The sequence below is a fragment of the Roseovarius sp. MMSF_3281 genome (genome assembly GCF_030733685.1).
In the GTDB taxonomy this organism is placed as follows: domain Bacteria; phylum Pseudomonadota; class Alphaproteobacteria; order Rhodobacterales; family Rhodobacteraceae; genus Roseovarius.
This window is the reverse complement of sequence record NZ_JASHIM010000002.1, coordinates 342,772-454,948: the sequence shown is the minus strand read 5'-3', so window position 1 is coordinate 454,948 and position 112,177 is coordinate 342,772. Positions and strand designations below refer to the sequence as shown.

General features: G+C 61.1%; 110 protein-coding genes, 1 tRNA gene, 1 pseudogene and 2 riboswitches (2 of these 114 running past the window's edge). Of the genes and pseudogenes, 56 read left to right on the top strand and 56 right to left on the bottom strand.

What is annotated here, in order from left to right:
* The 3 genes from RBB32_RS04880 to RBB32_RS04870 all read left to right on the top strand — a co-directional run.
* A protein-coding gene (locus RBB32_RS04880; RefSeq protein ID WP_306151557.1) for a molybdopterin oxidoreductase family protein crosses the window boundary here: on the top strand, positions 1–2,280 show its 3' portion. Its footprint begins 549 nt before the window's first position; only the last 2,280 of its 2,829 coding nucleotides appear in the window; the start codon falls outside the window, past its left edge; the stop codon is at positions 2,278–2,280.
* A 61-nt stretch (positions 2,281–2,341) separates the two neighbouring features.
* Positions 2,342–3,112 (top strand): 4Fe-4S dicluster domain-containing protein, encoded by a 771-nt coding sequence (locus RBB32_RS04875; RefSeq protein ID WP_306151556.1) that lies wholly within the window; start codon positions 2,342–2,344, stop codon positions 3,110–3,112.
* Complete coding sequence (locus tag RBB32_RS04870) at positions 3,112–3,984, top strand: DmsC/YnfH family molybdoenzyme membrane anchor subunit (RefSeq protein ID WP_306151555.1); 873 nt, start codon at positions 3,112–3,114, stop codon at positions 3,982–3,984. The genes RBB32_RS04875 and RBB32_RS04870 overlap by 1 nt, the downstream gene beginning before the upstream one ends.
* Before the next feature lie 224 nt (positions 3,985–4,208).
* Here RBB32_RS04870 and RBB32_RS04865 read toward each other — a convergent pair whose 3' ends face one another.
* The 3 genes from RBB32_RS04865 to RBB32_RS04855 all read right to left on the bottom strand — a co-directional run bounded on the left by RBB32_RS04865 (position 4,209) and on the right by RBB32_RS04855 (position 6,392).
* On the bottom strand, positions 4,209–4,784 hold the full coding sequence (locus RBB32_RS04865) for a DUF1523 family protein (protein ID WP_306151554.1): 576 nt from the start codon (positions 4,782–4,784) through the stop codon (positions 4,209–4,211).
* A gap of 11 nt (positions 4,785–4,795) precedes the next feature.
* Positions 4,796–5,062, bottom strand: a complete 267-nt coding sequence (locus RBB32_RS04860) for a hypothetical protein (RefSeq protein ID WP_306151553.1) — start codon at positions 5,060–5,062, stop codon at positions 4,796–4,798.
* 121 nt (positions 5,063–5,183) lie between these two features.
* Entirely contained in the window at positions 5,184–6,392 is a 1,209-nt protein-coding gene (locus tag RBB32_RS04855) for an aminopeptidase P family protein (protein ID WP_306151552.1), read from the bottom strand.
* Positions 6,393–6,546: 154 nt separating this feature from the next.
* Here RBB32_RS04855 and RBB32_RS04850 point away from each other — a divergent pair, with 154 nt between their 5' ends.
* On the top strand, positions 6,547–7,542 hold the full coding sequence (locus tag RBB32_RS04850; protein WP_306151551.1) for a P1 family peptidase: 996 nt from the start codon (positions 6,547–6,549) through the stop codon (positions 7,540–7,542).
* A gap of 3 nt (positions 7,543–7,545) precedes the next feature.
* On the opposite strand, the gene RBB32_RS04845 is transcribed toward RBB32_RS04850, so the two are convergent.
* Together RBB32_RS04845 and RBB32_RS04840 are read right to left on the bottom strand one after the other, a co-directional pair.
* Entirely contained in the window at positions 7,546–8,268 is a 723-nt protein-coding gene (locus RBB32_RS04845) for a 2-dehydro-3-deoxygalactonokinase (protein WP_306151550.1), read from the bottom strand.
* Positions 8,269–8,274: 6 nt separating this feature from the next.
* Positions 8,275–8,691, bottom strand: coding sequence for a TIGR01244 family sulfur transferase (locus RBB32_RS04840; RefSeq protein WP_306151549.1), 417 nt, complete (start codon positions 8,689–8,691; stop codon positions 8,275–8,277).
* A 208-nt stretch (positions 8,692–8,899) separates the two neighbouring features.
* Here RBB32_RS04840 and RBB32_RS04835 point away from each other — a divergent pair.
* A pseudogene (locus RBB32_RS04835) lies at positions 8,900–9,335 on the top strand (alanine:cation symporter family protein); the annotation flags it as partial.
* Between the two features lie 221 nt (positions 9,336–9,556).
* Positions 9,557–9,844 carry a hypothetical protein gene (locus tag RBB32_RS04830; protein ID WP_306151548.1) on the top strand — a complete coding sequence of 96 codons (288 nt, stop codon included), beginning with the start codon at positions 9,557–9,559 and terminating at the stop codon, positions 9,842–9,844.
* 41 nt (positions 9,845–9,885) lie between these two features.
* Here the strand turns inward: RBB32_RS04830 and RBB32_RS04825 are convergent, their stop codons facing one another.
* From RBB32_RS04825 to RBB32_RS04815, 3 genes are all read right to left on the bottom strand, one after another.
* On the bottom strand, positions 9,886–11,235 hold the full coding sequence (locus RBB32_RS04825; RefSeq protein WP_306151547.1) for an aminotransferase class III-fold pyridoxal phosphate-dependent enzyme: 1,350 nt from the start codon (positions 11,233–11,235) through the stop codon (positions 9,886–9,888).
* Positions 11,236–11,307: 72 nt separating this feature from the next.
* Complete coding sequence (gene zapE, locus RBB32_RS04820; RefSeq protein ID WP_306151546.1) at positions 11,308–12,378, bottom strand: cell division protein ZapE; 1,071 nt, start codon at positions 12,376–12,378, stop codon at positions 11,308–11,310.
* A 45-nt stretch (positions 12,379–12,423) separates the two neighbouring features.
* Positions 12,424–13,152, bottom strand: a complete 729-nt coding sequence (locus RBB32_RS04815; protein ID WP_306151545.1) for a hypothetical protein — start codon at positions 13,150–13,152, stop codon at positions 12,424–12,426.
* A 138-nt stretch (positions 13,153–13,290) separates the two neighbouring features.
* Between RBB32_RS04815 and RBB32_RS04810 the strand changes: the two genes are divergently transcribed.
* A complete protein-coding gene (locus RBB32_RS04810) occupies positions 13,291–14,529 on the top strand; it encodes an MFS transporter (RefSeq protein WP_306151544.1) in 1,239 nt (412 codons plus the stop codon).
* A 48-nt stretch (positions 14,530–14,577) separates the two neighbouring features.
* Positions 14,578–15,681, top strand: coding sequence for a chorismate synthase (gene aroC / locus RBB32_RS04805; RefSeq protein WP_306151543.1), 1,104 nt, complete (start codon positions 14,578–14,580; stop codon positions 15,679–15,681).
* 138 nt (positions 15,682–15,819) lie between these two features.
* Here the strand turns inward: aroC and RBB32_RS04800 are convergent, their stop codons facing one another.
* Together RBB32_RS04800 and dapB are read right to left on the bottom strand one after the other, a co-directional pair.
* Positions 15,820–16,173, bottom strand: coding sequence for a dihydrodipicolinate reductase (locus tag RBB32_RS04800; RefSeq protein ID WP_306151542.1), 354 nt, complete (start codon positions 16,171–16,173; stop codon positions 15,820–15,822).
* A gap of 54 nt (positions 16,174–16,227) precedes the next feature.
* A complete protein-coding gene (gene dapB / locus RBB32_RS04795; protein WP_306151541.1) occupies positions 16,228–17,046 on the bottom strand; it encodes a 4-hydroxy-tetrahydrodipicolinate reductase in 819 nt (272 codons plus the stop codon).
* Between the two features lie 129 nt (positions 17,047–17,175).
* Between dapB and rbfA the strand changes: the two genes are divergently transcribed.
* From rbfA to RBB32_RS04775, 4 genes are all read left to right on the top strand, one after another.
* Positions 17,176–17,571: a 30S ribosome-binding factor RbfA gene (gene rbfA, locus RBB32_RS04790; protein ID WP_306151540.1), complete on the top strand. Its 396-nt coding sequence runs from the start codon at positions 17,176–17,178 to the stop codon at positions 17,569–17,571.
* Positions 17,558–18,310, top strand: a complete 753-nt coding sequence (locus RBB32_RS04785; protein ID WP_306151539.1) for a phosphodiester glycosidase family protein — start codon at positions 17,558–17,560, stop codon at positions 18,308–18,310. Before rbfA ends, RBB32_RS04785 begins: the two co-directional genes overlap by 14 nt.
* 76 nt (positions 18,311–18,386) lie before the next feature.
* Positions 18,387–19,292: a tRNA pseudouridine(55) synthase TruB gene (gene truB / locus RBB32_RS04780; RefSeq protein WP_306151538.1), complete on the top strand. Its 906-nt coding sequence runs from the start codon at positions 18,387–18,389 to the stop codon at positions 19,290–19,292.
* Positions 19,289–19,843 carry a DUF1643 domain-containing protein gene (locus tag RBB32_RS04775; RefSeq protein WP_306151537.1) on the top strand — a complete coding sequence of 185 codons (555 nt, stop codon included), beginning with the start codon at positions 19,289–19,291 and terminating at the stop codon, positions 19,841–19,843. Before truB ends, RBB32_RS04775 begins: the two co-directional genes overlap by 4 nt.
* A 167-nt stretch (positions 19,844–20,010) precedes the next feature.
* Here RBB32_RS04775 and RBB32_RS04770 read toward each other — a convergent pair whose 3' ends face one another.
* Positions 20,011–21,042 (bottom strand): YeiH family protein, encoded by a 1,032-nt coding sequence (locus tag RBB32_RS04770; RefSeq protein ID WP_306151536.1) that lies wholly within the window; start codon positions 21,040–21,042, stop codon positions 20,011–20,013.
* A 95-nt stretch (positions 21,043–21,137) separates the two neighbouring features.
* On the opposite strand from RBB32_RS04770, the gene RBB32_RS04765 reads away from it, so the two are divergent.
* Complete coding sequence (locus RBB32_RS04765; protein WP_306151535.1) at positions 21,138–22,025, top strand: LysR family transcriptional regulator; 888 nt, start codon at positions 21,138–21,140, stop codon at positions 22,023–22,025.
* Positions 22,026–22,063: 38 nt separating this feature from the next.
* Here the strand turns inward: RBB32_RS04765 and RBB32_RS04760 are convergent, their stop codons facing one another.
* The 8 genes from RBB32_RS04760 to RBB32_RS04725 all read right to left on the bottom strand — a co-directional run bounded on the left by RBB32_RS04760 (position 22,064) and on the right by RBB32_RS04725 (position 31,189).
* Positions 22,064–23,548, bottom strand: coding sequence for a class I adenylate-forming enzyme family protein (locus RBB32_RS04760; protein ID WP_306151534.1), 1,485 nt, complete (start codon positions 23,546–23,548; stop codon positions 22,064–22,066).
* The gene (locus tag RBB32_RS04755; protein ID WP_306151533.1) at positions 23,545–24,291 is read right to left on the bottom strand and encodes a CoA-transferase subunit beta; all 747 of its coding nucleotides are present in this window, start codon (positions 24,289–24,291) and stop codon (positions 23,545–23,547) included. The genes RBB32_RS04760 and RBB32_RS04755 overlap by 4 nt, the downstream gene beginning before the upstream one ends.
* Positions 24,288–25,115 carry a CoA transferase subunit A gene (locus tag RBB32_RS04750; RefSeq protein WP_306151532.1) on the bottom strand — a complete coding sequence of 276 codons (828 nt, stop codon included), beginning with the start codon at positions 25,113–25,115 and terminating at the stop codon, positions 24,288–24,290. The genes RBB32_RS04755 and RBB32_RS04750 overlap by 4 nt, the downstream gene beginning before the upstream one ends.
* On the bottom strand, positions 25,112–25,888 hold the full coding sequence (locus tag RBB32_RS04745) for an enoyl-CoA hydratase/isomerase family protein (RefSeq protein ID WP_306151531.1): 777 nt from the start codon (positions 25,886–25,888) through the stop codon (positions 25,112–25,114). Before RBB32_RS04745 ends, RBB32_RS04750 begins: the two co-directional genes overlap by 4 nt.
* Entirely contained in the window at positions 25,885–27,048 is a 1,164-nt protein-coding gene (locus tag RBB32_RS04740; protein ID WP_306151530.1) for a CaiB/BaiF CoA-transferase family protein, read from the bottom strand. Before RBB32_RS04740 ends, RBB32_RS04745 begins: the two co-directional genes overlap by 4 nt.
* A complete protein-coding gene (locus tag RBB32_RS04735; RefSeq protein ID WP_306151529.1) occupies positions 27,045–27,860 on the bottom strand; it encodes an IclR family transcriptional regulator in 816 nt (271 codons plus the stop codon). The genes RBB32_RS04740 and RBB32_RS04735 overlap by 4 nt, the downstream gene beginning before the upstream one ends.
* Positions 27,857–30,070 (bottom strand): TRAP transporter fused permease subunit, encoded by a 2,214-nt coding sequence (locus tag RBB32_RS04730; RefSeq protein WP_306151528.1) that lies wholly within the window; start codon positions 30,068–30,070, stop codon positions 27,857–27,859. The genes RBB32_RS04735 and RBB32_RS04730 overlap by 4 nt, the downstream gene beginning before the upstream one ends.
* A 117-nt stretch (positions 30,071–30,187) precedes the next feature.
* A complete protein-coding gene (locus tag RBB32_RS04725; RefSeq protein WP_306151527.1) occupies positions 30,188–31,189 on the bottom strand; it encodes a TAXI family TRAP transporter solute-binding subunit in 1,002 nt (333 codons plus the stop codon).
* Positions 31,190–31,498: 309 nt separating this feature from the next.
* On the opposite strand from RBB32_RS04725, the gene RBB32_RS04720 reads away from it, so the two are divergent.
* From RBB32_RS04720 to RBB32_RS04710, 3 genes are all read left to right on the top strand, one after another.
* Entirely contained in the window at positions 31,499–31,684 is a 186-nt protein-coding gene (locus RBB32_RS04720) for an NUDIX hydrolase (protein WP_306151526.1), read from the top strand.
* A gap of 273 nt (positions 31,685–31,957) precedes the next feature.
* Complete coding sequence (locus tag RBB32_RS04715) at positions 31,958–34,090, top strand: TonB-dependent receptor domain-containing protein (RefSeq protein ID WP_306151525.1); 2,133 nt, start codon at positions 31,958–31,960, stop codon at positions 34,088–34,090.
* Positions 34,091–34,277: 187 nt separating this feature from the next.
* Positions 34,278–35,015: a HugZ family protein gene (locus tag RBB32_RS04710; protein WP_306151524.1), complete on the top strand. Its 738-nt coding sequence runs from the start codon at positions 34,278–34,280 to the stop codon at positions 35,013–35,015.
* Between the two features lie 121 nt (positions 35,016–35,136).
* Here RBB32_RS04710 and RBB32_RS04705 read toward each other — a convergent pair whose 3' ends face one another.
* Genes RBB32_RS04705 through RBB32_RS04685 form a run of 5 tightly spaced genes read right to left on the bottom strand, consistent with a single transcriptional unit; the run spans position 35,137 to position 40,434 of the window.
* Positions 35,137–36,147 carry a TRAP transporter substrate-binding protein gene (locus RBB32_RS04705; RefSeq protein ID WP_306151523.1) on the bottom strand — a complete coding sequence of 337 codons (1,011 nt, stop codon included), beginning with the start codon at positions 36,145–36,147 and terminating at the stop codon, positions 35,137–35,139.
* Between the two features lie 25 nt (positions 36,148–36,172).
* Positions 36,173–37,465 carry a TRAP transporter large permease gene (locus tag RBB32_RS04700; protein ID WP_306151522.1) on the bottom strand — a complete coding sequence of 431 codons (1,293 nt, stop codon included), beginning with the start codon at positions 37,463–37,465 and terminating at the stop codon, positions 36,173–36,175.
* A 2-nt stretch (positions 37,466–37,467) separates the two neighbouring features.
* Positions 37,468–37,965 carry a TRAP transporter small permease gene (locus RBB32_RS04695; RefSeq protein WP_306151521.1) on the bottom strand — a complete coding sequence of 166 codons (498 nt, stop codon included), beginning with the start codon at positions 37,963–37,965 and terminating at the stop codon, positions 37,468–37,470.
* Positions 37,958–39,406, bottom strand: a complete 1,449-nt coding sequence (locus RBB32_RS04690) for a mannitol dehydrogenase family protein (RefSeq protein WP_306151520.1) — start codon at positions 39,404–39,406, stop codon at positions 37,958–37,960. The genes RBB32_RS04695 and RBB32_RS04690 overlap by 8 nt, the downstream gene beginning before the upstream one ends.
* Positions 39,403–40,434 (bottom strand): L-idonate 5-dehydrogenase, encoded by a 1,032-nt coding sequence (locus tag RBB32_RS04685; RefSeq protein ID WP_306151519.1) that lies wholly within the window; start codon positions 40,432–40,434, stop codon positions 39,403–39,405. The genes RBB32_RS04690 and RBB32_RS04685 overlap by 4 nt, the downstream gene beginning before the upstream one ends.
* A 122-nt stretch (positions 40,435–40,556) precedes the next feature.
* Between RBB32_RS04685 and RBB32_RS04680 the strand changes: the two genes are divergently transcribed.
* A complete protein-coding gene (locus tag RBB32_RS04680; protein WP_306151518.1) occupies positions 40,557–41,384 on the top strand; it encodes a MurR/RpiR family transcriptional regulator in 828 nt (275 codons plus the stop codon).
* A gap of 16 nt (positions 41,385–41,400) precedes the next feature.
* Positions 41,401–43,344: a 5-dehydro-2-deoxygluconokinase gene (gene iolC / locus RBB32_RS04675; RefSeq protein ID WP_306151517.1), complete on the top strand. Its 1,944-nt coding sequence runs from the start codon at positions 41,401–41,403 to the stop codon at positions 43,342–43,344.
* Between the two features lie 620 nt (positions 43,345–43,964).
* Here iolC and RBB32_RS04670 read toward each other — a convergent pair.
* On the bottom strand, positions 43,965–44,327 hold the full coding sequence (locus tag RBB32_RS04670) for a hypothetical protein (RefSeq protein WP_306151516.1): 363 nt from the start codon (positions 44,325–44,327) through the stop codon (positions 43,965–43,967).
* A 251-nt stretch (positions 44,328–44,578) separates the two neighbouring features.
* Positions 44,579–45,607, bottom strand: coding sequence for a hypothetical protein (locus RBB32_RS04665; RefSeq protein WP_306151515.1), 1,029 nt, complete (start codon positions 45,605–45,607; stop codon positions 44,579–44,581).
* A gap of 265 nt (positions 45,608–45,872) precedes the next feature.
* On the opposite strand from RBB32_RS04665, the gene RBB32_RS04660 reads away from it, so the two are divergent.
* The 9 genes from RBB32_RS04660 (at position 45,873) to RBB32_RS04620 (ending at position 54,025) form a co-directional block, all read left to right on the top strand.
* Positions 45,873–46,778, top strand: coding sequence for an ankyrin repeat domain-containing protein (locus RBB32_RS04660; protein ID WP_306151514.1), 906 nt, complete (start codon positions 45,873–45,875; stop codon positions 46,776–46,778).
* 187 nt (positions 46,779–46,965) lie between these two features.
* Positions 46,966–47,460, top strand: a complete 495-nt coding sequence (locus RBB32_RS04655) for a hypothetical protein (protein ID WP_306151513.1) — start codon at positions 46,966–46,968, stop codon at positions 47,458–47,460.
* 132 nt (positions 47,461–47,592) lie between these two features.
* The gene (locus RBB32_RS04650) at positions 47,593–48,045 is read left to right on the top strand and encodes a hypothetical protein (protein ID WP_306151512.1); all 453 of its coding nucleotides are present in this window, start codon (positions 47,593–47,595) and stop codon (positions 48,043–48,045) included.
* A gap of 51 nt (positions 48,046–48,096) precedes the next feature.
* Entirely contained in the window at positions 48,097–48,447 is a 351-nt protein-coding gene (locus RBB32_RS04645; protein WP_306151511.1) for a hypothetical protein, read from the top strand.
* A complete protein-coding gene (locus RBB32_RS04640) occupies positions 48,444–49,283 on the top strand; it encodes a tetratricopeptide repeat protein (RefSeq protein WP_306151510.1) in 840 nt (279 codons plus the stop codon). The genes RBB32_RS04645 and RBB32_RS04640 overlap by 4 nt, the downstream gene beginning before the upstream one ends.
* Positions 49,284–49,583: 300 nt before the next feature.
* Positions 49,584–51,941 (top strand): FHA domain-containing protein, encoded by a 2,358-nt coding sequence (locus RBB32_RS04635; protein ID WP_306151509.1) that lies wholly within the window; start codon positions 49,584–49,586, stop codon positions 51,939–51,941.
* 7 nt (positions 51,942–51,948) lie between these two features.
* Positions 51,949–52,788, top strand: a complete 840-nt coding sequence (locus RBB32_RS04630; RefSeq protein WP_306151508.1) for a MotA/TolQ/ExbB proton channel family protein — start codon at positions 51,949–51,951, stop codon at positions 52,786–52,788.
* Between the two features lie 39 nt (positions 52,789–52,827).
* The gene (locus tag RBB32_RS04625; protein ID WP_306151507.1) at positions 52,828–53,547 is read left to right on the top strand and encodes a hypothetical protein; all 720 of its coding nucleotides are present in this window, start codon (positions 52,828–52,830) and stop codon (positions 53,545–53,547) included.
* 91 nt (positions 53,548–53,638) lie between these two features.
* Positions 53,639–54,025 (top strand): hypothetical protein, encoded by a 387-nt coding sequence (locus tag RBB32_RS04620; protein WP_306151506.1) that lies wholly within the window; start codon positions 53,639–53,641, stop codon positions 54,023–54,025.
* A gap of 206 nt (positions 54,026–54,231) precedes the next feature.
* On the opposite strand, the gene RBB32_RS04615 is transcribed toward RBB32_RS04620, so the two are convergent.
* Both RBB32_RS04615 and RBB32_RS04610 read right to left on the bottom strand, forming a co-directional pair.
* Positions 54,232–55,593 (bottom strand): MFS transporter, encoded by a 1,362-nt coding sequence (locus tag RBB32_RS04615; protein WP_306151505.1) that lies wholly within the window; start codon positions 55,591–55,593, stop codon positions 54,232–54,234.
* Between the two features lie 16 nt (positions 55,594–55,609).
* Positions 55,610–57,235 (bottom strand): alpha/beta fold hydrolase, encoded by a 1,626-nt coding sequence (locus RBB32_RS04610; RefSeq protein ID WP_306151504.1) that lies wholly within the window; start codon positions 57,233–57,235, stop codon positions 55,610–55,612.
* A 482-nt stretch (positions 57,236–57,717) separates the two neighbouring features.
* On the opposite strand from RBB32_RS04610, the gene RBB32_RS04605 reads away from it, so the two are divergent.
* Together RBB32_RS04605 and RBB32_RS04600 are read left to right on the top strand one after the other, a co-directional pair.
* Positions 57,718–58,179 (top strand): nuclear transport factor 2 family protein, encoded by a 462-nt coding sequence (locus tag RBB32_RS04605; RefSeq protein WP_306151503.1) that lies wholly within the window; start codon positions 57,718–57,720, stop codon positions 58,177–58,179.
* Positions 58,180–58,274: 95 nt separating this feature from the next.
* Positions 58,275–58,418 (top strand): hypothetical protein, encoded by a 144-nt coding sequence (locus tag RBB32_RS04600; RefSeq protein WP_306151502.1) that lies wholly within the window; start codon positions 58,275–58,277, stop codon positions 58,416–58,418.
* 122 nt (positions 58,419–58,540) lie between these two features.
* Here RBB32_RS04600 and RBB32_RS04595 read toward each other — a convergent pair whose 3' ends face one another.
* On the bottom strand, positions 58,541–59,491 hold the full coding sequence (locus RBB32_RS04595; RefSeq protein WP_306151501.1) for a GlxA family transcriptional regulator: 951 nt from the start codon (positions 59,489–59,491) through the stop codon (positions 58,541–58,543).
* Positions 59,492–59,593: 102 nt separating this feature from the next.
* Here RBB32_RS04595 and RBB32_RS04590 point away from each other — a divergent pair, with 102 nt between their 5' ends.
* Positions 59,594–60,136, top strand: coding sequence for a cysteine hydrolase family protein (locus RBB32_RS04590; RefSeq protein ID WP_306151500.1), 543 nt, complete (start codon positions 59,594–59,596; stop codon positions 60,134–60,136).
* Between the two features lie 22 nt (positions 60,137–60,158).
* Positions 60,159–60,929 carry an MBL fold metallo-hydrolase gene (locus tag RBB32_RS04585; RefSeq protein ID WP_306151499.1) on the top strand — a complete coding sequence of 257 codons (771 nt, stop codon included), beginning with the start codon at positions 60,159–60,161 and terminating at the stop codon, positions 60,927–60,929.
* A gap of 86 nt (positions 60,930–61,015) precedes the next feature.
* Here the strand turns inward: RBB32_RS04585 and RBB32_RS04580 are convergent, their stop codons facing one another.
* Positions 61,016–62,017 carry a LysR substrate-binding domain-containing protein gene (locus RBB32_RS04580; RefSeq protein ID WP_306151498.1) on the bottom strand — a complete coding sequence of 334 codons (1,002 nt, stop codon included), beginning with the start codon at positions 62,015–62,017 and terminating at the stop codon, positions 61,016–61,018.
* A gap of 34 nt (positions 62,018–62,051) precedes the next feature.
* Here RBB32_RS04580 and RBB32_RS04575 point away from each other — a divergent pair, with 34 nt between their 5' ends.
* Together RBB32_RS04575 and RBB32_RS04570 are read left to right on the top strand one after the other, a co-directional pair.
* Positions 62,052–62,180, top strand: a complete 129-nt coding sequence (locus RBB32_RS04575; protein ID WP_306151497.1) for a hypothetical protein — start codon at positions 62,052–62,054, stop codon at positions 62,178–62,180.
* Positions 62,177–63,724, top strand: a complete 1,548-nt coding sequence (locus RBB32_RS04570; RefSeq protein WP_306151496.1) for a BCCT family transporter — start codon at positions 62,177–62,179, stop codon at positions 63,722–63,724. The genes RBB32_RS04575 and RBB32_RS04570 overlap by 4 nt, the downstream gene beginning before the upstream one ends.
* Positions 63,725–64,267: 543 nt before the next feature.
* On the opposite strand, the gene RBB32_RS04565 is transcribed toward RBB32_RS04570, so the two are convergent.
* The 5 genes from RBB32_RS04565 to RBB32_RS04545 form a co-directional block, all read right to left on the bottom strand.
* Positions 64,268–64,921 carry a potassium channel family protein gene (locus RBB32_RS04565; RefSeq protein ID WP_306151495.1) on the bottom strand — a complete coding sequence of 218 codons (654 nt, stop codon included), beginning with the start codon at positions 64,919–64,921 and terminating at the stop codon, positions 64,268–64,270.
* A gap of 1 nt (position 64,922) precedes the next feature.
* The gene (locus RBB32_RS04560; protein ID WP_306151493.1) at positions 64,923–66,095 is read right to left on the bottom strand and encodes a low temperature requirement protein A; all 1,173 of its coding nucleotides are present in this window, start codon (positions 66,093–66,095) and stop codon (positions 64,923–64,925) included.
* A 49-nt stretch (positions 66,096–66,144) separates the two neighbouring features.
* Positions 66,145–66,420 (bottom strand): DUF924 family protein, encoded by a 276-nt coding sequence (locus RBB32_RS04555; protein WP_306151492.1) that lies wholly within the window; start codon positions 66,418–66,420, stop codon positions 66,145–66,147.
* Entirely contained in the window at positions 66,420–66,674 is a 255-nt protein-coding gene (locus RBB32_RS04550) for a hypothetical protein (protein ID WP_306151491.1), read from the bottom strand. Before RBB32_RS04550 ends, RBB32_RS04555 begins: the two co-directional genes overlap by 1 nt.
* 111 nt (positions 66,675–66,785) lie before the next feature.
* Positions 66,786–67,559 (bottom strand): SDR family oxidoreductase, encoded by a 774-nt coding sequence (locus RBB32_RS04545; protein ID WP_306151490.1) that lies wholly within the window; start codon positions 67,557–67,559, stop codon positions 66,786–66,788.
* Positions 67,560–67,683: 124 nt separating this feature from the next.
* Between RBB32_RS04545 and RBB32_RS04540 the strand changes: the two genes are divergently transcribed.
* Positions 67,684–68,616 (top strand): LysR family transcriptional regulator, encoded by a 933-nt coding sequence (locus RBB32_RS04540; RefSeq protein ID WP_306151489.1) that lies wholly within the window; start codon positions 67,684–67,686, stop codon positions 68,614–68,616.
* Between the two features lie 87 nt (positions 68,617–68,703).
* Here RBB32_RS04540 and RBB32_RS04535 read toward each other — a convergent pair whose 3' ends face one another.
* Positions 68,704–69,189 (bottom strand): Lrp/AsnC family transcriptional regulator, encoded by a 486-nt coding sequence (locus RBB32_RS04535; RefSeq protein ID WP_306151488.1) that lies wholly within the window; start codon positions 69,187–69,189, stop codon positions 68,704–68,706.
* 101 nt (positions 69,190–69,290) lie between these two features.
* Between RBB32_RS04535 and RBB32_RS04530 the strand changes: the two genes are divergently transcribed.
* Entirely contained in the window at positions 69,291–70,229 is a 939-nt protein-coding gene (locus tag RBB32_RS04530) for a DMT family transporter (RefSeq protein ID WP_306151487.1), read from the top strand.
* A 202-nt stretch (positions 70,230–70,431) separates the two neighbouring features.
* Here RBB32_RS04530 and RBB32_RS04525 read toward each other — a convergent pair whose 3' ends face one another.
* Positions 70,432–71,040 carry a helix-turn-helix domain-containing protein gene (locus RBB32_RS04525; protein ID WP_306151486.1) on the bottom strand — a complete coding sequence of 203 codons (609 nt, stop codon included), beginning with the start codon at positions 71,038–71,040 and terminating at the stop codon, positions 70,432–70,434.
* A 52-nt stretch (positions 71,041–71,092) separates the two neighbouring features.
* On the opposite strand from RBB32_RS04525, the gene RBB32_RS04520 reads away from it, so the two are divergent.
* The 8 genes from RBB32_RS04520 (at position 71,093) to RBB32_RS04485 (ending at position 77,497) form a co-directional block, all read left to right on the top strand.
* The gene (locus RBB32_RS04520) at positions 71,093–72,028 is read left to right on the top strand and encodes a DMT family transporter (protein WP_306151485.1); all 936 of its coding nucleotides are present in this window, start codon (positions 71,093–71,095) and stop codon (positions 72,026–72,028) included.
* A 200-nt stretch (positions 72,029–72,228) separates the two neighbouring features.
* Positions 72,229–72,840: a LysE family translocator gene (locus tag RBB32_RS04515; protein ID WP_306151484.1), complete on the top strand. Its 612-nt coding sequence runs from the start codon at positions 72,229–72,231 to the stop codon at positions 72,838–72,840.
* 235 nt (positions 72,841–73,075) lie between these two features.
* Positions 73,076–73,234: a hypothetical protein gene (locus RBB32_RS04510; protein ID WP_306151483.1), complete on the top strand. Its 159-nt coding sequence runs from the start codon at positions 73,076–73,078 to the stop codon at positions 73,232–73,234.
* Between the two features lie 188 nt (positions 73,235–73,422).
* Entirely contained in the window at positions 73,423–74,652 is a 1,230-nt protein-coding gene (locus tag RBB32_RS04505; protein WP_371931015.1) for a tyrosine-type recombinase/integrase, read from the top strand.
* A gap of 104 nt (positions 74,653–74,756) precedes the next feature.
* Positions 74,757–75,245, top strand: coding sequence for a hypothetical protein (locus RBB32_RS04500; RefSeq protein WP_306151481.1), 489 nt, complete (start codon positions 74,757–74,759; stop codon positions 75,243–75,245).
* A gap of 323 nt (positions 75,246–75,568) precedes the next feature.
* Complete coding sequence (locus RBB32_RS04495) at positions 75,569–75,796, top strand: AlpA family transcriptional regulator (protein WP_306151480.1); 228 nt, start codon at positions 75,569–75,571, stop codon at positions 75,794–75,796.
* Positions 75,797–75,930: 134 nt separating this feature from the next.
* Positions 75,931–76,149 (top strand): hypothetical protein, encoded by a 219-nt coding sequence (locus RBB32_RS04490; RefSeq protein WP_306151479.1) that lies wholly within the window; start codon positions 75,931–75,933, stop codon positions 76,147–76,149.
* Positions 76,150–76,324: 175 nt separating this feature from the next.
* Positions 76,325–77,497: a hypothetical protein gene (locus RBB32_RS04485; protein WP_306151478.1), complete on the top strand. Its 1,173-nt coding sequence runs from the start codon at positions 76,325–76,327 to the stop codon at positions 77,495–77,497.
* Between the two features lie 6 nt (positions 77,498–77,503).
* On the opposite strand, the gene RBB32_RS04480 is transcribed toward RBB32_RS04485, so the two are convergent.
* Positions 77,504–80,968: a class I SAM-dependent DNA methyltransferase gene (locus RBB32_RS04480; protein WP_371931014.1), complete on the bottom strand. Its 3,465-nt coding sequence runs from the start codon at positions 80,966–80,968 to the stop codon at positions 77,504–77,506.
* Between the two features lie 255 nt (positions 80,969–81,223).
* Positions 81,224–81,299, bottom strand: a tRNA-Lys gene (locus RBB32_RS04470).
* Positions 81,300–81,405: 106 nt separating this feature from the next.
* On the opposite strand from RBB32_RS04470, the gene dapF reads away from it, so the two are divergent.
* The 3 genes from dapF to RBB32_RS04455 all read left to right on the top strand — a co-directional run bounded on the left by dapF (position 81,406) and on the right by RBB32_RS04455 (position 85,429).
* On the top strand, positions 81,406–82,239 hold the full coding sequence (dapF, locus tag RBB32_RS04465) for a diaminopimelate epimerase (RefSeq protein WP_371931013.1): 834 nt from the start codon (positions 81,406–81,408) through the stop codon (positions 82,237–82,239).
* Positions 82,236–83,498 (top strand): tRNA (N(6)-L-threonylcarbamoyladenosine(37)-C(2))-methylthiotransferase MtaB, encoded by a 1,263-nt coding sequence (gene mtaB / locus RBB32_RS04460; protein WP_306151474.1) that lies wholly within the window; start codon positions 82,236–82,238, stop codon positions 83,496–83,498. The genes dapF and mtaB overlap by 4 nt, the downstream gene beginning before the upstream one ends.
* A gap of 155 nt (positions 83,499–83,653) precedes the next feature.
* Positions 83,654–85,429: an ABC transporter ATP-binding protein gene (locus RBB32_RS04455; RefSeq protein WP_306151473.1), complete on the top strand. Its 1,776-nt coding sequence runs from the start codon at positions 83,654–83,656 to the stop codon at positions 85,427–85,429.
* Between the two features lie 465 nt (positions 85,430–85,894).
* Here RBB32_RS04455 and glp read toward each other — a convergent pair whose 3' ends face one another.
* Genes glp through fdhD form a run of 4 tightly spaced genes read right to left on the bottom strand, consistent with a single transcriptional unit; the run spans position 85,895 to position 89,305 of the window.
* The gene (glp, locus tag RBB32_RS04450; RefSeq protein ID WP_371931012.1) at positions 85,895–87,244 is read right to left on the bottom strand and encodes a gephyrin-like molybdotransferase Glp; all 1,350 of its coding nucleotides are present in this window, start codon (positions 87,242–87,244) and stop codon (positions 85,895–85,897) included.
* Positions 87,245–87,285: 41 nt separating this feature from the next.
* The gene (gene mobB, locus RBB32_RS04445; protein WP_306151472.1) at positions 87,286–87,777 is read right to left on the bottom strand and encodes a molybdopterin-guanine dinucleotide biosynthesis protein B; all 492 of its coding nucleotides are present in this window, start codon (positions 87,775–87,777) and stop codon (positions 87,286–87,288) included.
* Entirely contained in the window at positions 87,774–88,418 is a 645-nt protein-coding gene (gene mobA / locus RBB32_RS04440) for a molybdenum cofactor guanylyltransferase MobA (protein WP_306151471.1), read from the bottom strand. Before mobA ends, mobB begins: the two co-directional genes overlap by 4 nt.
* Entirely contained in the window at positions 88,415–89,305 is an 891-nt protein-coding gene (gene fdhD / locus RBB32_RS04435) for a formate dehydrogenase accessory sulfurtransferase FdhD (protein WP_306151470.1), read from the bottom strand. Before fdhD ends, mobA begins: the two co-directional genes overlap by 4 nt.
* Before the next feature lie 55 nt (positions 89,306–89,360).
* On the opposite strand from fdhD, the gene RBB32_RS04430 reads away from it, so the two are divergent.
* Positions 89,361–90,086, top strand: coding sequence for an AzlC family ABC transporter permease (locus RBB32_RS04430; protein ID WP_306151468.1), 726 nt, complete (start codon positions 89,361–89,363; stop codon positions 90,084–90,086).
* Entirely contained in the window at positions 90,083–90,409 is a 327-nt protein-coding gene (locus tag RBB32_RS04425; protein ID WP_306151467.1) for an AzlD domain-containing protein, read from the top strand. Before RBB32_RS04430 ends, RBB32_RS04425 begins: the two co-directional genes overlap by 4 nt.
* A 98-nt stretch (positions 90,410–90,507) precedes the next feature.
* Here RBB32_RS04425 and RBB32_RS04420 read toward each other — a convergent pair whose 3' ends face one another.
* From RBB32_RS04420 to RBB32_RS04400, 5 genes are all read right to left on the bottom strand, one after another.
* Positions 90,508–91,095 (bottom strand): hypothetical protein, encoded by a 588-nt coding sequence (locus RBB32_RS04420; RefSeq protein ID WP_371931018.1) that lies wholly within the window; start codon positions 91,093–91,095, stop codon positions 90,508–90,510.
* A gap of 63 nt (positions 91,096–91,158) precedes the next feature.
* The gene (locus RBB32_RS04415; protein ID WP_306151465.1) at positions 91,159–91,293 is read right to left on the bottom strand and encodes an aa3-type cytochrome c oxidase subunit IV; all 135 of its coding nucleotides are present in this window, start codon (positions 91,291–91,293) and stop codon (positions 91,159–91,161) included.
* A gap of 94 nt (positions 91,294–91,387) precedes the next feature.
* Positions 91,388–91,840 carry a DUF6173 family protein gene (locus tag RBB32_RS04410; protein ID WP_306151464.1) on the bottom strand — a complete coding sequence of 151 codons (453 nt, stop codon included), beginning with the start codon at positions 91,838–91,840 and terminating at the stop codon, positions 91,388–91,390.
* A gap of 6 nt (positions 91,841–91,846) precedes the next feature.
* Positions 91,847–92,890 carry an MBL fold metallo-hydrolase gene (locus tag RBB32_RS04405; RefSeq protein ID WP_306151603.1) on the bottom strand — a complete coding sequence of 348 codons (1,044 nt, stop codon included), beginning with the start codon at positions 92,888–92,890 and terminating at the stop codon, positions 91,847–91,849.
* Entirely contained in the window at positions 92,890–94,608 is a 1,719-nt protein-coding gene (locus RBB32_RS04400; RefSeq protein WP_306151463.1) for an acyl-CoA dehydrogenase, read from the bottom strand. Before RBB32_RS04400 ends, RBB32_RS04405 begins: the two co-directional genes overlap by 1 nt.
* A gap of 132 nt (positions 94,609–94,740) precedes the next feature.
* Here RBB32_RS04400 and RBB32_RS04395 point away from each other — a divergent pair, with 132 nt between their 5' ends.
* On the top strand, positions 94,741–95,691 hold the full coding sequence (locus RBB32_RS04395; RefSeq protein WP_306151462.1) for an L-threonylcarbamoyladenylate synthase: 951 nt from the start codon (positions 94,741–94,743) through the stop codon (positions 95,689–95,691).
* Positions 95,692–95,745: 54 nt separating this feature from the next.
* Here the strand turns inward: RBB32_RS04395 and RBB32_RS04390 are convergent, their stop codons facing one another.
* Entirely contained in the window at positions 95,746–96,273 is a 528-nt protein-coding gene (locus RBB32_RS04390; protein WP_306151461.1) for an invasion associated locus B family protein, read from the bottom strand.
* A gap of 179 nt (positions 96,274–96,452) precedes the next feature.
* Between RBB32_RS04390 and RBB32_RS04385 the strand changes: the two genes are divergently transcribed.
* From RBB32_RS04385 to RBB32_RS04370, 4 genes are all read left to right on the top strand, one after another.
* Positions 96,453–97,448 carry an asparaginase gene (locus tag RBB32_RS04385; protein ID WP_306151460.1) on the top strand — a complete coding sequence of 332 codons (996 nt, stop codon included), beginning with the start codon at positions 96,453–96,455 and terminating at the stop codon, positions 97,446–97,448.
* 290 nt (positions 97,449–97,738) lie between these two features.
* Entirely contained in the window at positions 97,739–97,981 is a 243-nt protein-coding gene (locus RBB32_RS04380; RefSeq protein WP_306151459.1) for an EF-hand domain-containing protein, read from the top strand.
* A 97-nt stretch (positions 97,982–98,078) separates the two neighbouring features.
* Positions 98,079–98,232, top strand: a riboswitch (FMN riboswitch).
* A gap of 80 nt (positions 98,233–98,312) precedes the next feature.
* Complete coding sequence (locus RBB32_RS04375) at positions 98,313–98,747, top strand: 6,7-dimethyl-8-ribityllumazine synthase (RefSeq protein WP_306151458.1); 435 nt, start codon at positions 98,313–98,315, stop codon at positions 98,745–98,747.
* 30 nt (positions 98,748–98,777) lie between these two features.
* Complete coding sequence (locus RBB32_RS04370; protein ID WP_306151457.1) at positions 98,778–99,185, top strand: hypothetical protein; 408 nt, start codon at positions 98,778–98,780, stop codon at positions 99,183–99,185.
* On the opposite strand, the gene cobN is transcribed toward RBB32_RS04370, so the two are convergent.
* The 3 genes from cobN to cobW form a co-directional block, all read right to left on the bottom strand.
* Positions 99,186–102,902: a cobaltochelatase subunit CobN gene (gene cobN, locus RBB32_RS04365; protein WP_306151602.1), complete on the bottom strand. Its 3,717-nt coding sequence runs from the start codon at positions 102,900–102,902 to the stop codon at positions 99,186–99,188.
* Positions 102,903–102,978: 76 nt separating this feature from the next.
* Positions 102,979–103,431 carry a GNAT family N-acetyltransferase gene (locus RBB32_RS04360; protein ID WP_306151456.1) on the bottom strand — a complete coding sequence of 151 codons (453 nt, stop codon included), beginning with the start codon at positions 103,429–103,431 and terminating at the stop codon, positions 102,979–102,981.
* On the bottom strand, positions 103,431–104,489 hold the full coding sequence (gene cobW / locus RBB32_RS04355; protein ID WP_306151455.1) for a cobalamin biosynthesis protein CobW: 1,059 nt from the start codon (positions 104,487–104,489) through the stop codon (positions 103,431–103,433). The genes RBB32_RS04360 and cobW overlap by 1 nt, the downstream gene beginning before the upstream one ends.
* 70 nt (positions 104,490–104,559) lie before the next feature.
* Here cobW and RBB32_RS04350 point away from each other — a divergent pair, with 70 nt between their 5' ends.
* Positions 104,560–104,886: a DUF1636 domain-containing protein gene (locus RBB32_RS04350; protein ID WP_306151454.1), complete on the top strand. Its 327-nt coding sequence runs from the start codon at positions 104,560–104,562 to the stop codon at positions 104,884–104,886.
* Positions 104,887–104,890: 4 nt separating this feature from the next.
* Here the strand turns inward: RBB32_RS04350 and RBB32_RS04345 are convergent, their stop codons facing one another.
* From RBB32_RS04345 to RBB32_RS04335, 3 genes are all read right to left on the bottom strand, one after another.
* Positions 104,891–105,391 (bottom strand): hypothetical protein, encoded by a 501-nt coding sequence (locus tag RBB32_RS04345; protein WP_306151453.1) that lies wholly within the window; start codon positions 105,389–105,391, stop codon positions 104,891–104,893.
* Positions 105,392–105,452: 61 nt separating this feature from the next.
* Positions 105,453–106,133 carry a CbtA family protein gene (locus RBB32_RS04340; RefSeq protein ID WP_306151452.1) on the bottom strand — a complete coding sequence of 227 codons (681 nt, stop codon included), beginning with the start codon at positions 106,131–106,133 and terminating at the stop codon, positions 105,453–105,455.
* A 3-nt stretch (positions 106,134–106,136) separates the two neighbouring features.
* Complete coding sequence (locus tag RBB32_RS04335) at positions 106,137–106,301, bottom strand: CbtB domain-containing protein (RefSeq protein ID WP_306151451.1); 165 nt, start codon at positions 106,299–106,301, stop codon at positions 106,137–106,139.
* A gap of 33 nt (positions 106,302–106,334) precedes the next feature.
* Positions 106,335–106,560: riboswitch (cobalamin riboswitch) on the bottom strand.
* A 295-nt stretch (positions 106,561–106,855) separates the two neighbouring features.
* On the opposite strand from RBB32_RS04335, the gene smc reads away from it, so the two are divergent.
* Together smc and RBB32_RS04325 are read left to right on the top strand one after the other, a co-directional pair.
* Positions 106,856–110,311 carry a chromosome segregation protein SMC gene (gene smc / locus RBB32_RS04330; protein WP_306151450.1) on the top strand — a complete coding sequence of 1,152 codons (3,456 nt, stop codon included), beginning with the start codon at positions 106,856–106,858 and terminating at the stop codon, positions 110,309–110,311.
* A gap of 665 nt (positions 110,312–110,976) precedes the next feature.
* Complete coding sequence (locus tag RBB32_RS04325; protein WP_306151449.1) at positions 110,977–111,588, top strand: hypothetical protein; 612 nt, start codon at positions 110,977–110,979, stop codon at positions 111,586–111,588.
* Here RBB32_RS04325 and RBB32_RS04320 read toward each other — a convergent pair.
* Positions 111,571–112,177 carry the 3' portion of a lytic murein transglycosylase gene (locus RBB32_RS04320; RefSeq protein WP_306151448.1) on the bottom strand. The gene runs 563 nt beyond the window's last position, so the window shows 607 of its 1,170 coding nt (coding positions 564–1,170); its start codon lies beyond the right edge, outside the window — the gene reads right to left on this strand; it ends in the stop codon at positions 111,571–111,573. The two genes, RBB32_RS04325 and RBB32_RS04320, sit on opposite strands and share 18 nt — an antisense overlap.

Genomic DNA, 112,177 nt, shown 5'->3' with positions numbered 1-112,177 from the left:
GCCGAGGATCACGATTCCAACCCCATCAAGATGGGCATCGGCAAGATCAAGGAACGCGGCGCGCGTGTGATCGGGGTGAACCCCATTCGTTCGGGCTATAACGCCGTGGCCGACGATTGGGTCGGCATCACGCCGGGCACCGATGGGTTGTTCATTCTGTCGCTGATCCACGAATTGCTCAAGGCGGGCCGGATTGATCTGGACTACCTCGCGCGTTTCACCAATGCGCCCTGCCTTGTGAACATGGACCCGGATTCGCCCGAACACGGGCTGTTGCTGCGCGATGACGACGGCAAGACGCTGGTCATCGACCGCAAGACAGGCAAGCTGACGCCCTTTGATCAACCCGGCGTGCAGCCCGACCTGTCGGCCAGTCACCGCAAGGCGGGCATTACCCATAAACCCGTGATGCACCTGATCGCCGAGCGCTACCTTGACGATCAATACGCCCCCGAGGCCGTGGCCGAGAAATGCGGCATAAAACCTGCGAAAATTCGCGCCATCGCCGCCGAACTGGCCCGCGTCGCCTTTGACGAGGCCTTCGAGCTGGATCACGAATGGACGGATTTCCGCGGCGAGACCCACAAGACCATGACGGGCCGCCCGGTCAGCTTCCATTCGATGCGCGGGATTTCCGCCCACTCCAACGGCTTTCAAACCTGCCGGTCGCTGCACCTGCTGCAAATCCTGCTGGGCACGGTCGAGGTTCCGGGCGGTTTCCGCTTCAAACCGCCCTACCCCAAACCCGTCAGCGCCCACCCCAAACCGCATTGCGGCGTGACACCGGGCAAGCCACTGGACGGCCCGCACCTCGGTTTTGTCCAAGGCCCCGACGATCTGGCGTTGAAAGACGATGGCAGCGCCGCCCGCATCGACAAGGCCTTCACATGGGAAAACCCCATGTCGGCCCACGGCTTGATGCACATGGTGATCTCCAACGCCCACGCGGGCGACCCTTACAAGATCGACACGCTCTTCATGTACATGGCGAATATGTCGTGGAACTCGTCGATGAACACGCGCGGCGTGATCGACATGCTGACCGACACCGACGAAAACGGCGATTACGTCATCCCGCATATCATCTATTCCGATGCCTATAGCTCGGAAATGGTTGCCTATGCCGACCTGATTTTCCCCGATACCACCTACCTGGAACGGCACGATTGCATCTCGCTGCTCGACCGCCCGATTTGCGAGGCGGATGCCGCCGCCGACGCCATCCGCTGGCCGGTGGTTGAGCCGGACCGCGACGTGCGCGGCTTCCAATCGGTGCTGTGCGAGTTGGGCGCGCGCCTCAACCTGCCCGGTTTCGTCAACGAAGACGGCAGCCAGAAATACGCCGATTACGGCGATTACATCACCAACCACGAACGCAAGCCGGGCATCGGCCCGCTGGCCGGATGGCGCATGGGCGAAGATGGCCTGACCCATGGGCGCGGCGGCCCGAACGAGGCGCAGCTCGACCATTACATCGAGAACGGCGGTTTCATGGTCAAGCACATCCCCGAGGATGCCAGCTATTACAAACCGTGGAACAAGGCCTATCAGGACTGGGCGGTAGAGCTTGGACTCTTCGACAGCCCGCAACACTATATCTTCGACCTTTACGCCGAACCCCTGCGCCGCTTCCAACTGGCCGCCGAAGGGCATGGTGACCGGCAACCGCCCGACCACCTGCGCGAACGGATCAAGGAAACGCTCGATCCGCTGCCGATCTGGTACGCGCCCTTTGAGGACACCGGCGTCGACACCGAGGAATTCGATGTTCACGCCCTCACCCAACGGCCCATGGCCATGTACCATTCATGGGGCACGCAAAACGCATGGCTGCGGCAAATCCACGGGCACAACCCGCTCTACCTGCCGACCAATATCTGGCAAAAGCATGGCTTTGCCGAAGGCGATTGGGCGCGCGTGACCTCGGCCCATGGTGAGATCACCGTGCCGGTGGCCCACATGGCCGCGCTCAATGAAAACACCGTCTGGACATGGAACGCCATCGGCAAGCGCAAGGGCGCCTGGGCGCTCGACAAGGACGCGCCCGAGGCGACCAAGGGCTTCCTGCTCAACCACCTCATTCACGAACTTCTGCCGCCCAAGGGGGATGGCCTGCGCTGGGCCAATTCCGACCCGGTGACCGGGCAGGCCGCATGGTTCGACCTGCGGGTCAAAATCGAAAAGGCAGAAGCCCCCGCCGAGGCGCAACCAGGGTTCGATCCGATCAAGTCACCCGTGGGCCAAGGCCCCGATCACCTTGAATGGAAGGTGGGCAAATGAGCGACACCATCCAAACACTCTCCGCCGCAACCGGGCCGCAATTCACTGAGGAGTGCTGCGCATGACAACGCTTCCCGAAAAAACCGACCGCAAACTGGGGCTGGTGATCGACCTTGATACCTGTGTCGGCTGTCACGCCTGCGTGGTCTCCTGCAAAGGCTGGAACACCGAAAACTACGGTGCGCCCCTCTCGGATCAAGACCCCTATGGCGCCGATCCGACGGGCACCTTCCTCAACCGCGTGCATTCCTACGAAGTGCAACCCGAGGAAGGCGCCGCGCAACTCATCCACTTCCCCAAATCCTGCCTGCATTGCGAAGACGCCCCCTGCGTCACCGTCTGCCCCACCGGGGCCAGCTACAAGCGCACCGAGGACGGTATCGTTCTGGTGAACGAGACCGATTGCATCGGCTGTGGGCTTTGCGCCTGGGCCTGCCCCTATGGCGCGCGGGAAATGGACGCCGCCGAAGGCGTGATGAAGAAATGCACCCTCTGCGTCGACCGCATCTATAACGACAACCTGCCCGAGGTGGACCAGGTGCCCGCCTGCGTGCGCACCTGCCCCGCAGGGGCCCGGCATTTCGGCGATCTGGGCGACCCCGACAGCGAGGTCAGCCAACTTGTGGCCGAACGCGGCGGCATGGACCTGATGCCGGAACAGGGCACCAAGCCGGTGAACCAATACCTGCCGCCCCGGCCCAAGGATGAACTGGATCGTACTGCGGCCCCCGAGGACAGCGAGATCGACGTTCTGGCCCCCTACCTCAATCCCGTCGCCGACAGCCCCAAGGGCTTCCTCGGCTGGCTCGACAAGACATTGGAGAAGCTCTGATGCATCCCGCACCCTCCGTCATCATCTTCACGACGCTGTCCGGTCTGGGCTTTGGCCTGCTGTTCTGGCTCGGGCTTGGCTTTCCCGCCGTCACCGGCTGGACCGCCTTCGCCTTCTTTGCCATCGCCTATGCACTGGCCGTCGGCGGGCTTCTGGCCTCCACCTTTCACCTCGGCCACCCCGAACGCGCGATCAAGGCCTTCACGCAGTGGCGCTCAAGCTGGCTCAGCCGCGAAGCTTGCACCAGTGTCGCCGCGCTCGTCGTTATGGGCCTCTACGGCGCAGGGTTGGTGTTCTTTGGGGAACGCTGGGCGCTGCTGGGCTGGATCGGCGCGGCGCTCTCGCTACTGACCGTCTACACCACCTCGATGATCTACGCCCAAATGAAAACCGTGCCGCGCTGGCAGACGCCACTGACCCCGGTGCTGTTCCTGACCCTCGCCATAACCGGCGGCGCGATTCTGTCCGGTGAAGTCACTGCCGCACTGGTGCTTTTGCTATTGGCTGCGGTGGTGCAGGTCATCTGGTGGCAACGCGGCGATGGCGCGCTTGCGGGCAGCGGCACGAACCTCGCCACAGCCACCGGCCTCGGCAAACCCGGTCAAGTCCGCGCCTTCGAGCCGCCCCATACCGGCACAAACTACCTCCTGCGCGAATTCGTCCACGTGGTGGGCCGCAAACACGCGATGAAACTGCGCCTCATTGCGCTCGTGCTGGGCTATGCCCTGCCCTTCGCCCTGCTGGCGCTGCCCTTCAACCACGTCTTTGCCCTGCTGGCCGTGCTCAGCCACCTGACAGGGATCGCCGCCTCGCGCTGGCTGTTCTTCGCCGAGGCCGAACACGTGGTAGGCCTCTACTACGGCAAACGGTAACAATATCCCGGACACGGGCTTCTTCTGGCCCGAAATATCCTGGGGAAGTTTGAAAATCCTCTGATTTTCAAACTGGGGCAAAGCCCCTAACGGCGCGCGACAGCGCGCTTATCCGGCGCGCCGCAGGCGCGCAGTTTGGAATGCGTTCGGGCCACGCAGGCCTTGGGGGCGCTGCCCCCAAACCCCCGGGATATTTAGCGCCAGAAGAAGACGGATCGAGCGCGTCACTCCCAGCCGTCGGTCCATTCGTCGACCTTGGGTTCGATCTTGTTCCTTTTGAACCGCCTCCAGCGCGCCCAGATGCCCCAGGCGAAGGCCGCAAGGATCGTCAGAACGATAATGTTGAACCACGGGATAAGCCGCGCATCGGGGCCGGTGACCTGCTTGATGCCAACCGCATTGGGAAAGATCGACAGGAACTCGTTGCGCCAACCATAGTGGGTGACGGCATACCACTCGGGTTCAGCCTTGCTTGAGACCGCATCGCTGGCATCGGTATAAAGGTTCGCCGTGTCGAACTTGAAATAGGGCGGCCAGCCCCAGCCGGTGTCCTCGTTGCGATAGACCATCGGGTCGCCATCCGGGTCGATCGCCTGAATGAACTGCACGTCCCAGCTTTGCAGGCGTTCTTGTGACTGGTCCGACGCCGCCCAGAACACCTTGGTCCAGCCGGTCACGTCCTGGCGTTCTTCGTAGGTGTTCACGATCCGCACGATATCGCGCTGCGGCAAGGTGTAGTGCAAGAACCCCACCACGACCGCCCAGAACAGCCCCCAGAACGCCCATTTGACATAAACCATCACAAGCCCCTTCACATGAAATTCGTCACATAGATAATCATGCCGATCACCACAACCGGCACCACGTAGATGAGCGCGATCAGCTTGCGGCGCAAGGATCGCTCATATTGCGCCATGCCTCGGGTGATATAGGTTTCCTTGTCACCGGGGCGCCCCGTATCGTTCCATTCCTGCTCCAGTTTGCGCCGCCGCACCGCGCGCGACCAGAACGAAACGATGACATAGATCACCGACAGGATCAGGAAACCGAAAACCACCAATCGCAGGAATGCCAGCATGGCCTGTCCTTTTCATCTGCGCTTCCCTCTGCATAAGCGGCAGGCGTTCGCAGGGCAATGACGATCCATGCAAAAAGGGCGCCCCGGTGGCCGCCCTTCCGCTGCGTTCTGCGGATCTGGCTTAGCCCACCACGTTGAACTCCGGCCCATAGGGATAGCCGGTGATGTTCTCGTTGCCATCCTCGGTGATGATCAGGATATCGTGTTCGCGGTAGCCGCCCGCACCCGGCTGCCCCTCGCCAATGGTCAGCATCGGCTCCATCGAGATCACCATGCCCGGCTCAAGCACCGTGTCGATATCCTCGCGCAGTTCCAGCCCCGCCTCGCGGCCATAATAATGCGACAGCACCCCGAAGGAGTGCCCATAACCAAAGGTCCGGTATTGCAGCAGGTCCCGCTCAGCGAAGAAATCGTTGATCTTGTGGGTCACCTCAGCACAGCCTGCCCCGGGTTTCAGAAGGCTCATCCCATATTCATGTGCGGCCACGTTGGCCTCCCAGATTTTCAGGCTGGCCTCGTCCACCTCGCCCATAAACATCGTGCGCTCAAGCGCCGTGTAATAGCCCGAGATCATCGGGAAGGTGTTGAGGCTCAGGATATCACCGCGTTGCAATTGCCGCGCCGTCACGGGGTTATGCGCGCCATCGGTGTTCAGCCCCGATTGGACCCAGACCCAAGTATCGCGGTATTCGGCATCGGGGAAGGATTTGGCGATCTCCCACTCCATTGCATCGCGCCCGGCCATGGCCACGTCGATCTCGCGCGCGCCTTCCTTGACGGCCTCGCGGATGGCATAACCGCCCACATCGGCCACCCGCGCCGCTTCGCGGATCAACACAAGTTCGGCGGGGGATTTATGCATCCGCTGGCGCATCGTGGTGGGGGCGATGTCCACCATTGTCAGGGGCTGCAGGAAATCCTCAAGCTTGTCGCGCTGTTGCAGGGTCAGGTGATCGCCCTCATACCCCACGACGCGCCCCTCGCCCGTCACCGACAGGATCGCGCGCCAGAAATTATCGCGCTGCCAGTCGGTATAGGTGATGTTGTCGCCATGGCAGCGCCGCCAAGGTTGGCCCGCGTCGATGCCCGCGCTGATCGTCACGCTTTCGCTTTCGGTCACCACAAGCCCATAGGGCCGCCCGAAAGAGCAATAGAGGAACCCGCTGTAATAGGCGATATTGTGCATCGAGGTGAAAACCGCCGCTTGCACACCGGCCTCATCCATTCGCGCGCGCAGCCCCTTCAGCCGCGCCTCGTACTCGACCTCGGCAAAGGGCAGCGGGGCCTTTTCGCCGTTGTGGAAACGATACATCTCAGGACGTGCAGTCATACGACCCTCCTTCAACAGAAAGGTCCCGGCGTTCAGGACTGTTTGGGTGAAGGCCCCAAGCGGGCGACGCCATCGCCCCGGCCATAGGCTTTCCTTGCTGATCGCGCGCAATCTGGCAAGATGAATTTGACCTAGGAAAGGGAATTTTATCGCCATGACAGCCAAACCCGGCCCCCGCAACCTGATCACCGATGTGCCCGGCCTTCGCGTGGGTCAAGCACAGGATGACACCGTCAAAACCGGGGTCAGCGTGTTGTTGGGCGACGCGCCTTTCACCTGCGGGGTGCATGTGATGGGCGGCGCGCCGGGGACGCGGGAAACCGATCTTCTGGCCCCCGACAAGACCGTGGAACAGGTGGATGCCCTTGTGCTTTCCGGCGGCTCGGCCTTTGGGCTTGATGCCGCCTCGGGCGTGGCCGATGGCTTGCGCGCCATGGGGCGCGGCTTTGCCGTGGGGGATCAGCGCGTGCCCATTGTGCCCGGGGCGATCATTTTTGACCTGCTCAATGGCGGCGATAAGGATTGGCCCGACAACCCCTATAAACGCTTGGGGCAAGAAGCCTTGGCCGCCGCCTCTGACAACATCGCGCTTGGCAGTCACGGCGCGGGCACCGGCGCCACCACCGCCACCCTCAAAGGCGGCATCGGCTCTGCCTCAATCATGCTGCCCTCGGGCCATACGGTAGGAGCGCTTGTCATCGTCAATGCCCTTGGCTCGGCCACCGTAGGTGAAAGCCCCCACTTCTGGGCCGCGCCCTTCGAGCAGAGCGACGAGTTCGGCGGCCTCGGCCCTGCCAGAACCTATCCCGATCTCACGACGCCGCCAACCAAGCTCGGCCAACACGCCAATACCACCATCGGCATCGTCGCCACCGACGCGGCGCTTACCAAACCGCAATGCACGCGGCTGGCCACCGCCGCGCATGATGGCTATGCTCGCGCCTTGGTGCCATCGCATACGCCGATGGATGGCGATTTGATATTTGCCGCGGCCACCGGCGCACGCGCCCTCACCGAGCCACTGTCCGAAACCCTCATGCTGGGCCACGCGGCGGCCACCTGCATGGCGCGGGCCATCGCGCGCGGGGTCCATGCCGCCACGGCCGCCGAAGGCGACACGCTTCCCACTTGGAAGGATAAATTCGGCTAGGGCCTACCCGGCAAGGCCCAATTGCTGCCCCAAGGCCTGCAACCCCAAAGGCTCCAGCGCCTCGCTCTCGGCCTCTTCAACCGGCACGCCCTGCGCCCGCAAAGCCCCGGCAAAGCCCAGCCTGTCGCCGATCACCGCCACCTGCTGACCCAGCCAATAGGCCCGCGCGGCGGCCAGTTCCGCGCCGATCAAATGCCCGGTCAGCGCCCCCGCCTTTCCGGCCACTTCCGCCGCGCGCAGATGTGCGGCCAACCGCTCGGGCCGGCTCAGGCTATCGGCAACGGCGCTCTCTTCGGGGTGATCCGCCCCGCCTAGGGCCGCGTTCAAACGTGGGGTCAGGAAGCTTTGACAACTCACCACCTCATCGGCGCTGATATGCATCCAATGACTGATCCCGCCCTCGTGGGCGCAAAGGATTCCATCCCAATTCTCACGGCTGACCAGAAACCCGGCAATCCAGATACGCACCCATGCGCCGATCACATCCGGCGGCCTGTCTTGGGTCAGCGCCGGGCATCCGGCGCCGGTTTTCGGCAGAACCGGGGCTGGAACGGCCTGCGGCGCACCATCGCCAATCCGAATGAGCTTGGCCTCACCATGGCCCAAGGCCGCAAGCGCCCCGGCCTCGTCCGCACCCCGTGCCGACGATACCCACGTCGCGCCCCGCATCGCATGGGCCGCAACCCCCGTTCCACCGTGACGGCCAATGGCAATCCAATCACTCATGACCGATCAACGCGCCTGCAACTGGCGTACAAGTCCGCCCATGTCATAGCCCGCCGCCCGCGTGGCGTTCAGGATCTCGTCAGCCCCCAAGTCGTCGTACTTCACAAGGCTCCACAGCATCGTGCAACGCGTCCCGGTCCGGCAATAGGCCAGGATCGGCTTGGGCATCTCCTCAAGCGCTTGGGCGAAATCCTGCGCCGCCTGCGGCGTCACCATGCCCGACACGATCGGCACGCTGCGCACCTCAAGCCCCGCCGCCTCGGCGGCCTTGGCCACATCGTCATAGTGGGGCTGGCCATATTCCTCGCCATCCGGGCGATTGCACAGGATGGATTTGAACCCGGCCTGCACCACCGCCTCCACTTCGCTCACATCAATCTGTGGCGAAACCGAAAAATCATCCGAAAGCTTGCGGGCATCCATGGGCACTCTCCTTTGGCATCCCCTGACATATGCCCCCAAGAGCGACCAAATTTCAATGCGACCGCAAGTCGTCCCGTCCAAGACACCCTGCAAACTTGTGCGCAACAGCAACCATAAGGCGTCTGACCCGCCGATACCGGCACGAAAACCGCGGCGAAAGATGTGCAAAGGCCACTTTCAGGCCCTTGCCACCGCCCTGTCCAACACCATGTCGGGCGGCCCGATGTATTACCTGACCAAGGGCTTTGCCGAACGCGGGTTGCCGGGCGGTAAAATCCTTGCCGTGATGTTCTCGATCTTCTGTATCCTCGGTGCACTGGGGGGCGGCAACATGTTCCAAGCCAACCAGGCCCACCAGCAGATCAGCGGCATCGTCGGCGCCTACCCCGGCTGGATCACCGGCGTGATCTTCGCCCTTGTCGTCTTTGCCGTGATCATCGGCAGCCTGAAGTCCATCGCCCGCGTCACCGAGAAAGTCGTGCCGTTCATGGGCGTGATGTACGTGCTGGCCGCCCTGATCATCATCCTCGCCAATGCCGATATGATCGGCTGGGCCTTCGGGCAAATCTTCGCCGGTGCCTTCACCGGGCTTGGCGTGGCGGGCGGGCGGCATGGTCGGCGCGCTGATCCAGGGCTTCAAACGCGAATTTCAAAGCTATTCCGAGCGCCTGCGCTCGGGCGAGATCAAGAATTTCAAATAGACAACGTTTTCCAATATCCTGAACAGGGCCGGCCATACGCCGGCCCTTTTTCGTGCTATGATGCCTTGGCCGCAGCCGGTTGATGAACGCGATCCGCGCTCTTACCTCTGCGAGTGATATAAGACGCAACACGGCCGACTTGCAATTGAAAGAAAGGATTACCCATGGCTGATAAAGACGCATACGAAAAGAAACTAAAGGCGCAACTCGACGAATGGCAGGCCAACATCGACAAGATGCGCGCCCAAGCACAAGAGGCCAGCGCCGACGCCCAGATCAAGTATCAAGAACAAATCAAGGAGTTGCGCAGCCAACGCGACGAGATGGAAACCAAGCTCAAGGAACTGCAACAGTCGCAAACCGCCGCTTGGGAAGACGTCAAGGCAGGCGCCGACAAGGCATGGGACGACATGACCAAGGCCATGCAGGACGCCTGGAAACGCTTTACCTGACACCAAGCACAGGGTGCGCAGTCACTGCGCACCCTGCAACCTCACGCCGCCGCAAACCCCTTGTCCAGCGCGGTGAGGATCCGGTCTACCTCGCCTTCGGTGATGGTCAGGGGCGGTGACATCAGGACGTTATGCGCCCCCAGCCGCACCATGGCCCCGGCTTCATAGGCCGTCTGGTGCACGCGCTTCATGGTCTCGGCATCCATCGGTGTCTTGGCCGCCCGGTCACTGACAAGTTCGATCCCGGTCATCAGCCCGTGACCCCCGCGCACATCGCCGATAATGTCGTATTTCTCGGCAAGCTTACACACACCTTCATAAAGCTGCGTACCGCGCGCCGCGGCGTTGCTCTTGGTGTCCAGCCGCACGGTCTCGCTCAGGCAGGCGACAACCGCCGCCGCGCCAACGGGATGCGCCGAATAGGTATAGCCGGTCCAGATCGCCCCCTCCGGCCCGGCGCTTTCAAACACATCCGCCACCTTGTCCGACAGCAGAACACCCCCCACCGGGAAATAGCCGCTGGTGATTCCCTTGGCGATGGTCATCATGTCGGGCTTCACGCCCCAATGCCGCGCGCCGGTCCAATCGCCCGTCCGGCCAAAGCCACAGATCACCTCGTCACTGATCATCAGTATACCGTAACGGTCACAGACCTCGCGCATATGCTTCATGAAGCTGGCATCGGGCACGATCACCCCGCCCGCGCCCTGAATCGGCTCCATGATGAAGGCGGCAATCGTGCTAGGGTCTTGGAACTCGATCTCGTCCACCATCGCCGCCGCGATCTTCTCAGCCAGCTTGGCAGGGTCGGTTTCATCAAAGGGATTGCGATAGGTATAGGGGCTGGGCAGATGAAAACAGCCCGGCAAAAGCGGCTCATAGGTGATGCGGAAACGGTTATTGCCGTTTACGCTGGCCCCGCCCCAATGCGTCCCGTGATAGCCTTTCTTGAGGCTCAGGAACTTGGTCCGCGTCGGCTCTCCGCGCAGGCGGTGATACTGCCGCGCCATGCGCAACGCGGTGTCCACGCTGTCCGACCCGCCCGAGGTGAAAAACACCCGGGCCATGCCATCTTCGGCAAAGAACTCCTGCACCGCGTATGACGCTTCGATCGCCGCCGGGTTCGAGGTGCCGGCAAAGGCCGAATAATAGGGCAACTGCCAAAGCTGATCGGAAATCGCCTGTTTCACCGCGTCGTTGGAATACCCAAGGTTCACGCACCACAGGCCGCCCACGGCATCCACCGCGCGATGGCCGTCAATGTCGATAATCTCGACACCCTCGGCCCCCTTGATGATCTTGGGGGCGTTGTCTTGCGCCTCGCCGGGGTGGCCCATCGGGTGCCACAGATGCCGGGCGTTCATCTCACGCAGGAAATTGTCGTCTTTCATCGGGGCGCTCCTTGGGCTGAGTCTCGGATTTGATCAAATCCTGACACCACCCCGCCCCCAAGTCCAGTAGAGTCAGCTTTCCTCGCGGCCCCAGCCTTCGGATTGCATCTCGCGCAAGCGGCTGGCGGTGCGTTCGAACTCGAAACTGCCCTCACCCTCGACATACAAATACTCCGGCTCCGCCGCCGCCGAACAGATCAGCCGTACCTTGGCCTCATAAAGCGCATCAATCAGCGTGACAAAGCGCTTGGCCTCGTTGAAATTCGACCGGCTCAATCGCGGCACGTTCTCCAACACCAGAACCCGCGCCGCCTGCGCCAGTGCAAGGTAATCCGCCGGGCCAAGCGGCTTGCCGCAGAGATCATAGAACGAGGCCCGCGCCACACCATTGCGAAACGCCGGTATCTCGACCTCGCGCTTTTTCACATGCAGGGTCAAAGGCTCGCCCCCCTGCCCGTCGGTCAGGCCCTGCCAAACCTCTTCAACCTGCGCCCGCGCCTCCGGCCCCAACGGCGCGAAATAGGTGGGCGAGCCTGCCAGCCGATCCTGCCGGTAATCGGTGGGGCTGACCATCTCGTGCACCACCATCCGCTCTTTCAGAAGGTCGATGAACGGCAGGAACAGCTGCCGGTTCAACCCGTCCTTGTAAAGATCATCGGGCACCCGGTTACTGGTCGTTATCACCACGACACCCGCCTCGAACAAGGCCTCGAACAACCGCCCCACGATCATTGCATCGGTGATATCGGTGATCTGCATCTCGTCGAAGGCCAAAAGGCGCACGTCCTCGACAACCTGCTTGGCAACGGGCGCAAGGGCATCCTCCACCCCCTCGGCCCGGGCCTTGTGCATGCCCGAATGGATTTCCTGCATGAAGGCATGGAAATGCACCCGGCGGCTTGGCACGTCCAACCCCTCCACGAACAAATCCATCAACATGGATTTGCCGCGCCCCACACCGCCCCACAGGTAAAGGCCCTTCACATCGGGGGGCGCTGTTCGCCTGAACCACCCCCGTTTCACGGGCTGCATCACCCCCTCGCGAATGCGGTCAAACTCTGGCAACACCGCTTCCTGCGCGGGGTCCGGCGTCAGGCTGCCCTCGGCCACCAGCCGGGCGTAACGATCACTCATGCGTTCCATGGCCCCGCCATAGCGCACCGAATATCGTTAGGGAAGAACCCGCGCTCAGATCCTGTATCCCAACGCGCGAACGTCATCCGCCAACCCTTCGCTCAGCCGCGCTTGATCCTCGGGCGACAACTCCTGCTGCCAGCGGCCTGACCGGCCCGATTGGATATGCCGATCCGCCAGATGCGTGTCGCTGTCCTCGCGCAACGTGCGGCGGCTGTTTCGGATCGTCTTGATCCCCGCGCCTTTGCCCTCGGCCACGGCCTGCGCGATCCTGGCATGGGCACGCTGGCTGGTCGCCCCGCAAATCGCGGCCACCCGGCCCGCGTCCAATTCAACGCCCAGCGCCCCGGCGATCCGCGAAACATGGGCAGGCGTATCCGCCACCAAATCCTCGTACCTGATCGCCATGCCCCCCGTTGCCGCCAAGGTTTGACGATGAAACCGCACATAGTGGCGCATGTTCGCCATCGACAACTCCAGCGGATGATCGTGCAACCGCATCAGCGACACACAACAATCCCGCGGGTCACGATAGTTGCAGAAACTCACCGCCTCGGCGCCCAGGGCCTTGATGCGCTGCGTGTCTTCCGCCGTCCACTGATGGCAATGGAAAACAACGGAACGCCCGGCATGGCCGCGCTCCATCACCTCGCGCAGCATGTCACCGGGGCTGGCCGGGGGATTCAGGCTTTCAACCTCGCCCTGCCCCTCCAGAATCCGGCGAATGATCGCATTGACCAAAACCGTGCCACTGCGCGGGATCCCTGCGTTGATAATAATCATCCCTGCCCCTCGAAGACTGTCGCCCAAGCCTATCGCCGCAGACCTTCAAGAACCACCATTGATATCGCCGATCACAAACCCTGAATTGACGACCCCCCGAAAATTCCTAAAGTCGCACCAGCGAACCAAGGACAGATCATGCAGAAATCCACCCCCCTCTTCACGCCCGTCCTGATCGCGGGCTGTGTGATCATGCTGATCTCCTTCGCGATCCGCGCTTCCTTCGGGGTGTTCCAGATCCCGATCGCCGAAGAGTTCGGCTGGCTCCGGACCGAGTTTTCGCTTGCCATCGCCATCCAGAACCTCGCATGGGGCATCGGCCAACCCATATTCGGCGCCATTGCCGAACGCATCGGCGACCGCAAGGCCATTATCATTGGCGCCCTCACCTATGCCGCCGGGCTGGTGCTGTCGTCCTTCGCGGTCTCGCCCGAGGCGCATCAATTCTATGAAATCCTCGTCGGCTTCGGCATCGCGGGCACCGGCTTTGGCGTGATCCTTGCCGTGGTCGGCCGCGCCAGCAGCGATGAAAACCGCTCCATGAGCCTTGCCATCGCCACCGCCGCAGGCTCGGCCGGTCAGGTCTTCGGCCCCCCCGTGGCCGAGGCGCTCTTGGGCGTCATGAGCTGGCAAATGGTCTTCGTCGCCTTCGCCGCCACGGTGCTGGCCAGCCTGATCTTCCTGCCGCTGATGCGCGCGCCCGAGCCCGCCTCCAAGGCCGAACTGGAAGAGAGCATGGGCCAAATCCTCGGCAAGGCCTTCCGCGACCCGTCCTATACGCTCATCTTCCTCGGCTTCTTCTCCTGCGGCTATCAACTGGGCTTCATCACCGCGCATTTTCCCGCCTTCGTGACCGAGATGTGCGGCCCCATCGCCGCGGGCGGGGTGCTGCACAACATCGGCATCACCACCACCTCCGCCCTTGGGGCCATTGCCATCGCCGTGATCGGCCTTGCCAACGTCGCAGGCACCTTGACGGCGGGTTGGCTTGGCAACCGCTATTCCAAGAAATACCTGCTGGCAGGCATCTATGCCGGGCGCACCATCATTGCCGCCGCCTTCATCATGGTGCCGATGACCCCGGCCACGGTCCTTCTTTTCTCGGCCAGCATGGGGGCGCTTTGGCTGGCCACCGTGCCGCTGACCTCGGGCCTTATCGCGCATCTCTACGGGCTGCGCTACATGGGCACGCTCTATGGCATCGTCTTCTTCAGCCACCAGTTGGGCAGCTTCATGGGCGTCTGGCTGGGCGGGCGCATGTATGACCTGACGGGCGGCTACACCATGGTCTGGTGGATCGGCGTCGGCGTCGGCGCCTTCTCGGCCCTCGTTCACCTGCCCGTGCGCGAGACCCGCCTGATCCCCAAAACCACTTGAGGCCACGCCACCACCCCGCTATCTCACGGGGGCAAAGGAGCCCGCGCCATGAGCCTCAACACATTCGGACATCTCTTTCGCGTCACCACATGGGGCGAAAGCCACGGCCCCGCCCTGGGCGCCACCGTCGATGGCTGCCCGCCGGGCATTCCGGTGGACGAGGCGTTCATCCAGCAATGGCTCGACAAACGCCGCCCCGGTCAGAACAAGAACACCACGCAGCGCAATGAACCCGACGCGGTGCAAATCCTCTCGGGCGTGTTCGACGGGCAGACAACCGGCACCTCGATCCAGCTGATGATCGAAAACACCGACCAACGCTCCCGCGACTATGGCGAGATTGCCCAGACCTTCCGCCCCGGCCACGCCGATATCACCTATCACCAGAAATACGGCCTGCGCGACTATCGCGGCGGCGGGCGCAGCTCGGCCCGCGAAACAGCGGCCCGCGTGGCGGCGGGCGGGATCGCCCGTGCGGCGCTACGCGAACTGGTGCCGGGGCTTGAGATCAAGGGCTACATGACCCGCATGGGCGACATGACGATCGACCGCGACAACATCGACTGGGCCGCGATCGACAGCAATGATTTCTGGCTCCCCGATGCGAAAGCCGCGCCGGAGTGGGAGGCTTACCTGCAAAAACTCCGCAAGAACAAAAATTCCGTCGGCGCCGAAATCGAAGTAGTCGCGCGTGGCGCCCCCGTAGGCCTTGGCGCGCCGGTTTACGGCAAACTCGACACCGACCTTGCCGCCGCCATGATGTCGATCAACGCGGTGAAGGGCGTGGAAATCGGCGAAGGGATGGCGGCCGCCCGCCTGACAGGCACCGCAAACGCCGATGAGATTTTCATGGGCGAGAACGGCCCCGAATATTCCTCGAACCATTCGGGCGGCATCCTGGGCGGCATCTCAACCGGGCAAGACGTGGTGGTGCGCTTCGCCGTCAAACCCACCTCTTCGATCCTGACACCCCGCCGCTCTATCCGCATGGACGGCACGCCCACCGAGGTCGTCACCAAGGGCCGCCACGACCCCTGCGTCGGCATCCGCGCCGTGCCCGTGGGCGAGGCGATGATGGCCTGCGTCCTGCTTGATCACCTCATGCTCCACCGCGCCCAAGTCGGCGAAGGGCCAAGGGGCAAGATCGGGTGATCACCGAAGGCTGCGCAGCGTCCCGCCCCGAACCTCTGCCGCTTCGCGCTGACGGGTGCTGCCATCGCAAAACGTACAAAAATCACGTACAAAGCGTACAAATTGTACAACTTTCACCACGAGCGCCCTTGGCCGGAATTACCGAAGTTGCAAATCTGCGAACTGCCCCGTTCCCCGGTCCGATATGAACCGCAACGTGCGCCCCTGAACCTTCACGGCCTGGCAATTCGGCCCAAGGTCGGTCTGGCCCCAATATAAATCCCGGCAAAAGTACCCCGATTGCCAGCGCCACGCGCCGGTTACATCCCGGCCAAAGGCGCGTCCCTCGATCCGGCCATCGCGTGTGACATCCAGCTTGATACCGAACCGGGTCAGTTTCCGACCATCTACAAGCGACAAAAACGCAGATTTTTCCGAGACTTGGTTAAATCCTTCGGCCCCAACCGGGGTGGCCAAGCCAAGCGCCAAGGCCAATGTCACAACATATCTCATGGGTCGTGTTCCTGTGGCAATACATCACGGATACGCCCCCAAGCCTGATTTGGATCAGTTTTCGCTCAACCCCAGCACGTCCAGCATATCGTATTCCCCGGGTCCGCGCCCTTGCCCCCAAAGCGCGGCTTTCAGGGCACCACGGGCAAAAACCGCCCGATCACTGGCCACATGCCGCAGGGTAATCCGCTCGCCCGCGGCGGCAAACAGCACATCATGTTCCCCCACGATGTCCCCGCCCCGAACAGCGTGAAAGCCGATATGCCCCCTCTCTCGCTTGCCCGTGATCCCGTCGCGTCCACGGTCTGACACGGCCTCAAGGTCCACGCCCCGCCCCTCGGCGGCGGCCTCGCCCAGCATCAGGGCAGTGCCAGAAGGCGCATCGACTTTCTGGTTGTGGTGATACTCAAGCACCTCGATATCAAAGTCTTCGTCCAATGCGGCAGCGACCTTTTTCGTCAATTGTACCAACAGGTTAACCCCAAGGCTCATGTTCCCTGCACGGATCACGACCGCATGCCGCGCGGCGGCCTTGACCTTGGCAAGGTCGTCCTCGGTCATGCCCGTGGTGCCGATGACATGCACGCAGCGCGCCTGCGCCGCGATCCCTGCAAAGCCCACCGTGGCGGCGGGGGCGGTAAAGTCGATCACGGCATGTGCCTTGGCGAAAGCCTCCAACGCGTCGTCGGTGACGGTAACCCCCAAAGCGGCCCCGCCCATGGCCTCGCCCACATCGCGACCGATCCAGTCGTGGCCCTTGCGCTCCAAGGCCCCGATCAACTTGGCCCGGCCACTTTCAACAATGGTGCGGACCAACATCTGGCCCATCCGCCCCGAGGCGCCCGTTACCACAATGCCCGGCAAGTCTGTCATCGCGTTTGTCTCCCGTTCCGATTTGGCCTTGCATAGCGCGCGCGGCCCCGATTGGCAAAGCCGCTTTCATGGGCGGACCCCTGCCGATCATCGCTTGGCAAATCAGGCCCGAGTGATTAGATGCGAGGCATGGCAAAGAACAAGTTTCACGATGGCCCCGGCCCCTCCCAACGGCAACTCCGCGTCGGCGAGTTGATCCGCCGGACCCTGTCCGAGGTGCTGATGCGCGGCGATATCCACGATACCGATCTCAACCGCATGTCGGTCACCGTGGGCGAGGTCCGGATCTCCCCCGACCTCAAGATCGCCACGGCCTATGTCATGCCCCTTGGCGGCGAAGGTCAGGACGATTTGATCGAACTGCTTGCCCGCAACAAGGGTGAGCTACGTCGCCTTATCGGTAAAAAACTTGAACTGAAATACGCCCCCGACCTGCGATTTCGCCTCGACGGCACCTTCGACCAGATGGATGAAACCCGCCGCCTGTTTTCCCAAGAAAAAGTTCGCCGGGATGTCGAGGGCTAAGCGCCTCGCTGCGCTGGCGCTTGCCCTTGTGGGGTTGGCAAGCCCCGCGTTGGCCGTGGATTGCGGTGTGCTTGAACACGCCGGTGCGCGATACACGATTTGCAAGGTCGATGCGACGCGCGAGACCATCCGCTTGTTCCTCAACGACCCGGAAACCGGCAAACCCCTGGGAAGCTTCGATAATGTCGCGGCCTTGACCGAAAGACACGGTGAAACTCTCGCCTTTGCGATGAACGCGGGCATGTACCATCAAGACCGTTCGCCCGTTGGCCATTACCTTGAAAAGGGCAACGAGCGCCGGGGCGTTATCACCTCCGAGGGGCCGGGCAATTTTGGCCTTCTGCCCAATGGGGTGTTCTGCGTATCCGACAAAAGCGCGCGGGTCTATGAAACCAACAGCTATCTCGCCAAGGCCCCTGCCTGTGCCTATGCCACCCAGTCCGGCCCGATGCTGGTGATCGACGGCGCGCTTCATCCGCGGTTTCTCAAAGACAGCGACAGCCGCTATATCCGAAATGGCGTGGGCACATCCGCAGACGGCAAAACCGTGTATTTCGCCATTTCTGAAAGCGCGGTGAATTTTCATGACTTCGGCACGCTTTTCCGCGATACCCTCAAGGTGCCGCAGGCGCTTTACTTCGATGGCAATATCTCGCGGCTTTATGTCCCCGGCCAGAACCGCCATGACATGGGCTTTCCCATGGGGCCGATCGTGGGCGTGACGAAACCCACCGAATGACCCCCACAGCCTGAATTGACAGCGCCCGAACCTTGGGCTACCCCGCCGCCTTCATCTTGGGCAAAGGGCAGGCACCATGGCACGCAAACGCAAAGGGCGCGATATTTCCGGCTGGCTGATTGTCGACAAGCCCGCCGGCATGACCTCGACCTCGGTGGTCAACAAGGTCCGCTGGGCGCTTCAGGCCAAGAAGGCCGGCCATGCAGGCACGCTGGACCCCGAGGCGACAGGGGTTTTGGCCGTGGCCCTTGGCGAGGCAACCAAGACCGTCCCCTACATCACCGATGCGCTCAAGGCCTATGAATTTACCGTTCGCCTGGGCCAAGCCACCAACACCGATGACGCCGAGGGCGAGGTCACCGCCAAAAGCGACACGCGCCCCGATGACGCCGCGATCAAGGATGCCCTGGGCCGGTTCGTGGGCGAGATCATGCAGGTTCCGCCGAAATATTCGGCCGTGAAAATCGACGGCGAACGCGCCTACAAGCGCGCCCGCGACGGCGAGGAGTTCGAGGTCGAGGCCCGCCCCCTTTGGGTTGAGGAGCTTTTGCTGATCGACCGCCCCGATGCCGATCACGTCACGCTTGAAATGACCTGCGGCAAGGGCGGCTATGTGCGTGCCATCGCCCGCGATCTGGGCGAGGCTTTGGGATGCTACGGCCATGTGCGCGAATTGCGCCGCATCTGGTCCGGTCCGTTCCGGGCCGAGGATGGCCTGACCATCGAACAGATCGACGACATGGCCCATAGCCCCGTATTGGACACCCACCTGCACCCACTGGAAGAAGGCCTTTCCGATCTGCCGCGCGTCACGGCAACCGACCAAGGGCTTGCCAAGTTGAAAAACGGCAATCCCGGCATGGTCGTGGCCCATGACGTGGAGTACGGCGAGGAATGCTGGGCCGTCCATGATGGCCGCGCCGTTGCCGTGGGCCGTTTCAAGGCCGGGGAATTGCACCCCAGCCGGGTGTTCAACCAATGACCGGGGCAGGCACGCATGATCCGGGTGGAAAGGTCCGCCTGAAACTGCCCGAAGGCGTGACAGGCACCGCCACCTTTTCCGACTGCGGCCGCTATCGGCAGGCACTTACCCGCGACTGGACGCCAGCAGGGCAAGCCCCCCGTGCGATCCTGTTCATCGGTATGAACCCCTCGGTTGCCGCGGCCGAGGTTTCCGACCCGACCTGCCACCGTGAACTGATTTTCGCGCAGGATTGGGGCTTTACCCGCTACCTCAAGGGCAATGTGCTGGATTGGCGGGCCACCTCGCCCAAGGATATTCCCGCGGATCCCGATCTGGCCTCTAGCCCCGCGAACATCCCGGCCCTTGTCGAAATGGCGAAAGAGGCCGAGGTCATCGTCATGGCCTATGGCAAGCTGCACAAACGCTTTACCCCCCTGACCAAGGCCGTGATCCAGGCCATGGCCGACACCGACAAACCGCTGCGCTGTCTGGGCCTCAACAAGGACGGGTCAGCCAAACACCCGCTTTACCTGCGCAAGGACACACCATTGATGGATTTCCCGCTGTAACCGGCGCAGGGAAATGGGGTTACATTCAAGGCGATACACGCCCCCTGATAACTCCCAAACCCGGCAGGCAAATGAAAGGGTGCCCTACATGGGTACGATGGGGCATCCAGACCATCACTGTCCGTTCCTCGGGCAGAAGCTCAGCTTACGGACTCATCCAGTATAGCTTATCCCGCCATGGCCCAAAGCGATAAGGCCAACCCCAAGGTCGCGATGAATATCCAGGCCGACGCACCAAGGGCCAGTGGGCGCAGGCCCTTCTGGCGCAAACGCCGCAAGTCGGTTTCCAGCCCCATCGCCGCCAGCGCCGCCGTCAGCATCAACGCCGTAAGCGTAACCATGACGTCGTGCAGCCCCACCGGCAGGCTTACCATGGAATTGACCCCCATAAGCGCGACGAACCCAAGCACGAACCACGGCACGATCGGAAGCTTCGAGCCAGAGGCGCGCTGCCCATTTCCTCGGAATTGCAGAATACCCAGCGACAAGATCAGGGGAGCAAGCAGAATAACCCGAGTCAGCTTGGTCACCGTGCCGACATGGCCGGCCTCTTCCCCCATGGCAAAGGCTGCGCCCACGACCTGGGCCACCTCATGCACCGTCGCGCCCGCCCAGAAACCGTAGGTTTCAGGCGTCAGTTCCAGGACATGCGCCGCCATCGGCCCCAGCAACATGGCACTCGTCCCGAACAACGTAACACAGGCAATGGCATAGGCCACGTCTTCGTCCGACCCGCGTGTAACAGTATTGCAGGCCAGAACCGCGGAAGCGCCGCACACGGACGTCCCGGCGGCAATCAACTGTGCAAGGCGGCTTTCCACACCCAGCGCACGACCAAGCAGGCAGGTGAACGTAAACGTCGCGGCCAGCGTCGCCGTGACAGCGACAACACCCCGCAAGCCCAGGGAAGACACTTCACCGACCGTGACCTGAAGACCCAGCAATACGATCGCCATACGCAAGACCGGCTTGAGGGCAAAGCGGATACCGGGTTGCAGCGACGGCGGGCTGCCCACCGCGACACGCCAACCGATGCCGAGCAACAGTGCAACAACCAGCGGGCTGAGCGCCGCCAGCCCGGTCGCCCTTTGGACAAGTGTGGCGATGGCGGTGATCGCCCCGACAAGCGCCAATCCGGGCAAATACGCGTAAAGGCCTTGAAGCGGAACGGGCAGTGCGCGCTGGCTCAGGGTTTGCATGGTGTTTCTCCTTGGTTCTGCGCCTGCAAACTGCCCGAATTGCATTGTTCGTTAAATTAACTAATATCGAACATATTGATCGATTGGACTGATGATTGACCCTGGACCAGCTCCGTATATTCCTTGAGGTCGCCGAACGCGCCCATGTCACCCGCGCGGCGGATGCGCTGAAAATGACTCAATCCGCCGTGTCGGCCGCCCTGCGCGCGCTCGAAAACCAGCATGGCGTACAGCTTTTCGACCGCGTCGGGCGCGGCATCAGCCTCACCGAAGCTGGCCGCAGATTCGTTCCTGCGGCCAAAAGCGTTCTGCATCAGGCCGAGACCGCGGAACTGATCCTCGATGACCTCTCTGCGCGGCCGCGAGGCCGACTGCGGATCGAGGCCAGCCAGACGGTCGCAACCTATTTCCTGCCGCCGGTCCTGGTGCGGCTCAGGCAGGCACACCCCGATCTTTCCGTGCGGCTGAGCGTGGGCAACACGTCAAGCGTTGCCAGGGCCGTGGCCGACGGCGCAGCCGACCTGGGTTTCGTCGAAGGCGAGGTCGCGCATGGCGACCTTCGTACACGGGTGGTGGCGCGCGACGAACTCGTGCTGGTCATGCGACGCGGACACCCGGCAACCCGGAGCGGGATGTCAGCCCAAACCTATCGCAACCTCGATTGGGTGATGCGAGAGGAAGGGTCCGGCACACGCTCCGAGGTCGAGGTCCACCTTTCCCAGATGGGGCTGAGCCGGGACGACCTGACGGTTCTGCTGGAGATCCCGTCCAACGAAGCTGTCCTCTCCGCCGTGGCGGGCAGCGACTGCGTATCCATGGTGTCGCGACGGGTGGTCGACGCACTGACGGAAGATGGCGCAGTCCATCAGCGTCGCGTGACATGGGCCCCCCGCCCGGAGCGTCCGTTCACCGTGCTGTCGCATCCGGAACGGCATCGCACCCGGGCGGTCGAGGCGCTTCTGGCGCTGATCGATGCGGGCTGACCCGGTAAAAATCGGTCCGGGGCCCTGACCCGCCGCCCTCAGCCGTTGGTCAACTCAGGCTTCGCGCGGTTCGACAGCTCCACCGTCAGCCGCTTGCGGTCAACCTTGCCGACATGGTTTTCCGGCAGGCGGTCCACGCGTTCGATCCCGGCAAGACAATGCGCGCGGCCAAGTTCGTCCCGGATCTTTCGGTTCAAGTCGTCAAGTGCCTCGATCTGGCTCGTGCCTTCCACGAAAGCAAACGGCACTTCCCCGAGATCCGCATGGGGCGCGGGCACCACGCAGGCCGCTCGGATACCCGGGCGCGCAAGAAGGACATCCTCGATGCTTGCGGGGGCCAGGTTTTCACCACCGCGTATGATGATCTCCTTCAACCGCCCGGTCAGGAAGAGGTAGCCATCGGTATCGAGATAGCCAAGGTCCCCCGATCTGACCCACTCCTGCGGATCGAATGGGGGGTGACCGACATAGCCAAGAGCCGTCAAAGGCCCGCGGAAGGCCACTTCGCCACGGCTGCCTGTCGGCAAGGGTGTCTTCCCGTCAGGGTCAAGAATCGCCACCTCGGCCCCCGGAATCGCGCGTCCGACCGACCCGCGCCGCGCGGCGCCCGGCGGGTTGGCCGTGGACGTGCAGGTAAACTCCGTCTGCCCGTAGCTCACCAGCACCGGACATCCAAGATGTGCTTCGATCCGGTCCTGTGTCTCGACCGCCAGCGGCGCCGAACCGCAACGCAGCATTCGCAACCTGTCCGTCGCACCTTGCGGGATCGAGTGATCGAGCAATCTCTGGAACATCGTCGGCACACCGGTGACAACCGTGGGCTTGAGGTCTGCCATGGTTTCCAGCGCCGTTTCGGGTGTGAAGCGCGGCAAAAGGGTAATCCGTGCACCACGCATCAAGGGATAGAGCAACTGGTTCAGAACGCCGTTGGTATGGCTCAAGGGCATCATGTGCAGATAGTGGTCGTCGGCGCCCACCGGCGTTATCTTTGACAAACCGCGCGTATTGGCGGCGATATTTCCACGGCTCAGACGCACCGCTTTGGGGCGCCCGCTGGAGCCCGAAGTGAAGATCAGCAAAGCTTCTTCTTCAGGGCCATAAGTCGGGTGCACTTGGCGATCAGCGGCATCTCCCGGCGAAAGACCCCTCAGAACCCGCAATCCAGCCGCTTCTGCCAGCACCTTCGCCGCCTCCGCGTTGTTGTCATCACAGATCACCCCCGAGAAACCACCGTCTTCCAGCTTGGCCACAACCGATCCATGCGCCTCGCTCCGGCTCAGAACGGTCAGCGGCAGCTTGGCGTAGAGACAAGCAAGAAGGTCCGTGCAGAGATCCACGCTACGATCCTGCAACAACGCGACCCGGTCGCCCGGAACAGGCCCCGAGGCCAGCAAAGCCCCGGCTCGGGCCACAACCCTGTCGTGCAGCGCGGCATAGCCTATCGTCTGCCCGTCCGCGGACAGCGCGGGCGCATTCCCGCGTTGACGCACCTGTGCCTCAAAGGCCGTGACGAAATCATTCATGCGGCCACCTCCGGCATTCGGATCGCGGCATCGGCTTCGAATGTGCCATCAGGATCCAGCGATCTCAGCGCCGCCAATTCCGCCTCGGTAGGTTCAGGGGTTGGCTGGGCCTGCGAGATATCGGTTTCGAAACCGGTCGCCGCGCGGATCTCATCAAGCGTGACGTCCGGGTGGTACGAAGCCACCGCAAGCCGCCCCTCCCTTTTGTCGAAAACACACATCGGGGTGACGACGGATTGCAGGTTGCCCTTCGCCGTCTGGAAAAACAGCTTGTCGACCAGCGTGCGGGTCGAATGTTCCGTCCGCCACGTGGCGGCCCGCTTCAGCGTCGGCATCATGACGGCCGATCCACCGCCCCCCGGCAGGCGCACCTTGGGGGTGTCCCAATCGCCGATGACCGAGTTGTTGGTCGCACCCGTTCCGTCGATCTGGCTCGCTCCGAGGAAACACAGGTCCATGCCGCCGCGCGTGCAAAGATCGTAGAAATCCTCGTTGGCAAAGATTGACCGCGAGCCCGCGGTAAGGGCCGCATCCCCCGACGACAGCGGAACCGGCCCCGCCAGTTCCGCATCGACGCCCCCGGCCACGTTCAGCCAGGTGAAGTTGAAATCATAGGCCCGCTTGGCAACCAGGCAGGCGAGCATCGGCAGGGTGGAATTGACACCGGAAAAGGTCACCTCCGACGGCCGGATCAAACGGGCCAGGTTTATGACGACGTAGGAAAACGGGGTGTAACTGGTCATGCCGGCTCCTCCTGTCTGGCTTCGGGCGCCGCCGCCATGTGCTCCGCGATGGACCCATCGGCGCTTTCTTCGACATATCGGGCGGCAGCTTCGTAGTTGACGTCATAGACCGGGGCGAGCGATCCGGGCCAAGCGCCCTGCGGCACATGTACGGCGGCCGCCGTCATGAACCCGGGCACCAGGGTCAGCTCCGGCCGCTCCGCGAAACTTTCGGGCCTGGCAAGGGTTTCGGCGGTGACCAGAACCTTGCGGGCGGCCCGCGTCATCGCCCGATCCCAATGCGGCGACCCCTCGACGCGGGCATTGCCATCGCGGTCCACGGCATGAGCATGGATAACAGCGAAATCGGGACGTATTGCAGGGATCAGCCAGACCTCTTCGCCGCTACCGTAGGGGTCCGCTATCTTCTTCCAGCCGGAAACCTCGGCGATCTGGCTACCGTGAACGCCACCGACCGGCATGAAGGGCACGCCCGCTCCCGCCGCGCGAAGCCCGGCCGTCAGCGTCATGCAGGCGTGTTCCTCCAGCTTGACAGCGCCACTTTCGATCGCCTTTCGATAGCCCCCGGCAAGCCCGAAGTTGCCTTCCATCGCGACGATCCCGGCACGCACGCGCGAGACACAGCCGGCCCGGCAAAGGATGTCGATATCATAGCCCGGCGATGCCTTGATGATTTCCAGGTCGCGCTTGCCCTGCCGGATCAGCTCCCGGACGAAGGCAAAGGGGCCACGATGCAGGAAACTGCCGCCCAGCCCGATGGACGCACCGTTCGGGATGGCTGCGACCATCTCTTCCAGGGTGGTAAGTTTTTCCGAAGCGGTCATGAGGGAACCTTTCGTTTCGAAGTATCTGTTGAGGGGTCGGTTTTTTGCCGCGCGGCTTTCTGGGCTGCCACGTACCCGGCGATCCGGTCACGCAGACCGGGCCGCGCGGCAGAGGCGACAAACGCGGCCATATCCGCGTCAGGATCGGCCCGGCAGACCGTGGTCGACAGGTGCGCCGCCACGTGCGGATCGAGGTTCAGCACCCCCGCGCTCCATTCCTCCAGCATCTCTTCCGGCGCGACCGGCGTGGCATGCACAAGGCCAAGCTTCAACGCATCCTCCGCAGCGACAGGCCCACCGGCAGAAAGCAAATTCTCAGCGGCATTTTCGCCGATCCGAAGGGAAAGGCGATGCGTGCCGAGGAAAATGCCAAAGCCAAGCCCCGGGAACGCCATACGCCCGCCATCCGACAGGATGCGGTGCTGGCAACAAACCAGGATGTCTGCCCCCGCACCGATCGCCGCCTTCTGCGCCAGGCCGAGCGTCCGGCAGGGCAGCGTCCAAAGCCGCTGCAGCATCAATTCGATCCGCGTCAGCAACCAAAGCATGTCTGCATCCGACCGGCCCTCGATCCCCGCAAGGTCGAGCCCGGCGCAGAACACAGGCCCTGCGCCGGTGATCACCAGGCCACGCGGCTTTTCGGCTTCGACCCGGTCGAACGCCGCATGCAGGCCCTCGACCATGTCGAGCGACAAGGCATTACGGCTGGTCGGCGCGTTCAGCGTCAGGCGCCAGACGGGACCATCGGTGTGCAAAAGCACGGCGTCGGTCATGCCACTTTCTCCGCGTCCAACTCCGCCAGGATCGCGTCACGATCCCCGTCCAGACCCGGCGGGCCGCTGCGAATGGTGAACTCCCGATCCGACATGGAAACCGGTGGGCCGAATGTAGAAATCTCCGCTCCGGAGGGAAGCTCCGTACGCTGGACCCAGCCCTGCGCTTCGACCTGTGGGTCGGCCAGCGCCTCGGGATAGGTATTGATCGGCGCGCAAGGGACCCCTGCCGCGCTGAACCGGGCCAGCCATTCCTCTGCGTCTTCCTTGACGAAACGCTCTTCCAGCAGCGGTTTCAGTTCCGCCTGGTTGGCCGCACGGTCAGAGGTCGTCAGGAACCGCGGGTCGTCTTTCAGTTTCTCCAGCCCGGTGACCGCGCAAACCTGCGCCCAAAGACGGTCATTACCGGCGGCAATGACAAAATGGGTGTCACGCGCCGCATAGGCCTCGTACGGAGAATTACGCGGATGCGCCGCACCCAGTTTTCGCGGAACGTTCCCGGTGCCGAAGTACTCGGATGTCTGCAACGCGGCGATGCCCAGCGAACACCCCAGCATCGAGGCGTCGATATGGGCGCCCTCGCCGCTTTGCCGTGCGGCCATTACCGCCGAAACCACGTTGAACGCGCCATAGAGTCCTGTGGCGAAATCGGCGATCGGCACGCCGCATTTCACCGGCGGTACGCCCTCGTGGCCAGTCACGCTCATGATCCCCGAAATCGCCTGCATGGTTACGTCGAAGGCACCCTGTTTCGCCTTGGGGCCCGTCTGGCCGAAGGCGGAAATCGAGCAATAGACCAGCGCCGGGTTCCAGGCTTTCGCGGTCGCGTAATCCAGCTTGAGGCGCTCCATGACACCGGGCCGCGAATTCTCGATCACCACGTCGGCGCGCGTCATCAACGCGCGGGCCGTTTCATAGTCGCGCTGATCCTTCAGATCGAGGGCAATCGATTTCTTGTTGCGGTTCAACGACGCGAAGTTTTCCGAGTACCCGTCGGTAATCGGCGGCCATGCCCGCATGGCATCGCCGGTGGGGGGTTCGATCTTGATGACCTCCGCGCCCATATCCGCCAGAAGCATTCCGCAGAAGGGTCCAGCCGCGATCTGGCAGATCTCGACGACCCGAACGCCAGCCAGCGGAAGTGAACTCGTATTAGTCATGGATTGTCCTTTCGTCCTTGCAATGCGGCCGATGCGTCTTCGGCCGCCTTCATCACCAGCGGAGCAAGCTCCGCGATCCTGTCGTCGGGCATACGTTCCGCCGGGCCGGCAATGGACAGCCCCATGCGCACACGCCCGTTCCAGCCATGGATCGGCGCGCCGATGGCACGAACCCCACCGCGCCACTCCCCGCGATTGATCGAATGGCCCCGCTCCCGGGTGGTCCTCATCTCGGCGGCAAAAGCGGCATGATCGGTGATCGTCTCCGACCCGAACGCGTCCAGTGTCAGGTTGCTCCAGCGCTCCTCTCCAGCGGGATCAAAGGCCAGTATGGCCTTGCCCGTGGCCACGCAATGCGCCGGGGCCCTATCTCCCACGCGGGTGAAGGTCCGCACCGCTTCCGGACTGTCGAGCCGATGCAGGTACAAGACCTCGTCGCCGTCGATCAGGCCAAGGATGACGGTTTCCCGGCTCTCGTCGCGCAGTCGCTGCATGGCTGGCAGGCAGGGCGAGATGCGATCCGGTTGTTCGGACCGCATCATTGCCACCTCCCATAGCCGCAGGGTCGCGGCATATCGCGAGGTTTCCGCGTCCTGCTCGGCATAGCCCTCTTCCGACAATGTTTGCAGCAACCGGTGGGCCGTGGCCTTGCCAATCCCGGTGACGCTCGACAGTTCGCCAAGGCTCATCGCGCCCTGCATCGACAGCGCTTCTAACAGGTGCAGCCCATTGCGAAGGGTGGAATCGCGTCGCGGCGTCGCATCGCGGGTCGAGGCCGCAGCGGGTTTCGGCGAATTCTTCTTTTCCGTCATGTTTCTATCCTCTGGCCGATTGGGTTTCGCGGGCGCGTGCCCCAAGCCGTAAGAAAGATCAGGACAGCACCCCCGATGTTAGCCCAGAGATGGTAAGGCAAGAAGGCCCCCGCAGCACCGGCCAGAAGCCCGATGTAGGCCCACCACGCCAGCGGCCCTTCGGCATGGCGCTGCAAAAGCGCGGTTACGGCGTAAAGTCCGAAACTGGCAAAAACCGCAACCCGCAGGGCCTCCATCGGCTCCCCCGAGATCAACGGCGTGTAGGCAAACAGCAAGGGCATGACGTAAAGCCCCTTGGCAATCTTCCACGAGGTGATCCCCGTTGCCATCGGCTTCGACCGCGCGATGCCGGCCGCGGTATAGGCCGCAAGGCAGACCGGCGGCGTCACGTTACTGTCCTGGCTCAGCCAGAATATGATCAGGTGCGCGATAAGGAGGAAGGTCGACAACTGGGCCTGATCCACGAGCGACGAGCGCAGCACCGCGGCCACCTCCATGGGCAGGCTGCTCACGACTTCGGCCGCGCGCTCCGGGCCAAGTCCATTGGCCAGATCCGCCTGAAGGGCCGGATCAAAGAGGGCCAGCGCCCCGCCCACGGCCGCATCGTTCACGCCTGTCGCCAGCGCATCGATGACGATCCGGTCGGCCAGAAGCCCCGACAGGGCCGGGGCAAGCAGGATGGCGAGGATGACATAGGCAGCCGTCACCGGCAGGCCCATCCCGAGGATCAAAGAGGCAAGCGCCACCAGCGCAATCGCGATCATCAGCGACCCTTGCGACCACTGGATGATCATCAGGCTGAAGGCCCCGCCGACGCCCGAGGTCGTGATCGCATTGTTCACCAGGCCGATAGCCGCCAACAGCACGGCGGTCATCACCGCGGTCCGCATCCCGAAGATCAGCGCCTGCGCGATGCGCTTCGGCGTCATCTTCGTCGGTGTTGCCCAACTGACAAGCACCAGCACCCCGATGGCAACCGACGCCGCATAGTTCGGCGTACGGCCAGACATCAACAGCCAGATCATGACCCCGAGCGGCAGCACGAAGTTCAACGCTCCGGCCGCCAGTTTCTTGCGGTCGACCGGGCGCGGTTCAGCGGCCGGGATACCCGACCGCAAGACCTCGATCCGCACGAAACAGGCAACCGACAGGAAATAAAGGATGGCGGGCAAAACCGACACCGCAACGATGGTGCTGTAAGGCAGTCCCGTGTAACTCGCCATGACAAACGCCCCTGCCCCCATGATCGGCGGCACCAGTTGCCCCCCGGTCGACGAGGCCGCCTCGACACCGGCAGCAAAGGTCGGCTTGAAGCCGTTGGACGTCATCGCCGGGATCGTGATGACCCCGGTCGAGGCCGTATTGGCCACGGCAGAGCCGCTGATCGTACCGGTAAGCGCCGACGAGATCACGGCGACATAGGCGCCTCCGCCGCGCAGGCGCGAGGCGACAATCCGGCTAAGCTCGATCACGAAATCCGACGCCCCTGAATATATCAGGAACCCACCGAAGATCATGAAAAGCGTGATGTTCGCCGACGAAATCGTGGTAATCCCGCCGAACATGCCTTCGTCATTGTAGAGCGACCGGAACAGCACATCCGACAGCGGCAGGGAGGCGGACCGGAAAACACCCGGCAACCAGGCCCCCAGGAAAAGGATATAGGCCAGGGATATGAGGATCAGCGTCGGAATGATCCAACCGGTCAACCGTCGCGTCAGGTCTATGGCTGCGAATATCACCAGCCCGCCGGCGATCCAGTCGACCGGGCTGAAGATCCAACCCGAGCCGCGCTCTGCCATCGAGTTCACGTATATGCCGTCCTCGGCATAGGCAATCCAGATCGCCGCGGCGAGAATGGCGAACCCGTAGATGACATCGAGCATCAGCGCCCACCGGCTGTTCCGCAGCCGGTGCAGGGGCGCCGTCGACAGGGCCGCGATCAGCCCGAAGCCGCCGAAGTGCAGCGCGTTCTGCCAGATCCCGGATTCGTTGATGAAAAGATTGGTGGCGATATGCCAACACGCGAAGATAATCACCGCCCAGCGTACAGCCTGTTCGGTCCACGGTCCCTGCCCCAACCGCTCGGGATCGAGCCACCGCCAGCGAATGTCGGAGGCGCGCATGGCATCAAAGCCGTCACCGCCTCCGGCGGTCTCGGTTTCCGGAGCGTCGATCGGGGCTTTGTTCGGGTCGTTCGGGGTGGGCATGGTCAACGCTCCTGTCATCCGGTGGCGCGGGGGACACGTGGGCCGTCGGCACCGGCAATCCCGGGCCTGTCGGCATTGCACCGGAGGCGGCGAACCGCCCCCGGCCGCGTCTTGCGATCAGTCCTTCGCTTCCGGCGGAATCAACCGCTCGGGGATCTCGAGACCGACCTCCCGGTAGTAGCGCAGCGCGCCCGGATGCAGCGGCGTCGGCAGCCCGTCAATGGCCGCTTCGACCGACATTGCCTTGGTCGCCGGATGGATCGACTGCAAGAACGGAAGGTTCTCGTAAAGCGCCTTGGTCAGCTTGTAGACATGGTCTTCCGATACGCTGTCGTTCACCGCCAGGAAGTTGGGCTGCGCGATAGTCTCAATCGCCTCGTCCTGTCCCGGATAGCTGTTGGCCGCGATTGTATAGGCCGTCCACAGCTCACGACCGCCATCCATTGCCTCGGCCTCTTCCGGGGTCACGTTCAGGATCGAGATGTCATCGCCGTTCGTGGCCATGATCTGGGTGATTGCGCCCGCCGGCACGCCGGCCGGGATCGACGCAAAGTCGATCTGTCCGTTGGCCATCGCGTCAAGCGTCGGACCGTAACCAGAATAAATCATCTGGAAATCCTCTTCTACGTTCAAGCCAAGCCCTTCCATCAAAAGCGTACCCGATCCAAGGCTGCCCGAGTTGCGTGCGCCCATGCCCGCGCCCACGCCCTTGGCGGCAACGATGTCACCCGCGGTCCCGGTGTCCACCAGGCTGTCACGCAGGATGAAATGCTCTACGTTCTTCCAAAGCATCGACACCGAACGGATATCCTCCATCGGGGAGTTCAGCGGGCCGGTGCCGCGCGCCGCGTAATATCCGAAAAGCCCCTGCAGGATCGAAAAGTCCGCCGTTCCGGACGCCATGGCCTGCAGATTCGCACCCGACCCCGCCGAGTTCACCGCCGTCAGAGAGAAATCCTCCGAGGGCAGCAGCTTGACTTTGCTCAACGTCGAGATGGCGACCCCTACGGGGTGAAATGTGCCGCCGGTGGATGCGGTCGTCAGGACATAGTCCTCGGCTTTCGCCGCACCGGTCATCATCAGCCCTGCCATCATCACAGTACAGATAGTTTTTTTCATCAGGTCCTCCCTTGTTGCGTATGATGAGCGACCTCCTATCGTTCAGCATACATGAATGCTATTCAGCTTAACGAAACATCCAACCGCTGTAAATATGGTTTCTTCCAAGCAGGACCAAAGCCGCCCCTCTGCCCCGCACGTTCACTTGTCGCCTTATGGGCCTCCGGGCGGCTTCACAGCCCCGGCGATTTCCCCGACAAAATAGCTGTCGACCTCTTCATCATCGGCGGATGAGATTGAAAAATTTCGAACCATTGCCCGCTGCACCGGCTGACTCCGACACGGGATTAGACTGCACGCGTCTTTCGTGTGCGTCGCGCCGATCCACTGGATGCCGGTCACCGGAACTTTCCGGGCGGAAAGATCAAGCACGGTAAAACCGCAACCCAGACAGCTCTGCGCGCGTTATCCAAGAAAATCAGCGTAACAGCGGTGGTGTCGCGCGCGCTCAAGGCCGTGAGCGAACTCAATATCCGATTGGCCGGTAACGGTTGAGGTCTCGCACAGGGTCCATCTTGTTTCACCCGGCACGGCGATCTGATCGTCACCGGACTGTCCGCACCGGATCAGCGCTGCAGGTACGCGGCAATCGCGTCAACCTCGACACACGACCCGGCAATAACCTCAATAACGCATTGAACAATTCTGTGAACTCTGCTCTTTTACGCGGGCGAACAGCGTACTCCGAGACAGTGTTGCGGCGAGCCACATGCCGCAAGCGAGCGATCCAGGAAGCTTCGAAATTCCTTATCCTCGCAGGAGACGACCATGTCGCTTAAGTGGCGCATCCCCAGATGCATTCCATGTCTTGCCATCGTTACCGGTGGCTTCGTATCAAATTTCACTCCCCTTTACGCTCAGTCCGGCCCAGACCCGGAGGACGACATACTGGGCACCATCCTGCTCAATAGCGAGAACGAAACCTCGTCCTCCGAAGTGTCTTCGGAGGACTTGAGCCTGCGCTATTCGGGCAACCCGCAAACCGCGCTCGAATCGGTCCCCGGGGCCTTTACACGGCAAAGTTCCAACCAGCCCGGTATCGAGGTGAACATTCGCGGCATGTCCGGCAACGGCCGGGTGAATTCCATGATTGACGGGGTGCCGCAGAACTTCAAGAACACCGCCGGCCACGAAAACTCGGGCGGGAACCTGGTTTATGTACACCCCGAGTTTCTAAGCGCCATCGAAGTGCAGCGTGGCGTGGTGTCGGGCCCGGAGGGGGCCGGTACGCTGATCGGCTCGGCCAACTTCCGAACCCTCTCGCTCGACGACGTGCTGATGCCCGGCAAGACACAGGGCGGCATGGTGCGCCTGAAGTTCGGCGACAATGGCTATAACCACTCTGGCCTCGTGGCATACGGCAAGCGCTTCGACGAGCTTTTCGGCGGAGAAGGCCATGTTGACGTACTTCTGGGCTATGCCGCCTCGGACCAGGGCGATTATTCGACGGGCGACGGTGGCGAGCTGAGCAGCAGCCGCAGCTCGGTGAATGACCCGAAAGGGCGCCTTGCCAAGGTCGAAATCGCGCCGAACGACGCCCACAACCTGAAGTTCGGGGTGCGGACCTACGAAAACACCTTCGCAAACTCCAGTTATACATGGGATGTCGACAACACCACATGGACCGCGGATTACGAATTCGACCCCGGCAACGACTGGGTGAAACTCGAATTCTCGGCCTATTACAACGATACCACGCTTCAGTATCCAGGCGACGGCGGTTCCTATGCCGGGCGGATGACCCAGGAAGAAACCTATGGCCTGTCGCTTACGAACCGCAGCCGGTTGACCCTTGCCAGCGGGGCCGAGTTGCGGCTGAACTACGGCCTCAGCTGGAACCGCGACGATTTCCAGACCCATGCCATGCGGGGCGGCAACCATCCGGGCAAGCTCGACAAGGCCAGCATGTTTGCCGATGCCGAACTTGATTTCGGACGCACCACCCTGTTCGGGGGGCTGCGCTATGACCACTGGCAGATCGATGGCTACCGGCCGCCCTATGCTGCCGGCACGGCAGACTGCCCGGCGGGCGGCCCGTCCTGCGGGGATGAATGGGTCAAGCGCGATGGCGGGAAGTTCCTGCCCAATATCGGCGTCAGTTACGAGGCCACGCCCAACCTGTTGTTGACCGCAAGCTATGCCCATACCTTCCGCCCACCCAGCACCCATGAGGTCTTCTATTCATTGGTGCCCTTCGGCGATGGCGTCGGGACCGGGATCACCAACAACCTGAACCTTGATCCCGAGACCAGCCGCACGTTCGAGCTGAATGCGGCTTACTCCGAACACGGTATCTTCCGCGAGAACGACCGGCTCTGGTTCGAGGTCTCCGCCTATGCCAGCCAGATCGAAAACTATATCATCAACGATCTGGTCTCGATTCCGGGCGATCCCTACGACCGGGCGATGTGGGTCAATGTCGATGGCGATGTCACCATGCGCGGAATCGAAGTCGAAGGCGGCTATGATAACGGGCGGTTCTTCACCAACCTGAGTTTCGCGATCAACGACACCGACGATCAGCCTGCCGGCAACGGCACCGGGATGGGCAACGGCCTGACCTCGTCGCTGCCGGATCATACCGCCACGCTGGACCTGGGCTTTCGCGCGTTCGAAGAGCGGCTGACAGTGGGGACGCAGATCAGGTATGTCGGCGAAACCGCGCAGGTGGCCTTCGACTGGTCGAACTACCCCGACGGCACCTACTCTCGGAAGACCGACAGTTACACGCTTGTCGATCTCTATGGCAGCTATGCGCTGAACGAGCGGGCGGACATCTTCGTAACGGTCGAAAACGTCTTCGACGAGGCATATGGCTACCCCGGCGGCAGTGCTGCGGGATACGAAGAAATGTCGGGGCGCGGGCGCACGATCATCGCGGGGCTGACTGCCCGCTTCTGAAACAGGTGAAAACTCCGGGGCCGACGATCGCCCCGGGGATCCGGTTTCATCGACAACCGCTTCGATAACGCGTTCCGCCTTTGACCCGAGCCATCGGAGAAAGGCGGAACGCGAGCAACGATTGGGTTTCGGGCTGCATTTCGCGAAACGCGTCAGCCAGCGACAAACCCGGGAAAGGAGAACCGCAATGGCAAAGATCGATCTCTTCCGTGACGAGCCGCTGCTACAGGCGGAGGTAGAGCCCTTTGGTCCACGCGACCTTGCCCGCCGCCTGTTGCGCACCTGCCGCAAAATGGCGCTGGCCACGCTCGACCGGCACAGGGGGTTCCCCTACAGCACCCTTACCAACCTGTCGGTCGAGCCTGACGGCACGCCGGTCTTCTATGCCTCACGGCTGAGTCATCATGCGCTCAATCTGCTGGCCGATGCGCGCATATCGGCGACACTGGTACCACAGGAGGGGCCCGACGTGCTGCGTGACCGTAGGCTCACGCTGGTTGGGGAGGTCCGTTTGTTGAAGGGCGAAAGATTTAACCGTGCCGCGGCTCGTTACCGCCGGAAATTCTTTCGCGCCCAACGGTACCTGGAACTGCAGGATACATGCCTGTTCGAGCTGCACGTTTCGGATATCTTTCTGAATGGCGGCCCCGCCCGCTATGCCGATGGTCTGCGCGCGGAAGACCTCAAGGTATCCCTTGCCGGTGCCGATGAACTGGTCCGGCAGGAAGAGACCCTGATCGCACATCTCCAGGAATTTCCCGACAAGATCGCCTCGCTACTCGCGAAGGCAACGGGAACCCGCGGGGCATGGCGCGTGGCGACGATTGACCCCGAAGGCATGGACCTTGCCGCGGAAACCGGGTTCGAACGAATCCTTTTCCCAAGGCGTGTCACGACGCCCGGCGAGCTGCTTCTGCTGGGGTGAACAGGCCGGGTCGTATGGATACCCCGGAAACAAGAAAGGCGGTCCATACGATCAGCAGCGCGAGGCGTCGCCGGAAACGGCATGCCCGGCCGGTGCCCCGGCCAGGCCACAGGGGGCGGTGTTATTGCGACAGGTCGCTGGACATTGCCTCGTTCATGATCTGCGTCGCCTCGTCGACCCATTCCTGGCCGCCGATGTCGTCTGAGAATTCCGGCCAGAGTGCCTGTGCGGCCTCCTGCCATTTCTCTTCGTCTTCGGGCGCGCCGCTGAGGGTCATGCCAAGATCCACGAGTTCTTTCTTCGCGGCCTCGGTCCCTTCGGCAGAGACCTTGCGCTCATACTGTGCGGCCTCTTCACCGGCACGGTTCAGAACGTCCTGAAGATCTTCCGGAAGCCCTTGATAGAACCGTTCGGACACGATGATCGGACCCGACCAGATCAAGTAGTGGATTTCGGTGATGTAGTCCTGCACCTCGTAGAACTTGGATGAAATCGCGGTGGTGTAGGGGTTCTCCTGCCCGTCGATCACACCCTGTTGAAGCGCCGGGAACACCTCGGCCCAGGCCATCGGCACCGGGTCCAGACCCCAGGACTTGAAGGTCTCGATCGCGATGTTGTTCTTCGACACGCGGATTTTGAGCCCCTGCAGGTCATCGAGTGTCTTTACCTCGCGTTCACCGTTGGTAAGAACGCGGAAACCCTTTTCGAAGTAGCCCAGGATACGCACGCCGGCCTCTTGCGGCAGACGCTCGTTCAGTGGCTCTTTAAGGGCATCCATGGCGGCATGCGCCTGATCGGTGGAGGTGAAGGCATAGGGCAGCATCATCACGCCCACGGAAGGCGCCAGCGGCACAAGGTTGCCAGTGTAAAGGATTTCACTTTCGATCGAACCCGTGCGCAATGCCTGTGCGACCTCCTGCTCCGAGCCAAGCTGGTTCGATGGGAAGATCTGTACGTCGATGCGACCGTCGGAATATTCCTCGACCAGTTCTTCGAACTTCACCGCGCCCTTGTGGGTCGGGTTGTTCTCGTTGTCGCCATGCGACAGGCGCATGGTGTAGTCCTGCGCGGCAGCAGCATTCGCGGCAAGCATAAGCGCGAGTGCGGTACCGAGTTTCAGCATGGATGTCATGGGGTCTCCTCCCTCTGGTGGCTGCTCAGTTGATGAATCCCAGCAGACGCGGCAACCAGAGCGTCAGTCCGGGAACGAAGGCGACGAGGATCATCACGGCGATCTCGGCACCCAGGAACGGCAAGCTGGCCTTGCTGACCCGCTCGACAGAGGTGCGCCCGATCTCGGATGCCACGAAAAGGTTCACACCAAGCGGGGGCGTCGAATAACCGATCTCGCAGGCAATCACGAAAATGATGCCGAACTGGATCGGATCGATCCCGACGCTGGTGACCACGGGCAGCAGAAGCGGCGTCAGGATGATGATCTGTGTCAGTGTCTCCATCCACATGCCGATGAACACCAGCAAGAGAAGGATCACGAGGATCAGCGCGACCGGGCTTGACACGGTATCGATCAGGAAACCCGAAACCAGCTGCGGAATCTGCAGGATCGACAGCAGCCGCCCGATGATCCGGCCCGTGACCAGCACCAACATCACCGTGCCGGTGATCCGGGTGGCATAGATCGTCGCGTCGGTAAAGTTGGTGAACGTGATCTCGCGGTAGACAAAGATGCCCACGAAAAGCGCATAAAGCACCGCGACCACCGACGCCTCGGTCACCGTGAAGATGCCGCCGTAGATACCGCCCAGGATCAGCACCGGCGCGAAAAGCGCCCACTTCGCCTCCCATGCCGCGCAACCGATGGTGCGCAGGCTGCGCGTACCGATGGCCTCGGACGAATAGCCCCGCCTTCGGCTGATGACCGCGCTCGTGCCGAACAGCGCCAGCGCCAGCAGCAGGCCGGGGATCACGCCGGCAACGAACAGCGCGCTGATCGAGGTTTCCGAGGTGATGCCGTAGATGATCATCGGGATCGACGGGGGGATGACCACCCCGATACCGCCCGCCGACGAGGTGATCGCCGCGCCGAAACCGCGGCCGTAGCCGTCCTTGATCATCGCAGGGATCATGATCGAACCGATTGCCGCCGTGGTGGCCGGCCCCGAGCCCGAGATCGCGGCAAAAAAGGTACAGGCCACGATGGTCACCGTAGCCAGCCCACCCGGCGCGGGGCCGACGATGGCACGGGAAAAACCGATCAGCCTTTCGGTCAGACCGCCCTTTTCCATCAGCGTGCCCGCGAGAATGAACATCGGCACGGCGATGATCGTGAACTCGTCCACCGCGCTATAAGCGGTCTGCACAAGATAGGACATCGGCAGGCCGACCATGGTCATGGATATGACCGCGGCGAGGCCGATGGAGATGCCCACCGGCACCCCGATCATCAGGAAGACAATGAAAGACAAGGTAAGGGCGAGCGTCGGGTCCATGGTCACTCTCCCAGCCGGCTGTCTTCGGGAAGTTCGCCGTGCGTCCAGCGGCGGACCATCACCTGCACCACGCGTATAGACAGCAGCAGGAACCCCAGCGGCACGATCATCTGCACCCAGACGAGATTGATACCCGTGGTCTGCGAGATATAGGGAAACTCGAACATCGAGACCGTGAAGAAGTAGCCGTGCCACATGACCACGGCATTGAAGACCAACCACAGGCAGTCGGCGAGGGTCAGCATCACAATCCGCGCAGTCTTGGGCAGCATGTCGAGATGGAGCGACACCCGGATATGCCGGTCGCCTTCGGCGGCCATGACGAAACCGAAATAAACGGCCCAGACGAAGGCGAAACGGCTGACCTCTTCAAGCCAGCTGAACGAGCGGCCAAAGCCGTAGCGCGCGCAGACCTGGAAGCCGAGCAGCGCCACCACCAGCGTCATCAGCGTGGCGCCGACCCATTCCTCGGGCATGCGTCCTCCAAACCACTTACGCATGGGCATCGCTCCTCGTGTCATCACGCAGGCGCGCGCGCAGCCGGTCTGGGTCGCCCGCACGGATCAACTCCAACCAGTCCGCGACCTGCACCTTGAAGACGGCCGATGCCGCGAGGGCCTCGGGGAAAAGCGGGGCGCGGATCACCGCATCTGCAACCGCGCGCGCCGATCCGGCGGCATCGCGTGCGATTGCCACCCGCGCCGCACCGGGGTCAGAGACCGTCACGCCGTAACGATCCGGGGTTGCGTCGCCTGCCTGTGCGATCCAGCCCGCAACGATAGAGGCGTGCAGGGCAACATCCCTGCCAGCAACCAGCCGGTCCGCGGCGGGGGCGAAAATGCGTTGGGGCAGCTTGAAGCTGGCATCGCTTGCGATCTGCGCGAGCGGGTGAACGATGGTCGGGTTGGCCAGACGGTGCAGCGTGGTTGCCGCATAGTCCGCAAGGTTCTCGCCCGGCGGGCAGGTAAGCGTCTCGGCCTGCGCTGCCAGGAACCGACGCGCCCATGCGACCAGCGCGGGATCGGTCGCCGCCTCGTGCGACGCGCCGTGACCGGCAAGGCGCCCCAGTTCGGCGAAGGCGGATTGCAGCCCGTTCAGCATCCGGTGCTTCATGTACTCGAATATCTCGACGTCCGGCACGACCTGCACACCGACCTCTTCCAGCGGCGGGCGGGGCGCCTGTGCGAAGCGATCCGCCAGCACCCACTGGCGATAGGGCTCTCCCACCACGCCAAGCGCATCGGGCTTACCCGCCGCTCTGGCAAGCCGGTCGGCGGACGCCCCCGACATGCGGGGCACGATGCGGTCAACCATGCTGTCGGGGAAGGCCACGTTGTCTTCGATCCAGCCGACAAGCCCGGGCCGGGTGCGCGCGACGAAGTCGGTCAGCACACCGCGCAACAGCGCACCGTTCGACGCCACGTTGTCGCAACTCGCCAGTGTGATCGGAGCGCCCCCGTTGCGGCGGCGCCGGTCCAGCATGGCAGCGAGAAAGCCAACTGCCGTGACCGGTGCATCCGGCGTGGCAAGATCGGCAGCGATGGCCGAGCTCGTGTCCAGCATGGTACTGCCCGAAACGTGGCAATATCCCTTTTCCGTGATTGTCAGCGTCGCAAAGCCGATCTCGTCCCACAGCGGATCGCAGGGATCGGGCCGGTCGTCGGCCCGCCGCAGCGTGCCGATGCGGCGCAATGTGCAATCATCCTGATCTTCGGCCAGCACGCTGTAGACGCCGTTCTGCGCGGCATGAACAGCGGCAATATCCGGTGGCGCGACGTTGATTCCCGCTACACCCCAATCCCGGTGCCCCGCACGGGCGAGATCGTCGTAATAGGTCTGCTGATGCCCGCGATGAAACGCGCCCATCCCGATATGCGCAGCGCCGATCCGCAGCGCCGCCGGATCGTAGGTGAGGTGGGACAGGGTATCGAGGCCGGTCATCCGAAATGCACCATGACTTTGAGCGTGTTCACCTTGTCCTGCGCGGTACGGAATACCTCCCCCGGATCGTCAAGCATCATGTCTGCCGAGATCACCGGCCTCAGGTCGACCTCTTCGGCCACGATCTGGCGCACGGCCTCGTCGAATTCATCCACGAAGCGATAGGTGCCAAGAACGCGTAATTCGCGCGTCAAAAGCTTGGCCATGGTCAGGGGCGCAGCGGCTGGCAGGAAACCAACCTGCAGCAGCGCGCCCCCGGGGCGCAGCGCCTCGGTGCAAAGGTTGAACGCCTGCGGCGCGCCCGATGCTTCGAATGCCACGTGTATCTGCGTCTCGGACAGAAATTTTGCCACCGCACTCGAATCGCCCGAGTTCAGCACCCGGTCCGCGCCGAGGGCCTGCGCGCGGTCCAGTGCCTCGGGAACAACGTCGGCCATGACGATCTCGGAGGCACCCGCGCGCCGCGCCGCCACCGCCAAAAGCTGACCGATAACGCCTGCCCCGGTGATCAGGACAACCTGCCCGGAAATATTTCCGGCCAGCGCCACCGCGTGCAGCGCCACTGCGTAAGGTTCGGCCAACGCAACGTGGCGCAAATCGGCCGCGTCAGGCAGGGGAACGCACTGCGACGCCATGACCACGGGCCGTTCCGCAAAGCCCCCGGCCTGGTGCGGGCGCCGTGCGGCGCTGCCCATGAAACGCATATCGGCGCAGAGATTGCTGCGGCCCTCGCGGCAGTAAATGCATGCCCCGCAAGGCAAGGCGGGATTCACCGCGACCTTCGTGCCGGGGGCGAGGCCGGTTACGTCCGCGTACGTCTCGGCGACGGTGGCCGAGAACTCGTGACCGAGAATCATCGGATCACGAACCACCGAGTCGCCGACCCGGCCATGTGCCGCGTAGTGAATATCAGAGCCGCAGACGCCGCCATAGGCAAAAGACAGGCGCACTTCGCCGGGGCCGAGCGGGGCCTCGTCACGCGCGTCAAGGCGGACATCTTCCGCCGCGTGAATCACGCAGGCTTTCATCTCGTCTCTCCTCCCACTGGCGAAATAATCGCTTGATACAGGACATTTTAGAACATAAAGTTCAATAATTCGTCAAGATGGAATTCAACAACCATAATTGAGCGAGAAAAAGGGAGGGTACGTTGGCGGCAGCTCAAAACCAGGAAGAACTCCAGGCCGAGATCGCGCGGTCTTATGACGGCCTGAGCAAGCGACTCAAGATAATCGCGGACTTCGTTCTCAAGGACCCGTCGGGCGTTGCGCTGCTCACCTCCGCGACGCTGGCAAACGAATTGGGCGTCGCGCCCTCGGCTATCGTTCGCTTCGCGCAAGCTTTCGGATATTCGGGATTTTCCGAGATGCAGGCCGTCTTCAAAACGCAGATGCAGCACGATACGCGGTCTTACCGCGACCGTATCCGCGGGCTTGAGCAACGCAAGGCCGGGCGCGCGACAGAAGAGATGGTCGCCAGCTTTGTCGATGCCGGTATCGCCTCGCTGCAGGAAATGCACCGCACCACGCCAGTCGCCCTGATCGAGCAGGCCGCAGAGATGATGGCCTCGGCGCGGATGGTCCACCTCCTCGCCCAGAAGCGCACGTTCACCGCCGCGACCTACCTGTCCTACAACCTCGCGCGGCTGGAAGTGCCCGCGCATCTGCTCGATGGAGCCGGCGGCACGCTCGACCAACAACTCAGCCTCGTCGGCCCCGAGGACGTGGTCTTTGCGATCTCGTTCCAACCCGGATCGGCGGAGACTGCACAGGCTTTCGACCACGCGCTGTCCGTCGGCGCGCGCAGCATCGCGATTTGCGACGTGCCCCGCGCCCCCTTTGTCAACGCGGACGTCCTGTTCCGGATTTCCGAAGCCTCGGTTGAAACCTTCCGCTCGCTCAACGCGACGATCTCGCTTGCCCTGATCCTCGCCATCCGCACCGGCACGCTGTGTTCGGAACGCAATGCAAACCGCTGACCCCCGGAGTCCGACGATGACCGAAACCGAACCAACCCTCGACGCCATCACCATCGGCCGCGCCTGTGTCGACCTTTACGCCGACCAGGTCGGCTGCCGTATGGAAGACGCGCTGAGCTTTTCCAAGTATGTTGGCGGCTGCCCCACGAATATCGCGATCGGGGGCGCGCGCCTGGGCCTGAACATGGCACTGCTCAGCCGGGTCGGCGCGGACCAGCACGGCACTTTCGTGCGTGAAACGCTCGAAGCCGAGGGAGTACAGACCTTCGCGCTTGGGACCGATCCCGAAAGATTGACAGCGATGGCGTTTCTCGGGCTGGAGGACGACCGCAATTTTCCACTGCTCTTCGCCCGCACCGATTGCGCCGATGCGGCACTGGACGAGGACGATGTCGATCCCGAAATCATTGCCCGGGCACGTGCCGTTCTGGTCACCGGAACCCATTTCAGCCAACCCCACCTTGAGGCTGCCAGCCGCAAGGCAATGGCCGCCGCGCGCGCGGCGGGCCGCAAGGTCGTATTCGACATCGACTATCGCCCGAACCTGTGGGGGCTTGGCGGCGCGGGGCAGGGCGACGTGCGCTTTGTCGCCGACGCGGCGGTGACGGCGCGGGTGCAGTCGATCCTGCCCGGATGCGACGTGATCGTGGGCACCGACGAAGAGTTGCATATCGCCGGCGGTTCCACAGACACACGTGAAGCCCTGCGCGCAATTCGGGCGCGCAGCGATGCGCTGATCGTGTTCAAGACCGGCCCCAAAGGCTGCGTGGTTTATGATGGCGATATCCCCGAAAATCTCGACGACGGCATATCGTCGCCGGGATTTCCGGTCGAGGTGTTCAATGTCCTCGGCGCGGGCGATGGCTTCATGGCTGGATTCCTGCGTGGTTACCTGCGCGACCTGCCGCTGACCGAGTGCTGCCGTATCGCCAATGCCTGCGGCGCGCTCGCCGTGTCGCGGCACGGCTGCGCACCGTCCTACCCGACATGGGACGAGCTGCAGGTGTTTTTCCAGCGCGGCATCCAGTCCCCCCGCCTGCGCGAGGACGACGTGTTGGAACACGTCCACTGGGCCACGACCCGGCGCCGCGCATGGGTCGATGTCTGCGCACTGGCGCTCGACCACCGGGCCCAGTTCGAAGACATGGCCGCGGAACTGGATGCCGACCCCGCCGCCATTTCCCGCTTCAAGGCGCTTGGCCTTCAGGCCGCGCTCGCCGCGCGCACGGATGGCATCAGCCTCGGAACCCTGCTTGACGGCCGCTACGGGCAGTCCGCCCTGTTCGAGGCCGAACGCCACGGTATATGGATCGGGCGCCCGGTGGAACAGCCCGGTTCATGCCCGATCGCGTTTGAAGGCAAGCCCTCGCTCGGTGTCGAAATCGGCGCATGGCCTCGTGACCACGTGGCCAAGTGCCTGATCTTCTACGACACCGCCGACGACGCAACGCTCAAGGCCGAACAAATCGCGCAGATGAAGCGCCTGCAATCAGCCGCGCGCGACACCGGCCACGAGTTCCTGCTTGAGATCATCTCCCGCGCACCCAACCGCTCGGCAACCGAGACCGGCAACGCCCTTGACGAAATCTACCGGGCGGGTATTCGGCCCGACTGGTGGAAACTCGCCGAGCAAGCCGATGCGGGGTGGGCCCATATCGACACGGTGATCCAGAAACACGATCCGTGGTGCCGGGGCGTCCTGATGCTGGGCCTTGATGCACCGCTCGAAACCCTGTCGCAAAGCCTTGAGCGCGCGGCGCGGGTCGGAATCGTGAAGGGTTTCGCGGTGGGCCGAACGATCTTTGGCGACGTGGCCCGCGCTTGGCTGGCCGGCGAAATCCAAGACGACCGCGCAGTGTCCGAGATGGCCCACCGTTTCCGGCACCTCATCGGCAAATGGAAGTCCGCCCGAACAGTCGAAACGGCAGCCAGCCCCCGAGCGGCCCTTGCACGACAATAGCGCCCTGGGCGGCACTACCAAGTTGATTGGGGCATCTGGACCTGCCCCGCTTTCGTGCTGCCCCAAGTGCTCGTTGAAGCCACAAGGCCTTTAATCGCAAAGGATGTGATGACCGGTCGAGAGGCGTTTAGGTGTGTCCCAATCAGGTGCCTCGTAGACGCATGCCGCTTTGTGGATGCCCTGACCCTCGGTATCAACTGGCTCGCTCTCTCCAGGTGAAAGTGTCACCGCGCTCGTGTAATAGTGGTTTGGGGTTCTTCCACAATCTTTTAACATGCAGTACGCGACCCAAACAGTTTTATTGCATAGGTTTGTCATTTGCGCTTTGAAAAATGCAATTCGGCTCGTGTAGCGAACATTGACGCAATCGTTTGCGACCTGTGCGTAACTCGTTCTGGGCGTACTGGCCGTGGCAACAGCTATAGTGGCGGCGAGTAACGTAATTATGGTGATGCCTTTCATTTTTTATACTCCGCAGGTTAAAAACTTACTCCTGTAACACATGAGATTTGATCGCCTGTCCTACCGCAATCCCCCCAAAGGGTGACCCCGGAACCTGATTATGATTAGCTGGTTTCCCCCACCATCCGTTCTAAACTCCGTGCAGCCAGAAGTTCCGCTCAACGGTCAAACTTGCGCGGAGCGCAAATGTTCTTGAACAAGGCAGGTATTTCAAAGCCTGCTGCATTCCGAGGTGCGCTTGAATACCGCGTGGTCCCGATCAGCGAGAACTTCCGAAACGGATGATCTTTGAAGTATCGCTGTATGATCCTGGTGCGCAGGTGAGAGAATAAGACGTACCGGTCCCCATCTATTTTGAAGTCGTTAACCTCGGCCTCGATATCCCCGAATGGTTCGCCGTTCAGCGCATAGGGCAGGAACAGATAGCATCTGCTGACGCCCTGCGAACATGCTCTCCGGGAAGTCGCACGCCACATGAGCTCGCCATCCGTCGTCCAGCGTTCGAACACCGCATCAGTCATTGGGGCTCCGGGGCGCTCTTCGATGTAAAGATAGTAGCCATCTTCCACATTGGCCCGGTATACGGACGCCCGGCCCCTATCTTTGCAATCAAGAGAAGCGCTTGCGGTGGCTACGACTGTCAGAAGTAGCAAGAGGGTGAAGGTCAGGCACAATCGATATTTGTGCCCAGAGCGCCTTGAACGCCAAATTGCCCGGTTATTATGCCCAGCCGCGACGACTCGTGGATCGCAGATATCAAGGGGTACCGCAGTCACTTTTCTGCCCTGTAAACCGTTGAGGCCAGCGTACCCCCATTCCAGATTGCACTATAGGATGGGTCGGTGATTTCACGACCCAGCCTCCCGTCCCCCATCGCTAGAGCGGACGTATTAATCCCGGCAAGCCGCATTTCGCCCTCCTCGAACACCAGCAAGGCAGACCCGCTGGAGCCAACTACCGTGTCACAAGTGTGGAAAACTTGCTGTTGTCGTTGCACGATGCTGCAACCAAGCTGGTAAGTGGCAAGCGCGCCGCTGTCCATGTCGGCATGAAATCCGACGAGATGGCCCTCGGACGCATCGAAACTATCGATCTCTTGAGCGACAGGTGAAAAGGCTCCTCTGACTCGGCTGTCAGGCATTTCATCTGTTGCTATGTTTGCCTTGAGATAGAAGACCAGAAAATCTTGCGAGGGCTGAAGTCCGGGAATGTCGTGCAGGTCCATGTACCGCTTCATGTTCAGCGGCGGGAGATCGAGACCAGTCGCAAACAAGGCGAAATCATTTCGGTCGCCCGCATATGTTGCATTGGCAAAGAAAATGGAATTTTCCAGTTGCTCCTCGGGGCAGCGCAGCTGACCCGTTTCGGGATCAATCAGGGTGTGGGCGGCCGTGACGACCGCTAGCCGGTCGCGATGCCAGATCAGTGATCCTTGACCGATCAGTCCACCAGAATGCTGTCCGCGGAGCTTGTTACACATGGAGACAACGCCAAAGCGGTTCGCAGCTTCCAGGATCGCTTCCTCATGCGCGGTCAACGTCTCCCCGCCCCGTTCTCTGTGGCGAAGCTCATTTATGCGAACACGATCACTTTCATCGTCAAACACGCGGGCGTTGATGCAATGCCTGTCGGGGGCCGAACCCGTTGCGGCGACGATCCTCTCGCAAACTCCGCTCGCGGATGTTGCTGAACGAACGGGCGTTTCTGCTGTTGTCCGATCCGGAATCGGAGCGGTTCCCAGAATGACCAAAGCGGTCGCCGCCAGAGTTCTGGTGTCGAAAATGTTTGTGGTGACCTTCATATCCCGCCCCCTAACCTCACCGGATTTGGGTACCAGAGTTAATGCCCCTCTAATTGATGATATCCCTGCGATCATAGTTCAGGCCGCTCGCCTGTATTTCCAACATGGGCGCCAGAGTAAGCAGGGCGCTATCCTTGATCCATCACCCGAACGGGGGATTGCGCGCTTGGTATAAGCTTCCGCATGATATCGCTCGATCTGATCAAGTCGCCTGGCGAGCACCCTGCGCGCGCGTCTAGGGACAAACCCTGGCAAGGAGAAAGACATGGTATGGACCTGTAGAGCGGTGTCGTTCGCTTTCGTGTCGTTGGCCTGGCCCGCTGCGGCTGACGACACCCAGCCATACCCCGAACCTGAAATATGCCGCGCGGTTGTGGAGCGGGATATTGAAGGCATAGGCATACTGGCCAGGGCTGGACAGGACATCGAAGCACCATGTGCCTTTGGTGGCACGCCTCTTAGCTACGCGGTGAGATATGAAAACGTGCCGGCGGCTCGGGCACTTTTGGAGGCGGGTGCAGATGTCAATGCACGAACAGATCGCTTCGGAACCGCTCTTATGACAGCGGCGGGCACCGGGCAGCTCGAGATGGTTCGCCTCCTGATCAAGGCTGGAGCAGATGCTAACACGGCTATGCCTTACGCGACCGTTTTAATGTCTGCGATCAATTCCGGATCACAGGAAATCGTGCAGGCCCTTATCCACGGTGGTGCCAACGTTAACGCCGTTCACCAAGATACCACAGCGCTTGCTTGGGCCGTGCGACATGGACAGACAGCGATTATTCGGCAACTCGTGGCAGCAGGAGCGAATATTAATTTCAAAGAGCCTGCTACGGGGGATACTGCTCTGAGAGACGCGGCTGCAATGTCGAACAACGATGTTGTTCGCGTGCTTTTGGACGAAGGCGCTGACGTCAATCTGATGGACCGCTTCGGAGGGACGGCCCTGATGGAAGCCGCGATTGGACCTGTTCGAGGAACCATTGCCCAGCGTTGGAAGGCCGAGGCTGGTGGGCGTTTGGCAACCGTTCAAACCCTGATCGATGCAGGCGCCGATATCAACGCCAAAGACATGTTCGGAAAAACGGCACTTATGCATGCAAAAAAGGCGAGGCACGACAAGGTCGTACAGTTGTTGATCGAAGCGGGCGCCGAACGGAAAGACTGACGGCGTCTACCCGATCCTGATGGTTGGGCTGATCAATGGGTCAGAAATCAGTTCTGCTAGAAACAGCCGGTCCAACCAGTCATGTACTCATTCCCCTGAAAGGGTGATTGCGATATGCCCGATCAGCGGCACCATACGAGGATGAAACGCATCCTTAGCCAAATTCCGGCACCGCTCGGTGGCAACCATGTCGTCGTCTACTGATGCAACGAAGGCCGACGCCGATCCAGCAGTTGCAGAGTGTTGGCTGGTTGGCAACCAGGTTGCGCGACCGGAGAAAGGCGGCGTATCCGCATCGTTGCGTGACGAGCTTGCCCGAACTCTAGGTGCGAGCGGCTTGCCACGCCCCGCATTGCCGCTCACGCATCATCTCGCCTTTGTCGGCACCCCTCGCCCGGATGGGCGGCAACGGGTGATTATAGTCAGTGACAACGCCCTGCGGGAATTGATGGACGAACACATCGTGGGTGTTGGCCTCTCACCGGCTGAATTGCGACTGCTTAAGCAGGTTCTGGGCGGGCGCACCCTGCACCAGGCGGCAGATACTGACGATGTCAGTTATGAGACCAAGCGCTCGCAATACAAGTCTCTTGCCCGCAAGCTGGGGGCGCATTCGCAGGTCGAATTGAGCGGCTTGGTTTTTACCCGCCTAATGTTGTGGTTCGGTGATTTGAGCGGGTGACGCACGCAGTCGACGGGCAAATTAGTCCGACGGTCTTTCACGGTCTGGCCCTTTCCCCCTTTCGGGTGATTGCCGCACCCTGCATGCAATTTTACCGTTCAGGAAACATGGCACCAACCAGTGGAGGCAATCATGCAACTCCGGCGTCCATACCTGTTCGCAGCCACAATATCACTTTGTGCATTTATGTCCGGCGGTGTTGTGGCGCAAACCCGCGAGGCGACGCATTGCATCGATCCCGTTCCCAAAATCGAGTCGCACGGCTCCACTGCGTTCCTGAAGAATATCTGCGACCGGCATGTCGCAGTCATTCACGGCTTCAACAAGAAAACCGACGGGACGCCGCTGGATAACCCGTGGTGCGTCGGAGATGGCTTCGGGCGCGCGCACGACCCCGGACGCATCGGAGATATATACGACCCCGGAGAAAAGAAGCCAGTCGGGCTATGGTTCGACCGGGGCATCACATTCACGATGCACTGGCGGGCGTGCTTCGTAGACACACGCGCCAATAATTCGGTGTATTTCCTGATGCAATCACCGCTCTTCCGGTTCGACAGCGATTGCGAAGTCACTTGCGAATAACGGCTTTCAGCCAGCCAGAACCTATACGTTTCCCACTGAAAGGAGAAAACCATGTTAAAAGCCATGATCACGATCACCGCACTGTTGATACAGGCGTCAATAGCGCATGGACAAGGCTCAAGTCCGGGGTCGGCCACGATCGGCGGTGGCGGTGACTGCCTCGATGTCGTCGATGGCCAGAGCGTCGAAGCCATGATTGCCGACGCGGGCAGTATCGAACACTTGCACGAGGTGACCGTGGCGCAGATCGAAGAGTACGATCGCTGGCTTGTTGAGATGGAAGCCGCCATGAACCAGGGCGTCCGTGAGGCCGAGATCAAGGCACTCTACGAACAAGGTCAGGCGGCGCGTGCCTTGAACGTTGACCTGAAAGAAGCATTGGAATGCCGGATGGGGGCATGACGTTGCGCCACTGGCTGCTCTTGGCGGCACTCATCTTGCTACCCAATTCAGCATTTGCGCAAGAGAACGAACCCGTCACCGCATGCCGTATTGATGCGGGGGACGTTGATGATTTGACGGAAAGTATAGCGCTCGCGGTTATCGAGGAATGCGAGGCAGTTCTAGCCGATAATCCGGATGATGATGCAACACGCGCTTACCTAGCTGAATTACACATGCACCTTGAGAAGATGTACAGCTTAGGGAAAGAAGTGCCCACGAGTATAGAAAAAGGGCTATATCACCTGCGCGCAGCCGCTGAGTTGGGCGCCGGAGGAGCTCAGTTTGTACTCGGAGGAGCCTACAGGAAAGGTTGGCCTGGCTATCTCTCTCAAGATCACAAGATGGCTGTTTACTGGCTTCGCAAGGCGGCAGAGCACGAAGGTCAAATGTTTGCCCAATTCGATCTTGCTGATCTCTATGCAAACGGCCCGCTAGATATACGGAATTATGAAGAGGCAGCAAGGTGGTATCGCATACCTGCGGAGGACGGCCTGAGCTCAGCTGCAGCTGCTCTTGGCAGGTTGTATGAACAAGGCTTGGGCGTAGAACAAAGCGCAGAAACCGCAGCACTATGGTACCAAACAGCCTTGGATAACCACCGTTCCAATTGGCGAAGCAGCGACTGGGGAGCCGTAGCCAAGGTCCGTCCGCGGGTTGCACTGGGCCGCATGTATGCCGAGGGCCGTGGAGTTCCTCAGAGCCGCATCAAGGCCGTTGAATTATTTCGCATTGCTGCAGAGTCAGGTGATCAGGAAGCTCAGGGGGCCCTCAGGGCCATGGGAGAGACATGGTAAGCCTCACTTCGGTCCGGTGTCAGGCGCGCTTTTTGTGACGCGCGCGGGGTTATCATGTTTCGCTAAGCGCTATGCCAACCATATTTTGCAGATTTTTTGTGGAAAAACAGCGCGTTTCTGCATTTGACAGGCTGATTTCACCCGTTCGGGTGATTGCCCGGACCGGATGGGTGTGACGTGCTTCCAGTGTACGAGTTTTTGCGCGGAGGCCTGTATGAAGCGGCTTGCATTCCCCGATCTGGATAAAAGCCTGGGAAAGATTGAAAGGATCCGTCTCCCTATAGGAATTGCGGTGACCCAATGAACTATGTCATCGGAAACCAGAAAGATGCGGATATTCACCTAGATGTTCCCTCGGTTTCGGCCAGCCATGCAAGTCTGTCTATCGACGATGAGGGACAGACAACGTTGTCCGATCTCGGAAGTGCGGAAGGTACGTTTATCCATCTCGAGAATCGCTGGCTGCGTATCACCAGCGCGCCGGTGGCTGCCGAAGATCGCGTCCGCCTCGGCACGCATGAAACCACCGTCGGCGCCCTTTTGGACAGCACCCGCGACAAGCTGGCGGCATCGGGATACCTCCGTTATTCGCGCGACCCCGAGACCGGTGAGATTACCGCCTATCATGTTGCGCCTGCAGCGCAACCGCTTGCTCCTGTCGCACCGGCACCTGCAACCAAAACGGGCTTGGAGGAGGGGGAGAGTGCCCCCAGGAAAAAATCCAGCTTACCGCGACAAGCAGGTTACGCCTTCCTTGCCATTCTGGTGCTGGGAGGCATTGGATACGGCGTCTATAAGGTGGCCCCGCAATGGTCATTCTCGGAGCCGCATCAAGCCGTAGAGGTGGCTGAAGCCGATAGCGAAACAGATGTGGATATCAATCCTTCCGATGCGGAAACACCGGATAACATAGATGACGAGCGCGTCGATGAACGCGATACCGCAGAGGCAGACATAGACCCATCAACGCCCCCCCGGGATGAGACTATTGAGCCTGCGGGGGATGAACGACCCGCTCCGGAAGCAACCGACCAAACTGATGCACCCTCCCGCCCCTCCGATGGTACGGCGACGGACGACCCCGCGGTCGAGAACGATGCTATCGGCACAAACGGCAGAATCGAGAATGAGAATGCCAATGACACTATAGGAGATACCGAAGCGGGTTCCTCAATGGATGTGGCTGAGGGGGCTGCGCCCACGCCAGAAGATGCCGAGGAACACGTATCTACCGAGTCAGAACCGGGCACGCAGAACGCTTCGGAAACCAGTGCCGAGGCACTGAATGGAGAGGCTTCGCTAGAAGATGAAGAGTCTCCGTTCGTCGGTAGCGATGTGTCTGAAGGTCATACCGTAACCGGCTCGACGGAGCGAACACCGGAGCAAGAGACCAGCGACGACGGCACAGAGGCCCTTCGGCAAGCGACTGAGCCTGCCGCCGAGGATGATGAACTTAACGACGATACGCAGTCAGATGAAGTTCCGCCCGCCGAAGATGGCCTCAACGACGTAACGGATAGCCGCACACAGGAGAGCAATTCCGGCTTGGGAAGGGAAGAGAATAATCCGCATGATACTGGTGAAATCCCGCAACAAGCTGCAAGCGGAACGTCGGATACAGGCGATGATCCAAACGAATCTGAAGTAGGCACCGAGCAAGCAAACGTAGCGGATACCGTTGCTGGTGACAGCGAGAGCCAGGATATACCGGAACCGCAGTCAGAGACTGATACGAACAGCAGCGATACACCTGCCGCGGCGTCGGACGATCCAACCATGGAAAACGGGTTTGATGTTCCAGAGCAGCAACCGGATGCGACGACTAACGCAGTTGGCATGGACGGTCGAAGCTCTTCCGGGACTGGCAGTAACGGTTCAACCACACAGCCGGAAACCGAGGCTCCTGAGGACACGAATGTTTCTCCATCGCTGGATGCTTCCACCTCAAACCGTGATCAGGATGAAACGACAGAACCACAGCAACCTCAAGACAGATGCGGTGAGGCGACACTTCACTGGAACACGATCAGTGCTAGCGGCAACCCGGCGCTCCTGGAACAACACATAAGGCTCTTCGGCGATTGCGACACCGCTGGTCGCGCTCGCAGGGCACTGGAGGACTTGAACTCGCAATCACTTGTTGAGGACATCCAGTCAAAACTCAAGGAGGCTGGTTGCTACATGGCTGGAATCGACGGGATATGGGGAAATCAAAGCCGACAGGCCATCGCCAATTTTGTAACCCATTCAGGCGAAAGTTTCGACGAGCGAGAGCCGTCTTCGGAAATGTTGATCATGCTTGGAAACCACGAGGGTCGTGTGTGCCCGCTCGTTTGCGATGCGCGGCATACGCCCCGAAACGGCGAATGCGTGCTCAAGACTTGCCCGAGCGGTCAGAGACTTTCGCAGAACGGAAATTGCTATTCGCCGCAATCACAGAAAGAGGCGAAATGTGAAGCTTATAAAAGTTCGAATGATCGCTACGTCCGCCAACTTATTAAAACAATGAAGAGACTATCCAGAGAGAAAGGGCAAGCCCTCAGCTATGAGGAGGCGCAAGCAGTAGCTCGCATATGCCAGAGGTCTCCCCAGCGGTGCGGCATGAGCGCGGAGCTCATCCGTCGCGCCAAGTACTATAGCAATACCTGCCGCGGATAATGATCGAATGACTGCCACTGCACCACCTTCCCGACACAACCGCACCGTCGAGCGTGGCGGCCTGGAACGCTGGCGTCCTTATATCGCCGCGGCCAGCCTCGTACTTGCCCTCTGTTTCATCATGCTTTTGCATCGAGCCCTGCCTGACGGTTCCGCCGCGCTACTACTCGACCGTGGCGGGCTGACCTATCCGTTCTCGATTCAGAACGGCATGTGGCTGGTCTTCTTCATCGGGCTGGGCGAGTTGGCGGTCCGGGCCGGAGCTGCCCGAACTGAGACAAGCCTGCTTTCGCACGGTTATCTGCCGGAAGATCCGCGCACCGTTTTGCAGGTGGACGATCTGCCGCCGATCTATCGTCGCGCCCGCGCGGAAAGCCGGTTCGCACATTGCTTCCTGCCCCGGTTGATCGAACGCTGTATCCTCCAGTTCCAGACCAGCCGCTCGATCGACCAGAGCGCATTGTTGCTGAACACCAGCATCGACATGTTCCTTCATGAGGTAGACCTGCGTTACAGCATGCTGCGCTATATTACATGGCTGATCCCCTCACTCGGGTTCATCGGTACGGTGATGGGTATCGGGTATGCCCTTGCCTATGCCGGGGATAGCAGCCGGATCGAAGACCCGAACCTGCTCTCGGAACTGACCGGGCGCCTCGCGGTCGCCTTCAACACCACGCTGTTGGCCCTGATCCTGGCGGCCATCATCTTGTTTCTTCAGTCGATCACACAGTCCCGCGAGGAACGCGCGCTCAACCGCGCGGGACAGTACTGCCTCGATAACTTTATCAATCGCCTCTACGTCGCGCGGGAAGAGCGGAACGACCGCAGCGATAGAGGTACCTGACCCATGCGTCGCCCCAACCGGAATTTCGAAGTCTTCAGCATGTCGGCACTCGACCTGTTCGCCTCCGCCCTCGGGGTGTTCATCATCGTCGCTATCGTACTTTTTCCCTATTTCCAGAAATCCGAGGCTGCCGAGCTCGAACTTGAGGCCACGCAAGAGCGTTTGGAGCAGACCGAGACGGCATTGAACGAAGCACAAGCGCGTGCCGAGGCCATGCAGACGACGCAAGAGGCCCTCGCGACAGCGCAGGAAGAGTTGCAAAGCTTGCGCGACACCCTGCAGCAGGCGCAGAGCCGGAACGCCGCACAGGAAGACCGTTTGGAGCAAGCGGAGAATGAACTGGAACAGGCGCGGGTCGAACTGGCCAAGACATTCCTGATCGTCGGGATCGACTGGACGGTCAGCAGTGCAGATGTTGATCTTTACGTGACAGACCCGGACGGCAACACGTTTTACTACGCCGCCAATAACAGGTCCGGGTATACCTACGTTAACAGCGATGCTCAGTTGAGTTACGACATGCGTTCGGGGCCCGGTATCGAATTGTGGCAGAACCCTGAAGCCAAACCCGGCGAGTACCAAGTCGAGTACGAACTTTTTTCTGTGAGGTCGGGATCGACCGTTCGCATCGAGGGAGACATCTATGACCGGCGTGGTCGTCATGATTTACCACCGATCACTCTTCGCCGGAGGGGTGAACGCGCTGAAGTTGCAACCGTGACCGTCGATCAAGCCGGTCATGTTACCCTTCATCCGTGACATGCGCGAAACCGGAGACCCGACGACAGCGTACTGGAGATAGAAACCACAGTGCTTACCGGTGCCATATTGCAAACGCTGTCGACCTTAAATGAAACAGATCAATGAGATGTATAGCGTGAAGAACAGCCTCATTCCCTTGTCGCTGGCCCTGGCGGTTTCTAGTACCCCGTTAGCTTTTGCCCAGACTCTTCCCACATCAAAAGAAGAGGCAATGATGGCCGGGTCGTACATGGCCGTCATGAACTTGTGCCTTGATGATGTTGACCTGTACCTGACCGCGAAAGCAAAGGCGTTCGCCCAAAAGGCGCAAAATAGCCAACCGGAAGCATTCGACGGGTCATATAACGCCGAAGGACATGCCATGACGTTCTATGACAAAGAAGGCTGCCTATCGGTATGGCGTAGGCAATTAGGTCCCACCGGGAAAAAGAGCAAAAAGATCGGGTTCACGATCATGATGCGTGGAAATAGCTGAAGCCGTCCGCTGCGCTAAAGCCGCGCACCGTAAAGATGTGCACGAAGTTAGCATCCAGCATTGAAACGTTCCCCAACACGGGGCTCCTGTCGTGGTCTTGCGGCACTTCGGGTCCGTTTCACCTGCATGCACCGCAAAACGTTTAAGATACACAAAGTTGGTAAAACCAAACCTCGCCACATTCTAAATGGAATACAGAATCTGGGTCACTGGCGAGGCACACAAAGATTCAACAGTGCCACAATGCACAGCAACGCGAACACCAGAGGCAGAAACACCGTGGCCGCATAGATCGCACTGGTCGTCAGGTCCGACTGAACGGCCTGGTTCTCGTCATGTCCGCTGAGTGACAGGATGGTACCATTAAGTAGAACCGCAACCGTTCCGGCGAGTTTGTTGGAGAAGGTGAAGACAGAGGTGCAGAGCCCCTGAAGATCTTCCCCGGTCTCATCGCGGCAGACATCAACCGCGTCAGGCACCATGGCCCAGGGAAACACACTCAGGGCTGTTATGCCCGCTCCCGCCAGCACGGCCGTGATATAAAGGTAAACTGTCGCGCCAGAGCCTTGAGCAATCAGCGAAGCAAGCAGCAAAAACAGCATGTAAACTGCGATGCCGAGCTTCAGACCGCCTGCCTTGTCGAACCTCCGGCCAATCGCAACCCATATCGGCAAAGTGAGCAGGGAACATCCAAATACCATGCCCAGCACCGGCGCCTGACCGCTTTTGGGAACGGCGATATAGGATTCCAGGAAGAAGGGCAGCATGGATTGAATGGATACAAGGCTGACCACCGAGAGGAAAAATACGATCACCGTCATGCGGAAACGCCTAAACTGTAGAACAGTCACGAGTCCTGCAAACAACGTAAGGGGTTTTTCCACGGTACGATGTGACGCCGGGCGCTGATCGGGCACGGCAATCAGGAAAGGGACATAGGCCAGGCACGCGACACCGGCCAATGCCGCGGCGACCAGCCACCACACGTCAGGGGACGTGCCTGCAAGCGTGAGTGCGTCATCTCCAAGAGTGATCAATGCCGGCACGCCGGCGACGGTGAAGCTCAGGGTCAGGAAGATGAAAGTCATGTCGACTGCAACCTGTCCGGTGCGCCCGTGATAGTCGGGCTCATACCCGGGAAGCATCGCCATCCTCGGCACCGAGATGAGGGTATAGCCCACCGCGAACAGCGCAAACCCAGCAGCAGCACCAAGTGCTTGATATGCCACGCCGTCAAACTGGGCAGGAACATACCAAAGGGCGATGAAGGCCAGGGCCGTCGGCACAAGCGCCAATCGAATGACACGCTTGCGACCGACACGTCGGCTATTGCGGTCGCTCCAGCGACCGACGATCGGATCGAGTACGGCATCTACAATTCGCCCAAACGCAAAGGCCGCGCTCGCCAACATCGGCGGAAGTCCGACGATGCTGACCAAAAAGTAGAAATACCAAGAATTGACCGTTGCGAAGAGGATCGTGATGGTGACTTCCGGAGAGGCAAACACCAAACGTTTTCTGAGGGGTGAGGCGCGCGGTCCCGTCGTATTCAAAACACCTGAAGGCATCGGTTCCTACTCTAGGTCAGGCGCACAGGCGGCTCGCGACCGGGGTCAACACCGCTCTCAGATGATCATGATACAGCAATTGTCCGGCATCCTCGATGACGTGCAACCTGGCACCGGGAAGCGACGCCGCGAGCGTTTCGATAAGAGGCAGCGGATGGATGGGATCGTCGTTGCCGTGCAGAAAGTGCAATTCAATGCCGAGTTGCTTTGCAACTTCCCAGTTCAGGGTCCTCTGGAACCCGAAATCATGGCGTGCAGAAGTGACAGAGGTTGTAAGAGCCTCCCGGAAGCGCTCGCCCGAGAAGCGATTGTTCAGCTCTGCCTCGACAATCCGGCTGTCTGCCGTGCTGTCCTGAAATTGCTTGCGGATAAATTTCGGGAAGCTCTGACGCGACAGAATCGTCCGCTGGAAATACTCCATGGTTGCGCTCATCAAAGGCTCGCTGAAGCTCGCCAGCTTCAACATTCCCTTGGCAAGCCGCCTTACGCCTCCTTGTGGCCGCCCTTCCAGAACGCAAGCTGCTGCGAAATAAAGAGCATCGACATAAGGTCTGTTCTGACGCGCATATTCCAGCGCAACCTTTGAACTGGCTGCAAAGCTCAGGATGCTGATACGCTCTTCGCAAAAGAGCTCTCGGACCAGATCAATGCCGCGACACGCATGGCGAATTTGTTCATCCTCGGACAGAACCGGATCTTCCGGGCTGTTCAACCCATTGCGCAATGGCCAGACGAGTCGCAAACCAAGCTCGTGCAGCATGCCGATATCCTGCTTGCGTATATCCGGTAGGATCATCGCGTGCAGTACGAGGAGTGGCTTTCCTGATTGCGGCCCCATATCCAGCACACGAAATGCGCGATGGTCGCGGTCAAGCAATACGACCGACCGAACGTCGTCAGGCAGGTAATCCGCGACATAGCGATCAAAGGTTTCGCTTCTGCTCGTGGTTTGTTCGGTCAGTTCGGCGGAAATGGTTGCAACCAGCCGCGCACCCACAACCCGCATGATATCGCTTGTGCGTTCAAGGCCAAGCCGCTGGCGCAGTTCGCGGGACTGGCTCTTGCGTGTTTCGACCGACTTGTCATCGTGCCTTGCGCCTTCGGTAAGTGACATCCCGCCCAGGAAACAGATCAGAAGACGCACAAGCGCTGGCGTGAGCTTGGCATTCGGAAATTGAGCGGCAGTGAACCGCTCAACCGCCTCGGGTGAAAGGACAACAACGAAGCCGACCGAAGCGTCTCCTGTCTTGTCATGAAAGACCAGAAGGTCTTCCCCGGACAAGATAAGGTGATCTTGTCGTTCGCTCCGTGATGCTTGGAGGCGGTTTTCCACACGCGCCCTGTGATCCGTCCCCAGTACTCGGAGTGCCTCATCGGGAAGCAGTCTCCAGTTGGCATACTCAAGAACCGGAACCGGATACCCCCAAAGGGTAAAACCTGACACAAGGAGGTGTTCGTGCCGCGCATACCAGTGAGCGAACTCATCGTGTTTGTCGTCCGCCAGGAAGTTCAGAACATCTGCCACTGCTTCATGGCCTTTCTGGACATTCTGCCGAGGTGCCGGATACGCTTCGTTGGAGATACTGTCCGACCCACCCGTTTGCTTTGACTTTGCGCAGGTTTGCATATCGTGTTCGTGCATGGAGTGGTCCTGATTGATATGGTCGCAATTTCGAGATGAGCTCTGAAGTAGTACCCGCCTAAATTGTTAAAGCCGCCTAATCGGGTGATTGCCCCAACGTAAACCCGGGACACGCTACCGTCCAGTGTCACTGGATGCGCGCGAAATGCAATCGTGCTCTCATGCCGCCCTTGGATCCCTCGTTCATAACGAGAGTCTGCTGGACCAAACGACCAACGATCTGGATGACATATATTTACGATCACTGACTGGTGCCTCATTTGTCATGACGACCGCGGGTTGAAGCCATATCCCATGCGAGGTAGTGACCGAAATTTCGAATGCCTTACCATGGAGACGCCGGGATGACTTCGCTTGGAAAAATCGTTCGGTCGCGGCCCTTTAAGATCTATGCGTCTTTGGTGGTTCTGCTACTGGTTCTGGCAGGCACAAGGCTCGCCCATGATTACCTTGAGCGACGCGTTGTCTTTGAACCAAGGTGGTTGACCGATACCGAATATCAGGCGCTGATGGACAGGATGGAACAGTTCAAGCAAGCCTATGCAACAGGTGACGCCGCCACTTTAGCGAATATGCTCCCACCCGGATATCTTGAGCACGGCGCCGCGCGGGTAAAGCGGCAGCCAGAGTGGGTGCGAGGTCGCTACCGCACCAGCGCGGAACAGTTGTTCAAGGATATCCAGGTGAATCGCGTTCACTTCTACCCAAACATAGCGCGTTCCGGAGCGGGCCGTGGAGAGCTCGTACTGGCGCAAATCGAGACGCACATCGATTTTAACTCAGGCAAAGGGGATCGCATCATGCGATACCCGGTCATCGCGATCCGGGACGATGCCGAATGGTGGGTGCTGCACCTGACCAGCAGACCCATGCGCGAGGTGCTTCTGGAAGCTTATCCCGACATCCAGGGGCTGAACGACCGCCCGCTCCACTCGATCAACTAAGCCACTTGGCGGCCTTGAGGATTGGCCGAACCCGGACAGATTACGGCTGCCTGCTCCTCGGGAGGTGGTCGTTTCGCCGGTCGTCCATACGGTACATGTATGCGACCGCAGATGTGCTGCATCGTTCTGAACAATTCATGGGCTTAGAGATCGCGCCCGAAGAACAACAACGCCTTGATCAAGAGCGGCACAACGCAGAAAGAAAAACCCGCGAAAACGATGGCGAACGTGGCTCGTGAGGACAGGGCGGAGAACAGAAATTCGCGGCTCGAATATCGGATATCGGCTGAGAGCTACGGCTTGTTTCCTGAGATCTTTGGTATCATGGGTCTTGTGACGGGATTCGTTACGCCGGGCGTTCCTAAGTGCGAAAACGTCGACGATATTCACCGGGCGTGAGGCCGACGATCCGCTGGAAAACCTTGTGGAACGCGCCGGCGTCCGAATATCCAACATCCCAAGCGATGCGCTCCACGGGCAGTCGGCCAAATTGCAGCAGCTCTTGCGCTTTTGAGACCCGCAGGCGCTGCGCGTATTCTGTTGTCGTCATGCCGGTTGCCTTCTGGAACCGGCGCAACAGGGTGCGCTGTTCCAGGCCTGCTTGCGCTGCCAGTGTGGCGAGCCGCGCCTCCCGGCCCTCTTTCGCCTGCAGAAGATGCTGGGCCTTGAGGACCGCCGCATCGCCATGGGTCAGGTTTGGTGCGAAGCCACTGTAGTAGCGCTGTTCGCGGCCCGGTGGGTCCACGAGCATCATCCTGGCGGTCTGAGCCATGACGACGGGCCCGAGGAAGCGGTCGACCAGCTTGAGACCCAGATCAGTCCAGGACATCAGGCCACCCGCCGAGAGGATGTCACCGCTGTCGATAATCAGACGGTCCGTGTCCAGTTTTACAGACGGGAACCGCTGCCGAAAGTCCTCGGCGTAGATCCAGTGCGTGGTTGCCGCGCGCCCGTCCAGAAGCCCGGTTTCTGCCAGCAGGAACGCGCCGCCGCAGACCGAAGCCAGAACGATCCCCTCGCCGTGGCGGGTTTTCAGCCAGTCCGCAAGCGGGGCGGCGATATCTGCCGCAATGGGCGCTTCGAGGGAGGGGGGAAGGATGAGGGCGTGATACGGATCGGTTTGGCCCTCGGATGCCCCGGTCATCTCGGTGATTGCCAAATCAGCCTCAATCGTGTCGATCTTCAGCCTTGGCGCGCCTTGATCGGAACGCTCGGCTATCTGGCTTGCTATGCCAAAGAGGTCGGTCAGACCCATTGCCGCAGAGAGTTGCGCACCGGGGTAGAGGAGGATGCCGATCCCGATCTGGTCCATATGTCGATATCGCCCCATCTTTTGTCGATTACGCCAATTACATCAAATGTGTGCACGCAGCATGTTGAGGTCAAGAAACGCGAGATCGGAAAAGGAAATACCATGACAAAGCGCGCAATCATCGTGATCGATTTGCAGAATGAATACTGGCCGAACGGCAACCTGCCGCTGGAAAACATCAATGACGCCGCCGCCAATGCGGCGCGGGTGATCGCCCATGGGCGCGAGACCGGTGCACTGATCGTGAACGTCCGCCACGAGATGCCCGGCGCACCTGTCTTTGTGCCCGGCTCGGACGGCGTGGAGATCAACGAGGCGGTCACCCCCGGCGAGGGCGAGCCTGTCGTCACCAAGAACTTTCCCAACGCGTTCCGCGAGACCGGCCTGAAGCAGCTTCTGGAGGAGAACGGTATCGAAGAAGTCGTTGCGGTTGGCGCGATGAGCCATATGTGCGTCGACGCCACGGTCCGCGCGGCCAATGATCTGGGCTATAAAACCGTGACCATCCACGATGCCTGCGCGACCCGGCAGCTTGAGTTCAACGGCACGACCGTCCCGGCCGCCCATGTTCATGCCGCGCTGATGACCGCGCTTGCTTTTTTCTACGGCGACGTCATCTCGGCCGACGAATTCATTGCCGGTTGAAGTGGCAACAGGAGGATCATCAATGAAACTGCATCACATCCGCAATGCGACCCTGATCGTGACCTATGGGGGCAAGCGCTTTCTCGTCGATCCCTACCTCGGCGAAAAGGACGCCTACCCAGGCTTCGAGGGCACGGTCAACAGCGATATCCGCAACCCACGCGTGGCGTTGAACACGCCGATGGACACCATCCTTGACTTCGACGCGCTGATCCTGACCCACCTTCACCCGGATCATTTCGATGAGGCCGCGGTGAACCTGCTGCCGCGGGACAGGAAGGTATTCGTGCAGGATTATTCGGATGCCGAGCTGATCAAGGCCATGGGTTTCACCGATGTTCAGCCGCTTGGAGTGGAAACCGATTTCGAAGGTATCACCCTGTCGCGAACCCGGGGGCAGCATGGGTCTGATCAGGCCTATGTCTACGGCGCCGAACTGTTGGGCAGCGTCATGGGGGTTGTCTTCCGCGCCGAAGGGGAAAAGACGCTTTATATCGCCGGTGACACCGTTTGGAACGACATGGTGTCGACCAATCTCGAGATGTTCAAGCCAGAGGTGATCGTGCTTGCCGCGGGCGATGCGCAGGTGCCGGGGCTTGGCTCGATCATCATGGGCACGGCTGACGTCAAGGCGGTTCACGATGCTGCGCCGGACGCGCAGATCGTCGCGACCCATATGGAGGCGGTGAACCACTGTGTACTGACCCGCGCGGACCTCAAGGCGTTTGCCGCCTCGAATGGCATGGCGGATCGCCTGTCGATCCCGGCGGATGACGAGAGCCTGGAGTTCTAAGCAGTCACTAACCGGGCCGGAGCGCCGGGGCGGTTCCAGCGGGCATTTGGCAAACGCAAATGCAATGGGACGCGGCCGGGTACAAATCAAGGGCGCGGGTCTGCTCCGAGAAACTGATCACGTATCATGTCGCCAAGCACTTTGGCGGCTTCCGTTGGCCGGCCTGCGCGCCTGTGCAATGCGATCTCGATTTCAGGCAGGCGCGGCAGGCCCGGGATTTTCGATGGGTCGACTTCCTGGGTTTCGGGCGGGATCATGTTGCGCGGCAGGGCCGTGACGGCCAGGCCGGCCCCGACCATTGCTGTCTGCCCCGTGAGGCTCATGCTGGTATAAACAATTTTCCAAGGCTTGTCCGCGGCGGTCAGCGCCTCGGTCATCGAGTTGCGAAAGACGCACATATCCCGGGGGTAGACGGACAGGGGTAACGGGTCATCCGGGCCGAGTTCAAAACCGGGTGCCGCGACCCAGGCAAGTTGCTCGCGCTTGAGGCTCTCGCCGCCCGGCACATTGGGCTGGCGTGTAACCAGCGCCACGTCGAGGTCGCCGCTCTGCACATTCCGAAGAAGGTCCACCGAAAAGGCACAGGACAGGTCCAGTTCCACATCCGGATGGCTCAAGCGAAAGGTCCGGATCGTCTCGGAAAGACTGGCCGCATAATCGTCGGGCACGCCGACCCGAACGCTACCGGCCAGGCGGGTGCTGGCCAGGTCCCCCCATGCCTCGTCGTTCAGCCGCAAAATCTTGCGCGCGGTGTCTGCCAGGTGCAGGCCCGCCGCCGTCGGCGCAACGCGCCGCCCGAGCCTGATCAGAAGCGGCTGACCCACTGCGGCCTCCAGCCGCTTGATCTTCATGCTGAGCGTGGATTGTAGCGCATCGGTGCGCCGCGCGGCTGCTGAAAACCCCTCGGCATCGATCACGTCGAGCAGGGTTCGCAACTGGTCGAGATCGAATATTTTTTCGGCTGACATGCTATCAATATTATTGATTGATAATATCAAGTTCAAGCTGTCGCGCGATAGATAAAAATGCGTTACCGGGCGCTCAGAGGTCAACTTGCCAAGCATAAAGCGCTGCTTGGCATGTGTCACATGTTCTGAAAAAACCAACCCAAGGAGAGTGGTAATGGCCGCTATTCAAAAACTCTTTCAACGCATCAAGCATGCATTCGCTGAAATCGATCACGGGTTCTCGCTGATGTACGGGCTCTCAACGCCCGAGGCGGCACCCAAGACGACCCAGGGGGCGAAATGAGCACCGCGCCCAAAAAGACTGGCCTTTCGGTCGATCCAACGGTCTTCTTCACATCGGCGGCCCTGATGGTCGCCTTTGTGGGGGCGGGCGCGCTGTTCACCGATACGATGGGTGAAGCCGCCAGCGCCCTGCAATCCGCCATCGTAAGCCACTTTGGCTGGCTCTACATCCTGGTCGTCGGCGCTTTCCCGGCGTTTGCCATCTACTTGATGTGCAGCCGGTTCGGCAACGTCCGGCTTGGACCTGACGACGCGCGGCCAGAATACGGCACATTCGCTTGGCTCTCGATGCTTTACGGCGCGGGGCTGGGCATAGGCTTGGTGTTCTATGGCGTGGCCGAACCGATCCTGCACTATGCAACACCGCCACGCGGGCCGGCACTGACGCCGGATGCGGCAGAGCAATCGCTTATGTTCACCATGTATCACTGGGGGCTGCACCCCTGGGCGCTTTACATCGTGATGGGCCTCGCATTGGCCTATGGCTCATTCCGGCGGGGTTTGCCCTTTACCATCAGTTCAACGCTATACCCGCTGATCGGCGAAGGCATTCACGGCCCCATCGGCAAAGCGGTCAATATCCTCGCGGTATTCGGCACTCTTTTCGGGCTGGCCACCTCGCTGGGCCTTGGTGTCAGCCAGATCGCCTCCGGCCTGAACGCGGTCGCCGGCATCGAAAGCACGACCGGGCTTCAGATCGGCTTGATCGCCCTGATTACGGCCATCGCCACGCTGTCGGTTGTTGCCGGGCTCGACAAGGGCATCCGCAGGCTCAGCCTGGCCAATGCCGGTCTGGCGCTTGGTTTGCTGGCCTTCGTGGTCGTCACCGGGCCCACCCTGGTCATTCTGAACGCCTTGCCGCAAAACCTGGGAACCTATTTGCAGGAACTGGTCGGTGTCACCTTCTTCTCGGAAGCCTATAACGGTGGCGACTGGCAGGCGAGCTGGACTCTGTTCTACTGGGGCTGGTGGGTCTCGTGGACACCGTTCGCCGGGATGTTCATTGCACGCATCTCGCGCGGCAGGACAATCCGGGAGTTCATTGCCGGCACGATGGTTGTTCCAACGCTGGTCACGCTGGTGTGGTTCACCGGGTTTGGCAACGCCTCCCTTTATCTGCAACAGTCGGGGGCCGCCGACATGGTGGGCGCGGTCCAGCAAAGCGCAAGCACCAGCCTGTTCGTTCTGTTGGAACAGCTGCCGCTTTCGATGCTGTCCTCGGTCCTGGCGCTCATTGTGATCACGCTGTTTTTCGTCACCTCGTCGGATTCCGCATCTTTCGTGATCGACATGATCACGTCTGGCGGGGATGAAAACCCGCCAGTCGCGCAGCGCGTGTTCTGGGCGGTGTCCGAAGGTGTGGTGGCCGCGATCTTGCTGATCGTGGGCGGGCTCGGAGCGCTTCAGACAGCGTCGCTCACGACCGGGTTGCCCTTCACGATAGTTCTCGTGGTAATCGCAATCGCGCTGATCCGGACGTTGCAGCTCAATGAGGCGACGCCTCTGCATAAAGGTCAACAACTGTCGACCACGGCGGCCGAGTAAGCGGATAGCACACCAAGAGAAAGGGCACGGCGGCACAGACCGCCGTGCCGCCATTTGGAACAACACTCGTAAACGATCCGTCGATATCCGCGTCTCGGTATTTCATGCGGCACAGAATGCAACCGTCCGGTTTCGTGAGCCGGATCAAGCCGCCGGATAAAAAAGCCCGGGTTTGTGCTGCGCGGAAGGTTAAAGCGTTCCGCCTTTAACCCGAGATATCGGCGAAAGGCGGAACGCGTGCAACGATTGAGCGGAGCACTGCGTTTCGCGAAAATCTGTGATTCAGGTTTTTCGCGAAACGCTTTAAGAACCTGTTTTGAAAACATCGCGTCGAGCCCAAAACCCTCCGATCAATAGCAACCTGACATTCAGCACGCGTTTTTGGCGTACAACGGGCGATTGCTCGGACGGCTTGATGGCACCGTTCAAGCCTGTTTGTGCAAAGCATTTCTGCACGGGCCAGAACCAGCATGCGCAATCCGGGATCTAATCCGAGAATTTACATCCATTATGTGCTGTCGATCCCACGCGACCCAAGTACAGCTACTCGCGACTGGCGTGCAATCCGACCAAGCGAGACAGCAACATCACGGTGTATAGCGTACCGCCAATGGCCTCGAAGGCGACGAAGGATTGGGCGTAGAAGCCGACCGGCGTGATGTCACCATAACCCAGCGTGGTCAGCGTCACGTAGCTGAAATACACCATCTGCTGCCAATCTATCGCCGCGCCGGAGCTTGCCACGAACGACCCCGGCACGCACCATTCTATGAAGGCCAGTACGGCGGCGAAGCCCGATCCGATCACAAGGTAGAGGGACGTCGCGGAGATCAGGACATCGGTCATCACGGTCCTGGCCCCGAAGGTGTAACGCGCCAGCACGACAACCATGCCGAGGTGATAGGCAATGGAGGTCAGGTAAACGGCCAGTGCGGCGCCGTTCGAGGGGACGTAGGAGTTCAGAAGGCCCGCAATGAACACGGCAAGCCCCGCGCCCGCAACGAAGCTGCGCAGACCGCGATGATCCGTGAGCGCCCAGGTCGCCACCACGAAGATCGCCGCGTAGAATGCGTAAAACAGCGCCGGCCAAATCCCGCCCGCCGCCGACAGCGGGTAGGTCAGGTTGTGTATCAGGATTGCCGCCAGAAAACTGGCATTGGCGGCAAACTTGTTTTGGGCCGTAGGCAGTGTCAGCATCTCAGGCCGCCTTTCGGTGGCCGAGCGCCGCCATGGCCATCATGATCAACAGAACACCCGCACCGAGCCACAACCCGTTCAGATGCAGGCTCAGTGCCAACCAGCACCAGAGCGCAAGCGCGGCCACGGCCAGAAGGTACAGCCCCCGCAAGCGCTCTGCCGTGACGCGGTGAAAGATCGTGCAGCCAAGCAGGAAAAGCGACGGCCCGGCAAAGGCGATAATCGCGGTGGGTGCATGGATCGCATCATGGGGGTGGGCCACGATCATCTCGATGGCGACGGCGGTCACGATGGCACCGCAGACCGCAACGCCATGTGCATAGGCCAGACCTGCGCGGGCGAGACTGGTCTGATCGGCTTCATGTTCGAACCGATGCTCGCCCGGCTCTGACAGGTCGACGAAGTAAATCCACCACAATGTCACGATCAGCAGGAAACCGATCAGTGCGGCAACGCCCGTGTCCAGGTGGATCTCGTGGCTGACCAGGTAGCCGCCCAGCAGCAAGATGGATTCCCCAAGCGCGATGATGAAGATCAATTGGTTGCGCTCGAAGAGATGCAAGCCCTTCAGCGTCCAGCTCGACATTGGCGTTGCGCCCTTACCCGGCAGCCAGAAGCCTACGTAGGGGGCGGCATAGTCGATCAGGACAGCCAGAATCCACAGCTCTAGCCGGGCCTGCTCGACGAAGGCACCGGTGATCCAGAACACACCGGAAATCGCGCTCCAGGCCCCAAGCTGGGTATAGTTCCGCCCCATCACCTGACCGCGAAACACAAAGGCCATATAGCTTGCCCGGATCAGCGCCATCGCCACATAGGCAAAAGCGAACAGTGCCGCGCGTTCGCTGAAAGCCTGTGGCGCCGCCACCGCCATCAAAAGCGCACAGCCCATCAGGACGATCATCAGCCCGCGCCCGCTGGGGTGGTCAGGGTTTACCCAGTTGGCCGCCCACGCGGTGTAGTTCCAGGCCCACCAGACAGCAGCGAAGAGTGTCACATACTCCAGGGCACCAAGCCAACTGGCATGTTCAAGAAGGTAATGGGAAAGCTGGATGATGGTGAAGACATAGACAAGATCGAAGAACAGCTCCATCGTCGTGACGCGGGGGGTGTCTTCGGGGTTGAGATTACGCAAGGCGTGTGTCGGGACAAGGCGGTGCAATAGATTGGACATGAATGCTTCCTGTTGAGTTTTTTGATTTACCCCTGAAATCCACCAGCATTCAAATACCGGCTTTCTTCGGGGTCAACGTGCGTTTGAAAATTCGTTGCCTGTGGGGGAAAAGTCCGAAACATGCGATGATGTCACGATGGCGCCTGGCCCGGTGAAGTCCCGAGGGCAGAAAGCGGCGATGCAGCGCGACCGATTGGCCCTGATCCTCCAGCGCCTCTGAATGCGCGAAAGGCAAAAGTACGAAAAGACGTAGGCCTGGCGGCAATCGGTCGATAAAGCCTTGCTTGCGGGCATGGTGCGCCACCGGCATGGCCTGCGGGTCCATCAGGCCGACCGCCACGCCAGAAGCCAAGCAATAGCGCAAGGTACTCCGAAGACCACGACGAAGATCGGGAACTCTTCGGCCAGGCTGTATCCCGCATGGGCCACACCAACCCAAAGATTTATCGCCGCGGCCACCGCCCAAAGTACCGCATAGACAGGAAAAGCCCGGCGCAGGGACCTGCCGCGCCAGAGTGCTATACCATAGATGAGTGTCAGCAGGCCAAGACCACCAAGGATCACGAGAACAGTATGCATAAAAACTCCTGTGGTCGACGGACTTTCAATACGACAGGCGGGGGGCACCACAATGGCCCCGCCGCCCCGGGCGCTACTGATAAACCAGAACCATTTACCCGCCCTGACGGCTTACTTGGTCGTGTAGCCGCCATTGACTAGGATCGTCTGGCCGGTCATCCACCATCCGTCCGAGACCATGAAGGTGATCCAGGGCGCGATATCCTCGATGTCGGTCAGGCCGGTCTTCGAGAACGGCGAAAGCGCCGCGGCCGTCTTGTGGAACTGCTGCGCCTCCTCGGCCTCGGCCGGGTAGAAGAACGGCGTATCCATCGGACCGGGGCCGATTGCAGTCACCGAAATGCCCCGCTCTCCCAGTTCCTTGGACGCAGCCCGGGTGAAATGCTCCACCGGTGCCTTCAGCCCCTCATAGGCCGCATAGAAGGGGGTATAAGCCCCCAGCAGCGAGGTCACGATCGTGCAGATCTTGCCGTTGTCATTGACGTGCTTGCCGGCCTCTTTGAGGAAGAAAAAGGCGGATTTGACATTCACGGCACAGGATTGGTCGAAGACCTCTTCGCTCAGCTCGGCCATCGGCTTCTTCACCACCATGCCGACAGTGTTGATCGCGATGTCAGGTCGCCCGACGGCCGCGACCGTATCCGCGAACAGTTTTTCCATTGCTGCGGCCGAGGTCAGGTCCGCCTGAAAGGCCACCGCTTCGGCGCCTGCGGATTTGATCGCCGCAACGGTGTCGTCGGCAGCCGCTTTGGTGGCATCGCTGTTATAGTGGATGGCGACGGCTTTCGCACCGGAGTTGGCGAATTCGCGCGCCAAGAGCCCACCAAGGTTCTTTGCACCACCGGCGATCAGCACCACTTTTCCTTCAATACTGTTTCTCGACAACTGATTTCCTTTCCGCGTTACATGCGCCGTTTGAAATGACGACTTGCAGAAAGATGGCATGTCTCGTCGTTCAGATAATCGGGCCTATCTTGACATCATTTGACAGAAACGGCGAACAATAGGCATGGATAGAATTCAACAAATGCATGTGTTCATTCAGGTCGTGGAAAGCGGGAACTTCACCCGCGCGGCCGAGGCCCTTGGCGTGCCGCGTTCGACTGTATCCAGCACGGTGCAGGCCTTGGAGGACAGGCTTGGCGTCCAGCTCCTTCAGCGCACGACCCGAGTGGTGCGGCCGACGCAGGAGGGGTTGCAGTTTGCCGATACGGCCCGCGGCCTGGTGGATGCGATGGCCCAGGCCGAAGGACAGTTCCGACAGCGGCCTGATGCCATCTCGGGGCGCCTTCGGATCGATATGCCAAGCCGGATCGCCCGGCGCCTTGTCATCCCGCACCTGCAGGATTTCCGCGCCCGATACCCGGCGGTGACGCTGGAGATCAGCGCCACCGACCGTATGATTGACCTGGTGTCCGAGGGGGTCGACGCGGTGGTACGACTGGCTGTTCTGCAAGACAGTGAGCTGATCTGCCGCAAGATCGGTGACGTCCCTATGCTGACCTGCGCCGGGGCAGGGTATCTGGCGGAATTCGGCGTGCCAAAGACGCCCGCCGATCTCGCGGATCATCATCTGGTCAACTACGCCCTTCGAATGCCCGCTGTCTCATCGGAATGGGATGGCCTTGAGGACGGATGTGAGATCGCCGTCGCCATGCAAAGCCACCTTTGCGTCGACAACGCCGAATGCTATGTTGCCGGTGCGCTGCACGGGCACGGGCTGATCCAGGTTCCCGTCTATGACGTCGCCGGTGACATCGCGGCCGGTCGGCTGGTTGAGGTGTTGCCCGAGTTCCGCCCCTCTCCTGTGCCGATTTCGATCCTCTATGCGCGCAGGCGGCATCTCCCCCCTCGGCTCAGGGCGTTCATGGATTGGCTACAGGAGTTGCTGCAGGCCGAAGGGGTTGTCGCCAACGACAATGGCGGCAACCGCCGACAATAGTTGATTTTTGCCGGCCTATGCAGCTTTTGTCTGCGAACCGATCTAATGGCCGCGAAAAGCCGATGCCTCCTGATTTCTGCATCGCGTCTAGCGGCCGTATTTCGCGTTTCCTAGTTTTCCATCGGGCGCAATCGCATTCGTCTCTTTATAGGTTTCGACGGCAAAAAGCGTCGTGTAGCGCACCACGTCAGGGTCCGCATCGAACAGACGGTCGCAGAGAGCCTGGTACTCTTCCATATCACTGAAATGGCCGATGAGGACCGCATCGAGGTCGCCTGTCACGCCATAAGCTTGCGTGATTGCCTGTTCATCGGCAATGCGCGTCGCAAATCCCCTGCGCAGGTCCTTGGTCTGGTTCTGGGTTGTCACGGTGATGATGGCGCGGATGCTGCGCCCCAGCTTGGCCGGATCGGCGAGATAGACGCAGGCCGTCAGAACACCCGCGCGGCGCAACTCGGACACGCGGCGCAAGCAAGTTGACGGTGTTGAACCGACGGCCTCGGCCAGCTGTGCCTTCGTAAGCGTTCCGTCCGCTTGCAGGGCTTTGACAATGCGCAGGTCAAGATCATCCATTGTGATGTCCTGTGTGGTCTAATTCTCCATAATTATGTTGATTTTGACCACCTCCGCCACCTTTTTCGCCGTACTACGACGGAAAACGGAAGTGTCTGATTATGAATAAATCCACCCTCGGCCTGATGTGGGCCTTCTCTTTCGTCATTCTGGAAGCCGCGCAGGCCGTCTTCTTTGGTGGCGTCTTTCAGAATTATGACTCGTTCTTAATCGGGGCCGCGGTCTTCGGCGTGACAGCGGCAGGCACGTTGATCTGGGCCAATTTGAAAACTCCGGGACAACTGGAAGTCGCACGGTCGAACCTCATGAGCCTGCTGGGTCTGAACCTCTCGACGGCCTTCGTGTGGATCGCCTATTTCTTTGCCTTGCAAATGATTGAACCGGCGGTGGTCTTTACGATCTTCTCCGGCCTAATCCCGGTCACCATTCACGTCGCCGCGTTGTTCGGTGTGCCGGAAGCGACGTCAGTGCGAAACCGCGTTGAAGGCCTCGGCCTGATCGTCGTGGTCGTCGCCATTATCTATTTATCGGCCATTACGATGCTCGGGCAATCTGGTTTCGTACGCGGTGACTTGTCGGTCGCGATTTCTGGTCTGGTTCTTTCCGCCGTATCCGCCGTCAGTCTCGCGGTGATGATGATCTACAGCCACCGGCTCGACCGGTTGGGTGTTGCTCCATTAGCGCAATATGGGCTGCGGTTCCCGTTCTACGTCGCAGTTTCTCTTGTGGCGGCGTGGTTCGGTCTGGACGAAAAAGGCCCGGTCGATTTTGAAGGACTGGCGGTTGTCATCGTGATCGGTTTCGCGATCATGGCCTTCCCGGTCTTCGCGATGCAGAAGGCCATCTCGCTCATGTCTACACTGACACTCGCGGCAATCACCGCACTTGGACCCGTGTTTGTCTTTCTACTCCAAATGGCGGAAAACCGTGTCGATTACGCCCCAGCAACAATGACCGGGCTTCTGATCTATTTCGCGGGGGCAACTCTCGCGGCCTATGCAGGGGCGAGATACTCGGGCAGAACGGCCGCTGAAGTCTGACAGAACCATCGCCGAGCAATCGCATCGGCGTTGCGGTTGGCGCCGTTATCGTCGCGGTTCTGGCCCTGTCATTCATGCTGCTGTGGCTATCTCGTATTCAGCCTTATCCGGGGCGCACTGTATTCACGGAGCCGCCGAACGCCTTTCTTTTTCCGGTATCGTCGTCATCGCCCTGACAGGCCTTTCCCTCAAGTGCCCCTACTCAGTAATGCGGTGGCGTCACGCTCCACACAACGACGGTACGCTGGCCTGTGGGGTTGGCGTAGCCATGCGGGCGATTGCAGTCGAAATGAAAACTGTCGCCCGCGTTCAGTAGATAGGTTTCCCCCTCGATCCGAAGTTCAAGTTGGCCTTCGCTGACATACCCGGCCTCTTCACCGTCATGGGCATAAAGGTCCCCGGAGCTGGCCCCGGGCTCGAAGGTGCAGAGCAGCATTTCCAGGTTTCCGCCAAGCGTCGGGCATAACAGCTCATCGCGGATGCCGGATTCGAACCGAAGGGCCGAGCGGCGGGCGGCGCGGACGATAACCGCCGCCTCGGGGTCGGCGCTGCGATCAGGATCGGGAAAGAACCAGCTGATATTGACGCCCAAGGCGCGGGATATCGTGTTCAGCGCGCGGATCGAAGGCACGGCCTGCTCCCGCTCCAGCTGGCTCAGATAGCCAACCGACAGCCCGGTTGCTCCGGCAAGTTGCTGCAGGGTCATGCCCTTGGCCTTGCGAAGCTCGCGCATGCGCGCGCCAACGATCTCCTGCGTGTCGCGTACGCCGGCTGATGTCTCGGCCTTTTTGTCGTCCCTCTGTTGACTCATCTAAATTTTATGTCCATTTTTTTGATGAAAGTCAGAATCCTCAGGTTGAATTATGCTGAATGCGATCCGCAATGTCACGGGGTCGATGCCCGATCTTGCGCGTCTCGGTGGCCCGGCGGCGATCCTTTGCGCCACGGCACTGATGGCGTTGCAGGATGCACTGGTAAAACTGCTGAGCACCGGACTGCCGCTCTGGCAGCTGTTTTTCCTGCGCTCCATCCTGGTTCTGCCGCTGCTGGCGGCGCTGATCCTTCGGGCCGGTCGCGCCCGCCTGCGCCCCGCGTTCAACCGCTGGGTTCTGCTTCGCTCGGCGTTGATCGTGGCAATGTACGTGTTCTTTTATGCAGCCTTGCCGGTGCTGGAACTTCCCGTGGTGTCCGCCGTCTATTACACTGGCCCGCTGTTCATCGTCCTGTTTTCCGGCCTCTTCCTGCACGAGCCGGTCACCCGGTCGCAATGGACCGCCGTTGTCGCCGCGTTTGTCGGTGTCCTGATTGTTCTGAGACCGGCGGGCGAGGCGTTCTCGATGGCGGCCCTGATCCCGCTGGCCTCGGCCTTGTGCTATGCGGTTGCGATGGTCACGACGCGGGGACGCATGGGCCGCGTTGACGCCTGGGTCCTGACCTTTTCCCTCAATATCGTTTTCGCCGCGGTCGGCCTTGCCGGGATGGTTGCTTCGGTGTTGATTGCCCGCCCGGGAAGCTACCCATTCCTGCTTATGGCCTGGGCGCCGCTCAATCCCGAAAACGGCTCGGTGGTTACGCTTCTGGCGCTGATTTCGATCGCGATCCATGTGCTTTTGGCGCGTGCCTATCAACTCGGCCCCACCGCCCTGGTGGCGGGGCTCGACTTCTCCTATCTGGTGTTTGCGGCCCTCTGGGCCATCGTGTTCTTCGCAACGATCCCAAGTATTCCGGTCATCGCAGGGACCTGCCTGATCGGCGGCGCCGGTTTATGGGGCGTCATGAATACGCGTCGTCGTGGTTAAAGGACGTGGGTATGAGAAACTGCCATTCGCCGGATGACCCCTGCACCCTTGTTGCTACAGGCAATCCCCGCCCCAATGTCGGGCGACCGTAAGCCCTTTATGCTTGATCCCGGAAAGCGCATGAATGTAGGCTTCAGGCATTGCTCATGCTCTTTGACCACGCGCTCCGCAGTATTCGCGCGTGGCAATAAGGAACCCCGATGACACTTGAACAATTTCTGATCTTCATCCCGGCCGCATTGCTGCTTGGCTCAACCCCGGGCGCCAACAATATGCTTGCGTTTATTGCCGCAGCCAGGGGCGGATGGCTCCTGGCCGCCAAGAGCATTCTTGGGCGACTCGCTGCCTGGGTGGTGCTTGTCATACTCGTCTCACTGGGCCTTGATGTCCTGCTGCGCACATCCGAGTTCGCGTTCGTCGCGCTGAAATGGGTCGGCGTGGCGTACCTGCTTTATCTCGCATGGCACTTCTGGACGGCAGACACATCCGTCGAGATCGAAATCCCAGACGCCTCAACACTGATGCGCCGGGAGTTCCTGACACTGATGGGCAATCCCAAGGCCTATCTGGTGCTGACCGCGTTCCTTCCGCAGTTCGTCAACGACAGCTCAGAGCTGATGCCGCAACTTTTCATTCTGGGCGTGCTCTATCTGCTTGCCGATGGGCTGGCGGCGCTTCTTTGGGTCTCGTCGGGCACTTTCGTTGGGGCGCGCGCGCTGACACCATTGCGGCGGGCGATGATCAATCGCGCGTCCGCCGGTCTGATGGGGGTTGCGGCGTTCCTGTTGTCGAGAACCGAAAGAGCCACTTAAAGCGTTTCGCGAAAAACCTGAATCACAGATTTTCGCGAAACGCAGTGCTCCGCTCAATCATTGCACGCGTTCCGCCTTTCGCCGATGTCTCGTGTTAAAGGCGGAACGCTTTAGGGTCTGGCCCCCTTAATCGGCTTGGAACCACCGTGCCGATGTCATTCACGCTCCCGAACTGAAGGGGCTTGCGAGCGCGCGCGAGATCAGTGCGGTCATCGGACAAAAAACACTGGCCCTTGTGCAACGCTACACCGAGGCTGCAGGCCGCGAAGGCATGGCCGATTCCGCCATCGAGAAACTCGTCGCCCGCCCCAATGGCGAGCGCAATTTGGCGAACCTTCCCAAGAGGTTCATCAAATCCGACACCAAACCTAAACAGGGAAAGGATAATTTATGAGAAGTGGTGAGCCGTGCAGGATTCGAACCTGCGACCCACTGATTAAAAGAAAGCTCAGGGCCATTTCGCCGGTTTGCGCCGCACAACGCCCTTTTTCGAAAAATAACTTATAATCAAGGATTTACGTTGACGCGCCTTGCGCCGATGACTCATCACTAACGCCAGAATTCGCTGCATCGTGCTTCCGTATGGCTTCCGGAAGCAGTTGGCCTAAAGGGGGTGTTCTGGCAATGTTCAAACTGACCAAGCGTGGTGTCGAGGCGCTGGAAATCGCAGAGAAAGACTATCCCGTCTGGGATTCGGAGCTGCCGGGTTTCGGCGTTCGGGTCTATCCCTCGGGCCGCAAAACCTACATCGTGCAATATCGCGTCGGGCGTCGGACCCGTCGCACGACAATCGGGCGGCATGGCGTTCTGACAGCCGATGAAGCGCGTAAAGAGGCGCGGCGGCTCTTGGGCAATGTCGCCTGCGGTGAGGACCCCTCCGCTGAGAAACAAGCCAAGCGGCGCGCACCGACCGTTGCGGGCCTCTGTGACCGGTTTCTGGACGAGTATGTCGATCTGCACTGCAAGCCGACCACGGCGCGCGATTATCGCAGCATCATCCGCCGGTTCATCCGCCCGCGTCTCGGACCTCTTCTTATCGCAGAGGTCACGCGTGCCGATGTGGTGGCGTTCCATCATGCTCTACGGGAAACCCCATACCAAGCCAATCGCGCTGCCAGCATGTTGTCAAAGCTCTTCAACATGGCCGAAGACTGGGGCTTGCGATCTGCCGGGTCTAATCCCGCGCGTCGGATCAAGAAATTCCGCGAAGAAGAAAAGAAGCGCTATCTTTCCGATGATGAACAGGTTCGCTTGGGTAATGTTCTGGCCGGTGTTCTCGAAGATGGCTCCGAGACAATCTATACCGTGTCGGCGATCCTTTTGCTGATTTATACAGGCTGCCGATTGAATGAAATCCTGACCCTCCGTTGGGAGTATGTGACCGCCTATCACCTGGAATTGCCAGACAGCAAAACCGGGCGGCGGCGCATCCCCTTACCTAAAGAGGCCCACGACATTCTTGAAGAGCTGCCACGCCAAGCAGGCAACCCTTATGTTATATTAGGGGAGTGTGCAGACGGCCCGTTGGTCAATCTTCAAAAGCCGTGGCGGCGCATTAGGCATATGGCCGGGATCGACGATGTGCGGCTGCATGATTTGCGACACACCTATGCCTCCGTCGCGATGAAAAATGGGATCGACCCCTTCACACTCAAAGAGATCATGGGCCACAAGAACCTGCAAACCACCCTGCGTTATGCGCACCTCGAAGATGAAGCGGTGCAACGCGCGGCGGGATCGGTTGCCAGTCGTCTGGCGGGTGCGATAGGAAAGAAGCGTAGCGAGTCTTCGCGTCTGCGCGTTGTACAATAATTCCTTATGTAAGGCACAAAGCAGGGCGATTTTCTCTTACCTTACGTATACGTAAGGAGAAGAAACTGCCCATTTTCAAAACTTTAATATGGCTGTTTCCACTCATGACAAGTGACGATCTTCCCCAAGTAGAGACCGCGAAAGAGCTAGAACCGGACAAATTGGCCCGACTAAATTTTAACGATCTATGGGGCCTTTGTGGTGGACAAGGGGCCGCAAGTGATGAGTTCACCAAAGAAGTGCAAGCGGCAATGCGTAACTATCGACCCGGCCCTGATCAGCGTGTGCGCATCCCCGCGAAAGACAGAACAAAGCACTACAAAGCGCTTGAGAAAGCCATCACAAGCTTGCGTGTTCAATTTGAAGACATGCATCCTCACATCGACTGGGAACTCGCCAAGGCGGCAATTGAGCACGAACCTGAAGACTTCGCCGAGAACAGCATTGGCAAGTGGTATGAGGGCCTTTCCTACAGCGAATACTTAGCTGACCTTATTTTGGAACAACTGGCGCAGTTCTCGAACATCGTTCGAGACGCCCGAGAATATAACAATAATCCACGGGGGAAGCCTAAACAGAATTTAAACTTGTAGGCGACAATCCGGGCTTTAGGCGACGTCTATAAAAAGCATTCGGGGTGTGAGCCGATGGCTGGCTATCGATTCAATGATTGTGACGAATCACAGCCATATCAAAGCCCCTTTCTGGACTTGGTCCAATCCGCTTTATGGGCGTTCAACGATGCTCAGAAACCATCGGGTTATGCCATTGGCGAGGCCGCCAGAAGAGCATTTGAGTTAAGAAAATAAGGCAGTGGCGAAATTGGCAAAAAACTAGGACATTTACGCCATTAGATTAGATGCCGCTTTACGCTGCATAGTCACCTCAAAGCATTAAGACGCAACGAGGTGAAACGATGCAGACCCAAACAAACCCAGACTATTTCGACCGCTTGATCGACGAGAAAGAAGCCGCCAGCTATCTTTGTTACTCTGTTCGTGCGTTGCAGAACTGGCGCGTTCGTGGCGGCGGTCCGCACTTCATTAAAGTTTCCGGGCGTTCTGTCCGTTACACGCGCCGCGACCTGCAAAAGTGGATCGCCGCAAAACGCGTTGCGAACACCGGAGCCGAACCCACCAAATAACCAGTTTTGCCCTTAAGGGGTTGGTAGCACCTTAAGGGATTTTGGGGCCGGATGGCTCGAAAAGGGGCGCGGGGTAAACGCACCTCGCGCCCTTCCTATGCCTGCCAGCAACAGACAGCCAAGGAAAGGAAACCATGGCAAATCAACCCGCCTTCAAAGTGCGGCTTGGCCTGATCACGGCCACCGTTTGGGACAACGACGGATTCTATTCCGTCGATCTGTCCCGTTCCTACCGCGACAAAGAAGGGAACTGGCAAAACACCACGACCTTTTCGCACGCGGACCTTCTCAACATCGCGAAATGCGCCGAGCGCGCGGAAATCTGGATTTCGAGGAAAACCAATGCAAGCTGACAAACTCAAACTGAATCAAGCCGGGGCCACGCCCCGGCCCCAAAACAAAAGCTACCCCGCCGGAGGCGCACAGCAGCCACAAGAAACCCCGGTTGCCGATCCGGGTGGAACCGGGAGAGGGGGGATAGTAGCACCCCTCTCCAGAAATACAGACCACCCCGACGCCTATCAGGTTTTGCATAAAGGCTTCGACACGCTGGCTATCGCCGTTCAGGCCAATCTACCACCCGAGGCGTTCGAGTATTTCGAAACCCAAAAGGACCTTGCCGAGAAAGAGCAGCAAGACACCCTGACCGACTTCAATGGCGTTCAGTTCCATATCAAAGGTCATGGCGGGTCAGGGTATCGCATCCTTGCCAATGGTGGGCCGATGGGGGCGCAATGGGCCTTCAAGAAGCCCAACCCGAAAGACCCTTGGGGTATCCGGGTGATTTTCGGGTCAACCTTTCTGGCAACGCTGGGCCTTGGTGCAGCGCGGGCGCACCTCGACAGCGTATTGGAACGGTTGGATATCCGCACCCGGCCCGAGGATTTCAGCATATCGCGCGTTGATTACTGCGTGGATATCCTCGCGCCGCCGGGATTCATACTCGACCCCGAGGCCTTCATTATGCACTCAAGCACGAACCGCCGGGATCATATCGCCAACTCCGATATGGCGGTCAGCGGCAAATCGGGGCGCACCACCTCTGTCACCATAGGTCACCCCCGCGCGCGGCAGGTGATCGTCTATGACAAACGCGCCGAGGTGATCCAGAAGCACAAGCCGCATTGGTGGCACCTTTGGAACCAAACGCGCCGCGCAAACTCGCAATCAAGCATCGGGCCGGACACACCCGACCTGAGCATTTGGCGTGTCGAGTTTCGGGCGGGCAAGGGATTGCTGAAAGATCGGTGGAATATCCGAACGTGGGAAGACCTGTTCGCGCGGTTTGGCGATCTGTCCAACGAAACGGGCCAAGTGATCCGCTACACCGCCCCCACCGACCATGACACCAACCGCGCGCGCTGGCCCAATCATCCGATCTGGGAAATTGCCTTGGAGGAAATCAATACCGATCTGATCGAGATGTACGAAGGCACCGATCCCAACCCGGTCAAAGAAATCCAGCGCAGCCATCACATCAGCGTGCTTTTGAAGAACATCAAAGGCAGCACCATCACCCTTGCTGCCCTTGAAGGCGTGGAAGAACCTGACCTTGAAAGGTTCTTCCAAGACACCGCCTCGAAACTGGCGGATCAATCCAAGGCCGACCCAGCGCACACAGCGAAACAGTTGAAAGATGCGCGCGACAGGTACGCCTTTATCAACCCGGCAAATCTGGATGCGCCACCACACAAGGCGTGACCCGCGTCATTGCGTCGGGCGATACACCCCTTCGCCCGACTGCACCGCAAGGCCAAGCGCGGTCATGCTTTCGAGTAGCGGGAGAACGCTCTTGGCGCGGCCCCGTTTGAAGCTGCGGGCCAGTTGCTCGGGCGTCGCTTGCCCCAGATCAGAGAGCGCATCGCGCACGGCGGCCACCTGCTCGGGCATGGATTTGGGCCATGCCGGTTTGTCCTTGTCTGTCGGGGCCAGATCGCCCAAATCCAGAACCCCGCTTTTGCCCGTACTTTGCGCCCCGGTGGGGTTTTGATACTCGGGGCGGAGGTATCGGATATGGCCGCGCGCCTCTTCCTCGGCGCGCTCTTTATTCAGGGTGACAAGACGGAACAGGATATTTTCCTCCGACAGGTCAGCGGGCCAGCCATAGGCGCGCGCCACCTCGGCGTCGATCTGATCGTGCAGGTCTTTTAGGATACCGATCAGGCCCTGATCATAAATTTCGCGGTCCTTGCCTTCGATGGCCTCCCCCGCGCGCAGCTTTTCCAGCACGTTATACATCTGCGTCAGGGTCAGCTTGGGGTGCGCTGCCTGCTGCCGCTTGCGATGCGCATCCAGCTCTTCCCCCAAGGCGCGGAGGGTCGTGCGTTGGTCGTCGGTGAGGTCGGGGAAGGGGAAGGGGTCGAAGCATTGGGTTTTAGGATAAACAGCATCACCATCATAAACGCCAATCTTTGCTGCATTGGCCATAGCCCACACCCAATGCACTTTAGATGAAATCGCTGCAAAATGCGCGAAGTCTGACAGGGCCAAGACTACCAGTTTGTTGTCAGGAAGAACGCTCGCATCTACAATAGAGAAAATTCTGTGCTTAGCGGTTTCAACTGTTGCAACATACCTTGGCAACCCTTCAAGCGCAGGCCTTAAATCGCGTCTTGGTTCACCGTGAATCCACCAATTCTTTCTATAGCCAACGCGATTGTTTTGATCTCTCTGTGGTTTCACGTTGTCCAGAATATGCTGATAAATGGCGGGAAAACGCTGTTTAACTTCCGCTTCACTTAAGCCGAATAAATCTATCGCCAACACGTCGCGTGAACTGGCCATAAGGTCACGTCCATTCCGATACTCGCGAATAACAAGTTCTGTGCCTGGAATGCTTCCTAACCCCAGAACCTGGGCTTCCTTGCGAGTAACAATGAAACCAGCGCCGATGAGTTGAACTCCACGATAGGCAAGCTTTTCGTTTGCCAGCAATGGCCTAGCCCCAGCAACATCCGCCCCAATTTGCAAGTTTGCAAAGACCTTCCCCACCTGCCGGTCAAAGCTCACCTGACGCCCATCCGCCTCGCTCTTCTCCTTGCTCTCTGTCGCCACGGTCAGCAATCTGCCGGGCCGGTTGCCTGCCGCGCCCACGGTCATCGCAATCCGCACGGCGGCCCCATAAAGCGTATCGACCCAAGGGTGATCCGGAATCGCAAACAGCAGCGACAGCGGCTTTTTCGGGTCGTTCAGATGCGGCTCCAACACCCGGCGGTTAAACGTCTGGCGCAGGGAATTGGTGGTTATCAACCCAAAGCGGCGGGTGCCTTTGCCCGTCTTGGCATTATACCCCCGCGCGGCCAGCGCCGCCTTTTCCCACCAGAACATGACCAGATCGGCGCTTTGCGGCATCTTGGGGTAGGCCTTCCAAAGCGCCTCGATATATCCGTCGCCCAGACTGTCGCGCAGGCGCGAGGCCCCGATGAACGGCGGGTTGCCAACGATAAACTCCGCCTCGGGCCATGTGGTGGCCTTGGGTTTGGTATAGTCATAAACCTGCACGCGCGCCTCGGGGTCTGGCACCTCCTCGCCGGTGACCGGGTGGCGCATGGTGGTCACCCCGTCCCAGCGGGTGACGGGCGTGCCATCCTCATCCAGACGCGGGGTGCGATCCACCCAGTCCAGCACGGCATCGCGGTGTTCGATATTGTGAAAATCGCGCAACACAGGCTCCGCCGGGGCGGCCTTGCCATGGGTGCGGAAATGCCATTGCAAATAGCCGATCCAAAGCACCAGTTCAGCCACCCGCGCGGCCCATGGGTTCAACTCGATCCCCAGAAACTGATGCGGGTCCACTGTGAAACTGGCCAGCGCCAGCGCGCTTTGCTCCTCGCCCAGTTCTTCCAGCATGGCGGTCACTTCGCCCTCAAGCCGCTTCATCAGTTCCAGCGCGACGTAAAGGAAGTTGCCCGAGCCACAGGCCGGGTCCAACACGCGGGTATCGCACAGCGTGCGGTGAAAGCCGCGCACCAGATCACGGGCGTCTTTCTCTTTGCTTTGCTCCATCAGGTTCAGCGCCGAGGCTTGTACGTTCTCCCAATCCTCGCGCAGCGGCTCGATGATCGTGGGCATGACAAGGCGTTCGACATAGGCGCGCGGCGTGTAATGCGCGCCCAGCTTGTGGCGTTGGCGTTTATCAAGGGCGCGTTCCAGCAAAGTGCCGAAAATCGCCGGTTCCACGGTTTTCCAGTCTTTCTCGGCAGCCCCCAGCAGCAGCGCGATCTGCTGGCTATCCAGCGGCAGCGCCTCGGAGTCTGCGAATAACCCGCCGTTGAAGCGCAGGACATTTGCCAAAAGAATGGGGGAGAACCCGCCCTTATTCATCGTCTCCCAAAGGGATTGCAGAGCAGGCGCCGCGTGTTCCGGCGTTGCGGTCATCTTGCGCAGCAAATCGGTGAAACTGTCGCGCGGGATCAGGTCAACATCTTCGGCGAACATCGAAAACAGGCAGCGCATAAGAAACCCCGCCACCTTGTCGGGTTCATGGCCTTGGGTTTCGAAAGAGCGGCCCAAAAGCGCCAGTTGATCGGCGATTTCACGGGTAACGCGGGCGGCCTGTTTGGAGGTGTCCAGCGATTGCGGATCGTCCCAGATGGCGCGGAAAAGGTCTTGCACCTTTGGGTCGGTCAGATCGTCAAGGAAAACCCGGAAGGATTTGCCATCGGGGAACTGCGTGTAGCCGTGGCCTTGCCCCGAAAAATCGGCGTAAATCTCAAAGACATAACCCACGTCGCAGACGATGATGAAGGGCGGCCAGCCATCTTCCTTGGCAATGCTGCGGGCGTAGTTATCGGCCTGTCCCCGTGCCTTGACCATGGATTTGTCCCACGTCCGGGTGCCACGCACACCGTGGCCGATGCGTTTGGGTTCTTTTTTGCCAAACAGGTTTTCTTGAGCATCCTCAACCGGCTTGGGTTGGGAGCCTTGTTTGGTTTCCAGCACGAAGGAACCGCGGCGATAAAAGTCAATAAACTTCTTAGAGTTTTCCCCTATCGCGGCCGAGGCCACGGGGCGTTCCAGCCGGTAGTGATCATTTTGTCCGGTTTCAGTAGCGGGAAGCGGCTTTTCCAAGCCAAGGACTTCGGTCAATTCATGCAGGAAAAGGGCGTAATTGGCGCGCTCGCTGCCGCCGGAATTCGCCCATCGCTCGATAAATTCTTCAATCGACTGCATGTTTCACCGCCCGACTTTTTCCGCACGATGCACGCTTAGGATGCGCGGGGCAAGGTGATAGTCACAGACTGGGTCCTCGTGGTCAGCATCGGTGCCTGTGATTTGGCCCGCCTTCGATTCGGGTGTGGCGCGATTGCGTCACCTCTTTTGCGTGAATTTCCTTGATCACGTGCTTCCGTATTGCTTCCGGAAAATCCCCGACGCGAAAATCGGCAACAAGCACTTCGCCCAAGCGATTGATATTTAAGGATTTAGTGGTGAGCCGTGCAGGATTCGAACCTGCGACCCACTGATTAAAAGTCAGTTGCTCTACCAACTGAGCTAACGGCCCACTAGGCGGCCTATCTAGAAAGACCCGGGCAGGGGGTCAACCCCGAAATTGCGGTATTTTCATGGGAATGCTGGATTCATAATTCCACCGGGTTTATATGCGCCCCATGAACACGCGCGCGGATACCGGATTGCCCTTCATGAAGATGCACGGGCTGGGCAACGACTTTGTCGTTGTGGATGCGCGTGCGCGTCCCGTTTCGGTCACCCCTGCCCTCGTCGTGGCCCTTGCCGACAGGCATATGGGCGTGGGGTTTGACCAATTGGCGGTCATCGAACCGGGGCAAGGCGACGCGCACCTGACATTCTATAACTCCGATGGTTCCACCTCGGGCGCTTGCGGCAATGCCACCCGCTGCATCGCGCGGTTCCTGATGGACGAGACAGGCCGCGACAGCCTGTCGCTGAGCACCGACCGCGGCGTGATCCTGGCCCGCGATGCCGGCGATGGCCTGACCGCCGTCAACATGGGGCAGCCGCAGCTGGAGTGGAATGCGATTCCCCTGGCCGAAGAGATGGACACGCTGGAGCTGCCCATCGAGGGCGGCCCGACGGCCACCGGCATGGGCAACCCGCATTGCACCTTCTTCGTCGAGGATGCCGAGGCGATCCCGCTGGAACAATTCGGCCCGCGCTATGAACACCACCCGCTTTATCCCGAACGCACCAATGTTCAGGTGGCCAGCGTGGTTGCCCCCGACCACCTGCGCATGCGGGTCTGGGAGCGGGGGGTCGGCGTGACGCTGGCCTCCGGCTCGTCCAGTTGCGCCACCGCCGTGGCCGCCGCGCGCCGGGGCTTGACGGGGCGGCAGGTGCGGATCGACCTGGACGGCGGCACGCTCAAGATCGACTGGCGCGAGGATGGCGTCTGGATGACCGGCGGCACGAGCCATGTCTTCGACGGGGTGCTGACGCCCGACTTCCTGCGGGGGCTGGAATGACCACGCCGCCCAAGTTCACCACGCTGGGCTGTCGCCTGAATGCCTATGAAACCGAAGCGATGAAAGAGCTTTCGGAACAGGCCGGGCTCGCCGGTGCGGTCGTGGTCAACACCTGCGCCGTGACCGCCGAGGCCGTGCGCAAGGCCCGGCAAGAGATTCGCCGGTTACGCCGCGAAAACCCCGAGGCACGCCTCATCGTCACCGGCTGCGCCGCCCAGACCGAGCCCGAAACCTTCACCCAGATGGCCGAAGTCGACGCCGTCATCGGCAACACCGAGAAGATGCAGCCCGAAACTTGGGGGCGGCTGGCCGCCGATTTCATCGGCGAAAGCGAGAAACTGCAGGTCGACGACATCATGTCGGTACGCGAGACCGCCGGGCACCTGATCGACGGGTTCGGCACCCGCTCCCGCGCCTACGTGCAGGTGCAAAACGGCTGCGATCACCGCTGCACCTTCTGCATCATCCCCTATGGCCGGGGCAATTCGCGCAGCGTGCCCGCGGGCGTGGTGGTGGATCAGATCAAGCGGCTGGTCGATCGTGGCTATAACGAGGTGGTGCTGACCGGCGTCGACCTGACAAGCTGGGGCGCGGACCTTCCGGCAGCGCCCCGGCTGGGCGACCTGGTGATGCGCATCCTCAAACTGGTGCCCGACCTGCCGCGCCTGCGGATCAGTTCGATCGATTCCATCGAGGCCGACGAGAACCTGATGCAGGCGATTGCGAGTGAACCGCGCCTGATGCCGCATCTGCACCTTTCCCTGCAACACGGCGATGACCTTATCCTCAAGCGGATGAAACGCCGCCACCTGCGCGATGACGCCATCCGCTTTTGCGAAGAGGCCCGCCACCTGCGCCCCGATATGACCTTCGGCGCCGATATCATCGCGGGCTTCCCCACCGAGAGCGAGGCGCATTTCGAGAACTCGCTGAAGCTGGTGGCCGACTGTGACCTGACGTGGCTGCACGTCTTCCCCTATTCCAGGCGCGAAGGCACCCCCGCCGCGCGCATCCCGCAGCAGGTGAACGGCAAGCTGATCAAGGAGCGCGCCGCGCGCCTGCGTGCGGCGGGCGCGGCGCAGGTCACCCGCCACCTTGCCGCGCAACAGGGCCGCAGCCACCGTATCCTGATGGAAAACCCCCGCATGGGCCGCACCGAGCAATTCACCGAGGTGAGTTTTGACAGCGACCGCCCCGAGGGCCAGATCGTCACCGCCAAGGTGACCGGCATACGGGGCGGGCAATTGGTGGCCGCCTGAGGGGGCTTTGCCCCCGCCGCCCTGCGGGCGACTCCCCCAGAGTATTTTTGGAAAGATGAAGGAACGGGTCTGGGCGATGAGGCAAATCGCATACTGACCTTTGCCTGCGAACCCTCTATAGGCAGGGGAGATACGCCAAAACACCCAAGGCCCGCATGACCAAGCCCAGCCGTCAGAAACTTTATACCGAGCAGGACCGCGACAACATCCGCTGGTTCTGGCGCAATTACCTCAAGGACAAGGCGCCCAGGCTGTTCCTGATCCTTGGCATGATCCTGATCCAGGGGCTGGTTTATCAGCAATTCCTGTCGATGACCGAAAACGGGCTGCGGGTGATTTTCGACTCGGGCCAAGTGCGCGAACTGGCCATGGTCTGCCTCGTGGTGTTTTTCCTTTTCGCGGTGCGCGGGCTGATGTCCTACCTCGTGCCGCTGGTGGCGGTGCGGGTGACCAACCAGGCGGTCTACGAGATGCGGCGCGACCTGATCGGGCATCTCATGGCGCTGGATTTGGCCTATTTCGAGCGCACCAAATCGGGCGAGATCATCCAGCGGCTGGTGACCCAGACCCAACAACTTGGCATGTTCGTCGGCATGGCCACGGCGAACGCGGTGCGCGACGCGGTGACCGTGATCATCGTCTCGGGTTACCTCATCTGGAAAAACCCCATCCTCTTTGCCACCGCTGTCGTGGTTCTGCCCTTCATCATCTGGGTGATGAACTATGTCTCGGACCGGGTGAAAATCGCCCAGGGCGAGGCGGAAACCGCGCTTGGCGATTACATGAACGGGATCGAGGAAACGGTAAACGGCATGCGCACCGTCAAGATCGCCAGCCAGGAACAGGTCGAAACCGACCGCCTGATGAAAGGCACCGGGGCCATCCGCGACCTGATGAACCGGGTGCAGATCACGCAAGCGCTTGTCATGCCCTCGATCGACCTAAGCTCGGCCTTCGTTTACGTGCTGGTCATCGGCGGCGGCGGTTACATGGTGCTCAGCCCCGATTTCGACGTCGACGGCGCGGGCATCATCACCTTCCTTCTGGGCATGGTCATGGTCTTCGACCCCGCCCGCCTTCTGGCGCAGTTCTTCGGCACCGTGCAATCCAACCTTGTCCTGCTGGATCGTATCCGGGGCCTTTACCGCGAAACCCCCTCCATCAAGGATGCCGAGGGCGCGCAAACCGGCTTTGACACCGGCGCCGATATCACCCTTGATAACGTGCACTTTGCCTATGCTCCCGACCAGCCGCTTTTCGAAGGGCTCGACATGACCTTCGGCGGCGGCAAGGTATCGGCAATCGTGGGCGCCACCGGCTCGGGCAAAACCACCATCCTGTCGCTGCTGTCACGGCTCTACGACACACAAGGCGGCGAGATTCGCTTTGGCGACACCCCCATTCGCGATCTGCAGGTTTCCGCCCTGCGCGGGGCCTTTTCGGTGGTGGCGCAGGATATCGTGATCTTCAATGCCTCGATCTGGGACAACATCCGCTATGTGAACCCCGGGGCAAGCGAGGATCAAGTCTGGCAGGCCGCCAAGAACGCCGAGATCGCCGATCTCATCCGCAAGCGCGGCACCGCCCCCGTCGGCCCCAAGGGCGCACAGCTTTCCGGCGGGCAGAAACAACGCATCGCCATCGCCCGCGCCTTCCTGCGCGACGCGCCGATCCTGCTGTTGGACGAGGCGACAAGCGCACTGGACCAGGCCACCGAGGAACGGATCAAATCCGCCCTTGCGCGCCTGACCAAGGGCAAAACCACCATCGTCGTCGCGCACCGCCTGTCGTCCATTTCCGATGCCGACCGGATTTTCGTGCTGGAGGCCGGGCAACTGGTCGAACAAGGCCGGCACGAGGCGCTTTTGGCCGAGAACGGGCTTTATGCCCAGCTCTACAAGGCGCAGAAAAAGGGATACGATGGCGCATAGCCCTGCGCCCGGCACGATCCCCGACTGGCCCAACGCCGCGTCCATCATCGGCACATGGCTGGCCGCATGATGTGATGCGGGGCCACATCGGCCACGCGGGGGGGCCACGTTCGAAGGGATCGTAGCGACCACCGAACGCTTATGTGTCATATCCATGGGCAGTACCTGTTCCGGCCTTGGGCGCTGTCGCCTCGTTGCATCCTGACACCAAGGTGTTAACGATCTGCTTATGCACCGCGCGCGACACAGGCCCGGCCCGGTTTTTGCCCGGCCCGGTTCTTGCCCGGTCTGTACAGAAGTCCCCGGCACAGCGCCGTATTCTGTACATAATCGGCACGGGGTCTGTACAAACTGTACAGGATCGCCCGGGTTTTCGTACGACTCGTACGACCCCGCGATGCAATGGCCCGATTTTCGTACGAAACGCCCCCGGTCATCGTACGACTCGTACGAAAATCCGGCCGGTCACTCGAAGCTGGAAAACGGGATGTAGCGCACCGGCGTTCCCGGCGTGATATGCGCCGCGCCATCGGGCAGTTCGACCAGCCCTTCGGCCCAGCTCAGCCCGCTGATCCGGCCCGAGCCTTCGGATTTGAAAACCTCGGCCTGCCCGTCGCGCACCCGTGCCCGCAGGTATTCGCGCCGCCCCGGTTTCTTCTTTTTCTCAAAGGCGGCAGGCAGGCTAAACCCTTGTGGTTCCTGCCATTTTCCGCCTGCCATAAGGCGCATCGCAGGCCGCGCAAAGACCAGGGTACAGACCATGGCCGCCACCGGATTGCCCGGCAGGCCAAAGACCGGAACACCCTGCCATAAGCCCAGCGCCAAGGGCCGTCCGGGTTTGACCGCGATGCGCCATTCGGCCATGGCCCCGGCCTCGTTCAACAGGGCCGAAACATGGTCTTCATCCCCCGCCGAGGCACCGCCCGAGGTTAGGATTACATCAGCCTTTTCAATGGCTTGATCCAAAGTCCGCTGTAGGGCTGCCCGGTCGTCCGGGACCCGCCCCATGTCGATCAGGTCATGGCCAAAGCGCTGTATCAGCCCCCCCAGCATTGGCCGGTTGGCATCGAAAATCTGTCCATTTTCAACGGCTTGCCCCGGATCGCGCAGCTCATCCCCGGTGGAAATCACCGCCACTTTCAACCGCTTGTACACCGGCATCTCATGCACCCCCACCGCCGCACAAAGCGCCAGATCGGCCGGGGTCAGCACCCGCCCCGCCTCAAGGATGACCTCCCCGGCCTCAACATCCTCTCCGGCCTTGCGTGTATTGGCCCCGGGCTTGATACCCGCGCGAAAGGCGATGGCCCCATCGCCCAGCGTGACATCCTCTTGCAGGATCACCGTATCGACACCACCGGGCAGGGCCGCGCCGGTCAGAACGCGCACCGCGTGGCCCGGTGGCACCGCCCCGTCAAAGGGGGCGCCGGCCGCCGAACGTCCCTCGGCCAGCGGCATCACCTGATCGCCTTCGCCCAAAGCGGCGTGGGCAAAGCCATAGCCATCGACGGCGGTGTTCGCCTCGGGCGGGTTGGCACGTAAGGCTTTCAAATCGTTAGACAAAACGCGGCCCAATGACGCCGCGATCGGCAGCACCTCCTGCCCGACAACCGGGTGCAACCGGGCGCGCAGCATCTCCAATGCCTCGTCCACCGGGGTCCAGTCCACCCCGGCGGGCAGAGCAAAACAATCATCGCGCAAGGGCGGCGGCCGCAAGCCTTCGGCGGCTTGCTTCGGCATGTCCTCAAAGCCCTGTCCCATGATCCAACCTTCTTCGGGTGCGTCGCTCTCCAACATGGCGCGCATGTCGTCCATGGGCAAGCCATGAAGCGATCAGCGAAGTTGGCCCGAGGCGTTTACAGCCCCACCTCCTGCAGGATGAAATCGGCAATCGCCTTGGTATCGTCCAGATCGAAGACCGGGCGGTCCAACGCCAACTCCGTATCGCTGGCCACGGCGCGCACGGTGTCATCCTCGGGGGCAATCAGGGGGTTACCGGTAACGCTTCGGTGCGCTTCGACCTTGGGGTGGCGATCACGCTTGTAGCCTTCGACCAAGACCAGATCGACCGGCGCCAACTTGGCCAATAGCGCCTCAAGCGTCGGTTCATCCTCGTTGCGCAATTCATGCATCAGGGCAAAGCGATTTCGCGATGCCAAAAGCACCTCCGCCGCCCCGGCCCGACGGTGGCGGTAGCTGTCCTTGCCTTCGTGATCGACGTCAAAGCTGTGATGTGCGTGCTTGACGGTCGACACCGAAAAGCCGCGCGCGGAAATCTCGCTGACCAGCCGTTCCATCAGCCCGGTTTTGCCCGCGTTCTTCCACCCGACGACGCCGAAAACCCTCATGCCTTGCCCTCCAAAAACGCCCGGGCCTGTTCCAGATCCTCGGGCGTGTTGACGTTGAAAAACGGGTCGTTGTCGCCCTCGAACACCGCCTCGCGGCCATCGTGTTTTTCCGTCCAGATCACCACCTTGCGCAGCCCGTCGTTGAGCGCCGCGCGCAGGTCATCGCGCAAGGCCACGGGCCAGAGGCCAAAGGTGGGGTGACGGATAAGACCGCTGCGGCTCATGGATTTTGTTTTCTCACCCTCGCCACGTGGGGTTGCGGCCAGAACAAGCGGGTGCGTCATACCCTTGGCCCGGCCTTGCAGGACCGCCACCAGATCGGCGGGGAAAAACGGCGTGTCGGCGGCGACGGTAACGATGCTTTCCGCGCCCTGTTCGGCGGCCCAATCCAGCCCCGCCAGAACACCCACCAAGGGGCCGGGAAAACCTTCGATGGAATCCGGCAAAACAGGCAAATCAAACCCATCAAACCGTGTGGCATCGCCATTGGCATTAAGCGCAAGGCCCGCCACCTGCGGGCGCAACCGCGCGATGACATGATCAAGGATCACGCTATCGCCAAGCGGCAAAAGCCCCTTGTCGCCGCCGCCCATCCGGGTGGCTTGCCCCCCGGCCAGAATGACACCAAGCGGAGCAATCATTCTTGCGCACTCTTTCTGCGATGCTTGCGGTCCTCCGCCGGAACGCTACCGGGGTCCACATCGCGCAACAGGCGGTCTTCGCCCGAAAGGCAGACAAACCGCTGCCCGCGCATCCGCCCGATGCAGGTAAGGCCCACTTGCCGGGCAATCTCGACCCCCCAAGCGGTAAAGCCCGAGCGCGAGGCCAGAACCGGGATTCCCATCAGGGCGGTCTTGATCACCATTTCCGAGGTCAGCCGCCCGGTGGTGTAAAGCACCTTGTCGCCCGCGCCGACACCTTCGGACAGCATCCACCCGGCAATCTTGTCCACGGCGTTATGGCGGCCCACGTCCTCCATATAAACCAAGGGGCGCGCACCTTGGCACAGAACCGTGCCGTGAATCGCGCCTGCTTCAAGATACAAGGACGGGGTGCGGTTGATCTTGGACGCCAAGGCGTAAAGATCCGAGGTTTTCACCTGCACATCCGGCAGGTTGACGGCCTCAAGCCCCTCCATCATATCGCCAAAGACCGTCCCCACGGCACAGCCGCTGGTGCGGGTCTTTTTCTTGAGCTTTTCCTCATAGGTGGTCTGCCCATCGGTGCGCACCACCACGGTTTCCAGATCGTCATCGTAATCGACGCGCTGAACGGTTTCACCGTCGCGCAGCATCCCCTGGTTACGCAGGAAACCAAGCGCCAGATACTCGGGGTAATCCCCGATGGTCATGGCGGTCACAATCTCCTGCCCATTGAGGAAAATGGTCAGGGGGCGCTCCTCGACCACGGCGATTTCCATGGGGTTGCCCTCGTGGTCGACGCCGTCCACCGAACGGGTCAGGCGTGCGGCCTTGGGATCGGGCGCGATGATATAGTCGGACAGATCGTCGTGGGTGGCCAATTGCATCTCCCTGCGCTTAGGTCTAGGCCCTTGGTAGATACGGCTAATCTAGGACGAAGGCGTGGCAACGGAAACCACCAAATCCATCTTCTGGCAGGGGGTGCGCGATGGCGCGCCCTTTATCTTGGTTATCGTACCCTTCTCCACCCTCTTCGGCGTGGTTGCCACCGAGGCCGGGCTGAACGTTTTCGAAACGCTCACCATGTCGGTACTGGTCATCGCGGGCGCCGCGCAGTTCACCGCGATCGAGCTTTTGCGAAATGATGCACCAACGGTGATCGCGCTGGTCTCGGCCTTGGCGGTCAACCTTCGGATGGCAATGTATTCGGCCTCGCTTACCCCCTATCTGGGCAAGGCGACACTGGGCCAGAGGGCTTGGGCGGCCTATTTCCTTGTCGATCAGACCTTTGCCTGTTCCGTGCTGAAGTTCGAGCAGAACCCCGATTGGACGATTCGCCAAAAGCTGACCTATTTCTTCGCCGTGGCAGTGCCGATTTGCCCGCTGTGGTATCTTTTCACGGTCATTGGCGCATTGATCGGCAGCTCGATCCCCGAAAGTTTCGCCTTGGATTTCGCGATTCCCATCACCTTTCTGGCCCTGATCGCGCCAATGCTGCGCACGCGGGCGCATTTGGCGGCAGCCTTCGTGTCTGTGGTGACTGCACTCCTTCTGAATGGGTTGGTCTATAACCTTGGCCTTCTGGTGGCCGGGATTCTTGGCATGATGGCCGGCGCCCAGGTGGAGTTGCTCGACAATCGTCGCGCGGAACGGGAGGGCGGTGCATGATTGATCCCATAGCCCTTTGGACCGTGATCATCCTGCTGGGGGCAGGCAGTTTTGCAATGCGCTTTTTCTTTCTGGGGCTGATCGGTGACAGGCCATTGCCGCCCTGGATTTTGCGGCACCTGCGCTATACTGCGGTGGCGGTGTTGCCGGGGTTGGTGGCCCCCTTGGCCATATGGCCAGAGGCAACGGGCGGTGATGTTGACGCGCCGCGCTTGGCCGCCGCCGTCGTCACCCTTGGCATAGGATTATTGACCCGCAACGTGGTTTTGTCGATCTGCTTGGGGGCCGCTACGCTTTACGGTGGCCTGTACCTTTTGGGCTAACCCGCGAGAGCCTGGCGGCATCCACTTCATACTGCGCGGTATTGCCTGACCCGCAGGCCCACGATTGACCGCCCGCGTGATGATCCGTTTAACAGGGCCTAGTTCGCCGCGCGGGCCACGCGCTCGGGGTCCCAGTCGTCCAACACCTTGCTGTTGTCATCGCTATCATATTCGCGCAGCACCCGTTCGGTCGTGCCGGGCAATTGCGCGAATTGCTCGGAGAGCTTGCGGGGCGACCATGTTTTGGTGACCTGACCGGGGAAAATTCCTGCCAGGATATCCGACGTGCTGTTGGCGCACATCGCCTGCGGCACCGCACCGTAGTTCATCACGGCTTGCTCCGTCCGGCGGGCCACCTCGGGGGACACGTCCAGTTTTTGCACCTTTACACGGAAGGTTTCGCGCGCGTGGTAGCGGGTGTAAACATCCTCGACCTGCGGCGTGATACCGAACAAGACATCGTTGCGTTCAGGCAGGACGTTGGACTTGTTGAACGATCCCGCCGGATCGAAAATCACCCGCTGCGATCCGTTGACCATCAGCGCGGTATGCGCGCCCGCGCCGGTGGAATTGTTCAGCATGGTATAAAGCGTCAGGCGCGGCGGACCGTCATGGTCATAAGCAGCGCGCGTCACCTCTTCGTCGGGGGCCCAAACGCTTTCGCCGGCACAACCGCTCAAACCCATTGCGGCACAAGCCGCAAACACCACAGCGCGCATAACATGCCCCCCGAAAATTGGATGTATCGCTTAGCCGTTGACCAAGGCGATGAAAATCAAGGTGAGGATGATCGCAACCGACGACCATGTGACCACTTTCATGAAGCCGTCAAAAGTTTTCTGTTGAACAGTGGTGTCCATTTCGCCGTGCTTGTGTTCAGCCATTTTCTTGCGTTCCCTTAATCAAGGTCAAATTCGTTTGTCGGCGCTTGGATACTGCATTTCAAAACGCCTGTCACGACCCAAGCTGCCGCAGGGATCAGGCCTTTTCCAAATCCTGCACAAGGCGGAAGCCGATCCGCCGCGGGGCCTTGGCCTCGACCTGCTTGGGCAGGGCGCGCAAGAGCACGTTCAACTGGCTGACATGCTGAACAAGCTGGGTTTTGGCACCCGTCGGATCGCTGCCGTAGAATGTCACGATATCGGGGTCGAAATACCCCATCCCCTCGATTCGCAGAACACCGGCGTCGCCGCCGGTAAAGCCCATGGCGACCTCGTGTTCGTTGTCCAGTTGTTCCTCGAAGTTCTTGATATAGAGAATCAGCCGCTCATAAGCCCATTCGGCGGGGCTTTTCTGCTCCACCGGTTTACGGCGCAGGCCCTCTGGCACCTCCTCGCCGTTACCGGCCTTGGGGTCGGCATGCACCTCGTGGCGGCGGGGGATGGCGTTGCTTTCATGGGCCTCGGCGGAAGTTTTGATTTCATTGTCCATGCGGCTTCATCCCTTTTTCTGCCAAAGCCACGCGCCATCGGTGCGGCGGCTGCGTGTTACCTTGCCAACGTGATGCAGATGATTGAGATGCGCAACCGCCTCCACAAGGGCCAGCCCATATGTGCCGTGATCAATTTTCCGTTTGAAAAGCGGTGCAAAACAGTCCGCCGCCACCTTTGGCTCATCCAGATGCGCCAGCAGGCGGCGCAATGCCCCGCGGTGGTTGTCGATCAACTGCCGCATCCGAACGGGCAGGCCGGTGAAGGGTAACTTGTGCCCCGACAACACCAGGTGATCGTCGCGCGCCAAACCGGCCAGACGCTCGCAGGCCTCCAACCAGCCGGTCAGCGGATCGGCCTCGGGTTCGGTCGGATAGACGCCGATATTGGGGCTGATCGAAGCTATGATTTGATCGCCGGCCAGTACAAGGTTGTCATAGCGACTCCAGAGCGTGACATGTTCGGGCGCGTGGCCGTTGCCCATGTGCACGTCCCAATCGCGGCCCCCGGCCCGGATCACGTCGCCTTGGCACAGACGGGTATAGCCGACGGGAAGCGGGTAACAGACATCCGAAAAATTATAGGGTCGCTCGTTCTTGCGAGTCTCATAAACGTCCGGGTCCATCCCGGCGCTGCGCCAATAGGCCAGCGCCTGTTCGGTGGGCCGCTCTTCTTCATCCAGGATCAGCATCCGCGCCATCAGCCACGCGGTGCGACTGGTCATCAATTTGGCCCCGAAACGATCCATCAACCAGCCCGCCATGCCCACATGATCGGGGTGATGGTGGGTCAATATCACCCGGCCCACGGGTTTGCCCTGCAATGGCCCCGCCAAGACGCTTTCCCACAGCTTGACCGAGCGTTTGGAATGAATACCGGTATCCACGATGGTCCAGCTATCGCCGTCATCCAGCGCGTAGATATTCACATGATCCAAGGCCATCGGTAGCGGCAGGCGAATCCACAAAACCCCCGGCGCAACCTCGACGGATTCACCGTGCGCAGGCGGTTCGGCCCAAGGGTAGCGAAGGGTGCCACCCGCCCCGTCCATCATGCCGCGAAATCCTCGAACCCGAGGCTGTACAGGCCGCTGGCCCCTGCCGTGGCGTGGGCGCAAAGGCCCAGGTGTTCTGGCAAAAGCCGCTCGATATAGAAGCGCGCCAAGTCGCTGCGTCGCCCCTTGCCGCCCTCTGCAATCGCGGCGGCAAGGTGGTAATGGCCGCCCAAAACCCGGCCAAAGGCACGAAGGAAGGGCACCGAGCCTGCAAAGCGTTCATTCAGATCGCTTTGCCCGGCCATCCAATCAACCGCCTCGCGCAGGGTTTCACTGGCTTGCCAGACCGGTTCGGCCAGATCGGGCAAGTTGCCGCGCGCGCCTTCGGCCTGTTCTTCGACCTCGTCCAGAAGGGCGTTCATCGCCTCGCCGCCATCCGCCATCTTGCGCGCGACAAGGTCCATGGACTGAATGCCGTTGGTACCTTCATAGATCGTGGTCACCCGCACATCGCGCACATATTGCGCCGCGCCGGTTTCTTCGATGAAACCCATGCCACCATGCACCTGCACGCCCGTATTGGCCACCTCGACGCCCACATCGGTGCCGAAAGCCTTGGCAATGGGCGTCAGGAGCGCGGCGCGCGCCGACCAATCCTTGGCCCCGGTTGCGGTTTCCATGTCGATCGCCACGGCGCAGGCCAACCCGATCGAGCGCGCGGCAAACACATCGGCCTTCATGCCCAAAAGCATCCGCCGAACATCGGCATGGTCCAGAATAGTGCCGGTACCGCCTTCGATGGGGGAACGGCCCTGTGTACGGTCCTGCGCATAGGCCAGAGCGGTCTGATAAGCCCCTTCGGCCACACCGATACCCTGACCGCCCACGCCAAGCCGGGCGTTGTTCATCATCGTGAACATGGCGCGCATCCCATCGTTTTCTTCACCGACAAGCCAGCCTGTCGCGCCTTCATAGCTCATTACGCAGGTAGGGCTGCCATGCAGACCCATCTTGTGTTCAAGGCTGACAACCTTGAGGGCATTGCGTTCGCCCGGTGTGCCATCTGCATCGGGGATAAGCTTCGGCACCATGAAAAGGCTGATACCCTTCGTGCCCTTGGGCGCGTCCGGCAGGCGGGCCAGCACAAGGTGACATACGTTTTCGGAAAAGTCGTTGTCGCCCCAGCTGATATAGATCTTCTGCCCGGTGATCGCATAGGTGCCATCGCCATTGGGTTCGGCCCTGCTACGCAGGGCGCCCACATCACTACCGGCCTGTGCCTCGGTCAGGTTCATCGTGCCGCACCATTCCCCGCTCACCAGCTTGGGCAGGTAAAGCGCCTTGATCTCATCGCTTGCGTGATGCTCCAGTGCTTCGATCTGGCCTTGGGTCATCAGCGGGCTCAGTTGAAGCGAGAGGCATGCAGCGCTCATCATTTCATTCACCGCCGTGGCCAATGTCATCGGCAGGCCCATGCCACCGTATTCCGGGTCCGCGCTGATCGAGACCCAGCCGCCCTCGGCAATCGCGCGATAACCCGCGTCGAAACCGGGGCTTGTGCGCACCACTCCATTGTCCAGATGCGCGGGGTGCAAGTCCCCCTCGCGTTGCAGGGGCGAAAGCACCTCCTCGCACATCCGGCCCGCCTCGGTGACAATGGCCGTGGCCACGTCACCACTCGCCTCGGAAAAACGATCGGTTGCCGTGACCTGATCAAAGCCCACAACATTATCGAAAATGAACTGGTATTCCTCTATCGGCGCGCGATATGGCATGACAATCTCCTGATCTTGTCGGCATGGGCGTCTTGGCATCGCGGCCTGCGCCCTGTAATCCTGTAGCTTGCCTGTTACCCTAGGGAAAAGGGCAAGGTCATCAACCAAAACGCCGCGTCAGAGTTCCCGCCAATGTCCCAGACCACCAAATTGCTGATGCCCGACACCGAGGGCTTTGAGGATGCAGCAAGGACTCTGCACGCGGGGGGGCTTGTCGCCTTCCCGACCGAAACGGTCTATGGCCTTGGAGGCGATGCCCGCAACGATCATGCCGTTGCCCGGATATTCGAGGCCAAGGGGCGGCCAAGGTTCAATCCCCTGATCGTGCATGTCCCCGACGTCGAAACCGCCAAAACCTATGTCGAATGGGGCGATGCAGCCGACCGCCTGGCAAGCGCTTTTTGGCCCGGGCCGCTGACGCTCGTGTTGCCGCTCAAATCCGATGCGGGGCTTTCACCGCTTGTTACCGCCGATCTGCCCACCGTGGCAATCCGCGTGCCGGCCCACGCGGTGGGCCGCGCATTGTTGAACGCCTTCGGCGGCCCGGTGGCCGCCCCCTCGGCCAATCCCTCGGGCCGGATCAGCCCGAGCGAGGCCGCGCATGTGGTCGCCGGTCTTTCCGGGCGGATCGAGGCCATTCTTGATGGTGGGGCCTGCGACGTGGGCGTGGAATCGACCATTCTCGGGCTGTCCGGCGCCCCGACGCTATTGCGTCCGGGCGGCTTGCCAGTGGAAGCATTGGAGCAAGCGCTAGGTGCCCCGCTGGCCCACCATGGCAAGGGCGACCCACTGACCGCGCCGGGGCAAATGACATCGCATTATGCCCCCGACGCCCGCGTGCGCCTTGATGTAACCGCCCCCAAGCCCGGCGAACGCCTGCTTGGGTTTGGCCCGGTGGACTGTACGCTGAACCTTTCGCGCGCCGGGGATCTGACCGAGGCTGCGGCCAATCTCTTTCACCACCTGCACGCTTTGGATGCCCAAGGCGACGGCCCGATCGCTGTCTCGCCCATTCCGCAAACGGGCCTTGGCCTTGCAATCAATGACCGGCTAAAGCGCGCCGCCGCCCCTCGGGACGCGTGAACGCAAAACAGGGCCCAAGCGGGCCCTGCCAAGAAACGTCATCAATCACAGGGATCACTGACAGCGCTTTTCGGCCTCTTCCACCGCTGCGGTATACCCCAGAAGCGAGAAGGTATCCTTCGTGGTCGTGCCCCGGCTTGACCGGGCGGTCAAAACGGCATCCGCCCCGCGTTTCATTGCCGCGATGATCTTGGCATCATCCGCCGTGCTGGCCGGCCATGCCCATTCGCCTTCGGTGAATAGCTCGTATTCCTGCCCGCCGATATCCAAGTTCACAGTCGATCCGCTGGCAAAGGGATAGCCGCCGGTGAAGGTCACCTGCCCTGTCACACCAGCGCCCGGGCGATAGAACGTCATCAGCAGAATATCGCCCCGGCGCACGGCCACGACCCGGCCATCGCGCGTGTTCACCGTTTCGGTGGGCGACGACACCGCCCAGCATTCCCGCGGGCTTTTATCTTCGAACACGCTCCAAGCGGTTTCAGCCGCCACTTGGTTGGTGCTTGACTCCTGTGCCACAGCTACGCCCGCCGCCAATACAAAGCCAGCGGTCGCAAAACCCCGTGCAATCCATGATACCATCTGTCCAGCCTCCAAGCTGTCCTTAGCCTCAATCTTCCTTGACCACCTGCATCCCTTTCCGGGATTGTCATTTTCGTGGTCTTTCCGTACTCGACATTGCAACAATAGCCTGAAACAGGCGAGACATGAAAGACAGAATTGGCGGAAAACCGCACAGATCTTTGCCCGGAGTACCCCATATGACCAATCCTGCCCCCCTTTGCGAAATCTGGCGTGGCCCCTTGGCCGAAAGCACGCACGTGGGCCATGCCGTGATCTGCGACGACACGGGCCAGATTGTCGAGGCATGGGGCGACCCCGGAAAAACCATCCTGCCGCGCAGTTCCGCCAAGATGCTACAGGCCCTGCCACTTATCGAAAGCGGGGCGGCCAAGGCCCATGGACTTTCCACGGAACAACTCGCGCTGGCCTGCGCCTCGCACAATGGTGCCGAGATTCACACCAGCCGCGTCACCCAATGGATAACCGGTCTTGGCCTGACCGATGATGACTTCCGCTGTGGTGCACATCTTCCCTTTGGAAAGGAAGAAAGCGAGGCGATGATCCGCTCGGGCGCAACACCCTGTCAGGTGCACAACAATTGCTCGGGCAAACACGCCGGGTTTCTGACACTGACCAAGCACATGGGCTGGGGTCCCGAATACGTGGAACCTGACCATCCGCTGCAAAAAGCCGCTCTCGAGGCCTTCGAGGAAGTGACAGGCGAAAAAAGCCCCGGTTTCGGGATCGACGGTTGCTCGGCCCCCAACTTCGCCACGACCATGCACGGCATGGCCCGCGCCATGGCGCGCTTTGCCTCGGCCAGCGAAGGGGCGAACGCGCGCCAATCCGCCGCCGTGCAGCTTTGGCAGGCCATGGTCAAGCACCCCGAACTGGTCGCTGGCGAAACCCGCGCCTGTACCGAATTGATGCGCGCCTGTTCTGAACCTGTAGCCCTTAAGACCGGGGCCGAAGGGTTTTTCATCGCCATTATTCCCGGCCGCAAACTGGGCATTGCGGTCAAGGCCGCCGATGGCGCGACGCGCGCCGCTGAATGCACAATTGCAGCACTTTTGGTCCGCCTTGGACTGCTGGAGGCCGAGCACCCGGCCGCCCTCAAGGTCATGAACGCCCCCATCAAGAACTGGCGCGGGATCGAAACCGGGCGAATCGTACCTGCCGCCGCGCTGCGATGATGCAGCCCAACGGAATTGCGTCCCAGGTTTTTCTGCAGGCACCGGATTTGTTGAAAATCCGCCGAAACCCTGCCCCGGCATGGGCGACAACCCGCTAAGTGCATGAAACTCGATGGAAAACGGCGGTTTAGCGCGCAGTTCGCAATGCGATTTCGGCCCATTTCCGCGCCATTCCCACTCTCACATCGACCAAGGGCGACATGGGGTTTGGTCATGCCCATGTTTGATTTTGCGAGGGTCGCAGTCGACCCCCGCGACCGAAATGTGAAACCAAAAAGGGAATATCTTTCATGACCAAGGAACTTCTTGCCACGACCTTCGCTCTGGCCCTGACCTTGCCCGCCGCAGCATTGGCAGAGAATGCCATGGATGCCGACGGCGACGGGATGGTGACAATGACCGAGTTCCAGGAAGCCATGCCAGACGCCGAAGCCGGCACATTCTCGCAGGCGGACACCGATGGCGACGGCGCATTGAACGCCGACGAAGTCGCCGCCGCAAAGGAAGCCGGCGTCCTTCCCTCAGAAGGCTAATATCCACCACTCACAACCGGGGCGCGCCGTCACCTGCGCGCCCCGGCGCTTGCGCAACGTCCTGTCTTGCCAAGCCCCCGGTTTTCTCCCACATTAAAAATGTTCTCAGGGCGGGGTGGAATTCCCCACCGGCGGTAAGGGGCCACGCGCCCCAAGCCCGCGAGCGGCCCTTGGCAACAAGCCCGAGGGTGTCAGCAGATCTGGTGCGATTCCAGAGCCGACGGTCATAGTCCGGATGGAAGAGAACGCCGGGAAAGGGCCGCCTTTGCGCCCTCCTCCTGTCGTGCTGCGCCTTGGGTGATTTGTGTCGACAGCTACAGGAGAAAACCCGATGACACACACCCGATATGCCTTCATCAAAGCCAACTGGCACGCCGATATCGTCGACCGTGCCCTGGATGGGTTTTGCGAGGTGATCCCCGAAAATCAGGTCGATGTTTTCGACGCCCCCGGCGCGTTCGAGATGCCGTTGCTGGCCCGCGACCTGGCGCAGACAGGCCGCTTTGCGGCCGTGGCCTGTGCTGCATTCGTTGTGGATGGTGGCATCTACCGCCATGATTTCGTTGCGCAATCCGTGGTGGATGGGTTGATGCGGGCCGGATTGGACAGCGGCGTGCCGGTCTTGTCGGTCTCGCTAACGCCGCATCAATATCAGGAAACCGAACACCACAACGCGATTTACCGCGCACATTTCGTCGAAAAAGGGCGCGAGGCGGCGCAGGCCGCGCTGATGATCGGCAAAACCCGGACGTCCATGGCGGCTTGATATCCAAGCCTTGGTAAAGATTTGTTAACCATGCCCCGCTCAGGCTGGGGCATGCGTTATGCCGTTCTTTTCACCCTTGGCCTTTTGGCCGCCTGCGACACGCCAAGTCCGGCCTTTCACGGTGTGCCGGCGCATCGCGTTACCGTGGGCGGCAGCGATTTCACCATTCGCGTCAAAGGATTACGGGCCGAGGCCATTCGCACCAATCCGCAATGGGCCCCGCGCATGGCGGCCACAGCCCCACAGGGTGTTGCGGCCATTGAAGCCGTCAGCGGTTGTCGCGTGGCCAGGATGACAGGCGATCAAGCGATAATGCAGGCGCGCCTGGATTGCGGCGACGGCCCGCCCCCTGCCGCGTTGTTCCCGCTCGAGCTGGAATGTGAGGCCTATGAAATCGACACGGGTTATGGCGCCTTGGACTGTCGGCCCTACCCCTGATCAAGGCGTTGCCGCATCTTTTCTGGCCACGGCAATTCGCGCGCGGGCAGAGTTGGAACGCGGCATCCAGAGCCCCCGGTCAATCGCCTCTTGCAGCCTTTCGGCCATCTCGCGCAGGGCCGGGGCGTTGTGTTCGGCGATGAACTCGCGGGTGTCATCATCTTCCAGAAACGCCGCCTCGACCATATCGAAATGGTGGCTGCGCACGGCCCCGGTGGTGGCGGCGAAGGCGAAGAGGTAATCAACGGTCGCCGCCATCTCGAACGCGCCCTTGTAGCCGTGGCGCTTCACGCCTTCGATCCACTTGGGGTTCACCACGCGCGAACGGACAACGCGGCCAATCTCATCCTCCAAAGTACGGATCACCGGGCGTTCCGGGCGGGAATGGTCGTTGTGATAGATCGGGCGGTCCTGCCCCTGAAGGGTGCTGACCGCCGCCGCGGCGCCGCCTTCGAATTGATAGTAATCATCCGAATCCAACAGGTCGTGTTCGCGGTTATCCTGGTTCTGCACGATCGCTTCGGTCTGGCGCAGGCGGGTTTCAAACCCCTCGCGGTCGGCGCGGCCTTCGTCGCCCGCGCCATAGGCGTAACTGCCCCATGTCAGGTAGGCCTCGGCCAGATCGGATTTATCGGCCCAGAGCCGTTCGTCAATCATTGCCTGAAGCCCCGCGCCATAGGCCCCCGGTTTCGCGCCATAGACGCGGGGGGTGGTGCCATCGGCCTTGGCACGGGCGGCGGCGGGGTTGAGGTCTTCGGGTTCGTCAAGGGCCTGCACGGCGCGCGCGGCGCTGTCGAACAGCGAAATGAGTTGCGGGAAGGCATCGCGGAAAAAGCCCGAGATACGCAGGGTCACGTCCACGCGCGGGCGGCCCAACACGCCTTGGGGCAGCACTTCAAAGCCCGTCACGCGACGGTTGGCAGTGTCCCATTTGGGTTTGACGCCCATCAGCGCCATGGCCTGTGCGATGTCATCGCCGCCGGTGCGCATATTGGCGGTGCCCCAAGCCGTCAGAAGCATGGTACGGGGCCAATCGCCATGGGTTTGCAGGTGCTTTTCAATCAGCATATTGGCCGATTTCCAGCCCAACGCCCAAGCGGTGGGGGTGGGCACGGCGCGGCTGTCGACGGAAAAGAAGTTGCGCCCGGTGGGCAGGGTATCGAGCCGCCCACGGGTGGGCGCGCCCGAGGGGGCGGGGGCGACGAACCGGCCTGCAAGGGCGGTGAGAAGCCCGCGCCCTTCATCGGGGCCGCAGGCGCGGAGCGTGGGGCGTACGGTGCTTTCCGCATGGTCCATCACGGCGCGGCTTATCGGGCCCGGCGGGCCATCTTCGCCACTCAGCAGGCGCGAGGCCAGCTCTTCCAGCCGTTCGACGGTGTCGCCGTGGCTGCGCCATGGGGCGCTGTCCACGGAGTGCAGCAAATCGGGGGTTGGCCCGGTCCACGGCGCGGCCATGTCGCAATCGAGCGGGTCAAAGCCAAGGGCCAGATCCTCGGCCAGCGCGCGGATGATCGAGGCATCGCCGCCCTGCCCCTGCCCGCGCGGCACACGCAGGAGGGCTTGCAGCAGGTCGCGTTCCTGCACGCCGGTGGGCGATTGACCAAAGATGTGCAACCCGTCGCGAATTTGCGCCTCTTTCAACTCGCACAGGTAGGCGTCAAGCTTGGCCAGATCGGTTTCCTCATCCTCGCCCGACAACCCTGCGTCCTTGTCCAGCCCCGTGGCGGAAGTGAGCGTGAGGATTTCACGGCGCAAATGATCGATCCGCCGGGGATCGACGCCGGCGGCCTCGTAATATTCATCAACCAGCGCTTCGAGGTCTTTCATCGGCCCGTAGGTTTCGGCGCGGGTAAGCGGCGGGGTCAGGTGATCGATGATCACCGCCTGCGCGCGTCGCTTGGCCTGTGTGCCTTCGCCCGGGTCGTTGACGATGAAGGGGTAGACATGCGGCATGGGGCCGAACACCGCCTCGGGCCAGCACTCTTGCGACAGGGCCAGCGCCTTGCCCGGCAGCCATTCGAGGTTGCCGTGCTTGCCCATGTGCACGATGGCCTGCGCCCGGAACTGGTGCCGAAGCCAGGAATAGAAGGCCAGGTAGTTATGCGGCGGCACCAGATCGGGGGAATGGTAGGTATCGGTCGGGTCGATGTTATAGCCGCGCGCCGGTTGGATGCCGACGACCACCTTGCCGAATTCCAGAACGGACAGGGCGAAATGCCCGCAATCCACCTCTCCGGGGCAATAGAACGGATCGGCCTCGGGCGGGCCCCAGCGGCGTTCCATCGCCTCCCGCATTTCCCAGGGCAGTTGCCCATAGTCGATCTGGTAATCGGCCATCGACAGGCGCACGCCCCCCTGCCGCACGGCGCGATCGGTGAGCCAGTTGGTCGGTCCAGCCATGACCGCCTGCATCAGCGCGTCACTGTCCTGCGGGGCATTGCGAATGTCGTATCCCGCCTCTTGCAGCAACTTGAGGGCGTGGACCGTGCCAGCGGGGGTGTCGAGACCCACGCCATTGGCGAGGCGGCCATCCTTGTTGGGATAGTTGGCCAGCACCAGCGCCACTTTGCGGTTGGGTTCCGGCGTGGCGCGGAGTTTGGCCCAGTTGGCGGCCAGTTGCGCGACGAACTCCACCCGGTCGCCTTGGGCGCGGTAGGTGGCGATGGGGCATTCGGTGGCCTCGTCGAAGAAGGCTTCGCCCTTGAAGCTGATGGCGCGCGACAGGATGCGGCCATCGACCTCGGGCAAGGCCACGTTCATCGCGATGTCGCGGGCCGAGAGGCCGGTGAGGCCCTCGGCCCATGCTTCCTCGGATGACCCGGCGAGGACCACTTGAAAGATGGGGGCCGCTTGGGCGGCGGCCATGGTGAGGGGATTTTCGGGGCTATCCTCGCCTTGGTGGGGGGAGCCGACGGCGAAGGAGGTGCAGTTGAGGATCACCGAAGGCGGGGCGGCGGTGAAGAGATGCTCAAGCGTGGCGGTCGAGACCGGATCCTTGAGCGAGGCCACGAAGATGGGCAGCGGGCTGAGGCCCTGCCGCAGCAGCGATTTGACCAGACGGTTGATCGGGTTGAGGCCCGCGCCCTGCACCAGCGCGCGGTAGAAGATGAGGGGGACGACGGGTTGACCGGCGGTCCATGCCTCTTGCGCCGCCGAGAGGTCGGCCACGCCTGCGCCGGGCCAGTAGACACCGGCGCGCAAGAGGGGGCTGGCCCCCATGGGCGTCTCACCGCCCTCCAGCATGGCGCGGGTGTAGGCGAGGAAGTTCGTGGCGTTCTCAGGCCCGCCTTCGACGAGATAGGCCCAAAGCGCGTCGTAATCTTCGTCCGAGACGGTAGAAAGCGCGCGCAATTCGGCATCGGGTTTGTCGTCGCCGGGCAGGAGGGCCAGCGGAACACCGGCCTCATGGCACCGGGCCGCGTATTGTTCGGCCCCGTATTTCCAATAGCCCATGCCGCCCAAGACCCGCGCCACCACCAGCCGCGATTTCGTGGCGCAATCATCAAGGTGCAGGTCCACTGACATCGGGTGGTTAAGGTGGGTCAGATTGGCCAGCCGCAAGCCCGGCGCACCCTCCATTTCCGAGCGCGCAGCGCTGAGCGCGGCCAGTTCCGTATCGGCGGCCGAGATAAAGATGACGTCGGCGGGCGTCTGGCCCAAATCGACAGCGTCGCTGCCATCGTCGATGGCCCCGGGGGTCGCGGCGAGGAGGTGCATCAGGATCGGGCCTTGTGCTTGGGGCGCGTGGCACGCCATTGGGTATTTTTGCCAAGAAAAAGCATATCGGGCGGGTTTAGACCAAGGGCTTTTCCATGAAAACACTGGTCTGGTTCGGGCGGTAGTCGCCGAATATGCCCCGGCGGATGAAACCATGACGGGTATAAAGACGCATGGCGGCCTGAAGGGTCTCGGCGGTCTCAAGCCGCAGGGCGGGGAGCCCCTGTGCGCGGGCCTCATCCTCGATGGCGCGCAAAAGGGCAGCAGCCACACCGCGGCCACGCGCGGCGGGTGTGGTGAACATGGATTTCACCTCGCCATAGCCCTCCATGATCGCAAGCGCGCCGGTGCCCAAGGTTTCATCCCCCCGGCGCGCGGCGAAAAAGCGGATGCTGTCGCCGCTGAGCGCATCGAGATCGAGGAAATAATTCTCCTCGGGCTCAAAAAGATCGCGCATCAGGGCGTGGCTGGCCTCAAGCACCGCACGCGGGCCCGGATCACGGGGATTGGCCGCCTCGACGATCAGCATCAGGCCGAGAGCGCCGCCTCGATCGCGGCGCGGTCGAGGCCCGATTGACCGATGACCACCAGCCGGGTTTCGCGCGCCTCATCCCCGGCAAAGGGGCGGTCGAAGTAACTGTCGACGCGGGGGCCGACAGCCTGCAGCGTCAGGCGCATGGGTTTGCCGGATACCGCCGCAAAGCCCTTGAGGCGCAGGATGTCATGAGCGCGGATCACATCGGCCACCTGTTGGGCAAAGCCCGCCGGGTCGGTGATCTCGGGGCGGGTGACGACGAAGCTTTCGAAATCGTCGTGATCGTGGTGGTGGTGATCGTGGTCATGATCATCGTCGTGGTGGTGATGGTGGTGTACCTCGTGCCGGGCCTCCATATCGCCTTCGGCCCCCACGCCTTGGCCCAGAAGCACATCGACCGGCAGCGCGCCCATGGTGGATTTGACCACCTGCACGCCATCTCGGCTTTCGGTTTTCAGTTTGCCAACAAGCGCCTCGGCCTCGTCGCCCTCCAGTAAGTCGGATTTATTGACCACGATCATATCGGCGCAGGCGACCTGATCGGCGAAAAGTTCCGAGAGCGGCGTTTCATGGTCGAGGTTTTCATCCTGCGCGCGCTGTGCATCGACGGCCGCCACGTCATGCGCAAAACGCCCTTCCGAGACAGCCTTGCCATCGACCACGGTGACCACGCCATCGACGGTAACGCGGGTGGAAATCTCGGGCCAGTTGAAGGCGCGCACCAAGGGTTGCGGCAGGGCAAGGCCCGAAGTTTCGATCACGATGTGATCGGGGGCATTCTCACGGTCCAGCAGTTTTTCCAGCGTCGGCACGAAGTCTTCGGCCACGGTGCAACAGATACAGCCGTTGGAAAGCTCCATCACGTCATCTTCGGCGCAACCTTCGATGCCGCAGCCCTTGAGGATACCGCCATCGACCCCCAGGTCGCCGAATTCGTTGATAATAAGCGCGATGCGCTTGCCGTTTGCATTTTCCAGCATGTGGCGGATCAGGGTGGTTTTCCCGGCGCCCAGAAAACCGGTGACGACGGTGGCAGGGATCTTGGCAGGCATTGGCAGGCTCCTTCTCAGGCTTGCGTGGGCGGTGGCGCTGTCTTACTCCGCTAAGGGAAAGGACAGCGGCATGCACCGGATCGTGGTTTGTTCAACATGTGAATGCGGCAGCGGGCCGGGCTTTGCCAAGGCGCTGCGGGCGGAAATTGCGGCACGGGGGCTGGAGTTCGAGGTGCAGGAACATGCCTGCATGTCGAATTGCGCCAATCCTTTGTCGGTGGCCTTTAGTGCGCCGGGCAAGGCCACGTATCTGTTTGGCGGAATCGAGGCCGAGGGCGATTTGGCCGATGCCATGGGGTTCGCCCGGATATACGCCGAAAGCCCCGATGGCTGGATCGAGGATGCGCGGCCCGCCGGGCGGTTGCGCTTTTGCCTTCTGGGGCGGGTTCCGGCGTAAGGGATCATTCGATCACCAGTTCGATCGTCGTCTCAATCGGCTCACCGCCGATGGCCAATTGACCGTGGTCATTCGCATTGAGCGTGACGCGGATCTCATGCGTGCCGATGGGCAGGGCATTCAACTGCACCCAAGGGCTATAGGCGCGCGGTTGTTTGATGCCGTTGATATAGACATGGGCGTGACCGTGGCCGGGTTTGTGCGGGCCATTCACACCTTCGGGGTCGAAGGTGAAATTGGTAGTCTCGATATGCAGGTTGCGGCTTTGATCGCTGTCGGGGTGGATGCTGAGCGCCAGGCTTGGCGCAGGTGTGCCCGCCTCGATCAGTTTGGAATGATCGTGGTCCGACATATCCCCTCCCCCGTGGTCATGGGCGGCGTGATCATGCGACGCGGTCCCATGCTCATGCCCTTCCAGTTCCGCGCCAGTCCCGGCGGCGACCAGAAAGCCAAAGCCGGTACCGAAGAACAAGCCCATCAAAAGGAAAATGAAATTGCGGGGCATCCCCGATCTCCCGTTATCAGTGGGCCACCGGCAGCAATCAAGCCTGCCGATGGCCGTGTCGTTACGCCGTGGCGCTTTCGCGGCGCCAGAAGTAGCCGGCAAAGAGACCCAACAGCCCCCACGCAAACAGCCCGACACCAAGCGCCCGCGAAGCAAAGAGCGCCGCGATCTCCGGCGGAACCGGACCGGAAAATTCATCCGGGTGCGGCGCACCGATGATATGCGGCGCCAGTAACAAAACCGCGGCCACACCCCACATCACCATGCCGTTGCCGAAGGCGATCAGCCCAAGGCCCAGGACCGTGGCGGCAACCGCACCCCACCACCAGACCTGCCGCGCGGCGACATCGGCGGCGGCAACGCCGGGCACTTCGGGCGGCAGGGAAATCGCGGGCGCGAAGTGGAACGCGACGAACCCGGCCAGGCCCCAGATGATGCCGTTGCGCGCATTGATGGCGATACCACGCTCATCGGCCAGCGCCATCGCCCCGATCAGAAGCAAGGCATAGCCCACGTAGATCAGGACAGTGAACAGGATGCTCAGCCCGTCGCGCATGGCATCGAAGCCCGGCAATTCGGGATGTGCGCTTATCGCCTCTCCACCGAAATGCACAAGGTCGCCCCCTTCGTAAAGCTCGGCATGAAGCAGAACCGGCTGCACGAAAACGAACTGCAACGCGGCCGCAAGCAGCCCCGCGCAGAATCCAGCGAACAACGCGCTGGTCAGGATTTTTTGAAACATGGCTTAGTGGCAGGGAAAGCCGGTTGCGTGGCGCACGTCATGCGCGGCGTCATGCAGCGTCGCGGCCTGAACGTGCCCGGCAACGGTGATGATGCCAAAGCCCAGAACAATCGCCGAAACAACCGAAAGAAGGGTGGATTTGCTTACGGTTTGAACCAATGCAGTCATGGTCATTTCTCCTTTTTCGCCTCTCACCCGAGGCGGGGTTTCACATGCAAAGGCTGGTCTCCTGGCTTGCGGGTCATCGCCTCGCTGCCGCCTTCCCGGGTCCTGTCAGATCCAGTGGCATAATGGCAGGGGACTCTCCGCTTACAGTCGCGGGGGCGGCTGACGAATTGGTGCCCTGTTTGGGTCCACCGTCACGTCATTCCCAATTTTTCCCAAAGCGCTTTGCGCCCATGCGGGAACCTTTACACCGATTTGTATGGCCGTCGCGTCCCGATCCGTCAAGGCGGTTTCCGACGCGATGAAAGGCAGGCGCGCCATGGCGACCGCATTGGTTTCAATCCGAAGATGAAAGAGAATCGGCAGCGCAAATCGGGGCTTGGGATGGTAGAACATCACCCCGCCATGGGCAGTGAATCGCCCAAACCAATCGAAATCTGCGCATATCTTGTGGATAACCCACCCCGGAACGCCATATAAAGGGGTTCTGCATTGACAGACAGCACAAGCGCCCGTCACATTTCCTGTCAGACGGAATCATCCCGCCCGAGGTGCCCTTGCAGTTTTCCAAGCTCAGATTGACAGGCTTCAAAAGCTTCGTGGACCCCACCGACCTTTTCATCGCCGACGGGCTGACAGGGGTTGTGGGGCCGAATGGCTGTGGCAAGTCGAACCTGCTTGAGGCGCTGCGCTGGGTCATGGGGGAAAACCGGCCCAAGGCGATGCGCGGTGGCGGCATGGAGGACGTGATCTTTGCCGGGGCGGCCTCGCGTCCCGCGCGCAACTTTGCCGAGGTGTCGATCCATATCGACAATTCCGACCGGCTGGCGCCTTCGGGGTTCAACGACAGCGATCACCTTGAAATCGTTCGCCGCATCACCCGCGATGTGGGCAGTGCCTATAAGGTGAACGGCAAGGATGTACGCGCCCGAGACGTGCAGATGCTCTTTGCCGATGCCTCCACCGGGGCGCATTCCCCCGCACTGGTCCGGCAGGGGCAGATCAGTGAATTGATCAACGCCAAACCCAAGGCACGCCGCCGTATCCTTGAAGAAGCCGCAGGGATTTCCGGCCTCTATCAGCGCCGTCACGAGGCGGAATTGAAGCTCAAGGGCGCGGAACAAAACCTTGCCCGCGTCGATGACGTGATCGAACAACTGGCAGGCCAACTGGCGCAACTAGCTCGCCAAGCCAAACAAGCCGCCCGCTACCGCGCGATTGGCGAGGACTTACGGCAGGCCGAGGGGCTTTTGCTGTATCGTCGCTGGAAAGAGGCCGACGAGGCCCGCGCCCGTGCAGAAGAGGAATTGCGCGAGCGGACCACCGCCGCGTCACAAGCCGAAGCAGCGGCGCGCGAGGCGGTCAAGGCCCGCGCCAAGGCCGAAGATGCCCTGCCCCCCCTGCGCGAGGAAGAGGCGATTGCGGCGGCGGTTCTGCAACGCCTTCAGGTGCAGCGCGATACCCTCAACGACCAAGAGGAAAACGCCCGCGCCCGGATCGAGACCCTGCAAAACCGCATCGAACAGCTTACCCGCGACATGGACCGCGAGTCGGGCCTGAACCGCGACGCGGGCGAAACCATCGAACGGCTGGAATGGGAGGCCCGCGAACTGGCCAAGGCCGGCGAAGGGCATGACGAAAAGCTGGCCAATGCCGCCGAGGCCGCGCGCGAGGCCGCGCAAGTCTTGCAGGATCGCGAAACGCAACTTTCGGAACTGACCGAGGATGTGGCCCGCCTTGCCGCACGCCACCAATCGGCGCAGCGTTTGGTCTCGGACAGCCGCAAAACCCTTGAGAAAAGCGAGGCCGAGGCCGCCCGCGCACGGCAAGCCGCCGAAGCCGCGCAAAACGCTTTGGACCAAGCAGGGCGTGACCACGACGAAGCGAAGGCCGCAGAGACCGCTGCGGTCGAAACCGCGCAGGCCGCCGAAGAGGCCCTGAACAGGGCCGAAGAGGCGCGCTCGGAAACCCAATCGCGTGAAACCACCGCGCGCGCCGAACGCTCGGAGGCCGAGGGCGAGGTCAACGCGCTGTCCGCCGAGGTCACAGCACTGGCCAAACTGGTGGATCGCGACACCGCCGAGGGCGGGCAGATCCTGGACCGTCTGCAGGTAGAGCAAGGCTTTGAAAAGGCACTTGGCGCGGCCTTGGCCGATGATCTGCGCGCGCCCGAGGTTGAGGGCGACGGGCCTTCGGGCTGGATGGTGCTACCCGGCTATCAAACGGATCAAACCCTGCCCGAGGGTGTGACCGCGCTAAATCAGCATGTCTCGGTCCCCGAGGTTTTGTCGCGCCGCATGTCGCAGATCGGTTTGGTCGATCCTGACGATGGGCCACGCCTGCAACCGCTTCTGAAACCCGGTCAGCGGCTGGTAACCCGCGAGGGGGATTTGTGGCGTTGGGATGGCTATCGGGCATGGGCCGAAGATGCGCCCTCGGCGGCGGCCCTGCGCCTTCAACAGCTTAACCGTCTGGAAGAGTTGAAACAGGAATTGGCCCGCGCCACCGCCCGCGCCGAAGGGGCAGTACAGGCGCATGACACCCTGCGCGCGAAACTGGCGGAATTGACCGAGGCCGACCGCACCGCGCGCGAGGTCCGCCGGGCGGCGGATGCCGAGATGAACCAAGCCAACCGCGCGCTCAGCCGCGCCGAGGCGGATCGCAACCTTGCGCAATCCAAGCTGGAATCGATGGGCCTTGCCGTGACCCGCCATGAGGAAGAGGCGCTTACCGCACGCAAGCAATTGTCCGAGGCCGAGGCGGGCCTGCAAGGCTTGGGTGATCTGGAGGCCGCACGGGCCGATGTCGAAGACGTCAAGATGACGGTCGAAGCCGCGCGGATGACCATGATGGCCAAACGCTCGGCCCATGACGAAACCCGCCGCGAGGGCGAGGCCCGCACCCGCCGGTCACAGGAAGTCACCAAGGAAATCAGCGGCTGGCGTCACCGCCTTGAGACCGCCGAAAAGCGCAGCGCCGAACTGGCCGAGCGCAAGGCCGCGTCCGAGGAAGAATTGACCGAGGCCAGCGCCAAGCCCGAGGAAATCGCCGCCCGCCGTGATGAGTTGGGCCTTGAGATCGACAAGGCCGAGGCGCGCCGCGCCGAAGCCGCCGACAAACTGTCGGCCGGGGAAAGTGCCGCGCGCGAAGCGGTAGCCGCCGAACGCGACTCCGAGCGCACAGCCTCCGAGGCGCGCGAGGCGCGGGCCCGCTCCGAGGCGCGCAGCGACGCCGCCCGCGAGGCCCGTGACCATGCTGCCGAGCGGATCGTCGAGGAACAAGACAGCACGCCCGAAAGCCTTTTGGAGCAACTGGGCGCCGACCCCGAGAAAATGCCCGCCTCCGAGTCGATCGAGGCGGATGTAAACCGCCTTAAACGGCAGCGCGATGCACTGGGCGCGGTGAACCTGCGGGCCGAGGAAGACGCCCGCGAGGTCGAGGAAGAGCACGGAACGCTTTTGTCCGAGAAAGAAGACTTGGAGGAGGCGATCAAGACCCTGCGCAACGGCATTGCCAGCCTCAACCGGGAAGGGCGCGAACGGTTGCTGACCGCCTTTGAGCAGGTGAACAGCAATTTCTCGATGCTGTTTACACATCTCTTTGGTGGCGGTGAGGCCAATCTGGTGATGGTCGAAAGCGACGATCCGCTGGATGCGGGGCTTGAGATCATGTGCCAGCCGCCGGGCAAGAAGCTGGCCACCCTGTCGCTTCTCTCAGGGGGCGAACAGACCCTGACCGCGCTTGCGTTGATCTTTGCGGTGTTCCTGGCCAACCCCGCGCCGATCTGTGTGCTGGATGAGGTGGACGCGCCTTTGGATGACGCCAACGTCGGGCGGTTCTGTGATTTGCTCGACGAGATGTGCCGCCGCACCGAAACCCGCTTCCTGATCATCACCCACCACGCCGTAACGATGAGCCGGATGGACCGCTTGTTCGGCGTGACCATGGCCGAACAAGGGGTGAGCCAACTGGTATCGGTTGACCTGAAGAAAGCCGAGTCGATGGTGGCTTAACCCGGCTTAACGGCTTGCGAAGAATTCGACCTTACTTCTGGTGTCGCCGCGACCCTTAGCGGCGAAAGGAGGTGAGGACACTGACCGAAAAACATTCCGAAAATGGATGGTTCTGCTGGCTGCGGCAACGCTGCTTATTGCAATCATCCGTCTTTGGATCGGGCGTTAAGCCCCTGAAAAACATTCCGATATGGCCATCATGATGGCAATTTCTTGCCAAAAAGTAAAGCACGCCACACCCTCGTGGTTAACGGCTTGCGAAGAATTTGACCTTACTTCTGGTGTCGCCGCGACCCTTCGCGGCGAAAGGAGGTGAGTGCCATAAGTGAACACCACTTTCAAAAGTGGATGGTTGCAATCGCGGTGGCGACACTGATCGTTGCGATCATCCGACTTTGGATCGGGCGTTAGGCCCCTGACAAAGAAAGACCCTGCGGAGGCGCAACTCCGCAGGGTCACGTGTTTGGCGAGTGCCATAAACACACTTTCGATATGGGTAATATGATGGGCATTTCTTACCAAAAAGTAAAGCGCACGGCGCTGGCTTGGTTAACACCGCCTGTCCCGCTTGGGTCACATGCGCGAGGGTTTGCCATCTGGTATCTCGACAGACCGGGCGCGGCGGGCTAGCACGTCAGGCAACACGTCAAACCAAGGTCTTCACCATGATCGCTCCCCGCGCCTTGCGTATCCTCTCGCTTCTGGCTTTTGGCCTTCTGGCGGCCTGCGCCCATGCCCCCGGCCCGAACGGCCCGCCCCCCGGCACCCCGCAGGATGTGGCGAAACTGGCGCAGGCCATTCGCCTGCTTGATCCGCAAGTCGACCCAGAAGAGGCGCAGCGCGCCGCACAGGTCACCTATGCCTATACCCACCAGTTGGCGCAGGAGTACCAGATCACCGATCCGCCCCTTATTCACAACACCAAGGTCAATATGGGGACCAAGCCGCGCGGGTTGTGCTGGCATTGGGCGCGGGATATCGAATTGCGCCTGCGCCGCGAAAACTTCCAAACGCTTGACCTGCACCGCGCCGTTGCCAACCACAACAACCTTTTGCTGGAACACTCCACCGCGATCATCAGCAGCAAAGGCGATAGCCTGCATGACGGGATCATCCTTGACCCGTGGCGGCAAGGGGGCGTGTTGTTCTGGACACCCACCCGCGAGGATGGGCGCTATACTTGGTATTCACGCGATCAGGTTTTGGCCGAGAAACTGGGCCATGACCGCTCGGTACGGTTTCTGACCTACGAGCCGGAACTAGAGACGGTTGAGTAACCCGGGCGTCGGCCAAGCATCGGCAGGCAGGCCCAGCTTTTGCTGCACATCCTGCACGGCGGCACGGGTGCCTGCGCCAAGGATACCATCAACCTTGCCCACGTCATAGCCGCGCGCGGCCAGCTTCTTTTGAAGCTGCTTCATCTGGTTGCCCGACAGCCCCGGCGCGGGGTTACCCGCGTCAAACACCGGCGCGCCCTGAAGGCGGTTGGCGAAATAGGCGGCGGTCAGGACGTAAGTAAAGCTTTGGTTCCACTCGAAATACACATGGAAATTCGGATAGGCGAGGAAGGCCGGCCCGCCGCGCCCTTGTGGCACGATCAGGTTTGCAGGCAACCCACCGGCAATTTGCCCATGCCGGGGCCGCACGCCCATCGCCGCCCACTCCGAGGCGCGCTTGGTGGTGCGCAGCCCGGTCAGCGACCAATCCATATCGGCGGGCACCGTCACCTCCTGCAACCAAGGCTCATTCGGGCGCCAGCCCAATGAACTGAGCATCTTGCCCCCCGACATCAGGGCATCGGGGGCCGAGGTTTTCAGGCGCACATGCCCATCACCATCGCCATCGACACCGTTTTCGATGATATCC

Excerpts from the sequence above, each read along its gene's own strand:
- RBB32_RS04565 (WP_306151495.1), bottom strand. The coding sequence starts at position 64,921 with ATGCTGACACTGCCTACGGCCCAAAACAAGTTTGCCGCCAATGCCAGT.
- RBB32_RS04770 (WP_306151536.1), bottom strand. The coding sequence starts at position 21,042 with ATGCAAACCCTGAGCCAGCGCGCACTGCCCGTTCCGCTTCAAGGCCTT.
- RBB32_RS04625 (WP_306151507.1), top strand. The coding sequence starts at position 52,828 with ATGTCGGCACTCGACCTGTTCGCCTCCGCCCTCGGGGTGTTCATCATC.
- truB (WP_306151538.1), top strand. The coding sequence starts at position 18,387 with ATGGCACGCAAACGCAAAGGGCGCGATATTTCCGGCTGGCTGATTGTC.
- RBB32_RS04775 (WP_306151537.1), top strand. The coding sequence starts at position 19,289 with ATGACCGGGGCAGGCACGCATGATCCGGGTGGAAAGGTCCGCCTGAAA.
- RBB32_RS04325 (WP_306151449.1), top strand. The coding sequence starts at position 110,977 with ATGATCGCTCCCCGCGCCTTGCGTATCCTCTCGCTTCTGGCTTTTGGC.
- RBB32_RS04495 (WP_306151480.1), top strand. The coding sequence starts at position 75,569 with ATGCAGACCCAAACAAACCCAGACTATTTCGACCGCTTGATCGACGAG.
- RBB32_RS04735 (WP_306151529.1), bottom strand. The coding sequence starts at position 27,860 with ATGACGGAAAAGAAGAATTCGCCGAAACCCGCTGCGGCCTCGACCCGC.
- RBB32_RS04420 (WP_371931018.1), bottom strand. The coding sequence starts at position 91,095 with ATGGGTTTGAGCGGTTGTGCCGGCGAAAGCGTTTGGGCCCCCGACGAA.
- RBB32_RS04670 (WP_306151516.1), bottom strand. The coding sequence starts at position 44,327 with ATGACTGATGCGGTGTTCGAACGCTGGACGACGGATGGCGAGCTCATG.
- RBB32_RS04615 (WP_306151505.1), bottom strand. The coding sequence starts at position 55,593 with ATGCCTTCAGGTGTTTTGAATACGACGGGACCGCGCGCCTCACCCCTC.
- RBB32_RS04575 (WP_306151497.1), top strand. The coding sequence starts at position 62,052 with ATGGCCGCTATTCAAAAACTCTTTCAACGCATCAAGCATGCATTCGCT.
- RBB32_RS04535 (WP_306151488.1), bottom strand. The coding sequence starts at position 69,189 with ATGGATGATCTTGACCTGCGCATTGTCAAAGCCCTGCAAGCGGACGGA.
- RBB32_RS04855 (WP_306151552.1), bottom strand. The coding sequence starts at position 6,392 with ATGACTGCACGTCCTGAGATGTATCGTTTCCACAACGGCGAAAAGGCC.
- RBB32_RS04555 (WP_306151492.1), bottom strand. The coding sequence starts at position 66,420 with ATGGACCCGCAGGCCATGCCGGTGGCGCACCATGCCCGCAAGCAAGGC.
- RBB32_RS04655 (WP_306151513.1), top strand. The coding sequence starts at position 46,966 with ATGTCGTCGTCTACTGATGCAACGAAGGCCGACGCCGATCCAGCAGTT.
- fdhD (WP_306151470.1), bottom strand. The coding sequence starts at position 89,305 with ATGCAATTGGCCACCCACGACGATCTGTCCGACTATATCATCGCGCCC.
- RBB32_RS04410 (WP_306151464.1), bottom strand. The coding sequence starts at position 91,840 with ATGGACAATGAAATCAAAACTTCCGCCGAGGCCCATGAAAGCAACGCC.
- RBB32_RS04425 (WP_306151467.1), top strand. The coding sequence starts at position 90,083 with ATGATTGATCCCATAGCCCTTTGGACCGTGATCATCCTGCTGGGGGCA.
- RBB32_RS04630 (WP_306151508.1), top strand. The coding sequence starts at position 51,949 with ATGACTGCCACTGCACCACCTTCCCGACACAACCGCACCGTCGAGCGT.
- RBB32_RS04345 (WP_306151453.1), bottom strand. The coding sequence starts at position 105,391 with ATGCCCCGCAATTTCATTTTCCTTTTGATGGGCTTGTTCTTCGGTACC.
- RBB32_RS04395 (WP_306151462.1), top strand. The coding sequence starts at position 94,741 with ATGTCCCAGACCACCAAATTGCTGATGCCCGACACCGAGGGCTTTGAG.
- RBB32_RS04755 (WP_306151533.1), bottom strand. The coding sequence starts at position 24,291 with ATGACCAGTTACACCCCGTTTTCCTACGTCGTCATAAACCTGGCCCGT.
- RBB32_RS04340 (WP_306151452.1), bottom strand. The coding sequence starts at position 106,133 with ATGTTTCAAAAAATCCTGACCAGCGCGTTGTTCGCTGGATTCTGCGCG.
- RBB32_RS04715 (WP_306151525.1), top strand. The coding sequence starts at position 31,958 with ATGTCGCTTAAGTGGCGCATCCCCAGATGCATTCCATGTCTTGCCATC.
- RBB32_RS04540 (WP_306151489.1), top strand. The coding sequence starts at position 67,684 with ATGGATAGAATTCAACAAATGCATGTGTTCATTCAGGTCGTGGAAAGC.
- aroC (WP_306151543.1), top strand. The coding sequence starts at position 14,578 with ATGAGCCTCAACACATTCGGACATCTCTTTCGCGTCACCACATGGGGC.
- RBB32_RS04415 (WP_306151465.1), bottom strand. The coding sequence starts at position 91,293 with ATGGCTGAACACAAGCACGGCGAAATGGACACCACTGTTCAACAGAAA.
- RBB32_RS04370 (WP_306151457.1), top strand. The coding sequence starts at position 98,778 with ATGCCCCGCTCAGGCTGGGGCATGCGTTATGCCGTTCTTTTCACCCTT.
- RBB32_RS04710 (WP_306151524.1), top strand. The coding sequence starts at position 34,278 with ATGGCAAAGATCGATCTCTTCCGTGACGAGCCGCTGCTACAGGCGGAG.
- RBB32_RS04800 (WP_306151542.1), bottom strand. The coding sequence starts at position 16,173 with ATGAGATATGTTGTGACATTGGCCTTGGCGCTTGGCTTGGCCACCCCG.
- RBB32_RS04725 (WP_306151527.1), bottom strand. The coding sequence starts at position 31,189 with ATGAAAAAAACTATCTGTACTGTGATGATGGCAGGGCTGATGATGACC.
- RBB32_RS04400 (WP_306151463.1), bottom strand. The coding sequence starts at position 94,608 with ATGCCATATCGCGCGCCGATAGAGGAATACCAGTTCATTTTCGATAAT.
- RBB32_RS04685 (WP_306151519.1), bottom strand. The coding sequence starts at position 40,434 with ATGAAAGCCTGCGTGATTCACGCGGCGGAAGATGTCCGCCTTGACGCG.
- RBB32_RS04385 (WP_306151460.1), top strand. The coding sequence starts at position 96,453 with ATGACCAATCCTGCCCCCCTTTGCGAAATCTGGCGTGGCCCCTTGGCC.
- RBB32_RS04640 (WP_306151510.1), top strand. The coding sequence starts at position 48,444 with ATGACGTTGCGCCACTGGCTGCTCTTGGCGGCACTCATCTTGCTACCC.
- RBB32_RS04560 (WP_306151493.1), bottom strand. The coding sequence starts at position 66,095 with ATGTCCAATCTATTGCACCGCCTTGTCCCGACACACGCCTTGCGTAAT.
- cobN (WP_306151602.1), bottom strand. The coding sequence starts at position 102,902 with ATGCACCTCCTCGCCGCGACCCCCGGGGCCATCGACGATGGCAGCGAC.
- RBB32_RS04530 (WP_306151487.1), top strand. The coding sequence starts at position 69,291 with ATGAATAAATCCACCCTCGGCCTGATGTGGGCCTTCTCTTTCGTCATT.
- RBB32_RS04375 (WP_306151458.1), top strand. The coding sequence starts at position 98,313 with ATGACACACACCCGATATGCCTTCATCAAAGCCAACTGGCACGCCGAT.
- cobW (WP_306151455.1), bottom strand. The coding sequence starts at position 104,489 with ATGCCTGCCAAGATCCCTGCCACCGTCGTCACCGGTTTTCTGGGCGCC.
- RBB32_RS04525 (WP_306151486.1), bottom strand. The coding sequence starts at position 71,040 with ATGAGTCAACAGAGGGACGACAAAAAGGCCGAGACATCAGCCGGCGTA.
- RBB32_RS04830 (WP_306151548.1), top strand. The coding sequence starts at position 9,557 with ATGGCTGATAAAGACGCATACGAAAAGAAACTAAAGGCGCAACTCGAC.
- RBB32_RS04700 (WP_306151522.1), bottom strand. The coding sequence starts at position 37,465 with ATGGACCCGACGCTCGCCCTTACCTTGTCTTTCATTGTCTTCCTGATG.
- RBB32_RS04810 (WP_306151544.1), top strand. The coding sequence starts at position 13,291 with ATGCAGAAATCCACCCCCCTCTTCACGCCCGTCCTGATCGCGGGCTGT.
- RBB32_RS04380 (WP_306151459.1), top strand. The coding sequence starts at position 97,739 with ATGACCAAGGAACTTCTTGCCACGACCTTCGCTCTGGCCCTGACCTTG.
- RBB32_RS04850 (WP_306151551.1), top strand. The coding sequence starts at position 6,547 with ATGACAGCCAAACCCGGCCCCCGCAACCTGATCACCGATGTGCCCGGC.
- RBB32_RS04845 (WP_306151550.1), bottom strand. The coding sequence starts at position 8,268 with ATGAGTGATTGGATTGCCATTGGCCGTCACGGTGGAACGGGGGTTGCG.
- iolC (WP_306151517.1), top strand. The coding sequence starts at position 41,401 with ATGACCGAAACCGAACCAACCCTCGACGCCATCACCATCGGCCGCGCC.
- dapB (WP_306151541.1), bottom strand. The coding sequence starts at position 17,046 with ATGACAGACTTGCCGGGCATTGTGGTAACGGGCGCCTCGGGGCGGATG.
- RBB32_RS04875 (WP_306151556.1), top strand. The coding sequence starts at position 2,342 with ATGACAACGCTTCCCGAAAAAACCGACCGCAAACTGGGGCTGGTGATC.
- RBB32_RS04660 (WP_306151514.1), top strand. The coding sequence starts at position 45,873 with ATGGTATGGACCTGTAGAGCGGTGTCGTTCGCTTTCGTGTCGTTGGCC.
- RBB32_RS04750 (WP_306151532.1), bottom strand. The coding sequence starts at position 25,115 with ATGACCGCTTCGGAAAAACTTACCACCCTGGAAGAGATGGTCGCAGCC.
- RBB32_RS04815 (WP_306151545.1), bottom strand. The coding sequence starts at position 13,152 with ATGATTATTATCAACGCAGGGATCCCGCGCAGTGGCACGGTTTTGGTC.
- mobB (WP_306151472.1), bottom strand. The coding sequence starts at position 87,777 with ATGAGGGTTTTCGGCGTCGTCGGGTGGAAGAACGCGGGCAAAACCGGG.
- rbfA (WP_306151540.1), top strand. The coding sequence starts at position 17,176 with ATGGCAAAGAACAAGTTTCACGATGGCCCCGGCCCCTCCCAACGGCAA.
- RBB32_RS04840 (WP_306151549.1), bottom strand. The coding sequence starts at position 8,691 with ATGGATGCCCGCAAGCTTTCGGATGATTTTTCGGTTTCGCCACAGATT.
- RBB32_RS04740 (WP_306151530.1), bottom strand. The coding sequence starts at position 27,048 with ATGACTAATACGAGTTCACTTCCGCTGGCTGGCGTTCGGGTCGTCGAG.
- RBB32_RS04865 (WP_306151554.1), bottom strand. The coding sequence starts at position 4,784 with ATGGTTTATGTCAAATGGGCGTTCTGGGGGCTGTTCTGGGCGGTCGTG.
- mtaB (WP_306151474.1), top strand. The coding sequence starts at position 82,236 with ATGACCACGCCGCCCAAGTTCACCACGCTGGGCTGTCGCCTGAATGCC.
- RBB32_RS04645 (WP_306151511.1), top strand. The coding sequence starts at position 48,097 with ATGTTAAAAGCCATGATCACGATCACCGCACTGTTGATACAGGCGTCA.
- RBB32_RS04635 (WP_306151509.1), top strand. The coding sequence starts at position 49,584 with ATGAACTATGTCATCGGAAACCAGAAAGATGCGGATATTCACCTAGAT.
- RBB32_RS04360 (WP_306151456.1), bottom strand. The coding sequence starts at position 103,431 with ATGCTGATCGTCGAGGCGGCCAATCCCCGTGATCCGGGCCCGCGTGCG.
- RBB32_RS04760 (WP_306151534.1), bottom strand. The coding sequence starts at position 23,548 with ATGAATGATTTCGTCACGGCCTTTGAGGCACAGGTGCGTCAACGCGGG.
- RBB32_RS04690 (WP_306151520.1), bottom strand. The coding sequence starts at position 39,406 with ATGACCGGCCTCGATACCCTGTCCCACCTCACCTACGATCCGGCGGCG.
- RBB32_RS04490 (WP_306151479.1), top strand. The coding sequence starts at position 75,931 with ATGGCAAATCAACCCGCCTTCAAAGTGCGGCTTGGCCTGATCACGGCC.
- RBB32_RS04590 (WP_306151500.1), top strand. The coding sequence starts at position 59,594 with ATGACAAAGCGCGCAATCATCGTGATCGATTTGCAGAATGAATACTGG.
- zapE (WP_306151546.1), bottom strand. The coding sequence starts at position 12,378 with ATGGAACGCATGAGTGATCGTTACGCCCGGCTGGTGGCCGAGGGCAGC.
- RBB32_RS04695 (WP_306151521.1), bottom strand. The coding sequence starts at position 37,965 with ATGCGTAAGTGGTTTGGAGGACGCATGCCCGAGGAATGGGTCGGCGCC.
- RBB32_RS04825 (WP_306151547.1), bottom strand. The coding sequence starts at position 11,235 with ATGAAAGACGACAATTTCCTGCGTGAGATGAACGCCCGGCATCTGTGG.
- RBB32_RS04520 (WP_306151485.1), top strand. The coding sequence starts at position 71,093 with ATGCTGAATGCGATCCGCAATGTCACGGGGTCGATGCCCGATCTTGCG.
- RBB32_RS04620 (WP_306151506.1), top strand. The coding sequence starts at position 53,639 with ATGAAACAGATCAATGAGATGTATAGCGTGAAGAACAGCCTCATTCCC.
- RBB32_RS04335 (WP_306151451.1), bottom strand. The coding sequence starts at position 106,301 with ATGACTGCATTGGTTCAAACCGTAAGCAAATCCACCCTTCTTTCGGTT.
- RBB32_RS04595 (WP_306151501.1), bottom strand. The coding sequence starts at position 59,491 with ATGGACCAGATCGGGATCGGCATCCTCCTCTACCCCGGTGCGCAACTC.
- RBB32_RS04455 (WP_306151473.1), top strand. The coding sequence starts at position 83,654 with ATGACCAAGCCCAGCCGTCAGAAACTTTATACCGAGCAGGACCGCGAC.
- glp (WP_371931012.1), bottom strand. The coding sequence starts at position 87,244 with ATGGACGACATGCGCGCCATGTTGGAGAGCGACGCACCCGAAGAAGGT.
- RBB32_RS04550 (WP_306151491.1), bottom strand. The coding sequence starts at position 66,674 with ATGCATACTGTTCTCGTGATCCTTGGTGGTCTTGGCCTGCTGACACTC.
- RBB32_RS04610 (WP_306151504.1), bottom strand. The coding sequence starts at position 57,235 with ATGCACGAACACGATATGCAAACCTGCGCAAAGTCAAAGCAAACGGGT.
- RBB32_RS04745 (WP_306151531.1), bottom strand. The coding sequence starts at position 25,888 with ATGACCGACGCCGTGCTTTTGCACACCGATGGTCCCGTCTGGCGCCTG.
- RBB32_RS04480 (WP_371931014.1), bottom strand. The coding sequence starts at position 80,968 with ATGCAGTCGATTGAAGAATTTATCGAGCGATGGGCGAATTCCGGCGGC.
- RBB32_RS04730 (WP_306151528.1), bottom strand. The coding sequence starts at position 30,070 with ATGCCCACCCCGAACGACCCGAACAAAGCCCCGATCGACGCTCCGGAA.
- mobA (WP_306151471.1), bottom strand. The coding sequence starts at position 88,418 with ATGATTGCTCCGCTTGGTGTCATTCTGGCCGGGGGGCAAGCCACCCGG.
- RBB32_RS04405 (WP_306151603.1), bottom strand. The coding sequence starts at position 92,890 with ATGGACGGGGCGGGTGGCACCCTTCGCTACCCTTGGGCCGAACCGCCT.
- RBB32_RS04390 (WP_306151461.1), bottom strand. The coding sequence starts at position 96,273 with ATGGTATCATGGATTGCACGGGGTTTTGCGACCGCTGGCTTTGTATTG.
- RBB32_RS04350 (WP_306151454.1), top strand. The coding sequence starts at position 104,560 with ATGCACCGGATCGTGGTTTGTTCAACATGTGAATGCGGCAGCGGGCCG.
- RBB32_RS04705 (WP_306151523.1), bottom strand. The coding sequence starts at position 36,147 with ATGACATCCATGCTGAAACTCGGTACCGCACTCGCGCTTATGCTTGCC.
- RBB32_RS04650 (WP_306151512.1), top strand. The coding sequence starts at position 47,593 with ATGCAACTCCGGCGTCCATACCTGTTCGCAGCCACAATATCACTTTGT.
- RBB32_RS04785 (WP_306151539.1), top strand. The coding sequence starts at position 17,558 with ATGTCGAGGGCTAAGCGCCTCGCTGCGCTGGCGCTTGCCCTTGTGGGG.
- RBB32_RS04585 (WP_306151499.1), top strand. The coding sequence starts at position 60,159 with ATGAAACTGCATCACATCCGCAATGCGACCCTGATCGTGACCTATGGG.
- RBB32_RS04505 (WP_371931015.1), top strand. The coding sequence starts at position 73,423 with ATGGCTTCCGGAAGCAGTTGGCCTAAAGGGGGTGTTCTGGCAATGTTC.
- RBB32_RS04665 (WP_306151515.1), bottom strand. The coding sequence starts at position 45,607 with ATGAAGGTCACCACAAACATTTTCGACACCAGAACTCTGGCGGCGACC.
- RBB32_RS04870 (WP_306151555.1), top strand. The coding sequence starts at position 3,112 with ATGCATCCCGCACCCTCCGTCATCATCTTCACGACGCTGTCCGGTCTG.
- RBB32_RS04500 (WP_306151481.1), top strand. The coding sequence starts at position 74,757 with ATGACAAGTGACGATCTTCCCCAAGTAGAGACCGCGAAAGAGCTAGAA.
- RBB32_RS04515 (WP_306151484.1), top strand. The coding sequence starts at position 72,229 with ATGACACTTGAACAATTTCTGATCTTCATCCCGGCCGCATTGCTGCTT.
- RBB32_RS04600 (WP_306151502.1), top strand. The coding sequence starts at position 58,275 with ATGTATGCGACCGCAGATGTGCTGCATCGTTCTGAACAATTCATGGGC.
- RBB32_RS04570 (WP_306151496.1), top strand. The coding sequence starts at position 62,177 with ATGAGCACCGCGCCCAAAAAGACTGGCCTTTCGGTCGATCCAACGGTC.
- RBB32_RS04860 (WP_306151553.1), bottom strand. The coding sequence starts at position 5,062 with ATGCTGGCATTCCTGCGATTGGTGGTTTTCGGTTTCCTGATCCTGTCG.
- dapF (WP_371931013.1), top strand. The coding sequence starts at position 81,406 with ATGAACACGCGCGCGGATACCGGATTGCCCTTCATGAAGATGCACGGG.